103 protein-coding genes and 1 pseudogene (1 of these 104 only partly in view) are annotated in these 110,425 nt (G+C 69.2%); 59 read left to right on the top strand and 45 right to left on the bottom strand.

Annotated elements, in window-relative coordinates; translation table 11 throughout:
• On the bottom strand, positions 1 to 1,532 hold the 5' portion of the coding sequence (locus tag ABDW61_RS01250) for a phosphoenolpyruvate carboxykinase (GTP) (RefSeq protein ID WP_343635387.1). 337 nt of this gene lie to the left of the window's left edge; 1,532 of the gene's 1,869 nt are visible here — the first part of the coding sequence; its start codon is at positions 1,530 to 1,532; the stop codon falls past the left edge of the window.
• Positions 1,533 to 1,926: 394 nt separating this feature from the next.
• On the opposite strand from ABDW61_RS01250, the gene ABDW61_RS01245 reads away from it, so the two are divergent.
• The 3 genes from ABDW61_RS01245 (at position 1,927) to ABDW61_RS01235 (ending at position 4,687) form a co-directional block, all read left to right on the top strand.
• The gene (locus ABDW61_RS01245) at positions 1,927 to 2,610 is read left to right on the top strand and encodes a PEP-CTERM sorting domain-containing protein (protein ID WP_343635385.1); all 684 of its coding nucleotides are present in this window, start codon (positions 1,927 to 1,929) and stop codon (positions 2,608 to 2,610) included.
• Between the two features lie 189 nt (positions 2,611 to 2,799).
• The gene (locus ABDW61_RS01240; RefSeq protein WP_343635383.1) at positions 2,800 to 4,149 is read left to right on the top strand and encodes a GAF domain-containing protein; all 1,350 of its coding nucleotides are present in this window, start codon (positions 2,800 to 2,802) and stop codon (positions 4,147 to 4,149) included.
• Entirely contained in the window at positions 4,115 to 4,687 is a 573-nt protein-coding gene (locus ABDW61_RS01235) for an MOSC domain-containing protein (protein WP_343635381.1), read from the top strand. The genes ABDW61_RS01240 and ABDW61_RS01235 overlap by 35 nt, the downstream gene beginning before the upstream one ends.
• Positions 4,688 to 4,919: 232 nt before the next feature.
• Here the strand turns inward: ABDW61_RS01235 and ABDW61_RS01230 are convergent, their stop codons facing one another.
• A complete protein-coding gene (locus ABDW61_RS01230) occupies positions 4,920 to 5,996 on the bottom strand; it encodes an alkene reductase (RefSeq protein WP_343635379.1) in 1,077 nt (358 codons plus the stop codon).
• A 247-nt stretch (positions 5,997 to 6,243) separates the two neighbouring features.
• Here ABDW61_RS01230 and ABDW61_RS01225 point away from each other — a divergent pair, with 247 nt between their 5' ends.
• Positions 6,244 to 7,464 (top strand): hypothetical protein, encoded by a 1,221-nt coding sequence (locus ABDW61_RS01225; RefSeq protein WP_343635377.1) that lies wholly within the window; start codon positions 6,244 to 6,246, stop codon positions 7,462 to 7,464.
• On the opposite strand, the gene ABDW61_RS01220 is transcribed toward ABDW61_RS01225, so the two are convergent.
• Complete coding sequence (locus ABDW61_RS01220) at positions 7,455 to 7,604, bottom strand: hypothetical protein (protein WP_343635375.1); 150 nt, start codon at positions 7,602 to 7,604, stop codon at positions 7,455 to 7,457. The two genes, ABDW61_RS01225 and ABDW61_RS01220, sit on opposite strands and share 10 nt — an antisense overlap.
• A 70-nt stretch (positions 7,605 to 7,674) precedes the next feature.
• On the opposite strand from ABDW61_RS01220, the gene rlmJ reads away from it, so the two are divergent.
• The gene (gene rlmJ / locus ABDW61_RS01215) at positions 7,675 to 8,529 is read left to right on the top strand and encodes a 23S rRNA (adenine(2030)-N(6))-methyltransferase RlmJ (RefSeq protein ID WP_343635373.1); all 855 of its coding nucleotides are present in this window, start codon (positions 7,675 to 7,677) and stop codon (positions 8,527 to 8,529) included.
• 7 nt (positions 8,530 to 8,536) lie between these two features.
• Here rlmJ and ABDW61_RS01210 read toward each other — a convergent pair whose 3' ends face one another.
• A complete protein-coding gene (locus ABDW61_RS01210; RefSeq protein ID WP_343635371.1) occupies positions 8,537 to 9,178 on the bottom strand; it encodes an NAD(P)-dependent oxidoreductase in 642 nt (213 codons plus the stop codon).
• A 120-nt stretch (positions 9,179 to 9,298) separates the two neighbouring features.
• Here ABDW61_RS01210 and ABDW61_RS01205 point away from each other — a divergent pair, with 120 nt between their 5' ends.
• Together ABDW61_RS01205 and ABDW61_RS01200 are read left to right on the top strand one after the other, a co-directional pair.
• Positions 9,299 to 10,219 carry a LysR family transcriptional regulator gene (locus tag ABDW61_RS01205; RefSeq protein ID WP_343635369.1) on the top strand — a complete coding sequence of 307 codons (921 nt, stop codon included), beginning with the start codon at positions 9,299 to 9,301 and terminating at the stop codon, positions 10,217 to 10,219.
• A 31-nt stretch (positions 10,220 to 10,250) separates the two neighbouring features.
• Positions 10,251 to 10,925: a CAAX prenyl protease-related protein gene (locus ABDW61_RS01200; protein WP_343635367.1), complete on the top strand. Its 675-nt coding sequence runs from the start codon at positions 10,251 to 10,253 to the stop codon at positions 10,923 to 10,925.
• Positions 10,926 to 10,949: 24 nt separating this feature from the next.
• Here the strand turns inward: ABDW61_RS01200 and ABDW61_RS01195 are convergent, their stop codons facing one another.
• Positions 10,950 to 11,714 (bottom strand): helix-turn-helix transcriptional regulator, encoded by a 765-nt coding sequence (locus ABDW61_RS01195; protein ID WP_343635365.1) that lies wholly within the window; start codon positions 11,712 to 11,714, stop codon positions 10,950 to 10,952.
• Between the two features lie 139 nt (positions 11,715 to 11,853).
• On the opposite strand from ABDW61_RS01195, the gene ABDW61_RS01190 reads away from it, so the two are divergent.
• The 5 genes from ABDW61_RS01190 (at position 11,854) to ABDW61_RS01170 (ending at position 17,080) form a co-directional block, all read left to right on the top strand.
• A complete protein-coding gene (locus ABDW61_RS01190; protein ID WP_343635364.1) occupies positions 11,854 to 13,104 on the top strand; it encodes a hypothetical protein in 1,251 nt (416 codons plus the stop codon).
• Positions 13,105 to 13,272: 168 nt separating this feature from the next.
• A complete protein-coding gene (locus ABDW61_RS01185) occupies positions 13,273 to 13,743 on the top strand; it encodes a YiaA/YiaB family inner membrane protein (RefSeq protein WP_343635362.1) in 471 nt (156 codons plus the stop codon).
• A 64-nt stretch (positions 13,744 to 13,807) separates the two neighbouring features.
• Positions 13,808 to 14,251 (top strand): hypothetical protein, encoded by a 444-nt coding sequence (locus ABDW61_RS01180; RefSeq protein ID WP_343635360.1) that lies wholly within the window; start codon positions 13,808 to 13,810, stop codon positions 14,249 to 14,251.
• A 5-nt stretch (positions 14,252 to 14,256) separates the two neighbouring features.
• On the top strand, positions 14,257 to 15,108 hold the full coding sequence (locus tag ABDW61_RS01175) for a DUF2145 domain-containing protein (RefSeq protein ID WP_343635358.1): 852 nt from the start codon (positions 14,257 to 14,259) through the stop codon (positions 15,106 to 15,108).
• Positions 15,109 to 15,154: 46 nt separating this feature from the next.
• Entirely contained in the window at positions 15,155 to 17,080 is a 1,926-nt protein-coding gene (locus tag ABDW61_RS01170; protein WP_343635356.1) for an MFS transporter, read from the top strand.
• A 1-nt stretch (position 17,081) separates the two neighbouring features.
• Here ABDW61_RS01170 and ABDW61_RS01165 read toward each other — a convergent pair whose 3' ends face one another.
• Both ABDW61_RS01165 and tgt read right to left on the bottom strand, forming a co-directional pair.
• Complete coding sequence (locus ABDW61_RS01165) at positions 17,082 to 17,579, bottom strand: hypothetical protein (RefSeq protein ID WP_343635354.1); 498 nt, start codon at positions 17,577 to 17,579, stop codon at positions 17,082 to 17,084.
• Between the two features lie 62 nt (positions 17,580 to 17,641).
• Positions 17,642 to 18,769 (bottom strand): tRNA guanosine(34) transglycosylase Tgt, encoded by a 1,128-nt coding sequence (tgt, locus tag ABDW61_RS01160; protein WP_343635352.1) that lies wholly within the window; start codon positions 18,767 to 18,769, stop codon positions 17,642 to 17,644.
• A 78-nt stretch (positions 18,770 to 18,847) separates the two neighbouring features.
• Between tgt and ABDW61_RS01155 the strand changes: the two genes are divergently transcribed.
• Both ABDW61_RS01155 and ABDW61_RS01150 read left to right on the top strand, forming a co-directional pair.
• Positions 18,848 to 19,627, top strand: coding sequence for a transporter substrate-binding domain-containing protein (locus tag ABDW61_RS01155; RefSeq protein WP_343635350.1), 780 nt, complete (start codon positions 18,848 to 18,850; stop codon positions 19,625 to 19,627).
• Between the two features lie 25 nt (positions 19,628 to 19,652).
• Positions 19,653 to 20,249: a YigZ family protein gene (locus ABDW61_RS01150; RefSeq protein WP_343635348.1), complete on the top strand. Its 597-nt coding sequence runs from the start codon at positions 19,653 to 19,655 to the stop codon at positions 20,247 to 20,249.
• On the opposite strand, the gene ABDW61_RS01145 is transcribed toward ABDW61_RS01150, so the two are convergent.
• Both ABDW61_RS01145 and ABDW61_RS01140 read right to left on the bottom strand, forming a co-directional pair.
• Positions 20,246 to 21,478, bottom strand: a complete 1,233-nt coding sequence (locus tag ABDW61_RS01145) for a type II toxin-antitoxin system HipA family toxin (protein ID WP_343635346.1) — start codon at positions 21,476 to 21,478, stop codon at positions 20,246 to 20,248. The two genes, ABDW61_RS01150 and ABDW61_RS01145, sit on opposite strands and share 4 nt — an antisense overlap.
• Positions 21,475 to 21,783, bottom strand: coding sequence for a helix-turn-helix domain-containing protein (locus tag ABDW61_RS01140; RefSeq protein WP_343635344.1), 309 nt, complete (start codon positions 21,781 to 21,783; stop codon positions 21,475 to 21,477). The genes ABDW61_RS01145 and ABDW61_RS01140 overlap by 4 nt, the downstream gene beginning before the upstream one ends.
• A 217-nt stretch (positions 21,784 to 22,000) precedes the next feature.
• On the opposite strand from ABDW61_RS01140, the gene argG reads away from it, so the two are divergent.
• The gene (gene argG, locus ABDW61_RS01135; RefSeq protein WP_343635342.1) at positions 22,001 to 23,341 is read left to right on the top strand and encodes an argininosuccinate synthase; all 1,341 of its coding nucleotides are present in this window, start codon (positions 22,001 to 22,003) and stop codon (positions 23,339 to 23,341) included.
• A gap of 134 nt (positions 23,342 to 23,475) precedes the next feature.
• Here the strand turns inward: argG and ABDW61_RS01130 are convergent, their stop codons facing one another.
• The 5 genes from ABDW61_RS01130 to ABDW61_RS01110 form a co-directional block, all read right to left on the bottom strand.
• A complete protein-coding gene (locus ABDW61_RS01130; RefSeq protein WP_343635340.1) occupies positions 23,476 to 24,159 on the bottom strand; it encodes a PEP-CTERM sorting domain-containing protein in 684 nt (227 codons plus the stop codon).
• A gap of 124 nt (positions 24,160 to 24,283) precedes the next feature.
• A complete protein-coding gene (sigJ, locus tag ABDW61_RS01125) occupies positions 24,284 to 25,324 on the bottom strand; it encodes an RNA polymerase sigma factor SigJ (RefSeq protein ID WP_343635338.1) in 1,041 nt (346 codons plus the stop codon).
• A gap of 67 nt (positions 25,325 to 25,391) precedes the next feature.
• On the bottom strand, positions 25,392 to 26,435 hold the full coding sequence (gene queA / locus ABDW61_RS01120) for a tRNA preQ1(34) S-adenosylmethionine ribosyltransferase-isomerase QueA (RefSeq protein ID WP_343635336.1): 1,044 nt from the start codon (positions 26,433 to 26,435) through the stop codon (positions 25,392 to 25,394).
• A gap of 16 nt (positions 26,436 to 26,451) precedes the next feature.
• Positions 26,452 to 27,213 (bottom strand): transporter substrate-binding domain-containing protein, encoded by a 762-nt coding sequence (locus ABDW61_RS01115; RefSeq protein ID WP_343635334.1) that lies wholly within the window; start codon positions 27,211 to 27,213, stop codon positions 26,452 to 26,454.
• Between the two features lie 205 nt (positions 27,214 to 27,418).
• Complete coding sequence (locus ABDW61_RS01110; protein WP_343635332.1) at positions 27,419 to 29,755, bottom strand: YCF48-related protein; 2,337 nt, start codon at positions 29,753 to 29,755, stop codon at positions 27,419 to 27,421.
• Between the two features lie 128 nt (positions 29,756 to 29,883).
• Here ABDW61_RS01110 and recG point away from each other — a divergent pair, with 128 nt between their 5' ends.
• Positions 29,884 to 32,016 carry an ATP-dependent DNA helicase RecG gene (gene recG / locus ABDW61_RS01105; protein WP_343635330.1) on the top strand — a complete coding sequence of 711 codons (2,133 nt, stop codon included), beginning with the start codon at positions 29,884 to 29,886 and terminating at the stop codon, positions 32,014 to 32,016.
• A gap of 69 nt (positions 32,017 to 32,085) precedes the next feature.
• On the opposite strand, the gene ABDW61_RS01100 is transcribed toward recG, so the two are convergent.
• The 3 genes from ABDW61_RS01100 to panB form a co-directional block, all read right to left on the bottom strand.
• A complete protein-coding gene (locus ABDW61_RS01100; RefSeq protein WP_343635327.1) occupies positions 32,086 to 32,790 on the bottom strand; it encodes a peptidylprolyl isomerase in 705 nt (234 codons plus the stop codon).
• Between the two features lie 251 nt (positions 32,791 to 33,041).
• Complete coding sequence (gene panC, locus ABDW61_RS01095) at positions 33,042 to 33,875, bottom strand: pantoate--beta-alanine ligase (protein ID WP_343635325.1); 834 nt, start codon at positions 33,873 to 33,875, stop codon at positions 33,042 to 33,044.
• Between the two features lie 2 nt (positions 33,876 to 33,877).
• On the bottom strand, positions 33,878 to 34,729 hold the full coding sequence (gene panB / locus ABDW61_RS01090) for a 3-methyl-2-oxobutanoate hydroxymethyltransferase (RefSeq protein WP_343635323.1): 852 nt from the start codon (positions 34,727 to 34,729) through the stop codon (positions 33,878 to 33,880).
• A 100-nt stretch (positions 34,730 to 34,829) separates the two neighbouring features.
• On the opposite strand from panB, the gene ABDW61_RS01085 reads away from it, so the two are divergent.
• Positions 34,830 to 35,750 (top strand): hydrogen peroxide-inducible genes activator, encoded by a 921-nt coding sequence (locus tag ABDW61_RS01085; protein WP_343635321.1) that lies wholly within the window; start codon positions 34,830 to 34,832, stop codon positions 35,748 to 35,750.
• A 6-nt stretch (positions 35,751 to 35,756) separates the two neighbouring features.
• Here the strand turns inward: ABDW61_RS01085 and ABDW61_RS01080 are convergent, their stop codons facing one another.
• Positions 35,757 to 36,422 (bottom strand): NYN domain-containing protein, encoded by a 666-nt coding sequence (locus ABDW61_RS01080; protein WP_343635319.1) that lies wholly within the window; start codon positions 36,420 to 36,422, stop codon positions 35,757 to 35,759.
• Positions 36,423 to 36,639: 217 nt separating this feature from the next.
• On the opposite strand from ABDW61_RS01080, the gene ABDW61_RS01075 reads away from it, so the two are divergent.
• The gene (locus tag ABDW61_RS01075; RefSeq protein WP_343635317.1) at positions 36,640 to 37,164 is read left to right on the top strand and encodes a Dps family protein; all 525 of its coding nucleotides are present in this window, start codon (positions 36,640 to 36,642) and stop codon (positions 37,162 to 37,164) included.
• A 97-nt stretch (positions 37,165 to 37,261) separates the two neighbouring features.
• Here the strand turns inward: ABDW61_RS01075 and ABDW61_RS01070 are convergent, their stop codons facing one another.
• A complete protein-coding gene (locus ABDW61_RS01070) occupies positions 37,262 to 38,212 on the bottom strand; it encodes a phosphate acetyltransferase (protein WP_343635315.1) in 951 nt (316 codons plus the stop codon).
• Between the two features lie 96 nt (positions 38,213 to 38,308).
• Here ABDW61_RS01070 and ABDW61_RS01065 point away from each other — a divergent pair, with 96 nt between their 5' ends.
• From ABDW61_RS01065 to ABDW61_RS01035, 7 genes are all read left to right on the top strand, one after another.
• A complete protein-coding gene (locus ABDW61_RS01065) occupies positions 38,309 to 40,570 on the top strand; it encodes a DUF3141 domain-containing protein (protein WP_343635313.1) in 2,262 nt (753 codons plus the stop codon).
• Positions 40,571 to 40,673: 103 nt separating this feature from the next.
• The gene (locus tag ABDW61_RS01060) at positions 40,674 to 41,894 is read left to right on the top strand and encodes an acetate/propionate family kinase (RefSeq protein ID WP_343635311.1); all 1,221 of its coding nucleotides are present in this window, start codon (positions 40,674 to 40,676) and stop codon (positions 41,892 to 41,894) included.
• 79 nt (positions 41,895 to 41,973) lie between these two features.
• Positions 41,974 to 42,585, top strand: coding sequence for a DJ-1/PfpI family protein (locus ABDW61_RS01055; RefSeq protein WP_343635309.1), 612 nt, complete (start codon positions 41,974 to 41,976; stop codon positions 42,583 to 42,585).
• Positions 42,586 to 42,654: 69 nt separating this feature from the next.
• Entirely contained in the window at positions 42,655 to 44,295 is a 1,641-nt protein-coding gene (locus tag ABDW61_RS01050) for a peptide chain release factor 3 (protein ID WP_343635307.1), read from the top strand.
• A gap of 156 nt (positions 44,296 to 44,451) precedes the next feature.
• The gene (locus ABDW61_RS01045; protein ID WP_343635305.1) at positions 44,452 to 45,249 is read left to right on the top strand and encodes a transporter substrate-binding domain-containing protein; all 798 of its coding nucleotides are present in this window, start codon (positions 44,452 to 44,454) and stop codon (positions 45,247 to 45,249) included.
• A 142-nt stretch (positions 45,250 to 45,391) separates the two neighbouring features.
• On the top strand, positions 45,392 to 46,282 hold the full coding sequence (locus ABDW61_RS01040) for a HipA domain-containing protein (protein WP_343635303.1): 891 nt from the start codon (positions 45,392 to 45,394) through the stop codon (positions 46,280 to 46,282).
• The gene (locus ABDW61_RS01035) at positions 46,279 to 47,016 is read left to right on the top strand and encodes a hypothetical protein (protein WP_343635301.1); all 738 of its coding nucleotides are present in this window, start codon (positions 46,279 to 46,281) and stop codon (positions 47,014 to 47,016) included. Before ABDW61_RS01040 ends, ABDW61_RS01035 begins: the two co-directional genes overlap by 4 nt.
• Before the next feature lie 31 nt (positions 47,017 to 47,047).
• Here ABDW61_RS01035 and ABDW61_RS01030 read toward each other — a convergent pair whose 3' ends face one another.
• On the bottom strand, positions 47,048 to 47,998 hold the full coding sequence (locus ABDW61_RS01030) for an MBL fold metallo-hydrolase (RefSeq protein WP_343635299.1): 951 nt from the start codon (positions 47,996 to 47,998) through the stop codon (positions 47,048 to 47,050).
• Between the two features lie 300 nt (positions 47,999 to 48,298).
• On the opposite strand from ABDW61_RS01030, the gene ABDW61_RS01025 reads away from it, so the two are divergent.
• From ABDW61_RS01025 to ubiA, 8 genes are all read left to right on the top strand, one after another.
• The gene (locus ABDW61_RS01025; RefSeq protein ID WP_343635298.1) at positions 48,299 to 49,069 is read left to right on the top strand and encodes an ABC transporter ATP-binding protein; all 771 of its coding nucleotides are present in this window, start codon (positions 48,299 to 48,301) and stop codon (positions 49,067 to 49,069) included.
• Positions 49,069 to 49,779 (top strand): ABC transporter ATP-binding protein, encoded by a 711-nt coding sequence (locus ABDW61_RS01020; protein ID WP_343635296.1) that lies wholly within the window; start codon positions 49,069 to 49,071, stop codon positions 49,777 to 49,779. The genes ABDW61_RS01025 and ABDW61_RS01020 overlap by 1 nt, the downstream gene beginning before the upstream one ends.
• An 82-nt stretch (positions 49,780 to 49,861) precedes the next feature.
• On the top strand, positions 49,862 to 51,070 hold the full coding sequence (locus ABDW61_RS01015; RefSeq protein ID WP_343635294.1) for an ABC transporter substrate-binding protein: 1,209 nt from the start codon (positions 49,862 to 49,864) through the stop codon (positions 51,068 to 51,070).
• A 69-nt stretch (positions 51,071 to 51,139) separates the two neighbouring features.
• Positions 51,140 to 52,027 (top strand): branched-chain amino acid ABC transporter permease, encoded by an 888-nt coding sequence (locus ABDW61_RS01010; protein WP_343635293.1) that lies wholly within the window; start codon positions 51,140 to 51,142, stop codon positions 52,025 to 52,027.
• A complete protein-coding gene (locus ABDW61_RS01005; RefSeq protein WP_343635291.1) occupies positions 52,024 to 53,010 on the top strand; it encodes a branched-chain amino acid ABC transporter permease in 987 nt (328 codons plus the stop codon). The genes ABDW61_RS01010 and ABDW61_RS01005 overlap by 4 nt, the downstream gene beginning before the upstream one ends.
• Before the next feature lie 123 nt (positions 53,011 to 53,133).
• Positions 53,134 to 53,475, top strand: coding sequence for a helix-turn-helix transcriptional regulator (locus tag ABDW61_RS01000; RefSeq protein WP_343635289.1), 342 nt, complete (start codon positions 53,134 to 53,136; stop codon positions 53,473 to 53,475).
• A gap of 10 nt (positions 53,476 to 53,485) precedes the next feature.
• Entirely contained in the window at positions 53,486 to 54,838 is a 1,353-nt protein-coding gene (locus tag ABDW61_RS00995) for a HipA domain-containing protein (protein WP_343635287.1), read from the top strand.
• A 67-nt stretch (positions 54,839 to 54,905) separates the two neighbouring features.
• Positions 54,906 to 55,823 (top strand): 4-hydroxybenzoate octaprenyltransferase, encoded by a 918-nt coding sequence (ubiA, locus tag ABDW61_RS00990; RefSeq protein WP_343635285.1) that lies wholly within the window; start codon positions 54,906 to 54,908, stop codon positions 55,821 to 55,823.
• Positions 55,824 to 55,894: 71 nt separating this feature from the next.
• On the opposite strand, the gene ABDW61_RS00985 is transcribed toward ubiA, so the two are convergent.
• The 5 genes from ABDW61_RS00985 to ABDW61_RS00965 form a co-directional block, all read right to left on the bottom strand.
• Complete coding sequence (locus tag ABDW61_RS00985; RefSeq protein WP_343635283.1) at positions 55,895 to 56,509, bottom strand: DUF4337 domain-containing protein; 615 nt, start codon at positions 56,507 to 56,509, stop codon at positions 55,895 to 55,897.
• Positions 56,510 to 56,570: 61 nt separating this feature from the next.
• Positions 56,571 to 57,713 carry an HPP family protein gene (locus ABDW61_RS00980; protein ID WP_343635965.1) on the bottom strand — a complete coding sequence of 381 codons (1,143 nt, stop codon included), beginning with the start codon at positions 57,711 to 57,713 and terminating at the stop codon, positions 56,571 to 56,573.
• A 121-nt stretch (positions 57,714 to 57,834) separates the two neighbouring features.
• Complete coding sequence (locus ABDW61_RS00975; protein ID WP_343635281.1) at positions 57,835 to 58,395, bottom strand: chorismate lyase; 561 nt, start codon at positions 58,393 to 58,395, stop codon at positions 57,835 to 57,837.
• Positions 58,396 to 58,443: 48 nt separating this feature from the next.
• Positions 58,444 to 59,259 carry a pyrroline-5-carboxylate reductase gene (gene proC / locus ABDW61_RS00970; protein ID WP_343635279.1) on the bottom strand — a complete coding sequence of 272 codons (816 nt, stop codon included), beginning with the start codon at positions 59,257 to 59,259 and terminating at the stop codon, positions 58,444 to 58,446.
• Between the two features lie 32 nt (positions 59,260 to 59,291).
• A complete protein-coding gene (locus ABDW61_RS00965; protein WP_343635277.1) occupies positions 59,292 to 60,788 on the bottom strand; it encodes a PLP-dependent aminotransferase family protein in 1,497 nt (498 codons plus the stop codon).
• A gap of 184 nt (positions 60,789 to 60,972) precedes the next feature.
• On the opposite strand from ABDW61_RS00965, the gene ABDW61_RS00960 reads away from it, so the two are divergent.
• Positions 60,973 to 61,341 carry a hypothetical protein gene (locus tag ABDW61_RS00960; protein WP_343635275.1) on the top strand — a complete coding sequence of 123 codons (369 nt, stop codon included), beginning with the start codon at positions 60,973 to 60,975 and terminating at the stop codon, positions 61,339 to 61,341.
• 631 nt (positions 61,342 to 61,972) lie between these two features.
• Here ABDW61_RS00960 and ABDW61_RS00955 read toward each other — a convergent pair.
• Positions 61,973 to 64,876, bottom strand: a pseudogene (locus tag ABDW61_RS00955) (L-glutamate gamma-semialdehyde dehydrogenase); the annotation flags it as partial.
• Between the two features lie 114 nt (positions 64,877 to 64,990).
• On the opposite strand from ABDW61_RS00955, the gene ABDW61_RS00950 reads away from it, so the two are divergent.
• Together ABDW61_RS00950 and ABDW61_RS00945 are read left to right on the top strand one after the other, a co-directional pair.
• Positions 64,991 to 65,461 carry an Lrp/AsnC ligand binding domain-containing protein gene (locus ABDW61_RS00950; RefSeq protein WP_343635273.1) on the top strand — a complete coding sequence of 157 codons (471 nt, stop codon included), beginning with the start codon at positions 64,991 to 64,993 and terminating at the stop codon, positions 65,459 to 65,461.
• 177 nt (positions 65,462 to 65,638) lie between these two features.
• On the top strand, positions 65,639 to 65,992 hold the full coding sequence (locus tag ABDW61_RS00945) for a hypothetical protein (protein ID WP_343635271.1): 354 nt from the start codon (positions 65,639 to 65,641) through the stop codon (positions 65,990 to 65,992).
• Positions 65,993 to 66,049: 57 nt separating this feature from the next.
• Here ABDW61_RS00945 and ABDW61_RS00940 read toward each other — a convergent pair whose 3' ends face one another.
• On the bottom strand, positions 66,050 to 68,347 hold the full coding sequence (locus ABDW61_RS00940) for an EAL domain-containing protein (protein ID WP_343635269.1): 2,298 nt from the start codon (positions 68,345 to 68,347) through the stop codon (positions 66,050 to 66,052).
• A 170-nt stretch (positions 68,348 to 68,517) separates the two neighbouring features.
• The gene (locus ABDW61_RS00935) at positions 68,518 to 70,578 is read right to left on the bottom strand and encodes an NADPH-dependent 2,4-dienoyl-CoA reductase (RefSeq protein ID WP_343635267.1); all 2,061 of its coding nucleotides are present in this window, start codon (positions 70,576 to 70,578) and stop codon (positions 68,518 to 68,520) included.
• A gap of 202 nt (positions 70,579 to 70,780) precedes the next feature.
• On the opposite strand from ABDW61_RS00935, the gene ABDW61_RS00930 reads away from it, so the two are divergent.
• From ABDW61_RS00930 to ABDW61_RS00920, 3 genes are all read left to right on the top strand, one after another.
• Entirely contained in the window at positions 70,781 to 72,061 is a 1,281-nt protein-coding gene (locus ABDW61_RS00930) for a DUF4397 domain-containing protein (RefSeq protein ID WP_343635265.1), read from the top strand.
• Between the two features lie 201 nt (positions 72,062 to 72,262).
• Complete coding sequence (locus ABDW61_RS00925; protein WP_343635263.1) at positions 72,263 to 72,997, top strand: hypothetical protein; 735 nt, start codon at positions 72,263 to 72,265, stop codon at positions 72,995 to 72,997.
• Between the two features lie 141 nt (positions 72,998 to 73,138).
• Complete coding sequence (locus ABDW61_RS00920; protein ID WP_343635261.1) at positions 73,139 to 74,731, top strand: thioredoxin fold domain-containing protein; 1,593 nt, start codon at positions 73,139 to 73,141, stop codon at positions 74,729 to 74,731.
• 230 nt (positions 74,732 to 74,961) lie between these two features.
• On the opposite strand, the gene gstA is transcribed toward ABDW61_RS00920, so the two are convergent.
• Entirely contained in the window at positions 74,962 to 75,570 is a 609-nt protein-coding gene (gene gstA / locus ABDW61_RS00915; protein ID WP_343635259.1) for a glutathione transferase GstA, read from the bottom strand.
• A 199-nt stretch (positions 75,571 to 75,769) separates the two neighbouring features.
• On the opposite strand from gstA, the gene ABDW61_RS00910 reads away from it, so the two are divergent.
• From ABDW61_RS00910 to ABDW61_RS00895, 4 genes are all read left to right on the top strand, one after another.
• Entirely contained in the window at positions 75,770 to 76,249 is a 480-nt protein-coding gene (locus ABDW61_RS00910) for a MaoC family dehydratase (protein WP_343635257.1), read from the top strand.
• Between the two features lie 64 nt (positions 76,250 to 76,313).
• Positions 76,314 to 77,864 carry an alpha/beta hydrolase gene (locus tag ABDW61_RS00905; protein ID WP_343635255.1) on the top strand — a complete coding sequence of 517 codons (1,551 nt, stop codon included), beginning with the start codon at positions 76,314 to 76,316 and terminating at the stop codon, positions 77,862 to 77,864.
• Positions 77,861 to 78,691, top strand: coding sequence for an ATP-binding cassette domain-containing protein (locus tag ABDW61_RS00900; RefSeq protein ID WP_343635253.1), 831 nt, complete (start codon positions 77,861 to 77,863; stop codon positions 78,689 to 78,691). Before ABDW61_RS00905 ends, ABDW61_RS00900 begins: the two co-directional genes overlap by 4 nt.
• Positions 78,688 to 79,866 (top strand): ABC transporter permease subunit, encoded by a 1,179-nt coding sequence (locus tag ABDW61_RS00895; RefSeq protein WP_343635251.1) that lies wholly within the window; start codon positions 78,688 to 78,690, stop codon positions 79,864 to 79,866. The genes ABDW61_RS00900 and ABDW61_RS00895 overlap by 4 nt, the downstream gene beginning before the upstream one ends.
• A gap of 27 nt (positions 79,867 to 79,893) precedes the next feature.
• On the opposite strand, the gene ABDW61_RS00890 is transcribed toward ABDW61_RS00895, so the two are convergent.
• Positions 79,894 to 80,139, bottom strand: a complete 246-nt coding sequence (locus tag ABDW61_RS00890) for a hypothetical protein (RefSeq protein ID WP_091729590.1) — start codon at positions 80,137 to 80,139, stop codon at positions 79,894 to 79,896.
• Positions 80,140 to 80,503: 364 nt separating this feature from the next.
• On the opposite strand from ABDW61_RS00890, the gene ABDW61_RS00885 reads away from it, so the two are divergent.
• From ABDW61_RS00885 to ABDW61_RS00870, 4 genes are all read left to right on the top strand, one after another.
• Positions 80,504 to 81,217: an autoinducer binding domain-containing protein gene (locus ABDW61_RS00885; RefSeq protein ID WP_099860351.1), complete on the top strand. Its 714-nt coding sequence runs from the start codon at positions 80,504 to 80,506 to the stop codon at positions 81,215 to 81,217.
• Between the two features lie 124 nt (positions 81,218 to 81,341).
• Positions 81,342 to 81,524 carry a hypothetical protein gene (locus ABDW61_RS00880; protein ID WP_343635248.1) on the top strand — a complete coding sequence of 61 codons (183 nt, stop codon included), beginning with the start codon at positions 81,342 to 81,344 and terminating at the stop codon, positions 81,522 to 81,524.
• 54 nt (positions 81,525 to 81,578) lie between these two features.
• Positions 81,579 to 82,823, top strand: coding sequence for an HlyD family efflux transporter periplasmic adaptor subunit (locus tag ABDW61_RS00875; protein WP_343635246.1), 1,245 nt, complete (start codon positions 81,579 to 81,581; stop codon positions 82,821 to 82,823).
• Positions 82,816 to 84,954, top strand: a complete 2,139-nt coding sequence (locus ABDW61_RS00870; protein ID WP_343635244.1) for a peptidase domain-containing ABC transporter — start codon at positions 82,816 to 82,818, stop codon at positions 84,952 to 84,954. The genes ABDW61_RS00875 and ABDW61_RS00870 overlap by 8 nt, the downstream gene beginning before the upstream one ends.
• 114 nt (positions 84,955 to 85,068) lie before the next feature.
• Here the strand turns inward: ABDW61_RS00870 and ABDW61_RS00865 are convergent, their stop codons facing one another.
• Positions 85,069 to 86,070, bottom strand: a complete 1,002-nt coding sequence (locus tag ABDW61_RS00865) for a tripartite tricarboxylate transporter substrate binding protein (protein ID WP_343635242.1) — start codon at positions 86,068 to 86,070, stop codon at positions 85,069 to 85,071.
• 73 nt (positions 86,071 to 86,143) lie between these two features.
• Positions 86,144 to 86,437, bottom strand: a complete 294-nt coding sequence (locus tag ABDW61_RS00860; RefSeq protein WP_343635240.1) for a YkgJ family cysteine cluster protein — start codon at positions 86,435 to 86,437, stop codon at positions 86,144 to 86,146.
• 161 nt (positions 86,438 to 86,598) lie between these two features.
• Between ABDW61_RS00860 and mnmG the strand changes: the two genes are divergently transcribed.
• From mnmG to ABDW61_RS00840, 4 genes are all read left to right on the top strand, one after another.
• Entirely contained in the window at positions 86,599 to 88,566 is a 1,968-nt protein-coding gene (mnmG, locus tag ABDW61_RS00855) for a tRNA uridine-5-carboxymethylaminomethyl(34) synthesis enzyme MnmG (protein WP_343635238.1), read from the top strand.
• Between the two features lie 62 nt (positions 88,567 to 88,628).
• Entirely contained in the window at positions 88,629 to 89,297 is a 669-nt protein-coding gene (rsmG, locus tag ABDW61_RS00850; protein ID WP_343635236.1) for a 16S rRNA (guanine(527)-N(7))-methyltransferase RsmG, read from the top strand.
• Between the two features lie 38 nt (positions 89,298 to 89,335).
• The gene (locus tag ABDW61_RS00845) at positions 89,336 to 90,109 is read left to right on the top strand and encodes an AAA family ATPase (protein WP_343635234.1); all 774 of its coding nucleotides are present in this window, start codon (positions 89,336 to 89,338) and stop codon (positions 90,107 to 90,109) included.
• Positions 90,110 to 90,122: 13 nt separating this feature from the next.
• Positions 90,123 to 90,932, top strand: a complete 810-nt coding sequence (locus ABDW61_RS00840) for a GNAT family N-acetyltransferase (protein ID WP_343635232.1) — start codon at positions 90,123 to 90,125, stop codon at positions 90,930 to 90,932.
• A 25-nt stretch (positions 90,933 to 90,957) separates the two neighbouring features.
• Here ABDW61_RS00840 and ABDW61_RS00835 read toward each other — a convergent pair whose 3' ends face one another.
• Together ABDW61_RS00835 and argC are read right to left on the bottom strand one after the other, a co-directional pair.
• On the bottom strand, positions 90,958 to 91,356 hold the full coding sequence (locus tag ABDW61_RS00835) for a GNAT family N-acetyltransferase (RefSeq protein ID WP_343635230.1): 399 nt from the start codon (positions 91,354 to 91,356) through the stop codon (positions 90,958 to 90,960).
• Positions 91,357 to 91,406: 50 nt separating this feature from the next.
• Positions 91,407 to 92,372 carry an N-acetyl-gamma-glutamyl-phosphate reductase gene (gene argC / locus ABDW61_RS00830; protein WP_343635228.1) on the bottom strand — a complete coding sequence of 322 codons (966 nt, stop codon included), beginning with the start codon at positions 92,370 to 92,372 and terminating at the stop codon, positions 91,407 to 91,409.
• A 68-nt stretch (positions 92,373 to 92,440) separates the two neighbouring features.
• Between argC and ABDW61_RS00825 the strand changes: the two genes are divergently transcribed.
• From ABDW61_RS00825 to ABDW61_RS00805, 5 genes are all read left to right on the top strand, one after another.
• Complete coding sequence (locus tag ABDW61_RS00825) at positions 92,441 to 93,031, top strand: alpha/beta hydrolase (protein ID WP_343635226.1); 591 nt, start codon at positions 92,441 to 92,443, stop codon at positions 93,029 to 93,031.
• A 52-nt stretch (positions 93,032 to 93,083) separates the two neighbouring features.
• Positions 93,084 to 93,992, top strand: coding sequence for a ParB/RepB/Spo0J family partition protein (locus ABDW61_RS00820; RefSeq protein ID WP_343635224.1), 909 nt, complete (start codon positions 93,084 to 93,086; stop codon positions 93,990 to 93,992).
• Between the two features lie 414 nt (positions 93,993 to 94,406).
• Positions 94,407 to 96,329, top strand: coding sequence for a PrkA family serine protein kinase (locus ABDW61_RS00815; protein WP_343635222.1), 1,923 nt, complete (start codon positions 94,407 to 94,409; stop codon positions 96,327 to 96,329).
• Positions 96,330 to 96,403: 74 nt separating this feature from the next.
• Positions 96,404 to 97,693 carry a YeaH/YhbH family protein gene (locus ABDW61_RS00810; protein ID WP_343635220.1) on the top strand — a complete coding sequence of 430 codons (1,290 nt, stop codon included), beginning with the start codon at positions 96,404 to 96,406 and terminating at the stop codon, positions 97,691 to 97,693.
• A gap of 113 nt (positions 97,694 to 97,806) precedes the next feature.
• The gene (locus ABDW61_RS00805) at positions 97,807 to 99,315 is read left to right on the top strand and encodes a SpoVR family protein (protein ID WP_343635963.1); all 1,509 of its coding nucleotides are present in this window, start codon (positions 97,807 to 97,809) and stop codon (positions 99,313 to 99,315) included.
• On the opposite strand, the gene ABDW61_RS00800 is transcribed toward ABDW61_RS00805, so the two are convergent.
• Entirely contained in the window at positions 99,316 to 100,671 is a 1,356-nt protein-coding gene (locus ABDW61_RS00800; protein WP_343635218.1) for an FAD-linked oxidase C-terminal domain-containing protein, read from the bottom strand. It abuts the gene before it with no gap.
• Between the two features lie 263 nt (positions 100,672 to 100,934).
• Between ABDW61_RS00800 and ABDW61_RS00795 the strand changes: the two genes are divergently transcribed.
• Positions 100,935 to 101,243, top strand: a complete 309-nt coding sequence (locus ABDW61_RS00795) for a hypothetical protein (protein WP_343635216.1) — start codon at positions 100,935 to 100,937, stop codon at positions 101,241 to 101,243.
• Positions 101,244 to 101,309: 66 nt separating this feature from the next.
• Positions 101,310 to 101,915, top strand: coding sequence for a cob(I)yrinic acid a,c-diamide adenosyltransferase (locus tag ABDW61_RS00790; RefSeq protein ID WP_343635214.1), 606 nt, complete (start codon positions 101,310 to 101,312; stop codon positions 101,913 to 101,915).
• 9 nt (positions 101,916 to 101,924) lie between these two features.
• Here the strand turns inward: ABDW61_RS00790 and ABDW61_RS00785 are convergent, their stop codons facing one another.
• Positions 101,925 to 102,905: a WYL domain-containing protein gene (locus ABDW61_RS00785; RefSeq protein WP_343635212.1), complete on the bottom strand. Its 981-nt coding sequence runs from the start codon at positions 102,903 to 102,905 to the stop codon at positions 101,925 to 101,927.
• Positions 102,906 to 103,059: 154 nt separating this feature from the next.
• Between ABDW61_RS00785 and ABDW61_RS00780 the strand changes: the two genes are divergently transcribed.
• The gene (locus ABDW61_RS00780) at positions 103,060 to 104,148 is read left to right on the top strand and encodes a hypothetical protein (protein ID WP_343635210.1); all 1,089 of its coding nucleotides are present in this window, start codon (positions 103,060 to 103,062) and stop codon (positions 104,146 to 104,148) included.
• Between the two features lie 12 nt (positions 104,149 to 104,160).
• Here ABDW61_RS00780 and ABDW61_RS00775 read toward each other — a convergent pair whose 3' ends face one another.
• From ABDW61_RS00775 to ABDW61_RS00735, 9 genes are all read right to left on the bottom strand, one after another.
• Positions 104,161 to 104,379 (bottom strand): hypothetical protein, encoded by a 219-nt coding sequence (locus ABDW61_RS00775; RefSeq protein WP_343635208.1) that lies wholly within the window; start codon positions 104,377 to 104,379, stop codon positions 104,161 to 104,163.
• Between the two features lie 18 nt (positions 104,380 to 104,397).
• On the bottom strand, positions 104,398 to 104,874 hold the full coding sequence (locus ABDW61_RS00770) for a PIN domain-containing protein (protein WP_343635206.1): 477 nt from the start codon (positions 104,872 to 104,874) through the stop codon (positions 104,398 to 104,400).
• Positions 104,871 to 105,152, bottom strand: coding sequence for an AbrB/MazE/SpoVT family DNA-binding domain-containing protein (locus ABDW61_RS00765; RefSeq protein ID WP_343635204.1), 282 nt, complete (start codon positions 105,150 to 105,152; stop codon positions 104,871 to 104,873). The genes ABDW61_RS00770 and ABDW61_RS00765 overlap by 4 nt, the downstream gene beginning before the upstream one ends.
• 3 nt (positions 105,153 to 105,155) lie before the next feature.
• Complete coding sequence (locus tag ABDW61_RS00760; protein ID WP_343635202.1) at positions 105,156 to 105,674, bottom strand: GNAT family N-acetyltransferase; 519 nt, start codon at positions 105,672 to 105,674, stop codon at positions 105,156 to 105,158.
• Positions 105,675 to 105,836: 162 nt separating this feature from the next.
• On the bottom strand, positions 105,837 to 106,499 hold the full coding sequence (locus tag ABDW61_RS00755) for a 3'-5' exonuclease (RefSeq protein WP_343635199.1): 663 nt from the start codon (positions 106,497 to 106,499) through the stop codon (positions 105,837 to 105,839).
• On the bottom strand, positions 106,496 to 106,816 hold the full coding sequence (locus ABDW61_RS00750) for a nucleotide pyrophosphohydrolase (RefSeq protein ID WP_343635197.1): 321 nt from the start codon (positions 106,814 to 106,816) through the stop codon (positions 106,496 to 106,498). The genes ABDW61_RS00755 and ABDW61_RS00750 overlap by 4 nt, the downstream gene beginning before the upstream one ends.
• A gap of 377 nt (positions 106,817 to 107,193) precedes the next feature.
• A complete protein-coding gene (gene queE, locus ABDW61_RS00745) occupies positions 107,194 to 107,841 on the bottom strand; it encodes a 7-carboxy-7-deazaguanine synthase (RefSeq protein ID WP_343635195.1) in 648 nt (215 codons plus the stop codon).
• Positions 107,838 to 108,950, bottom strand: a complete 1,113-nt coding sequence (locus ABDW61_RS00740) for a 6-carboxytetrahydropterin synthase (protein ID WP_343635193.1) — start codon at positions 108,948 to 108,950, stop codon at positions 107,838 to 107,840. Before ABDW61_RS00740 ends, queE begins: the two co-directional genes overlap by 4 nt.
• Before the next feature lie 332 nt (positions 108,951 to 109,282).
• A complete protein-coding gene (locus ABDW61_RS00735) occupies positions 109,283 to 110,332 on the bottom strand; it encodes a S1/P1 nuclease (protein WP_343635191.1) in 1,050 nt (349 codons plus the stop codon).
• Between the last annotated feature and the right edge of the window lie 93 nt (positions 110,333 to 110,425).

Here is a 110,425-nt window from a genome sequence, read left to right as displayed (position 1 = left end):
AAGATCTTCGGCAGCTTCGCGCCAGAGCCCGCCAGCTTCGCGCCCAGCGACAGCCAGTGCTGGAAGTAGTCGGCCATGTTGTAGCCCATGAAGGGCAGCATCGCGAAGGGGTCGCGGCGCACGACGCCCTGCTGGCCGGCGGCCGCGGCGGTCGTTTCCGAGCCCATCGTGGCGGCCATGTAGACGCCTTCGGTCCAGTCGCGCGCCTCGGTCACCAGCGGCACGGTCGTCGAGCGGCGGCCACCGAAGATGAAGGCGTCGATCGCCACGCCGGCCGGGTTGTCCCACTCCGCATCCAGCGCCGGGTTGTTGGTCGCGGCGACGGTGAAGCGGGCGTTCGGATGAGCGGCCTTGGCGCCGGTCTCCTTGGCGATGGCCGGGGTCCAGTCCTTGCCCTGCCAGTCGATCAGGTGGTCCGGGGCGGTGTCGGTCATGCCTTCCCACCAGACGTCGCCATCGTCGGTCAGCGCGACGTTGGTGAAGATGACGTCCTTGTCCAGGCTGGCCATGCAATTCGGGTTGGTCTTCTGGTTCGTGCCGGGGGCGACGCCGAAGTAGCCCGCTTCCGGGTTGATCGCGTACAGGCGGCCATCCTTGCCGGGCTTGATCCAGGCGATGTCGTCGCCGATGGTCGTGACCTTCCAGCCCTCGAAGCCGGCCGGCGGGATCAGCATCGCGAAGTTGGTCTTGCCGCAGGCGCTCGGGAAGGCGGCCGCGACGTGATGCTTCTTGCCCTCGGGCGAGGTGACGCCCAGCACCAGCATGTGTTCGGCCAGCCAGCCCTGATCGCGGCCCATCGTCGAGGCGATGCGCAGCGCGAAGCACTTCTTGCCCAGCAGCGCGTTGCCGCCGTAGCCCGAGCCGTAGGACCAGATCTCGCGGGTCTCGGGGTAATGGACGATGTACTTGGTCTTGTTGCAGGGCCACTTGACGTCGGCCTGGCCCGGTTCGAGCGGCGCGCCGACGGTGTGGACGCAGGGGACGAACTCGCCGTTGTCGCCCAGCGTGTCCAGGACCGCGCGGCCCATGCGGGTCATGATGCGCATGTTCACGGCGACATAGGGGCTGTCGGACAGTTCCACGCCGATGTGGGCGATCGGGGAGCCGATCGGGCCCATCGAGAAGGGCACGACATACAGCGTGCGGCCGCGCATCGCGCCCTTGAAGAGCGCCTTGTCACCGGTCTGCAGCAGCGCGCGCATCTCGGCCGGTTCCATCCAGTTGTTGGTCGGGCCGGCGTCGAGCTTGTTCTTCGTGCAGATGAAGGTGCGGTCCTCGACGCGGGCGACGTCGCTGGGGTCGCTCCAGGCGAGGTAGCTGCCCGGGCGCTTGGCCGGGTTCAGCTTCTGGAAGGTGCCGGCGTCGACGAGTTGCTGGCACAGGCGGTCGTACTCGGCCTGGCTGCCGTCGCACCAGTAGACGTCCTTGGCCTCGGTGAGCGCGGCGATCTCGGCGACCCAGGCAATCAGGCGTTGATGCTTGACGTAAGCCGGCACGTTCAGGCGCAAGCCTTCCATTACAGGTTGGTTCATGGCGATTTCCAATTTGAGGATATGAAAAGCGGAATTGGGTCAGCGCCGATCCGGTGGCTCCCGCCTCTGCATCACAGAGGAGGAGACCGCGGGGCTGACCCAATGCCGCGCCTCATGGCTGGTACTTCGCCGAACGATGGTTCCAATGTAATCACGCCGTAACTCGACGGGTGGGCGAGGTTATGCGTTTCTGGAATGGTTTGATGCCGATCCTCCGAATCAGCGAGGCGGCGGCCCATGCAAATGGCGTGCGCGACAGGTGTCGGCCGGCTTTACAAAACGTCCCACGCAACAGGGACACGGTTTCGTAAGTCTTTGTTTTCATTCCTTTTTCGCGGACTGGCCCGTGTCCTGCTTTTAGGGGACCCGCAATTCATTCCCTTCACAGAATTCAATGACCCTCCTCTCCCGCATCGCTGCCGCCGCGGCCCTGTCCGTCGCCGCGCTGAGCGCGCAAGCCGCCACCGTCACGCTGAACACCTATTACAACGGCTGGTACAGCGGCGCCTCCCATCTGGTGGGCAATACCAACACGATCACCGGCTTCTATACCGGCAGCGAGTACCGCAGCTTCTACGCCTTCAACCTGCCGGCCGTGGCCGCGGGCGAGACCATCCTGTCGGCGTCGATCACCTTCCTCGCTGGCAATGGCGCCAATCGCGGCGCGTACGCCGACAAGCACCTGAGCCTGTTCGACTACACCGGCTCGATCGATGCCCTGACCTCGGGCAACGGCGGCGTAGCCGCCTTCGCGGATCTCGGTTCGGGTGCGTCGTACGGCTCGACCGTCGTCAACGGCCTGAACGCCTCGATGTCCGCGGTGACCGTTCAGCTGACCAGCGCGGCCCTGAAGGACCTGCTCGACGCCGGCGCGAACCGTTTCGTGATCGGTGCGGCGCTGCAGGACCCGTTCGTCTCCAACCGTGAAGAAACGCTGTGGTCCGCCTCCGGCGCCAACCCGGCGGCCCGCCTGACGCTGGTCACCGGCCAGGCCATCCCGGAGCCGGGCTCGGTGGCCCTGCTGGGCGCCGCCGCGCTGGCCTTCGGCCTGGCCGGCCGCCGCCGCAAGGCCAAGTAAGCCGAGTCCGCCGGGACGCGTGCAAGGCGTCCCCGGAGCGAAAGCCGCGTCGCGCCAGCGCCGCGGCTTTTTTCATTGGCGGGCAAGACCTGTCGCGCCCCGGGCAACTCCCGACGCGCCGGCGCCTGGCGCCGATCGGGATTGCCTCTATGCTCGGCGCCAGTTCCGTGACGTCGAGGACACCCGCCCATGTCCGCCCTCACCGGCCTCAGCCTCCGCGCCCGCCTGTACCTGGTCCTCGGCCTGGCCCTCGCGCTGGTGGCCTCCTCGGCGCTGCTGGGATGGTGGCAGTCCCGGCAGCTCGCGGCGATCGCGCAGTCGCTCTACGAGGACCGCCTCGTCCCCGTGGACCTGCTGCGCGAGCTGGATCACACGCTCGGCGCCCAGCACCTGGGCGCGCTGCTGATCGCCCAGGCCCAGCAGCCCGACGCCGGCAAGATGGACAGCGCCGGACGCCGGCTCACCGACACGACGCGGCGGCTCTGGTCCCGCTATCTCGAGACCCGCATGGCGCCGGCGGAGTCGGCCTTGATCGTCCGCACGCAACCGCTGCTGGAGCAGCTCTGGACCGCGCTCACCGCCAACCAGCCGCCCACGCCCGACACGCTGCGCGAGCTCAACCAGCGCCGCCTGGCGGCGATGCGCATGCTCGACGAACTGATCGCCTTCCAGCTCAGCCAGGCCCGCGTCGATACCGGGCGCGCGCAGCAGGCCGCCCACGACGCGGCCCGGCTGGGCCTGCTGCTCGTGCTGCTGACCGCGGGGCTGTGCGGCGTCGTCGTCAGCGCCGTGTGGACCCGCTACGACGAGGAGCGCCGCGCCAGCCAGGACTCGCGGACGCGGCTGCAGCAGCTTTACCTGGCGTTGTCGCAGACCAACCAGTTGATCGTGCGCCGCGAGGCCGAGGCCTACGACGATCCGCAGGCCGAGCAGCGCCTGCTCGACGGCATCTGCCGCATCTGCGTCGAGACCGGTCATGCGCGCTTCGCCGCGATCGTGCGCGTCGACGGCGACCAGTTCGAGCGCGTCGCCGAACACGGCCCCGCCGATCGCCTGATGCCCGGCGCGCCGCGCCAATGGACGCGCGAGTCGCCCTTCGGGCGCAGTTCGATGGCCACGCGCGCGATCCTCAGCGGCACGCACCAGGTCAGCAACCGCGCGCTGCAGGACCCCAGCCTGATCGTGCCCGGCGCGCCGGTGATTCCACCGGGGGTTGAATCGATGGCCGCCTTTCCGCTGCGCTGCCGCGGCCAGGTCGCTGGCGCGCTCAGCCTGCTGGCGGGCGAGGCGGACTTCTTTGATCCGCAGGTGCTGGGGCTGATCGACGAGATGGCCGGGGACCTGTCGTTCGCGCTCGAGCATTTGAAGCGCGAGCGCGAGCAGGCGCGCGAGCTCGAACACCTGCGCGATGCGCTGAACCGCTGCGAGACGGGCATGGCGGACACCGCCCCGGCGGCGTTCAGGGCGGAGCCGGAGGCGCCGAGGGCTGCGGCAGAATCGCCCGATGCAACTGATCAGTCTGAACACGGCCCGCGCTGAAGTGCTGCGCATCGATGGGCGCGAGGTGATGTCGGGGATCCGCAAGCGCCCGGTGGACGGGGCGTGCGAGGTCCGGCCGCTTGGCCTGGAGGGCGATGAGCAGGCCGATCCGAGCGTTCACGGCGGCCTGTCCAAGGCGGTCTACGCCTATCCGTCGGAGCATTACGCGTTCTGGCGCACGGTGCGCGCGCAGGCGCAGGTGGCGGGCTGGGACGACGCGTTGCCCTGGGGCGCGATGGGGGAGAACCTGTCGATCGCGGGGCTGCTCGAATCCGACGCCTGGATCGGCGACGTGCTGGTCTTCCCGGACTGCGAGCTCGCCATCAGCGAGCCGCGCTATCCCTGCTTCAAGTTCAACGCGGTGATGGGCTTCAACAAGGCCGCGAAGATGATGAGCCAGAGCGGCTGGTGCGGCTTCTACCTCGCGGTGCGGCAGCCGGGCACCCTCACGGCCGGCCAGGCCTTCACCGTGCGGCCCGGGCCGCGCGAGGTGTCGATCGCGGAGATCTTCCGGTCGAGGGGCAAGGGCAAGGACTGATCCTCCTACTGCGACGGCAGTTGGCCCTCTCCCCTGCCCTCTCCCGCAAGCGGGCGAGGGAGTTCATGCCGGCGACGGTTCGCACGGCTGCATTTCCCATTCGCGCCCACCTACGCTTACACCAGCTCCCCACCCACGCTTACACCAGCTCCCCACCCACTCGCGCCAGCGCGAGGCATTTACCCCCTCGCCCGCTTGCGGGAGAGGGAGGGGAGAGGGCCAGCGGCGCCGCTCAGTCCGCCAGTGCCGGGTAGTCGATGTAGCCCTCGGCGCCGCCGCCATACATGGTGGCGGAGTGGGCCTTCTGCAGCGGCGCATTGAGCTTCAAGCGGCGGACCAGATCCGGATTCGAGATGAAGCTGCGTCCGAACGCCACCGCGTCGGCATGGCCCTTGCTGACGGCGTCGATCGCCATCTCGCGGGTGTAGCCGTTGTTGGCGATGTACACGCCCTTGAAGCGCTGGCGCAGCGCGTCGTAGTCGAACGGCGCCACGTCACGCGGCCCCCCCGTGTGACCTTCGATGACATGCAGGAAGGCCAGCTTCATCGGCGCCAGCTGTTCGACGACATGGTTGAACAGCGCCTGGGCGTTGCTGTCCTGCCCCGCGTCGTTGACCGGCGTGACCGGCGACAGACGCAGGCCGGTGCGGTCGGCGCCGATCGCATCGACGATCGCCTGCATCACCTCGACCAGCAGTCGCGCGCGGTTCTCGATCGAGCCGCCATAGGCGTCGGTGCGGTCGTTGATGCTGTCGCGCAGGAACTGATCCAGCAGATAACCGTTGGCGCCGTGGACCTCGACCGCGTCGAAGCCCGCGGCCATCGCCGCCTTCGCCGCATGGGCGTAAGCCTGCACGATGCCGGGCAGCTCTTCGGCGGCCAGCGCGCGCGGCGCGGCGACCTCGACGAAGCCGTCCTTGGTGAAGGTCTTGCTGTTGGCCTGGCGGTCGGTGGATGACTGCGGCTTGGCACCATCGGGCTGGAACTCGGCATGCGAGATCCGGCCGACGTGCCACAGCTGGACAGCGATCTTGCCGCCGGCTTCATGGACGGCGTCGGTCACCCGCTTCCAGGCCGCGATCTGCTCGGGCGAGTGAATCCCCGGCGTGTCGAGATAGCCCTGGCCTTGCGGCGTGATCTGGGCGCCCTCGCTGATGATCAGACCGGCGGAAGCGCGCTGACGGTAGTACTCCACGGCGAGCGGTCCGGGCACCAGGCCCACGGAGCGGTTGCGCGTCAGCGGGGCCATGACGATGCGGTTGGCCAGCGACACGGCGCCGGCTTGCAAGGGATCGAAGAGACTGGGCATAGCGATTCAGGAATCAGGAAATGGCGTGATCGGAGCGACGGCGCGGCGGGGGGAGGCCGGTCGTCATGGCGCGCAGCTTATCGAGCGATCGCCAGCGGCGCCGCGCCTTGGCGACAGCCCCGACGCCGGCTGGGGCCTTGCGGCCTCCGGGCCGGCCCGCCGGAGCGCTTGGCTACACTCGCCCGGCCGCGTGGGGACGCCGTCCCCGATCGCGACGCGCCGTCCGCCACGACCCGGGAGCCCGCCGATGTCCTCTGGTTCCGCGTTCGATCTCCTGCTCGACGCCCTTCGCCACAATGCTGGCCGGCGCCGGTGGCTGCAAGGTGCGAGCGCGCTGGCGCTGCCGGCTTGGCTCGCGACCGCGAATGCCCAAGGCACGGCGGCCTCCGCCGTGAACGCGGTGCTGCGGGTCGGCCGGGACCATCCGGTGAAGACCCTGGCCGCGGCCGCCGCGCAGGCCAAGCCCGGCATGACCATTGAAGTGCAGGCCGGAGACTATCCGGGCGACGTCGCCGTCTGGCCACAGGACGACCTGACGCTGCGCGCCGTGGGCGGCCGCGCGAGGATGCTGGCGAATGGCGCGCACGCACAGGGCAAGGGGATCTTCGTCACCAGCGGCAAGCGGATGACCATCGAAGGCTTCGATTTCATCGGCGCTCGCGTGCCGGATCGCAACGGTGCCGGCATCCGGCTGGAGCGCGGCTCGCTCACGCTGCGGGACTGCCGCTTCCAGGACAACGAGAACGGACTGCTGGCCGCCAACGATCCGGCGATCGAGCTGCGGATCGAGTCCTGCGACTTCGGCGCGATCGCGCCGGGTGACGGTCACACGCACAACTGCTATGTCGGCGCGATCGGCAAGCTGACGGTGATCGCGAGCTACTTCCATCATGGCGCGACGGGTCACCTGTTGAAGACGCGCGCTGCGGTGAACCACGTCTTCTACAACCGCCTGACCGACGAGACCGGCCGCGCGAGCTTCGAGCTCGAGTTCCCGAATGGCGGGCTGGCGCTGGTGATGGGCAACGTGATCCAGCAGAGCGCCGCGACGGAGAACTACCACCTGATCGCCTATGGCAACGAGGGGCTCTCGAACCGCCGCAACGAACTGCACCTGATCAACAACACGCTGGTGGACCGCAGGCCGCAGGGCGGCGTGTATCTGCGCATGGCCCAGCCGGCGCAGAAGCTGCGGCTGATCAACAACCTGCTGCACGGCAAGCACGAGCTGCCCGGCGGACCGGACCGCGAGCAGCATCACAACTACTTCGTCGAACTGGACAGCTTCATCGATCCGGACCGCTACGACTTCCGCCTGCGGCCCGGCTCGCCCCTGTTCGGGCGGGCGGTGGACGCGGGCGTCGTGGACGGCCAGCCGCTGCGGCCAGCGATGCAATACCAGCATCCGTGCGCGCTGAAGGAGGTCCCGGCGGGGACTGCGTACACGCCGGGGGCGTTTCAGGTCTGAAGCGCGCGTTGCTTTGCTTCGCGCTCTTCCTTGAGTTCGAAAAGTCGCACGATGTCGATGTGCTGGACGCTGCCGATGATTGCCTCTTCGAGTGCGGTCTGCTGCGGACCTCCAGCAACGGATGGAAATCCTGCGCCCATTTCGGAGGCTCGCTTTTCACCCGCGTCGCGATTTCGCGACGCTCGCGCCGCGCGCGCTACAGTCCTGCCCATGCTCGCTTACCGACACGCATTCCACGCCGGCAACCATGCCGACGTGCTCAAACACCTCGTGCTGGCCGAGGTCCTGCGCTACATGGGGGAGAAGGACAAGGCCTACACCGTGGTGGACACCCATGCCGGCGCCGGCGGCTACGCCCTGGACGGCCGCTATGCCCAGAAGAACGCTGAGCACCTGGGCGGCATCGCCGCCCTTTACGCCCGCACCGACCTGCCCGAGCCGCTCCAGCACTACGTCCAGCTCGTGCATGACTTCAACCCCGGCCGCAAGCTCGAGCAGTACCCGGGCTCGCCCGCGATCGCGCGCTTCCTGATGCGCGAGCAGGACCGCCTGCGCGCCTACGAGCTCCATCCCACCGACCACCGCATCCTCGCGAGCTACCTCGAGGACCGCCCCAACACCCAAGTGCTGCTGCAGGACGGCTTCGCCTCGCTGAAGGCGGAACTGCCGCCGCCGTCGCGCCGCGGCGTCGTGCTGATCGACCCGCCCTACGAGATCAAGGCCGACTACGGCAAGGTCGTCGCCGCCCTGCGCGAGGCCCTGCAGCGCTTCGCCGACGGCACCGTCGCGATCTGGTATCCGCAGCTGCAGACCATCGAATCGGTGCAGCTCGTGCAGCGCATGAAGTCCGTCGCCGAGTCCGCCGCCAAGAAAGGCTGGCTGCATGTGCGCCTGACCGTCGCGCAGGCCGACGAGCGCGGCTTCGGGATGATGGGCAGCGGCATGTTCGTCGTGAACCCGCCCTTCGTGCTGCACGACAAGCTGGCCGAATGCCTGCCCACGCTGGTGGACACGCTCGGCCAGTACGACGACGCCAACTACCTGCTCGAACTGCAGGCCGCCTGAGGCGCGCTCAGTAGCCGACGGTGAAGCGGCGGCGGATGTGCTGCGGCCGCTCGAGTTCGTCGACGATGGCCACCGCCAGGTCCGCCGTCGACACATGCGCGGGGCCGTTGGCGTCCATCACCGGCGTGTCCAGGCTCACGCGGTAGCTGCCGCGGCGCTCGCCCGGCTCCAGGTGCACGGCGGGCGACAGGAAGGTCCAGTCGAGCGAGCTCTCCTGGCGGATGAGGTTGAGCGCCTCGCGGGCCGCGAGCGCGCCCTGCTTCCATTCGGCGGGGAATTCCGGCGTGTCGACCAGTTGCACGCCCGGCGCCGCGTACAGGCTGCCGGCGCCGCCCACGACGATCAGGCGCTTCACGCCGGCACGCTTCACGCCGTCGTAGATCGCGCGGGTGCCTTCCAGGAACTCGGTGTGGATGTCCGGCACCGACCAGCCCGGGTTGAAGGCGTTGACCACGGCGTCGGCGCCCTCGACGGCCGCGGCCACTTGATCGGCCCGCTTGGCATCGGCCTTCACCACGGTCAGTCCGGCGCGCGCCGTCAGCTTGGCCGGATCGCGGGCCAGCGCGACGACGTCATGGCCGCGGGCCAGCAGTTCCTTGAGCACTTCGCTGCCGACAAAGCCGGTCGGTCCGATCAGGGCGACTTTCATGGGGAATCCTTTCGAGGGAAGCGACGGGGTGTCGCGATGGGACGGACTGTAGAAACTTCACAATCGCCTCAGAAGTCCTCAGAATCCGCCTTCATTCTTTAGATCGTCTACACAATCCCCATGCTGGACCAACTGCGCCGGATGGCGGTGCTGGCCACGGTGGTCGAGCAGGGCAGCCTGGTCGCGGCAGCGCGGCAGCTGCAGACCACGACCTCCGCCGTGAGCCAGCAACTGCGCGCGCTGGAGCGCGACATGGGCGTGACGCTGCTGCACCGCTCGACGCGCCGCATCAGCCTGACGCCGGCGGGCGAGCGCTTCGTGCAGGGCTGCCAGGCGATGCTGACTGCGGCGCGCGAGGCGCAGACCCAGCTGCATCACCTGCGCGACGCGCCCGAAGGCGAGCTGCGCATCAGCGCCCCGGTGGGGGCGGCGCGGCAGATCGGCCCGGCGCTGGCGCCGCTGCTGGCGGCCCATCCCGGCATGACGCTGCACCTGGAAGTCGACGACGGCTTCACCGACCTCGTGGCCAAGCGCATCGACCTGGCGGTGCGCTTCGGCCGGCTGCCCGACAGCAGCTGGGTCGCGCAGCGCATCGGGCAGAAGACGGTGGGGCTCTACGCGGCGCCGGCCTATCTGGCGCGGCGCGGCGTGCCGGCCTCGATGTCCGACCTGACGCGTCACGACTGGCTGCTCCTGCGCTCGGATGCCGGGGGAGTCCGGAGCCTCTCGCTCGCCGGACCGGAGGGGCGCGAGGAGATCCTGCGCGTGAGCCCGCGCGCGACCAGCAACAACCAGCTCAGCCTGCAGCAGTTCTGCGAGGCCGGCATGGGACTGGCGATGCTGGGCGCCGAGGACGTCGACGAATCCCAGGCGCAGGGCCGGCTGCTGCCCTTGCTGCCGGGCTGGTCGCTGCCGGCGCTGCCGGTGTACGCGATGACGCCGCAGCGCGATGCGCAGCCGGCCAAGGTGCGCCACGCCATCGAGTCGCTGCGCCACGCATTCGCGGGGGCGCGCGGCGAGGTCCCGCCCCCGCCCGCATGATCCTGCCGCGCCGCGCCGCTACATTCGCCGCATGCCATTGAGTCAAGCCGCCTGGGCCCGCATCGTCCCCTTCGCGCTGTTCATGCTGCTGCTGGCGCTGCGCGGCGCGTTGCCGGAGCACAACGCGTGGGGTCTCGATCCTCGCTGGATCTACGCGCTGAACCTCCTCGTCGTTGGCGGCGCGCTGGCGTGGTTCTGGCGCGGCTATGGCGAACTCGCGCGTCAGAACCGGCCGACGGCCGCCGAGGCCGGCCTGAGCGTCGCGACCGGGCTGATCGTCTTCGCCCTGTGGATCACGCTGGACGCGCCGTGGATGCAGCTGGGCGAGCCGACGGCGGGCTTCGTGCCGAGGACGCCGGAGGGCGGGCTCGACTGGCCGCTGATCGGGGTGCGCTGGCTGGGCGCGACGCTGCTGGTGCCGGTGATGGAGGAGCTGTTCTGGCGCGGCTTCCTGATGCGCTGGATCACCAGCCCGCAGTTCGAGACGGTCGATCCGCGCGCGGCGGGACTGCGGGCGCTGGTGATCTCGACCTTCGTGTTCATGCTGGCGCACACGCTGTGGCTGGCGGCGATCGTCGCGGGCGCAGCCTACGCGTGGCTCTACCAGCGCACCGGCAAGCTGTGGACGGGCGTCATCGCGCACGCGGTGACGAACGGCGTGCTGGGGCTGTGGGTCGTGTACAGCGGGCGCTGGGAGTTCTGGTGAGCCGCGCACGCCGGCCCGCCGCCTTCAGCGCTTGAGCGCCCGGGCCGCGCCCATCGGGCGCTGCAGGTGCTTGAATCGCTCGAACAGCCAGCAGCGCATGCCCATCACGAGCGTGAACTGGCGTTTCTCCTCGTCCGGCAGCTTCTGGTCGAGCAGGTGCTGACGCGCAAAGTCCTCGGCCACGCGCTGCAGCCGGTCACGCAGTTCGCGGGCCATGCCGGGGCTGAGCTGGCCATGGACCAGCATCAGCAGTTCCGCGTCGCCATCGAAGCCGCCCGCGAAGAAGTCCTGCATCACGTTGTCGCGGAAGAAGCCCATCACCGGCCCCTGCGGCCGCCAGCGGAAGGTCTTGGCCACCTGCAGCCGGTAGCGGTTGAGCGGGCGCAGTTCGATGATTCCGAGCCGGTCCAGCTGCGCGAGCGCGCGCGTCACGTCGGCCTCGGTCATCCGGTAGGTCGCGACGATCTGCTCGAAGCTCCATTGGCTCAGGCAGCAGATGGCGGTCAGCAGCAGCTTCTCGTCGGCGACCACCTCGCGCTCCTGCTGCAGCGTGAGTTCGCGGCGCAGCGGCTGTGATCGCGCCAGGCGCTGCGAAAGCTCGGCGAAATCGGTCTTGAGCACACGGCAGATCTCGTCGATGCGCGACAGCGGCATCTCCCCGCCCGACGCGAACATGCGCTTCACGCTGGACTCGGACAACGCCAGCTCCTTGGCGAGTTGCGCGTAGCTGATGCCGGACTGCTTCAATTCGGCCTTGATGAGATCGATGAGGGATTGCGTGCTCGCCATGGGCGCGGACGTTAGCGCAGATCGGTAGCGGCCACCGAGACCGCCGGGCTCGCGCGGCGCTACCGGCAGGACGGGACGGCGGCATCCGGCGCGCTTCTGCCGACCATCGCGCCCATCCCCACTTCCACCGGCGCCGACCATGCTCCGACGACGTCATCTCCTGTGCTGCGGCGCCGCCGCGGCGGCGGGTCTGTTCAGCGCGCTCGCGGCCGAGGCCGGCCCCTTCCGCAATCCCTGCGGCCATCCGGCGCCGCCGATCGACGGGGTCGATCCGGATTGGCTGGAACGGATCTGGGAGGGCATCGACCCCGCGCAGCTTTGGGACGTCCACGCTCATCTGATCGGTACCGGCGATTCCGGTTCGGGCTGCTGGATCGCGCCGTCGCTGTCGCAGTGGTGGCATCCGGTGGAGGTCGCCCGCAAGCACGCGATCCTCAACGGCGCCTGCGTCGATGCCGCCGCGGTCGCCTCGCGTGGCGTCGACCGCGCCTACGTCCGGCGGCTCACCGCGCTGGCCGATGCCTTCCCGGCCGGCGCGCGCTGGCTGCTCTTCGCCTTCGACGAGGCCGTCGACGACACCGGCGCCCGCCGGCCCGACTGGACCACCTTCCACGTCCCCGACGCCTACGCGCGTGCCGTCGCCGCCGAGCGTCCCGACCGCTTCGCCTGGGTCGCGAGCATCCATCCGCACCGCGAGGACGCGCTGGCGCGCCTGGACCGCGCGATCGCCGGCGGCGCGCTGGCGATCAAGTGGCTGCCCAGCAGCATGGCGATCGATCTGCGTGACGTGCGCCTGCGCCCGTTCTACGACCGTCTGGCCGCCTCGCGGCTTCCTCTCATCGTCCATTGCGGCGAGGAACACGCCGTCCCCGGCGCAGGCCGCCAGGACCTCGGCAATCCCCTGCTGCTGCGCGAACCCTTGCGCCACGGCGTGCGCGTGATCGCGGCGCACTGCGCCTCGCTCGGCCAGGCGATGGACCTCGACCAGCCGCGCCCGCGCCCCGCGCAGGCCTTCGACCTCTTCGCGCGCCTGATGGACGAACCAGCCTGGCGGGGCCTGCTGCTGGGCGACGTCTCGGCGATGTTCCAGTTCAATCGCCGCCCCGAGGTCTGGCGCACCGTGCTGCGCCGCCAGGACTGGCACGAGCGCCTGCTGCACGGCTCGGACTACCCGCTGCCGGGGGTACTGCCGCTGGTGCGCCTGCCGCAACTCGTCCGGGCCGGGGTACTCGACGAGGCCCACGTCGCTCCTTTGGGGGCATTGCGGAATCACCACCCGCTGATGTTTGATCTCGCCCTCAAGCGGCTGGCCCGATGGCAGGGGGACCGGCTGGGCGCCACGGTGTTCGCCACCGCCCGGCATTTCCCCCTGCCCGCCCCCCGGCAGTAGCACCGATCGATACCGGAGCAGGCGGGCGGCGATACTCGCCGCGATTCCAGGAGGAGCCCGGGACGATCGCGGCGACAGTCGCGCATCGTCACCGGACACCCCCTCATACCGGGGCGGCGACTCCGGCAACTCAATCAGGCCCCAGGGCCCTTCAGGAGGAACGCAATCATGAACACCCCCCACATCCGCATCCAGCGCGACACCCAGGCCTGGCGCTATCAGGTGTGGATCTCCTTTGGCATCAGCGTGGCGCTGTGCGCCATCGGCCTGGCCTGGCTGCCCGGCGCCGACCTGGACCGCGCCTTCATGGTCATGGGCTATGTGTTCTGCCTGTCCACCGCCTTCGCGCTGTCCAAGTACATCCGCGACAACCAGTCGGCCCGTTCCGACACGCCGATGTGGGGCCTGGTCGTCTGGAGCGGCTTCGGCCTGGCCATGGCGCTGACCGGCTGGGGTCTGTGGCGCATGGAGATCCAGCCCGTCTGGAAGGCCTATCTGCTGGTCTGCTGGCTCTATCTGATCTCCAACGTCTTCACGCTGGCCAAGATGCTGCGCGACAGCCATGAGGCCGACCTCGCCGAAGCCCGCCTGCAAGGCCGCCGCGAAGCCCATCGCGAAGCCGTCGCCACCGCCGAATGAGCCCCCGGATGAGCCGCCGGATCAGCGCCTCCCCCACCCGCCAGCGCCCTCCAGGAGTTCCGCCATGCGTTCCCGTCTCGCACTGATCAGCATCCTGTCCGCCGCCGCCCTGGCGCTCGGCGCGGCCCGCCCTGCCGCCGCCCATGGCGGTCCGAGCGACGCCAGCCTCGCACTGTCGGCCGTGCCGGTCGCGATCTCGGTCGTGGCGCCGTCCGCCGTGCTGGTCGCCGGCGCCTCGCTGGTCGTCGTCGCGGTCGAGACCACCGCCCGCGGCACCGTCTGGGTGCTGGAGCGCGCCTCCGATGGCGTGCGCATCAGCGTCGAGTTCTCGGGCAAGGTCGTCGTCGGCGCCGCCACGTCGATCGGCACCGCCGTCGTCGTGACCGCGATCAGCACCGGCTACGTGCTGTCCGCCGCCGGCGAGGCGATCGCCTTCATCCCCAACGAGATCGGCGCCTCGCTGCTCTACAACGAGCGCGTCACCGACAAGGACCGCGTCTCGCGTTGAGCCCCATGCCGGCGAAGCCCTCCCCGCTGTCTCTCCCCGCCTCGCCGCGGGCCGCCCTGGCCGCGGCCGCGCTGGGCGCGCTGCTCGCGGCTGGACCGGCCTTCGCCGGGCGGCCGTGCGAGAACAAGGCGCCCACACCCGACCAGATCAAGCGCGGCATGGACCTGGCCCAGGCCACCGCCGCCGCGCTGGACCGCAGCGGCGCCGAGGTCGTGCTGCTGGCGCGCGCCGGCCAGGACCTGAGCGGCTACGGGTTGCGTTGGTCGCATGTCGGCTTCGTCTACCGCGACACGGCCGGCAGCGGCGCCGGTGCCAGGCCCGTCTGGCGCGTGATGCACAAGCTCAACCAGTGCGGCACGGCGCTCGCCGATGTCTATCGGCAGGGCCTGGGCGAGTTCTTCATGGACAACCCCTACCGCTACGAGGCGGCCTTCTCGGTGCTCAAGCCGGAGCTGCAGCAGTCGCTGCTGCCGCTGCTGCGCGAGAACGCGCGCGCCGCCGCGCTGCACACGCCGGCGTACAGCATGGTCGCCTACGCCTGGGGGCGCGAGTACCAGCAGAGCAACCAGTGGGCGCTCGAGACGCTGGCCGCCGGCGCCGCGCCGCGCGAGGTCTTCAACCGGGCGCAGGCGCAGGACTGGCTCAGGCGCCAGGGCTACCAGCCGTCGGACCTGCGCCTGAACACCGCCAAGCGCCTGGGTGCGCGCATCGGCATGGCGAACGTCGCCTTCGACGACCATCCCTCCGCGCGCCGCTTCACCGGCCACATCGAGACCACGACCGCCGACACCATCTTCAGCTGGCTGACCCGCACCGGCCTGGGCCAGGCGCCGCAGTCCGTGAAGGCCGGGCCCTGACCGGCCACTGATCCCCTCCTCCCCGACACCCACAGCGAGCCCTCCCATGAGCGACTCCCCTCACCCCAGCCAGTTCGCCCTTCTGGGCCAGCGCCGCTTCGCGCCCTTCTTCTGGACGCAGTTCCTCGGCGCGGGCAACGACAACCTGTTCAAGTTCGCCTTCACGGTGCTGGTGACCTACCAGCTCAACGTCAGCTGGCTGCCGCCGGCGCAGGCGGGGCTGGCGATCGGGGCGCTGTTCATCCTGCCGTTCGTGCTGTTCTCGGCCACCAGCGGCCAGCTCGCCGACAAGTACGACAAGGCGCGGCTGATGCGCCTGGTCAAGAGCCTGGAGATCGTGATCATGGCGCTCGCCGCCTATGGCTTCTACACGACCCAGGTGCCGGTGCTGCTCGGCTGCGTGTTCCTGATGGGACTGCACTCGACGCTGTTCGGGCCGGTCAAGTACGCCTACCTGCCGCAGCATCTGAACGAGCACGAGATCACCGGCGGCAACGGCATGGTGGAGATGGGAACCTTCGTCTCGATCCTGCTGGGCAACCTGGCCGGCGGCCTGCTGGTGGCCACGCCCATCGTCGGGCCGCAGCACGTGGCGATCGCCTGCGTCGTCGTGGCGGTGCTGGGCCGCGCGACCGCGCAGGCCATCCCCGCCAGCCCGTCCACCGACCGCGACCTCGTCATCAACTGGAACCCGGTCAGCGAGACCTGGCGCAACCTGAAGCTCGCGCACGGCCAGCTCGCGGTGTTCCGCTCGTTGCTGGGGATCTCGTGGATGTGGTTCTTCGGCGCGGTGTTCCTGGCCAACTTCCCGGCTTTCGCCAAGGAGGTGCTGCATGGCAACGAGCAGGTCGCCTCGCTGCTGCTGATGGTGTTCTCGGTGGGCATCGGCGTGGGCTCGCTGCTGTGCGAGGTGCTCTCGCGCCGCCAGGTGGAGATCGGCCTGGTGCCGCTGGGCGCGATCGGCATGAGCGTCTTCGCCATCGACCTGTTCTTCGCGTCGCGCGGCCTGCCGCCGTCGGCGGCGATGGGCGTGGGCGCCTTCCTGTCGCAGCACGCGCACTGGCGGGTGCTGGCCGACCTGGGCCTGCTGGCGCTGTTCGCCGGGCTCTACAGCGTGCCGATGTACGCGCTGATCCAGATGCGCGCGCAGCCTTCGCACCGCGCGCGGATCATCGCGGCGAACAACATCCTCAATGCGATCTTCATGATCGCCAGCTCGCTCATGGCCGGCGCACTGCTGGGCGCGGGGCTGTCGATTCCGCAGCTGTTCCTCGTCGTGGGCATCCTCAACGCGGTGGTGGCGCTCTACATCTTCCTGGTGGTGCCGGAGTACCTGCTGCGCTTCTTCGCCTTCGTGCTGTCGCGGGTGATCTACCGCTTCAAGGTGGACGGCGACCGCCACATCCCGTCGCAAGGCGCGGCGGTGCTGGTCTGCAACCACGTGAGCTTCGTCGACGCGGTGCTGCTGATGGCGGCGAGCCCGCGGCCGATCCGCTTCCTGATGGACCATCGCATCTTCAGGATTCCGGTGCTGGGCTGGATGTTCAAGCTCGCCAAGGCGATCCCGATCGCGCCGCAGAAGGAGGACGCCGCGACCTACGAGGCCGCCTTCGCCGCCGCGCAGGCGGTGCTGAACGACGGCGAGCTGGTGGGCATCTTCCCCGAGGGCGGGCTGACCCGCGACGGCACGCTGCAGCCGTTCAAGGGCGGCGTGATGAAGCTGCTGGAGGGCCGCCCGGAGCTGCCGGTCGTGCCGATGGCGCTGCAGAACCTGTGGGGCTCGTACTTCTCGCGCGTCGAGCAGGGGCAGGCGATGGTGCGGCCGTTCCGGCGCGGGCTGTTCAGCCGCGTCGGGCTGGTGGCCGGCGCGCCGGTCGCGGCGAAGGATGTGACGCCGGAGCTGCTGCGCGAGCGGGTGGCGGGGTTGCTGGGCGAGGCGGAAGGCATGGCGGCGCAGCCAGCGAAAGCGTGATTCAGGCGCGGCGCGTGCGCCGCAGCACGCGCCGGACTCGCAGCTTGATCGCCCGTGCCATGCGCCACGCCGCGCTCGCATGGACCCAGGCGATCAATCCTTCCTTCCAGACGACCCAGCGCGTGTAGAGCTGCGCGAACCAGCCCAGGCGCATCAGCGCCGGCTGGGTCAGCGCGAAGATCCGCGCCACCACCGCCGTGCCGACGACCTTCGCCAGCACGATGACGGCCAGCCCCAGTCCCGGCCGGCCGATGCCGATCAGCCACAGCGCCAGCAGCTTGATCGGCAGCAGCATCAGACCCGGCAGGAAGAACACCACCAGCGCCACGTAGGGCGGCAGCCGCCTCACGACGGCCTCGAGCTGGCGCAGCACCGGCAACCGGCCGATGGCGGCCATCATCCGCTGCAGCGGCTCCCAGCCCCATTCCTCGAAGAGGATGACGAGAGCCAGGATGACGCGGATCAGCCAGCGAAACGGCGCGATGAGCAGCTTCAGCATCGGGCGATCTTCACACGCCGCGTCTTAGGGCCCTCTGAAACCGGCCCCGGGATTTCCGAAGCTCAGATCCCGCGCGCCCGATCCGCCAGGAAGCGGGTGCGGAAGCCCTCGAAGTCGCCGGCGTCCAGCGACTCGCGCACTTCCTTCATCAGATTGAGGTAGTAGTGCAGGTTGTGCACGCTGGTCAGCATCGGGCCCAGCATCTCGCCGCAGCGGTCCAGGTGATGCAGATAGGCGCGGCTGAAGTTGGCGCAGCAGTAGCAGCTGCAGGTCTCGTCCACCGGCTTCTCATCGGCCTTGTAGCGCGCGTTGCGCAGCCGCAGGTCGCCGAAGCGCGTGAACAGGTGGCCATTGCGCGCGTTGCGTGTCGGCATGACGCAGTCGAACATGTCCACGCCCTGGCGCACGCCCTCGACCAGGTCCTCCGGCGTGCCCACGCCCATCAGGTAGCGCGGCTTGTTGTCGGGCAGCTGGTGCGCGATGTGGTCCAGGATGCGCAGCATGTCCGCCTTGGGCTCGCCCACCGACAGCCCGCCGATCGCGTAGCCCGGCAGGTCCAGGTCCTTGAGCCCGGCCAGCGACACGTCGCGCAGCTGCTCGAACATGCCGCCCTGCACGATGCCGAACAGCGCGTTCGGGTTCTGCAGCCGCGCGAACTCGTCCTGGCAGCGCTTGGCCCAGCGCAGGCTCATCTCCATCGACAGCCGCGCTTCCTTCTCGGTCGTCAGCTGGCCCTTGGTCTCATACGGCGTGCACTCGTCGAATTGCATGACGATGTCGCTGTTCAGGATCGTCTGGATCTGCATCGAGATCTCGGGCGTCAGGAACAGCTTGTCGCCGTTGACCGGGGACGCGAACTTCACGCCCTCCTCGCTGATCTTGCGCATCTCGCCCAGCGACCAGACCTGGAAGCCGCCCGAGTCCGTCAGGATGGGCTTGTTCCAGCTCTCGAACCGGTGCAGGCCGCCGAACTGCTTCATGATGTCCAGGCCCGGCCGCATCCACAGGTGGAAGGTGTTGCCCAGGATGATCTGCGCGCCCATCTCCTCGAGCGAGCGCGGCATCACCCCCTTCACGGTGCCGTAAGTGCCCACCGGCATGAAGATGGGCGTCTGCACGACGCCGTGGTTGAGCGTCATGACGCCGCGTCGCGCGCGGCCCTCGGTCTTGAGCAGTTCGAACTTCAGCATGATGGGCGCGATTATCGGGGCCGCGGGCCACGTAGACTTCTCCCCCATGTCGGAGCGCAGACTCCGGGGAGAAGCACCTTGAGGTCCTGGATCGCCGCTCTCGCCGCGACTGCCGCCTGCCTGGGCGCAATGCCCGCGCACGCCTGCGGCCCCTACACGGTCGGGCTCTACGAGTACAGCTCGCTCTACTACCGCGACGCGCAGGGCCACTGGGCCGGCATCGACAAGGACGTGGTGGAGGAAGTCGCGCGGCGCACCGGCTGCAAGCTCGAGCTCCGCACCGAGTCGCGCATCCGCATCTGGGCGCAGATCGCGTCCGGGCAGATGGACATGACGGTCTCCGCGCTGCAGACCAAGGAGCGCGAGCTGCTCGTCGAGTTCATCCCCTACATCGAATCGCGGCAGTTCGTCGTGCTGCGCCCCGCGCTGGCGGCGGCGCTGACCTCGCCGGCCGCCTTCCTCGCCGATCGCCAGCGGCGCGTGATCGTCGTGCGCGGCTACGCGTTCACGCCGACGCTCGAATCCTGGCTGACGACGATGCGGGTGCAGGGCCGCGTCGACGAGGTCCCCGACCAGACCACCGCGATGCGCATCTTCAAGGCCGGCCGCGGCGATGCCGTCGTGCTGGGCGCGCACAGCCTGGCGACCGCGCGGCGTGCGGATCCGGTGTTCGGCACCTACACCGCGCTGTCCTACGCGCCGCAGGAACGCAGCATCGGCGCGCTGGCGCTGTCGCGGGATCGCATCCCACAGGCGGACCGCGACCTGATGCGGCGCGCGGTGGAGGAGATGCTGCGCGACGGCACCATCGACGCCTACAAGAAGCGCCACCTGGGCGACCTGTCGGAGACCCCGTGAGAACCTGGACGCGACAATCGCGCCCATGCCCTCCAGTCTCGCCGCTCCGGTCCACGCCGAACTGATCATCAAGAAGAGCCGCTTCATCGGCTGCGTGGAGAGCGTGCCGGACCGCGCGGCGGCGCTGGCGCGCGTCGAGCAGCTGCGGGCCGCGCATCCGGGCGCGGCGCATGTGTGCTGGGCGTTGATGGCGGGCGGCCAGTCCGCCGCCAACGACGATGGCGAGCCCGGCGGCACCGCCGGCCGGCCGATGCTGGAGGTGCTGCGGCACCAGGACCTGGACGGCGTGCTGGCGACGGTGGTGCGCTACTTCGGCGGTGTGAAGCTGGGCGCGGGCGGACTGGTGCGGGCCTACACCGACGCGGTGGCGCAGGCGCTGCTGAAGGCGCAGAAGGTGCCGATGGTGCGGCTGCGGACGCTGCGCTGCACGCTGCCCTATGCGCAGGAAGGCCTGCTGCGGCGCGAGGCGGAGAAGGCGGGCGCCGAGCTGGTCGAGGTGGCGCATGGCGCGCTCGTCGAGGTCACGCTGCGGCTGCCGGAGACAGCGGCCGAGGGCTTCATAGCCTCGCTCGGCGAGTCGGGGCAGGGCCGGATCGGATGGCTCAAGTCCGAGCGGGACTAACCAACCGCCGAACAGCGCCGCAAGTTCGCATCTACCGCGACGCCTATCGCCTTTCGCGTGGTCCGCCGAACGCCCTCTCGGTCCAGAGCCGTGTCCAGGCCGCGCGCGGCCTCGCAGATCGCGTCAATGGTGTCCGCAGCCGCGCCCTCGGCAATGTCGCAATCCCGCGCCAGTTTGAGCAGATGGTCCCGTCCCGGTGACTTCGCCTCGCCCATGACGGACATCTGGTGGTATCCGCCCGGCCCCGCGTTGAAGGTGAGGTCGAACGCCGGCGCCAGCTCCCAGGCCATGCGCCGGTTCATCCTCAGGGCGAAATTCTTGGTGTGGTCGTCCCGGTTGTTGAAGACCACGTTGAACACGCAGCGCCGGAAGGCCTTGAGCACCTCCGGGTGGCTGGCGGTGGCGAATCGCGTGGCCTGCAGCAGTTGCTGATAGTCGACGGAGGGCAGGCGGAAATCGGCATGCAGCAGCGCCGCCAGGGACTGGACCGGCACGCGCATGCCTTCGCAGCGGTCGAAGCGCGCGACACCAAAAGCCGCGAGCTTGGGAGAGATCTTGAACAGCCGCGTGTCCGGCATGTCGATGCCGGCCGCCCGAGCCAGGTTCGCGTAGGCGACTTCGATGCCGCAGACCTCGACATGCTCGTTCTGCGCCGGGAACTTGACGAGCCAAGGATCCCCCGCCGCTGCCGGATCCGTGCTGACCCTGCGGGTCGGCACCTCGTACTGGATCAACGCCTTCGGCCGCGCACCTTGCGGCGAGCCGCCGACCAGCGCGAGCGTCTTCAGCGCGTCCGTGTCCCGGTCCTCGATCACGTCGTGAGCGGCCTGGGCCAACTGAAGCAGGGTCAGGTCCTCCCGCGTGATCTCCAGGTCGCTCGCCGGCCTGAAGGCGAGCGCTCCCATGGCGCGATCGGCGATGAAGCTCAGGCGATCCAGCGTGCTGATCTGCGCCGGATCGCGGCCGGCCTTGCGGAAGACGCGATCCATGAGCAGCAGGCCCCAGCCGTCCGGCAACGCATCCGCGATGAAACCCGGCACGCCGCCCAGATGGTCCGGGAAGCCCGAGTACGTCTGAGCCCGCAGGGGGACGCGCAGCGGAGAGAAGTCGACGCCCCGCGACAGCGCCTCGCTCGAGTACTCGAACAGCGTCACCCGGCCTCGCTCGGCGAGCGTGCCGAGCGTCCAGGACTCCCCCCACGCCCGCCATTCCACATCGACCTTGTTCATGTCTTGCGGCTCCTGGCCCGCTGACGCTGCGGCTGTTCGAGGCGCTCAAGGTCCGCGATGCTGAGCGTCGCGGTCGCCTTGAACGCGTCCGAGAGTTCATCGATGAGGGACAACACCTGCAACACCTTCACCAAGGAGGAAATCGTGGCATTGCCACCGGATTCGAGGTTCTTGACGGCATTCAGGGCGATACCGGCGCGCGTGGCGAGTTCCTGCTGAGTCCACCGCCGCTGCAGGCGCTGATGGCGCAGCCGGGCGCCGATCTCGTCCTGGATCTGTCTTGCGGAAGCCAGTCTGAAGTCCATGCCGTTGAAGCCCTTGAAAGGGCCGTTAGCTTGATTTCCTGAAGTTAGCGTACCTTAAATAGGCTGTTATGTCGCGGAGCGTTTTGACTCGGCGAGGCGCTGGCTGGCCCTATCCGGATGGCGCCACGCCACCCCTGTGTCGCCCATCCGCGAAGCCTGCCGGCCGGGCGCACCCTAGAATCGCCGGCTGTTTTCCCACTTCCGCGCGAGACTGCCCGTGGCCGCAACCATCCTCCAAAAGATTCCCGCCGGCGAGCGCGTCGGCATCGCCTTCTCGGGCGGCCTGGACACCAGCGCCGCGGTGCACTGGATGCGCGGCAAGGGCGCGATCCCCTGCGCCTACACCGCCAACCTCGGCCAGCCCGACGAGTCCGACTACGACGAAATCCCCCGCAAGGCCAAGGCCTATGGCGCCGACATCGCCCGCCTGATCGACTGCCGCGCGCAACTCGTGGCCGAAGGCATCGCCGCCATCCAGTGCGGCGCGTTCCACATCAAGAGCGGCGGCGCCACCTACTTCAACACCACCCCGTTGGGCCGCGCCGTCACCGGCACCGCCCTGGTCGTGGCCATGCGCGAGGACGGCGTCAACATCTGGGGCGACGGCTCGACCTTCAAGGGCAACGACATCGAGCGCTTCTACCGCTACGGCCTGCTCGCCAATCCGGCGCTCAAGATCTACAAGCCCTGGCTGGACCAGACCTTCATCGATGAACTCGGCGGCCGCAAGGAGATGAGCGAATACCTCATCGCCAATGGCTTCGACTACAAGATGAGCGTGGAGAAGGCCTACTCGACCGACTCCAACATGCTGGGCGCCACCCACGAGGCCAAGGACCTGGAGTTCCTGAACAAGGGCATGAACATCGTCAACCCGATCATGGGCGTGGCCTTCTGGAAGGATGACGTCGCGATCAAGGCCGAGACGGTGACCGTGCGCTTCGAGGAAGGCGTCCCCGTCGCGCTCAACGGCCAGCAGTTCGCGAACGCCGTCGAGCTGTTCATGGAAGCCAACCGCATCGGCGGCCGCCACGGCCTGGGCATGTGCGACCAGATCGAGAACCGCATCATCGAAGCCAAGTCGCGCGGCATCTACGAGGCCCCTGGCATGGCGCTGCTGCACATCGCCTATGAGCGCCTGGTCACCGGCATCCACAACGAGGACACGATCGAGCAGTACCGCATGAACGGCATGAAGCTCGGCCGCCTGCTGTACCAGGGCCGCTGGTTCGACCCGCAATGCCTGATGCTGCGCGAGACCGCCCAGCGCTGGGTCGCCCGCGCCATCACCGGCGAGGTGACGCTGGAGCTGCGCCGCGGCAACGACTACTCGATCATGGACACCGTCAGCCCCAACCTGACCTACGCGCCGGAACGTCTGTCGATGGAGAAGGTGGAAGACGCCGCGTTCTCGCCGGCCGACCGCATCGGCCAACTGACCATGCGCAACCTGGACATCGCCGACACGCGCGAGAAGCTCGGCGTGTACAGCCGCGCGGGCCTGCTGGGCAAGAACTCCGAGGGCTCGATCCCGCTGCTGACCGGCGGCGACGAGTAAGCGCTCGCGGTTCCCGGCGAAAGCCGCCGTTCACCGGCGGCTTTTTCATTTGGGCGCCGAGCCACGGCGGGAAGACCTCTCAATGAAAAAAGCCGCTGATCGCTCAGCGGCTTTTTCTCATCGGCGCGGGGCGATCAGCCGCGGCGGCGGCGCGCCAGGAAGCCGAGTGCGCCCAGGCCGGCCAGCATCAGCGCGTAGGTCTTGGGTTCCGGCACCGCCGGCAGCACGACCGACTTGTTGACGTTGGTGTTCAGGAACTCCGCGCGCACGCCGGTGAAGTTGCCACCGGCCGTCGCGATGTTGTTGACCACAAATTCCAGCGTGTTCACGCCAGCCACGAAGCCGGTCGTCGCGGTGAAGGAGGTCCAGTCCAGGAAGCCCTTCTGCAGCGTCAAGGTCGAGATCACATTGCCGTTGAGCAGCACCGTGCCGTTGTTGTCCGCCGCCCAGCGGCCGCTGAAGGAGGCGCTCGAGGCGTCGAAGCCGGTCAGGTCGAAGCTCAGCTTCCACTTGAACACGCCCGAGGTCGAGCCGGTGTCGAACACGTCGCTCTGGGTCGCCGTCGGGATCAGCCACGACGAGGACGCGCTGTTGCTCATCCAGTTCGGGAACGGCGACTGGTTGCCGTCGGTCACGTGGCCGCTGCCGGACAGGCCGGTCGAGTCGCCCGCGATCACGCTGAACGAGTAGTGGCTGTCCACAGCGCCCGCGGACAGGCCGGCGCCGGTGTTGACCAGACCGTCGATGGTGGCGGCGGCGGCCAGGCCGCTGAACAGCGCGGCAGCGGCGGCGATCGAGGTACGTGCGAACAGCGTCATGAATCTTCCCGGGCAGTGTGTGGTCTTGTGCGGCCGATTGTCCCTAAAGCTAGGGGGAGGCCAGCGCCCGGACACCCCCGTGTGCGCGGGGGGCAAGCCAGGGGCCCGGCGTGACTTCGGCACGTCAATCGCCCGGATGACCGGTTCCGGGCGCCGCCGCACCAGCGCCGGGCGCCTCGCCCGCCGATGGGAGCGGACCGAGGCGCGGCAGATGGCTCAGCTTGTCGGGATTGCGCTGGACGTAGATGGCGCTGATCCGGCCCGGCTCGGCTGCCGGGCGCAGCGCGACGGTCTGCAGCGGCTCGCCGAGCGCGTCGTAGACGATGTAGCCGGGCAGGCCGTTGATCCGCGCCGGCCGCACCCGCCAAGCGCGGCTCGCCGGCAGCTTGGCGAACCCGACGAAGGCCTTGGCCACCCGCGCGCCCCCCTCCAGCACGCGCGGCACCGCCGAAACCTTGCCGCCGCCATCGGCCAGCAGCACCGCGTCATCGGTCAGCACCTTCGCCAGGCCGTCGACGTCGAAGGACTGCAAGGCGCCCATGAAGGCCTGGAACAGACGCTGACGCTCCTCGTCCTCGACCTCGTGGCGGGCGTAGTCCGCCTTGACGTGCTGGCGTGCGCGGCTCGCCAACTGGCGGCAGGCCGCGGCGCTGCGGCCCAGGCGGCGCGCGATCTCGTCGAAGTCCAGCTCGAACACCTCATGCAGCAGGAAGGCCGCGCGCTCCAGCGGCGACAGCCGTTCCAGCGTCAGCATGAAGGCCACCGACACGTCCTGCGCGAACTCGGCCTGCGCCTCCGGACTCGGCGACCATTCGGACGCCTCGTCGACCAGCGGCTCGGGCAGCCAGACGCCGACGTACTGCTCGCGCCGCATCGCCGCGGACTGCAGCCGGTCCAGGCAGAGGTTGGTCACCAGCCGCGACAGAAAGGCGCCGGCATGCCGCACCGCCGTTTCGTCGACGTCGGCCCAGCGCAGCCAGGCCTCCTGCACGAGGTCCTCGGCCTCGGCGCGCGAGCCCAGCATCCGGTACGCCAGCGCCCGCAGCGAGCGGGCATGCTCGCGATCGAAGCGCAGCGCGCGCGCCGCCGGGGACTGGTCGGCCGCCACCGGCGCGGCCGGGCCGTCATCGGAAGCGGCGGCTGGGGAATCATTGATGTCGGGCATGGCGCGTCGTCCGGAGTCGTCTTGTTCACAAGACGACGCAGCCTACCCGGTTGTGACACCGGAGCGCTCAGCCGCGGGCGCGTTCCAGCAGCATGGCATCGCCGTAGCTGAAGAAGCGATAGCGCTGGGCGATCGCGTGGCGGTAGAGGGCCATGATGGGCTCGTAGCCGGCGAAGGCCGACACCAGCATCATCAGCGTGCTCTTGGGCAGGTGGAAGTTGGTCACCAGCCGGTCCACGACCTGGAAGTCGAAGCCGGGGGTGATGAAGATGTCGGTCTCGCGGGCGCCGGCTTTCAGTTCGCCGCCGAGCGCGGCCGACTCCAGCGCGCGCAGCGTCGTCGTGCCGACCGCGGTGACCCGGCCGCCCGCGGCGCGGCAGCGCGCGATCGCGTCGACGGTCCCGGGTGTGACCTGGAACCACTCGCTGTGCATCTTGTGCTCGGCCAGCGACTCCACGCGCACCGGCTGGAAGGTGCCCGCGCCCACGTGCAGCGTCACGTGCGCGGTGCCGATGCCGCGCTCGGCCAGGCGGGCCAGCAGCGCCTCGTCGAAATGCAGCGCGGCGGTCGGTGCCGCGACGGCGCCGGGCTCGCGGGCGAACACGGTCTGGTAGCGGCGCACGTCGTCGGCGGAGTCGCCGTGCTCGATGTACGGGGGCAGCGGCACGTGGCCATGCTGCTCGAGCAGCTCGAACGGGTCGCCCGACAGGCGCAGATGGAACAGCCCGTCATCCGGGCCGCAGCGGCCCAGGACCTCGGCGTCGAAGGCGTCGGCGAACCGGACCACCGCGCCCGGCTTCGGACTCTTGCTCGCGCGCATGTGGGCCCAGACCTCGCGGGTGCCGGGCAGCACGCGCTCCACCAGCGCCTCGACGGCGCCGCCGCTGGCCTTGGCGCCGTACAGGCGCGCCTTGATCACCTTGGTGTCGTTGAACACCAGCAGGTCGCCGGGGTGGAGGAGTTCGGGCAGTTCGCGGAACACGCGGTCCACGGGCGGAACGCTCCGGCCGTCGAGCAGCCGCGAGGCGCTGCGTTCGGCGGCGGGATGCTGGGCGATGAGGTCGGGGGGCAGAGCGAAATCGAAATCGCTCACCGAGAAGGTGCGGGACATGGGCGCGATTTTCCCACTACTGCCAGCGCGCCCCCTGCTGCAGCAGCATCGCCAGCCGGCCGCTGCCCTGCAACTCGCCGATGCCGCGCGTGAACGCGGCGGCCAAGCGCTCGCCCTCGGGCCGGCCCTTGGAGAACACCGTGTAGAGCGGCAGTTCCATCACCGCCGGCTCGAGCCACACCAGCTTGCCCGCCGCCTCGCGCAGCTGCGTCTCCAGCAGATGGGCGCCGACGCCCTTGTCGATCAGCGCGAGGTCCACGCGGCCGGCGAGCAGCTTGCGCAGATTGGCGAGGTCGTCCACGGCGCCTTCGGTGGACAGGTTGGCGGCCTCGAAGCGAGGCGGATTCGCGTAGCCATGGACCACGCCGATGCGCAGGTCGCGCAGCGCGGCCAGGTCGTCGACGCGGGGGCGGCGGTCCGCCCGCGCCATGAAGCCGACCTGGTTCAGGATGCCCAGCGGCTGCGGGAAGCGCATCGTGCGCTCCCGCTCCTCGGAGCGCCACGCGCCGATCACGCCGTCATGCTCGCCGCGCTGGAACTCGAGCAACGCCCGCGCCCAGGGACGGAAGGACAGCGCCATCGCGCGCCCGGCCTGCGCGAGCGCGGAGCGCGTGACCTCGCAGGCGATGCCGCCGCCGGGCAGTTGGCTGCCGGTGTAGGGCGGGAACTCGGTGGCGACCATCCGCAGCGGCGCGTCGGCGGCGCGCGCCGGCAGCGCCGCCATCGCCGGAAGGGCGGCGGCAGCGAGCCAGACGAGGCTGTCACGGCGGGTGGTCATGGCGCAGAGGCGGCTTGGCGAAGAGGTGGGAGGGCGCGTCCAGAAGAACTTCGGCGCAGCCTAGCAGCCAGCGAGGCCATCCGGCGCCCGCCCGACCCGGGGGCCGTGATGGAAACACCGCGGCGCAGCGGCATTCGGTCACGCCCGCTCATGAAAAAACCGGCCGGGGTCTCGCGACCCGGGCCGGCCTGCCGAAGCGGCGCGCTTACTGGCCGCCGGTGCCGGTGGCCAGCAAGGTGCCGTTGCTGCCGGCGACCCAGCCGGTGCGGGCATCGACGAACAGCACCTGCGTCAGCGCGTTCTGCGTGCCGGCGAACTGCTTCTTCCAGCTCACGCCGCCGTCGGTGGTCGCCAGCACCGTGCCGTTGTCACCGACCGCCCAGCCCTGCTGCGCGGTCAGGAAGCGGACGGCCCGCAAGCCGATCGTGGGCAGCGAGACCGAAGCCTGCTGGGTCCAGGTCGTGCCCCCGTCCTTGGAGGACATCAGCGTGCCGCCATCGCCGACCACCCAGAAGGTGTCCGCGTCGCTGAGGGTCAACTGCTGCAGCGCGGCGCCAGTTCCCGAGAAGCGGCCGCTGATCGTCTTGCCGCCGTCCGCCGTCACGGCCACCGCGCCGCCCTGGCCGGCCAGCACGCCCTTGAGCGCGCTGCTGAACTTCAGATCGATGTAGGTGCCGTTCAGCACGGACTGCTGAGTCCAGCTCTTGCCGCCGTCGGTCGACGACAACAGGACCTGGCGCGCGCCCTGCGCGTCGTAGGCCAGCGCGAAGCCGTTGGCCGCGTCGGCGAAGTGGAACGCGACGATGGCCAGCGATCCCGGCTGCAGCGGCGTGACCCAGCTCGCGCCGGCGTCGTCGGTCAGATAGATGCGCCCATCCGCCGCCTGCAGCCATCCCTTCTTCGCATCCAGGAACTGGAAGCGCGGCCGGCCTCCGTAGTAGCTGCTGGTCAGTCCCGCCAGCTTCACCGTCCAGTCCAGGCCGCCATTGCCGGTCTCCAGCAGGTCGCCCGCCGCGGAGAGGGCCAGTCCACGCTTGGCGTCGAAGAACCAGAAGGCCTGCAGCGTCTTGGCGGCCGCGTCGGCCGCCGGCCCCGCCACGCGCTTCCACGACTGCATCGCGTCGGTGCTGATCCGCGTCACGCCGTCCCAGTCCGTCGCCAGCCAGGTCTGCGCGTCGATGCGCACCGGCCGCTGGCCGTTGGCGGCGCCAGGCCGCCAGGTCGCGCCTGCATCCAGGCTCATCTCCGTCATGGAGACCCAGGACGTGCTGTAGTACTGGCGCGCCCAGACGCCCGGCGCCGGCGACGAATAGCTCAGGTAGCTCCCCGGCTGCAGCGACGCCGGAGGCGGCGTGACCACCCAGGTGCGGCCGCCATCCGTGCTGCGATACAAGGCGTTGCCCACCGCCGCGGCGCCGACCGCGGCATCCACGAACTGGGTCACGGCCTGGCCGGTGCCCGGCAAGCCTTGCGGCGTGATGGTCTGCCATGTGGCTCCGCCATCCTCGGTGCGGCGAATCCAGTTCGTGGAGGTCCAGATGCCGGACACGTAGCCGGAGGTCGAACCCGCGACGATCACCGTGTTGCCGAAGACCTGGAAGCTGCTGCCATAGCCGCTGCTGTCCAGCGCCGTCGACGCGGTCGACGTCTTGCCCAGGTCGGTCGACTTGCGCAGCGCCGCGCCTTCGAACCACCACAGGCTGCCGTCCGAGCCGAGCACCGGATCCTGCGGCAACGCGGCCTGCGTCCAGCTCGCGCCGCCGTCGCCGGTGGCGAGGATGCGGCCGCCGCTGCTGGCCACCAGCATGCTGGCGCCCTGCACCTGGAGCGACGCGCCCGCCATCGGCGGCTGCGCCGCGGGTTGCAGCATCCAGTGGGCGCCGCCATCGGTGGTGCGCAGCAGCGCGCCGGCATCGCCGGCCGCCCAGCCGGTGTTGGCGTCCGCGAAACGGATCGCCGTCAGGCGCGTCGTCAGCCCGCTGGGCTGCTTGGTCCAGGTCGAGCCGCCATCACGGCTGCGCAGGATCTCGCCGTTGTCGCCGACGGACCAGCCGTTGCTCGCATCGAGGAAGAAGAAGGCGTTGGGCGTCGTGCCGGTCGGGCGCGGCGCCTGCCAGCACCAGCCGCCGCCATCGGTGCCGCTGCAGTTCAGGCCCTGCACGTGGGCGCGATTGAACACCGACACGGTCCACTTCACGTCCTTGGAGACGCCGGCGGCATTGCTCACCTTCAGCGTCACCGCGTAATCGCCGACCTTGGCGAAGTCGTGCCTGGGGCTGGGCTCGGTGCTGGTGCCGCCGTCGCCGAAGGTCCAGGCGAAGCTCAGGCCGGCGGTGCTGGCCGCGTTGCTGGTGAACGCCGTGCCGGCCGCCACATCGGTGGCCGCCGCGGCACTGATCGCCAGATTGTCCGGAATCGCCACGCCCTGCACCGGCGGCGGCGTGGACGGCGAATCGCTCCCGCCCCCACCGCACGCGCTCAGCAGCGCGGCACTGATCAGCACGCCGGCCCATCCGGCGCGCGCACGTTCCTCTCTGCCCATGGCAGCCCTCCCGATTTGTTGAAATGTGTCTTCTTGTGAAGCGCGCGGATTCTGCCCCAGCTTCACGCGATCTGAACGCCGTCACCACTCGCCCGAACGAGGGGAGCGCGCGAGGCAGAATCCCGCCCATGTCCGAGGCCAGCACCGTTCCATCGCCCCCGCCATCCCCCGCCAGACGGGCCGGCGCGGACGGCGAGACGCCCGCCGCCAAGTCCGCCCCGCAGAAGGCGATGGAGAAGATGGGGCTCACGCGCGACATCGACCTCGCGCTGCATCTGCCGCTGCGCTATGAGGACGAGACCACGCTGACCCCGTTGGACCGCGCCCGCGACGGCGACACGCTGCAGTGCGAGGGCGAGGTGATCGAGAGCCGCATCGAGATGCGCGGCCGCCGCCAGCTGCTGGTCAAGCTGCGCGACGACGAGGGCGCCTTGCTCACGCTGCGCTTCCTGCACTTCTATCCGGCGCATCAGAAGACGCTCGCCGTCGGCGCGCGCGTGCGGGTACGCGGCGAGATCCGCGTCGGTTTCTTCGGCCGCGAGATGGTCCATCCGAACTTCCGCAAGGTCGACGCGGACACGCCGCTGGCAACCTCGCTGACGCCGGTCTATCCGACCAGCGCGCAGTTGCCGCAGGCCTACCTGCGCAAGGCCGTGGCCTCGGCGCTGCGGCGCGCGCCGCTGGACGAGGTGCTGCCGCTCGCTGTCGTGCCCAAAGGGCTGCCGTCGCTGCGCGATGCGCTGAACTTCCTGCACCATCCACCGCCGTCGGCCGGCTTGTCGACGCTCGAGGACCACACGCATCCCGCCTGGCAGCGCCTCAAGTTCGAGGAGCTGCTCGCGCAGCAGCTCAGCCAGCAGCGCGCGCAGCGCGAGCGCGCCCACCTGCGCGCGCCGCCGCTGCGCGGCTCGCCCGGCGGGCTCGGTGAACGGCTGCTCGGCGCCCTGCCCTTCGCGCTGACCGGCGCCCAGCGGCGCGTCGGCGAGGAGATCGCCGCCGACCTCGCCCGCCCGCAGCCGATGCACCGGCTGCTGCAGGGCGACGTCGGCTCCGGCAAGACCGTGGTCGCGGCGCTGGCCGCGGCGATCGCGATCGATGCCGGCTGGCAGTGCGCCCTGATGGCGCCGACCGAGATCCTGGCCGAGCAGCATTTCCGCAAGTTGATCGGCTGGCTGGAGCCGCTCGGGATCCGCGTCGCGTGGATCACCGGCAGCGTCAAGGGCAAGGCCAGACAGAAGATGCTCGACGCGGCCGCGTCCGGGGAGGCGACGCTGATCGTCGGCACGCACGCGGTGATCGAGGACAAGGTGCGCTTCCACCGGCTGGGCCTGGCGATCATCGACGAGCAGCATCGCTTCGGCGTCGCCCAGCGTCTGGCGCTGCGCAAGAAGCTGGCCGACGAGGCGGCCGGCGCGGCCGGTCCCGGAGCGGCGCCGCTCGAGCCGCATCTGCTGATGATGAGCGCCACGCCCATCCCGCGCACGCTCGCGATGACCTACTTCGCCGACCTGGACGTCTCGACGATCGACGAGTTGCCGCCCGGCCGCAGTCCCATCGTGACGCGCGTGTTCGCGGACAGCCGGCGCGACGACGTGATCGAGAAGATCGCCGCCGCCGTCGAGGACGGCCGGCAGGTCTACTGGGTCTGTCCGCTGATCGAAGAGTCCGAGGCGCTCGACCTCAAGAACGCCACCGAGACCCACGCCGAGCTGAGCGCGGCCCTGCCCGGCCGGATGGTCGGCCTGCTCCATGGGCGCATGCCGCCGGCGGAGAAGGCGGCGGTGATGTCGCTGTTCAGCGGCGGACAGATGCATGTGCTGGTCGCGACGACCGTCATCGAGGTCGGCGTCGACGTGCCCAACGCCAGCGTGATGGTGATCGAGCACGCGGAGCGCTTCGGCCTGTCGCAGCTGCACCAGCTGCGCGGGCGGGTTGGGCGCGGGTCGGTGGCCAGCGTCTGCGTGCTGATCTACACCGGGCCGCTGTCCGACACCGGCAAATCGCGCCTGCGCGCGATGGCCGAGACCACCGATGGCTTCGAGATCGCGCGGCGCGACCTCGACATCCGCGGGCCCGGCGAATTCATGGGCGCACGCCAGAGCGGCGCTCAATTGCTGCGCTTTGCCGATCTGCAGGAAGACGCGCCGCTGCTGAGCGCGGCGCGCGCACTGGCACCGGTGCTGCTCGACGAGCAGCCGCGCGCGGCGCAGCGGCAGGTCGAGCGCTGGCTCGGCCACAAGACCGAGTACCTCAAGGCCTAGGCTTAGGCCTCATAGTCTCGTGGCCTCGCGGCCCGCGGGCCTCCAAACCTGCGGGCCTGCGGGCCACGTTCACTTCAGCGCGACCGCCCAGTACAGCAGCACTTCGGTGCGCGGCGTTTCGATGCCCATCCACTGCTGGGTCGGTTCGGCATTGATCTTGTCGATCGTGGCCTGGCCCGAGATCACGCGGCCGAAGACGGCATAGCCCGCGCTGGTCGCGGTCTTGTCCAGCCCGGCGCTGTTGTCGGCCGAGTTGAAATAGAACTCGCTGGTGGCCGAATCGGGCACCGTGCTCCGCGCCATCGCGATCGTGTACTTTGTGTTGGACAGGCCGGCAATGCCCGCCTCCAGCTTGATCGGCGCCACCTGGCCGGCCGTCTTCTGCTGCAGGCCGGTGGTCCAGCCGCCGCCCTGCACGACGAAGCCCGGCACCACGCGGTGGAAGATCGTGTTGTCGTAGTACTTGGCGTTGACGTACTTCACGAAGTTGTCGACGGTGATCGGCGCGCGGCCGTCGAGCTCCACGACGATTTCGCCATCGCTGGTCAGCATGCAGACGGTACGCAGCGCGCTGGCGTTCGACGCCGCGACGCCGGCGGCGCTGCAGGTGGTCACCGGCGCGGTGGTCACGGGGTTCGCCTTGGGCGGCTGTGCCGCCTCGTCATCGTTGCCGCCGCCGCAGGCGGCCAGCGCGAGCGCGCCGCCCATCGCGGCGGTCAGCGCCATCAGGCGGCGCTTGGACAGGGACGGAGACAGGAAAGTGGTCGACTTCATGGGCTCATTGGGAGCTTGTGGCTCCGTCAGCTGGCAAAGAAGCGCGAAGTATCGTGGTCGGCCCGACACGAAAGGTGGAGGCGGTGCGCGCGGCGCACGACAGGAGACGGGGCTTTCCCTAACGCCGCCTTCACAGGGTGCCGTATGTCACCCAGGCTCGATGAACACGGGCCAAACGGCCGCAGGATGAGCGGGGAACGGCCCGCGTGCCGGCGTGGACGAGCCCCCCCGCGTTCGCAGGCTGGGGCGGTTCAGAACTCGAGGTTGTCGATCAGACGGGTCTGGCCGATGCGGGCCGCGGCCAGCGCCACCAGCGGCTCGCCCTCACGCGCCGGGCCGAGGTCATGGCGGCGGCGCAGCGCCAGGTAGTCCGGCGCCCAGCCGGCATCGCGCAGCGCCTGCATCGCGTCCGCCTCGATGCGGTCCAGGTCGCGCTCGCCCGATTGCCAGCGCGCGATCGCGGCCCTCAGCGTGCGCGACAGCAGCAGCGCGTCCTGCTTCTGCTGCTCGCTCAGGTAGCCGTTGCGCGAGGACAGCGCCAGGCCATCGGCGTTGCGCTCGGTCTCGCCCGCCAGGATGCGGATCGGCATCGCGAGCTGATCGACCATGCGGCGGATCACCATCAGTTGCTGGTAGTCCTTCTTGCCGAAGACGGCCACGGCGGGCTGGACGATCTGGAACAGCTTCGCCACCACCGTGCAGACGCCGATGAAGAAGCCAGGCCGGAAGTGGCCTTCGAGGATGTCGGCCAGTTCCGCCGGCGGGTGCACCTTGTAGCCTTGCGGCTCGGGGTACATCTCGCGTTCGTCGGGAGCGAAGACGAGATCGCAGCTGGCGCCCTCGAGCAGTTCGGCGTCGCGGGCGAGCGTGCGCGGGTAGCGGTCGAAGTCCTCGTGCGGCGCGAACTGCAGCCGATTCACAAAGATGCTGGCGACCACCAGGCCGTCCGCGCCGACCGCCGCGCGGGCCTGGCGCACCAGCGCGAGGTGGCCGTCGTGCAGGTTGCCCATCGTGGGCACGAAGGCGACCGGGCGGCCGCCCGCGAGCGCGGCGCGCAGGCCGGCGATGTCGTGGTGGATCTTCATGATCAGTAGCTGTGCTCGGGCGCCGGGAAGGCGCCGGACTTGACGTCGGCGACATAGCGCGAGAAGGCCTCGCCGATCGAGGCCGATCCCTGCATGAAGTCGCGCACGAAACGCGGCTTGCGGCCCGCGCCGACGCCCAGCATGTCGTGCATCACCAGCACCTGACCGGAGCACTCGGCGCCGGCGCCGATGCCGATCACCGGCACGCCCAGCGTGCGCGTCAGTTCGCCGGCCAGCGCTGCCGGCACCATTTCCAGCAGCAGCATCTGGGCGCCCGCGTCGACGAGCTCGCGCGCATGGGTCTTGATCTGCGCGGCGCTCTCGGCATCGCGGCCCTGGACCTTGTAGCCGCTCAGCGCGGTGACGGTCTGCGGCGTCAGGCCCAGATGGGCGCAGACGGGGATGCCGCGCTCGGTGAGGAAGCGGACCGTCTCGGCCGTCCAGCCGCCGCCCTCGAGCTTGATCATGTGCGCGCCGGCCTGCGCCAGCTGCATCGCGCTGCGCCAGGCGGCCTGCGGCGACTCGTGGTAGGTGCCGAAGGGCAGGTCCGCGATGATCCAGGCCAGCCGGCGGGCGCGCGCCACGCAGGCCGTGTGATAGACCATCGCCTCCAGCGTCACCGGCACCGTCGTCTGCAGGCCCTGCACGACATTGCCCAGCGAGTCGCCGATCAGGATCGAGTCGACACCCGCGTCCTCCATCGCATGCGCGAAGGTGGCGTCATAGGCGGTCAGCATGGCGATCTTCTCGCCGCCGGCGTGCATGTCGAGCAGACGCTGCAGGGTGACGGGCTTGCGGTCGGGGGGCGTGCCCTGCGGGCGCGGGGCGGCGTAGGGGGAGGTCGGTTCGGTCATGCGTATCCCCTGGAAGAAGGTCCGGGGAGGTCCCTGGGGTGGGGCGGCAGTGTACCGGGACGGTGCGCGGGAGGCGCTTTCTGAGGACAATGCCGCTCCCATGACCCTGACCGAATTGCGCTACATCGTCGCCGTCGCCCGCGAGCGCCACTTTGGCCGTGCCGCGGAGGCCTGCTTCGTGTCGCAGCCGACGCTGTCGGTGGCCATCAAGAAGCTCGAGGAGGAACTCGACGTCAAGATCTTCGAGCGCGGCGCCAGCGAGGTGACGATGACGCCGCTGGGCGAGGACATCGTGCGCCAGGCGCAGTCGGTCATCGAGCAGGCCAGCGCGATCAAGGACATCGCCAAGCGCGGCAAGGACCCGCTGGACGGGCCGCTGCGGCTGGGGATCATCTACACGATCGGGCCCTACCTGCTGCCGGAGCTGGTCAAGCACTGCATCGACCTCTATCCGCGCATGCCGCTGATGCTGCAGGAGAACTTCACGCAGAAGCTGCTGGACATGCTGCGCACCGGCGAGCTGGACTGCGCGATCATGGCCGAGCCCTTCCCGGACGCGGGCCTGGCGCAGGCGCCGCTGTACGACGAGGCCTTCGTGGTGGCGGTGCCGGCCTCGCATCCGCTGGCGAAGAAGACGCGCATCAGCGCCGAGGAGCTGAAGGCCGAGACCATGCTGCTGCTGGGCAATGGCCACTGCTTCCGGGACCACGTGCTGGAGGTATGCCCGGAGTTCGCGCGCTTTTCGACCGACGCGGAGGGCATCCGCAAGAGCTTCGAAGGCAGTTCGCTGGAGACGATCAAGCACATGGTGGCGTCCGGGATGGGCGTCACGGTGGTGCCGGCGCTGAGCGTGCCGGACCAGGTGCCGCCGCACCTGCGCTACATCCCGTTCGAGGAGCCGGTGCCGACGCGGCGAGTGGTGCTCGCCTGGCGCCGCACCTTCACCCGCTACGAGGCGGTCGCGGCCTTGCGCAACGCGGTCTATGCCTGCGACCTCAGCGGGGTGACGCTGCTGTCTTGAGGGGGACTACCAGTGCACCGGCTTGCGGATCGGCTTCTTGCGCGTGGGGACGACTGGAGAAAGCTGTGCCGAGGCCAGCAACTCGTCGCTGAGTGATGTCAGCGACCAATGCGCCTGCGCGGCCAATGAGTTGCAGGGCCGGCGATGGCTGGATGCTCCCGTGATGGCCGGGCGAATCGGCATCACGACTCCGATCACGACTTCAGGAAAGTCCTCGCGTATGGCCTCGAGCGCCGGTTCGAAATCGCTGTCATTCGTCACGACGACGATGCGGTCGTAGAGTCCCCGGCAGACATCCCGGTACATCCGTACGGCCATGTTGACGTCCGTCTTCTTTTCCTCCACTCGCCAGACCCGCACCCGACGGTGGCGATCAAACGGCTGCCCAGTGAAAAAGCCACCCCGAATGGAGCGGCTTTCTCGTCCCGGGCAGGTTGGCGAACCAAATCGCGCCCGCAAGGGAGTAGTGGTGCAGCGAGTGTCGCCTTCCGGCAGTAGCGAAGTCAATCTCAACGTCCGGCGCCAGTTGGATTTCCCAATCGCAACGCTTAGGCTATTCAAATGGCCACACCCATAGCCAACTACTAAAGTTGCTTCACGCGCTGCAGCTCCTCCTTCCGGGAGATCCCATCGGCAGCCCGAACACCTACAAATGCGAAGCGAGCAAGACATGACCCTCCGATCCGGACAACGCGCCCTGGGTGGCCTCCTGGTTGCCGCTGGCGCCGCGCTGAACGTGCAGACGCTGATCGACTGGATGACGCACAGCGTCGTCTGACACCCGTCAAGACGCGCTCGCCGTGCGCCCCGCCGTCACGATGCCGATCCTCTCGATCGGTTAGTCTCCGTGGCGTCTTTCGACTTTCATTCCCCCGTAAGGAGTCCCTCGATGGCCAAGAAGAGCCCCTCTCCCGCCAAGGCTGCCTCCGCCAAGGGCGTGCCCTCCCTGCAGATCGGCATCAGCGACAAGGATCGCGCCGCCATCGCGCAAGGCCTGTCCAAGCTGCTCGCCGACACCTACACCCTCTACCTCACCACCCACAACTTCCACTGGAACGTGACGGGCCCGATGTTCAACTCGCTGCACGCGATGTTCATGGGCCAGTACACCGAGTTGTGGAACGCCGTCGATCCCATCGCGGAGCGCATCCGCTCGCTGGGCCACAAGGCGCCGGGCTCCTATGCGCAGTTCGCGCAGCTGAGCTCGCTGCCCGACGCCCCCGCCACGCCGCCCAAGGCGCTGGACATGGTCCGCATCCTGGTCGACGGCCATGAAGGCGTGGCCCGCACCGCACGCGCGCTGTTCGACCTGGTCGACAAGGCCAGCGACGAACCCACCGCCGACCTGCTCACCCAGCGCCTGACGGTGCATGAGCAGACCGCGTGGATGCTGCGCTCGCTACTGGAAGAGTGATGGAAGAGTGATCGCCGCGGCGCATGCGCCGCGCGCCAGCCACGATGACGAAGGGGACCTCGCGGTCCCCTTTTTCATGGCGGGCCGGATGCCCGCCTCAGCCGACGGCCTTGATGAGCCCGGCCCGCCGTGCCTGCGCCAGCATCGACGCCAGCGCGCACGAGGCCAGCCGCGCGGCGCGCGAATCGGCCCGGCTGGTCAGCACGATCGGCACCTTCGCGCCGAGCACCACCCCCGCCGCGTAGGCCTGGGCCAGGAAACTCAGACTTTTGGCCAGCATGTTGCCGGCGTCCAGGTCCGGCACGATCAGCACATTGGCCTGGCCCGCCACCGGCGACACGATGCCCTTGATGCGCGCGGCCTCCGGATCGATCGCGTTGTCCATCGCCAGCGGCCCGTCCAGCACCGCGCCGGTGATCTGGCCGCGATCGGCCATCTTGCACAGCGCCGCCGCGTCCATCGTCGACGGCACCTTCGGGTTCACCGTCTCCATCGACGACAGCAGCGCCACCCGCACTTCCGGCAGCCGCAGCGCGTGCGCGAGGTCGATCGCGTTCTGCACGATGTCGACCTTCTCCTCCAGCGTGGGCTCGATGTTGATCGCCGCGTCCGAGATGACCAGCGGCTGCGCATGTCCCGGCACGTCCATCACGAAGCAGTGGCTGATGCGGCGGCCAGTGCGCAGCCCGCCCTCGCGGCGGACCACGGCGCCCATCAGTTCATCGGTGTGCAGGCTGCCCTTCATCAGCGCATCGACGCTGCCCTTGAGCGCCATCGTCACGGCCAGTTCGGCCGCGGCATGGCTGTGGGGCACGTCGACAAGCGTGTACCGCGCCAGATCCACGCCTGCCGACGCGGCGGCCTCGGAGACCTTGCCCGCCGGACCGATCAGGACCGGCTCGATCAGGCCGAGCGACGCCGCCTCCGTCGCCGCGAGCAGCGCCACGTCGCTGCAGGGGTGCACGACCGCCATGCGCAGCGGCGGCAGATGCCGCACGGCCTCGAGCAGCCGGTCGTAATGCGGATGGGCGCTCGGCGTCGGTTGCATCACCCTGCTTCTCCCTCGGGCTTTAACAATGGATGGCGGACGATGATGCATGCTGCGGTGCAACAAAGCAAGCCGCTACCGGGCTGGAGCATGCGAATGGCTGAGTGGATCCACGACTGGCAGAACTACGCGACGGATGCCTGGCAACGTGCGCTGCTGACGCTGGACACGATGCGGGAACGCGGCAACGTGTTCCTCGACCACCTGCGCGCCGGCAAGCCGGCGCTGCTGAAGTTCGAACATGAGCTGCTGATCGACGGCCGCGACCTGCCGCAGCCCTGCAATTACGCGCTGCTGCGCATCCTGCCGCCGGATGGCGCGGTGGTGGATCCGGCGCGGCGGCCGATCGTGGTCATCGACCCGCGCGCCGGCCATGGCCCCGGCATCGGCGGCTTCAAGCCGGACTCCGAGATCGGTGTCGCGCTGCGCGCCGGCCATCCGGTCTACTTCATCACCTTCGAGCCCGAACCGGTCGAGGGTCAGACCTTGCTCGACGTCGCCCGCGCCGAGGCCCAGTTCCTCGAGGAGGTCGCGCGCCGCCATCCGAAGTCGCCGGGCCTGCCGGCGGTGATCGGCAACTGCCAGGCCGGCTGGGCCGTCGCGGCGCTGGCCGCGGTACGCAGCGACCTGATGGGACCGATCGTGCTCAACGGCGCGCCGCTGTCCTACTGGGCCGGCTCGCCGGAGCAGAACCCGATGCGCTACGCGGGCGGCGCGCTCGGCGGCGCGTGGCTGTCGGCGCTGTCGGCCGACCTGTGCGGCGACCGCTTCGACGGCGCCCACCTGGTCTCGAACTTCGAGAACCTGAACCTGGCCAACACCTGGTGGGACAAGTACTACCACCTCTACGCCAACGTCGACACCGAGCGCGAGCGCTTCCTCGACTTCGAGCGCTGGTGGGGCGGCTACTTCCGCATGACCGGCGAGGAGATCGAGGCCATCGTCGAGAACCTCTTCATCGGCAACCGCCTGGCCCGCGGCGAGGTGGAGATGGAAGGCTACCGGCTGGACCTGCGCAACATCGCCGCGCCGATGGTGATCTTCGCGTCCTGGGGCGACAACATCACGCCGCCGCAGCAGGCGCTGGACTGGATCATCGATGTGTGGGGAAGCGAGAAGGCGCTGATCAAGGCGGGCCGCACCATCGTCTACATGCTGCATCCGCGCATCGGGCACCTGGGCATCTTCGTGGGCGGCTCGATCGCGCGGCGCGAGCATGAACAGATCGTCGACACGCTGGAGCAGATCGCCGCGCTGCCGCCCGGCCTGTACGAGATGAAGATCGACGCGCGCGATCCCGAGGCGCCGCTGGCGGCGCTGGAGTCGGGCGACTACTCGGTCAGCTTCGAGACGCGCCGCGTCGACGACCTGCGCGCGCTCAATCCGGAATGCCGCCGCGACGAGGCGCTGTTCAGCACGATCGCGCAGGTGTCCGAGGCCAACATGCGCCACTACCGCCACTGGCTGCAGCCCGCGGTGCGGGCGGTCGGCAGCAAGGCGCTGGGCGAGTGGTTGCGCTGGATGCATCCGCTGCGGCAGCAGCATCTGGCGCTCTCCGACCTGCATCCGCTCGCGCCGTGGATCCGCCGGGCCGCCGACAGCGCGCGCGAGCGCCGGCAGACCGTCACGCCGGACAACCCGTGGCTGAAGTGGGAGCAGCTCGGCTCGCGTTGGATCAGCGAATCGCTGGACCGCCTCGGTCACCAGCGCGACACGGCGCTGGTGCATTGGGTCGAGGCGGTCTACGGGCCCCATGGCCTGGGCGCGCTGCTGCCGCCGCGCGAATCCGACCAGGCCTCGAACGCCGCGCACGCCGCCGCCGATGAGATCGAAGGCCGCCGGGTCGCGCTCGAGCAGGTGGAACAAGGCGGCTTCGCCGACGCGGTGTGCCGCATCCTGCTGGCCGGTCTGGCGCATCGCGGCGTGGTGCAGCGGCGCGGGCTGATCCTGGGCCAGCTGCTGGCGGACGCGCACCGCCGCATGGCCACCGAGGCCGAAGACGCCGTGGCGGCCGCGCCCAGCGAGGACTGGGCCACGCTGCTGCACCGGCAGGCGCTGATCGTCACCTTCGCGCCGGACGAGGCGATGGCCGCCCTGCCCCGGCTGCTGCCGACGCTCGAGGACCGCGAGCAGGCGCTGGCGCTGGCGAGCGCGGTGCTGATGGCGGAGTCGGAGCTCGCTGATCCCGATTCCCCGGCGGCCCGCTACGTGCACGAGCTGCTGCACGTGGATCCGGTGCGCGTGGCCGACATGGCGCTGGCGCTGTCGGCACCGGCCGCGGCGACGGTCTCGATCGCGGCTTCGCCCGCGCCCTCGCCGGCATCCAAGCCGCGACGCCGCAGCAGGGCCACTGCATGAGCCCGGCCAGCGCGCCCTACGCACGGCTGCTCGCGGGCCGCAAGGTGCTGATCACCGGCACCACGCTGTTTGTCGACGGCGGTTATCACATCATGGGGTGAACATGGATCCTCGGCTCGAAGGCGAATTCATCGCGGTGGTCAACGCGGGATCGTCCAGCATCAAGCTGTCGATGTTCTCGCTGCACGAGGACCGCCAGCTCGGTCCGCTGCGGCTGGAGCTGCGCGCGCAGGTCGAGGGCCTGAGCACATCCACGCCACGTTTCGAGGCCGCGCACGCCGATGGCTCGCGCGCCGGGTCGCGCGACTGGCCGGTGGGCGAGCGCCTGAGCCACGACGGCGCGCTCGATCACCTGGTCGAGTTCGTCACCCATGAGTTCCCCGGCATCGAGATGCTTGGCATCGGCCATCGCGTCGTGCACGGCGGCACCGCGTTCGAGACGCCGGTGGTCGTGACCCCGCCGGTGCTCGCCCAGCTCGAGACGCTGATCCCGCTCGCCCCGCTGCATCAGCCGCATAACCTCGCGCCGATCCGGCGCGCGTTCGCCGCGCTGCCCGGCCTGCCGCAGGTCGCCTGTTTCGACACCGCCTTCCATCGCGGCCAGTCGGACGTCGCCGACGCCTTCGCCCTGCCGTATGCGCTGTTCGAGGCCGGCGTTCGCCGCTATGGCTTCCACGGTCTGAGCTACGAGTACATCGCCTCGCGGCTGCCGGCGCTGTCGCCGCGGCTGGCGGACGGGCGCGCCGTCGTGCTGCACCTGGGCAACGGCGCGAGCGCCTGCGCGCTGCATCGCGGCCGCAGCATCGCCAGCAGCATGGGCTTCACCGCGCTCGACGGCCTGCCGATGGGCACGCGCAGTGGCGCGATCGATCCGGGCGTGCTGATCTACCTGATGGACGAGCAGCGCATGGATGCGCGCGAGCTCGAGACGCTGCTCTACAAGCAGTCGGGACTGCTCGGCCTGTCGGGAGTGTCCAGCGACATGCGCCAGCTGCTGGCCAGCGACGCGCCGCGGGCCCGCTTCGCGATCGATGTCTTCGTGCACCGCATCGCGCGGGAGATCGGCGCGCTGGCCGCCGAGATGGGCGGCCTCGATGGCCTGGTCTTCACCGCCGGCATCGGCGAACACGCGGCCGAGATCCGCCGCCGGGTGCTGTCGCGCTGCCTGTGGCTGGGCGTGTCGGTGCAGGACGCCGCCAACCGTGAAGGCCCGCCTGAGCGCCGCATCAGCACCGTCGACAGCCGCTGCGAGGCCTGGGTCATCCCCACCGACGAGGAACTCATGATGGCGCGGCACACTTTCCAGCTGCTCGCCGGCGGGTGAACCGCGGCAATAACCCCACCGGCTTGGGCGGCGCGGGCCTCGGCGCTACAGTGGGCCGCATCGCCTCGCGGGACGCCCCATGCGCATCGCCCTCCTTTCCTTCGACGGCTTCAACGAGATCGACAGCTTCCTCCCCCTCGGGCTCTTGAACCGGCTCAAGCCCCTGGGCTGGTCGGCCGAGCTCTGCGGACCTGGGGCGACCGTCACCTCGATGAATGGCGTGACCGTGCAGCTCAAGCGCCCGCTCGAATGGGCCAACGAGGCCGACGCGGTCTGGTTCGGCTCCGGCATCTACACGCGGGCGATCGCGGAGAACTCGGCGCTGCTGGACCGGCTGCAGATCGATCCGACGCGGCAGCTGATCGCCTCGCAATGCTCGGGCGCGCTGCTGGTGGCGCGGCTGGGGCTGCTCGGCGACGCGCCGGCCTGCACCGACACGAACACGCGTCCCTGGCTGGTCGAGGCCGGCGTGCGCGTGCTCGACGAGCCCTTCCACGCCCGCGGGCCGGTCGCCACCTCGGGCGGCTGCCTGGCCTCGCAGTACCTGTCGGCCTGGCTGATGTGGCGCAAGGCCGGCGAGGCCGCCACCCGTGACGCGCTGACCTACGCCGCGCCGGTCGGCGAAAAGGCCGAGTACGTCGAGCGCCTGCTCGCCCGCGTGCGGCCATTCATGGACGACGCCGGGGCTTAGGGCCTGGCGCGGGTTGGGGCTTCGCGGGGCGATGGCCGATAATCGCGGGTTCGCCGCCTCTTTCGCGCCATGTCCACCGACCAGCCCAGCCGCATCCAGTCCGAAGTGCGCCGCCGCCGCACTTTCGCCATCATTTCGCACCCTGACGCGGGCAAGACCACGCTGACGGAAAAGCTGCTGCTGTTCTCCGGCGCGATCCAGATCGCGGGCTCGGTGAAGGCACGCAAGGCCTCGCGCCACGCGACCTCCGACTGGATGGAGATCGAAAAGCAGCGCGGCATCTCGGTGGCCTCGTCGGTGATGCAGATGGAGTACCGCGACTGCGTCATCAACCTGCTGGACACCCCGGGCCACCAGGATTTCTCCGAGGACACCTACCGCGTGCTGACCGCCGTCGACGCGGCGCTGATGGTGATCGACGCGGCCAATGGCGTGGAGCCGCAGACCCGCCGCCTGCTGCAGGTCTGCCGCGCGCGCAACACGCCGATCCTGACCTTCGTCAACAAGCTCGACCGCGAGGTCCAGGAGCCGCTGGCGCTGATGGACGAGATCGAGCGCGAGCTGGGCATGACGGTGGTGCCCTTCACCTGGCCGGTCGGCATGGGCAAGCACTTCCACGGCGTGATGGACCTGCGCCAGCAGCGCATGCGCGTGTTCTCGCCCGGCGAGGACCGCGCCGCCGGCACCGAGGAAGTCCTCGACGGTCTGGACAACCCCGCCTACCTCGAGCGCTTCGGCATGCAGTACGAGAACGCGCAGGGCGAGATCGAGCTGGTCAAGGAAGCCGCGCCCTCTTTCGACGAAGAGGCTTTCCTGTCGGGCAGGCAGACGCCGATGTTCTTCGGCTCCGCGGTGAACAACTTCGGCGTCCAGGAAGTGCTGGACGCGCTGGTCGAGCTGGCGCCCGCCCCTGCCGAGCGCGCCGCGATGCAGCGCGTGGTGCAGCCCGAGGAGCCCAAGTTCACCGGCGTGGTCTTCAAGATCCAGGCCAACATGGATCCGTCGCACCGGGACCGGATCGCGTTCCTGCGCGTGGCCTCGGGCCACTTCGAGCGCGGCATGCGGCTCAAGGTCGTGCGCTCGGGCAAGGAGCTGCGGCCCAACACGGTGGTGAGCTTCCTGTCGCAACGCCGCGAGCTGCTGGACGAGGCCTTCGCCGGCGACATCATCGGCATCCCCAACCACGGCGTGCTGCAGCTGGGCGACACCATCACCGAGGGCGAGGCGCTGCAATACACCGGCCTGCCCTTCTTCGCGCCGGAAATGTTCCGCTCGGTCGAGGTGGCGGACCCGCTCAAGACCAAGCAACTGCGCGAGGGCCTGCGCCAGCTCGGGGAGGAAGGCGCGATCCAGGTCTTCCGCCCCGAGGCCGGCAGCGTGCTGCTGCTGGGCGCGGTGGGCCAGCTGCAGTTCGAAGTCGTCGCGCACCGCCTGGAGCACGAGTACGGCGTCAAGGCCCGCATCACGCCGGCGCGCTACAACGTCGCGCGCTGGGTGACCTGCGACGAGGCCGACGGCGGCGAGAAGGAGCTGCGCCGCTTCATCGACCACAACGCCCACCGCGTGGCCTGGGACGCGGTCAACGCGCCGACGGTGCTGCTCGAGTACGCCGGCGAGCTGCGCGCGATGCAGGAGAACTGGCCCAAGATCAAGTTCCACGCGCTGCGCGAGCACGCGGGCCTGGTCTTCCAGAAGCAGATGGATGCCTGAGCGGGCGGCCTGAGCCGGACGCCTGATCCGGCGGCCGCGCAGAGGGGGAGCAGTGGGGGCGGCAGACGCCCCGCCCGCGCGCGCGGCGTGACTTCATTGGCATTCGCGGCCCGACATCGCTGCTGGCCTGTCACGCGCGTTTCCTACACTGCGCCGATGCCGTACGCGATCGAGCCATCGAAGGAGCGCCGCCTGTGCTGCCTCCTGATGGCGGCGGGCCTGATGGCGGGCGCGCTGCCTCCGGCCCTGGCCTCGCAGGCGCCCGCCGAGGCTCCGCAGGAACTGGTCGGCTTCACCGAGAACCTGCCGCCGCTGAACTACGCGGACGGCGGCGTGCCGCGCGGCTTCAGCACCGAGTTGCTGAAGGCGATGAGCGCCGACGCCGGCCTGCGGCTGCGCATCGAGGTGCTGCCCTGGCAGCGTTCGGTGCAGGAGGCGTCGCGGCACCCGGACAGCGTGCTGTTCTCGCTGACCCGCACGCCGGAGCGCGAGACGCAGTTCCGCTGGGTCGGACCGATCAGCCCGCGGCGCATCCTGGTGTACCGGCTCAGCCACCGGACCGACGTGCGCCCCGCCAGCCTGAAGCAGCTCAACGGCTGGCGGCTGGGCGTGTCGCGCGACTCGGCGGCGGCCAGGACGCTGCTCGCCGAGGGCCTGCGCCCGGAGGTGGAGCTGGAACTCGGCCTGGACGACGCGACCAACCTGCGCAAGCTGCTGGCCGGCCGCATGGAGCTGATCGCGCTGCTGGACTGGGCGGCGGCCTGGCATCTGCGCGAGCTCAAGCTGCCCTATGCGACGCTGACGCCGGTCCTGCCGCTGGACGTGGACAAGTCCTACTGGTACGGCCTGCCGGCGGACAGCGATCCCGCGATCGCGCGCCGGCTGCAGGCCGCGCTGGACCGCATCAGGCGGGATGGGCGCTACGAACGCCTGCGGCAGCAGTACTTCGAGTGAGCGCGCCGGCCGGCGATGCCGGCAGGCAACCCAGCGATTCGAGCGTGCGTTCGACAGCCAGTCCGCTGGTGGTGGGATTGCAGCAACACATCGACGGATGAGTCGCAGGATGGGTTCTCCGGCCGCCTTAAGCTGACTGCCCATGGCCTACGACATCGTCTCCATTCCTGAAGACGCACGAGAGGACACCGAGCAGCTTGGCAGCAAGCCAAAGTTCTGGGTGGCACTCGACGGCGAGCGCTGGCTATTCAAGGAAGCCCGGGAAAACACTGGCGAGGATTGGGCGGAGAAGGTCGCTGCGGAATTGGCGAGTGCCCTCGAGATTCCCTCGGCACGCGTCGAACTGGCGGAGTACTGCGGTCGCCGCGGATGCATCTCTCACAGCTTCATGAATGCGGACGCCGGCGAGGCACTCGTGCACGGAAATGAGATCCTGGCCTTCCATGTCACGGGTTATGACCGAACCAAGACTTTCAATCAGTCCGATCACACGGTTCACAACGTTGTGTCCGCGATTCAATCGTTGCTGGGCAGCGCGACGCTCGTCACACCCATGCTGACAACGCTCGCCAGCTACATGGTGCTCGACGCCTTGATTGGCAACACCGATCGACATCACGAGAACTGGGGCCTGCTGGTCCACGTCGACGGCAGTGCGGATCGGTTGAGAATCGCAGTGGCACCCAGCTACGACCATGCGTCCTCGTTGGGGCGCGAGCTGCTCGATGCAAGGCGGACCGAGCTTCTTCAACACGACAGCCTCGAGCGCTACGTCGCCAGGGGGCGAGGCGGGATCTTCCAGTCCTCCGACGATTCCCGAGGTGCGAATCCACTGCGACTGGTCGAGACTGCCGCCGTCGAATATCCTCACTACTTCCGTTCGGCGCTGTTGGCTGTGCAAGGACTGAGCGGGGAGACGATAGGCAGCATCGTGAACGCCTTGCCCGAGGAACGTGCATCGACGGCTGCAAAGCAATTCGCGCTCGCCATGATCCTCACTGCCCAACGATCCCTGAACAGGATCCCACGATGAACACTCTCTTCCTTGCCTGGCAGGCTCCCCGGCCCACGCGAGCCTGGTTCCCGATCGGACGCCTCGACGCGGAAGACCATCACTTCGTCTTCCGCTACACCGGCGGTGCCATCAAGGCCCAGCGGGAGGCTGGATTCGATGCGCTCATCGCCTTTCCGGATCTGAAGCGCCGCTACGAAGCCGATGAACTCTTCCCTCTCTTCAAGAACCGCCTCCTGGATTCCAATCGCAAGGACTTTGCGGAGTATCTGAGCTGGCTGGACCTGGACCCTCGCCAAGCGGATCCTGTCGAGATCCTGGGCCTCACCGGTGGGGAGCGCGAGACGGACAGCCTTGAAGTCTTCCCCAAACTCGAGAAGCGTGACGACGGTTCGATCTGCAGCCGCTTCTTCCTCCACGGACTCCGGCATGTCGCGCCGGAGGCCCAGATGCGCGCGAAGCGCCTCGTTCCTGGCGAGCGGCTCCAGGTCGCGATCGAGGTGAACAACCCCGCTACCGGTTTCGCGATTCAGCTGCAGACCAATGACGGTCACCTCATTGGCTGGGCGCCTCGTTACCTCGTCGAGGATCTTCGGCAGGGACTGATCGAGCCCTCGGCGGTACGAGCCGAGGTCCGGCGAATCAACGAAGTCGGCGCGCCTTTCGCGCGCCGCGTGCTGATCGAGCTGCATTGCGGACTCCCGTCCACTTTCGAGCCCATGACGTCCAGCGACTACAAGGTGCTGACCCTCTGACGCACGAGGCCGCAACGCGGCCTCGTCGCTATTACGGCTTGATGCTGTAGTTCGCCGGCACCCAGCGGTAGCCCTTGCCGTCCTGCGCCACGTGGCCGATGCCCGGGAAGGACACATGCGCGACCGCCACCCAGTAGCCCTGCTTGGCCGCATCCGCATAGGCCAGCTTGCGCTGCGGCATCGCCTGCTTCGAATCGGTGTCGAAGCTGATCGTCACCGACGGATCCGGGAACTGCACCGCCGCCACGTGCATCAGATCGCCCCACACCGCCAGCTTCTGGCCCTGGCTCTCCACCATGTAGACCGTGTGTCCCGGCGTGTGGCCGTAGGCCGCGTGCGTGCGCACGCCCGGCACCAGCTCGGTCTCGCCGCTGAACGGCTTCAGCCGGCCCGCGTCCTGGTAAGGCTTGAGCGCCGCCGCGGCCGCGCCGAAGAAGTCCTTGTGCGCCGGATCCTTGGCCACGTTGTCGGCGTTGAGCCAGAAGTCCGCGTCATGCTGGTCCAGGCGCACCACCGCGTTCGGGAACACCGCCTGGCCGTCCTTGGTCAGGCCCATCGCATGGTCCGGATGCAGGTGGGTGATGTAGACCTCGTCGACCTGCTCCGGTTGGTAGCCCGCCGCCTTCAGGTTGGCCAGCAGCCGGCCCGTGGTCGGACCGAAGGCGCCGTTCGCGCCCGTGTCGATCAGCACCAGCCTGGTGCCGGTGTTGATCAGGTAGGCATTGATCGAGGTCTCTACCGGCGGCTTCAGGAAGCTCTTGCCCAGCGCCTTCACCACCGTGCCGGGCTTGGCCTTGTCCATCAGCTGGTCGACCGGCAGGTCGATCGTGCCGTCGTTCAGCGCGGTGATCTCGAAATCGCCCAGCATCATGCGGTAGTACCCGGGCGCCTGCGTCTTCACCTGCGGGGCCGCGGCCTGCACGCCGGCGGCGGACAGGGCCAGCGCGAGACCGAGAACAGCAAACTTGCCGGAACGGATCATGGGAAACCTCCAAGGTGTCAATGAGTGGTCGGCGCGCAGCATAGCCATCCGGGCCATGGCCCGCCCTCCCCGTTCGGAAGAAGCACCGCTCTCCCGCAGGAGATTCCGGTGACACGCGCTCGCCCAGCGCCCCCTGTGGCATGTCCTGGCCCCCTGCCGTCAGCCTCGGCCCACCTCCGAGGGTTAGCCCTTGCGCAATGCTGCGTAAAGGGTTTTACGCTGTGCGCGGCCCTCGCCAGAGCCCTAAATTCCTGGCTCCACTACAGAGGCACCGGTTCCCCGGCGCCCACCTTTGCGCCGATGAGCACCCTCATCCTGGAGACACGCAAACTGACCAAGGAGTTCAAGGGCTTCACCGCCGTGGACTCCGTCGACCTGCAAGTGCAGCGCGGCCACATCCACGCGCTGATCGGCCCCAATGGCGCCGGCAAGACGACCTGCTTCAACCTGCTGACGAAGTTCCTGACCCCGACACGGGGTCAGATCCTCTTCAACGGCACCGACATCACCGGCGAGAAGCCCGCGCAGATCGCCCGCCGCGGCGTGATCCGCTCGTTCCAGATCTCGGCCGTCTTCCCCCATCTGACGGTGCTGGAGAACGTGCGCATCGGCCTGCAGCGCTTCACCGGCACGAGCTATCACTTCTGGACCGGCCTGGGCGGGCTGCGCAAGCTCGACAACCGCGCGCTGGAGCTGCTGGAGCTCGTCGACCTGCGCGACATGGCCGCGCTGCGCGCCGCCGACCTGCCCTACGGCCGCAAGCGGGCGCTGGAGATCGCCACCACGATGGCGATGGAACCCGAACTGATGCTGCTCGACGAGCCGACCCAGGGCATGGGCCATGAGGACGTCGACCGCGTCACCGCGCTGATCAAGCGCGTCGCCGAAGGCCGCACCGTGCTGATGGTGGAACACAACATGAAGGTGATCAGCAGCATCGCCGACCGCATCACCGTGCTGGCGCGCGGCGCCGTGCTGGCCGAAGGCGACTACGCCGCCGTGTCCCGCCATCCGAAGGTGCTCGAGGCCTACATGGGCTCCGAGGCCGCCGAGCTGCAGGGAGCGCATTGATGGCTCACGCCTTGGAGATCAAGGGCCTGCAGGCCTGGTACGGCGAGAGCCACATCCTGCACGGCATCGACCTGGCCGTGCCGCAGGGCCAGGTGTTGACGCTGCTGGGCCGCAACGGCGCCGGCCGCACGACCACGCTGCGCGCCATCATGGGCCTGACCGACCGCCGCAGCGGCTCGATCAAGGTCCATGGCCAGGAGACGGTCCACCTGCCCACGCACCGCATCGCGCGCCTGGGCCTGGGCTACTGCCCGGAGGAGCGAGGCATCTTCGCTTCGCTCAGCACCGAGGAGAACCTGCGGCTGCCGCCGCCGCTCAAGGGCGGCCGCGGCAAGGTCATGTCCGAGGACGAGATCTACGCCATGTTCCCCAACCTCGCCGAGCGCCGCCACAGCCAGGGCACGCGGCTCTCCGGCGGCGAGCAGCAGATGCTGGCCGTGGCCCGCATCCTGCGCACCGGCGCCGACATCCTGCTGCTGGACGAGATCTCCGAGGGCCTGGCCCCGGTCATCGTCCAGGCGCTGGCCCGCATGATCACCGCGCTCAAGGCGCAGGGCTTCACCATCGTGATGGTGGAGCAGAACTTCCGGTTCGCCGCGCCGCTGGCGGACCACTTCGTCGTGATGGAACACGGCCAGGTTGTCGAGTCCTTCGCCGCCGCGCAGCTGGACAGCAAGCGCGCGCTGCTCGACGAGCTGCTGAGCGTGTGACCCCGGCGGACCGGCATGCCTTCCGAGCTTCGAGTCTGATACCCGCGTGGCCCGACGAGGCCGTTAGAAAAGGAGACAAGCGATGAAGACGACCCTCAAGACCGTTGCCCTGGCCTCGGTGCTGGCCTGCGGCAGCCTCGCCGCGCAGGCGCAGATTTCCGGCGACGTGGTGAAGATCGGCATCATCACCGACATGTCCAGCGTCTACGCGGACATCGACGGCGCCGGCGGCGTGGAGGCGATCCGCATGGCCATCGCCGATGCCAAGGGCATGGCCGCGGGCAAGAAGATCGAGCTGGTCTTCGCCGACCATCAGAACAAGGCCGACGTGGCCGCGTCCAAGGCGCGCGAGTGGTTCGACACGCAAGGGCTGGACCTGCTGATCGGCGGCACCAACTCCGGCACCAGCCTGGCGATGGCCAAGGTCGCGGCGGAGAAGAAGAAGCCCTTCATCTCGATCGGCGCCGGCACCTCGCGCCTGACCAACGAAGAGTGCTCCCCCTACACCATCCACTACGCCTACGACACCGTGGCCCTGGCCAACGGCACTGGCGCGGCGGTGGTGAAGAACGGCGGCAAGAGCTGGTTCTTCCTGACCGCGGACTACGCCTTCGGCACCTCGCTGCAGGCCGACACCTCGGCGGTGGTGACCAAGGCCGGCGGTCAGGTGCTGGGCTCGGTCAAGCACCCGCTGAACGCGAGCGACTTCTCCTCCTTCCTGCTGCAGGCGCAAAGCTCCAAGGCGCAGATCCTGGGCCTGGCCAACGCCGGGGGCGACACCATCAACGCGGTCAAGGCGGCCAACGAGTTCGGCATCACCAAGACGATGAAGCTGGCCGGTCTGCTGATGTTCATCAACGACGTGCATTCGCTGGGTCTGAAGACCACCGAGGGCATGTACCTGACCGACAGCTGGTACTGGAACCAGAGCGCCGAATCGCGCGTCTGGGCGCGCCGCTTCTTCGAGAAGATGAAGCGCATGCCCTCGTCGCTGCAGGCGGCGGACTACTCGGCGGTGTCGCATTACCTGAAGGCGGTCGAGGCGCTCAAGAGCGACGACGGCGACAAGGTGATGGCGCAGATGAAGGCCACGCCGGTCAACGACTTCTACACCAAGGCCACGATCCGCAAGGAGGACGGCCGCGCGGTGCACGACATGTTCCTGCTGCAGGTGAAGTCGCAGAAGGAGTCGACCGAGCCGTGGGACTACTTCAAGGTCGTGACCCGCATCCCGGGCGACGACGCGTTCACCAAGCTGGCCGACTCCAAGTGCCCGCTGGTGAAGAAGTGATGTGACCCCGGAGGCGCCGCGCGGCCGGGCCGCGGGCGCGTCCTTCCGCTTCTGGATGAGCGACGACTCATGACCGACATCTTTGGCGTTCCGCTGCCCGCGCTGCTGGGCCAGCTGCTGCTGGGCCTGGTGAACGGCTCGTTCTACGCGATGCTTTCGCTGGGCCTGGCGGTGATCTTCGGCATGCTGAACATCATCAACTTCGCCCACGGCGCGCTCTACATGATGGGCGCGTTCCTCGCGTGGATGGGGCTGGAATACTTCGGCATCAACTACTGGGCGATGCTGCTGATCGCGCCGCTGATCGTCGGCGTGTTCGGGCTGGTCATCGAGCGGCTGCTGCTGCAGTGGCTCTACAAGCTGGACCACCTGTACGGGCTGCTGCTGACCTTCGGGCTCACGCTGGTGGTGGAGGGGGTGTTCCGCTCCTTCTTCGGGGTGGGCGGGCAGCCGTACTCGGCGCCCGAGGCGCTGTCGGGCGCGACCAACCTGGGCTTCATGATCCTGCCCAACTACCGGGCGTGGGTGGTGGTGGCCTCGCTGGTGGTGTGCCTGGGGGTGTGGGTGCTGATCGAGAAGACCTCGCTGGGGGCGCGGCTGCGCGCGGGCACGGAGAACCCGAAGCTGGTGCAGGCCTTCGGCGCGAACGTGCCGCGGCTGGTGACGCTGACCTACGCGGGCGGCGTGGCGCTGGCGGGATTCGCCGGCGTGCTGGCGGCGCCGATCCTGCAGGTGAATTCGCTGATGGGCTCCAACCTGATCATCGTCGTCTTCGCGGTGGTGGTGATCGGAGGCATGGGCTCGATCCTGGGCTCGATCCTGACCGGCCTGGGGCTGGGCGTGATCGAGGGTCTGACCAAGGTCTTCTATCCGGAGGGCTCCAACACCGTGGTGTTCGTCATCATGGCGGCGGTGCTGCTGGTGCGTCCGGCCGGCCTGTTCGGCAAAGAGAAATGAACAACAAACCGCTGGGCTACATGGCCCTGTTCATCGGCATCGCGCTGCTGCCCGTGCTGGGCGTCTATCCGATCTTCGCGATGAAGGTGATGTGCTACGCGCTGTTCGCGTGCGCCTTCAACCTGCTGATCGGCTTCACCGGGCTGCTGAGCTTCGGCCACGCGGCCTTCCTGGGCGCGGCAGCCTACGGCGCGGGACACGCGCTGAAGGTCTGGGGCTTTCCGCCGCTGCTGGGCATCGCCTTCGGCATGCTGATGGGCGCGGTGGCGGGGCTGGTGTTCGGGCTACTGGCGATCCGGCGCTCGGGGATCTATTTCTCGATGATCACGCTGGCGCTGGCGCAGATGCTGTTCTTCTACTTCCTGCAGGCGCCGTTCACCGGCGGCGAGGACGGCCTGCAGTCGGTGCCGCGCGGCAGCTTCCTGGGCATCAACCTGGAGAACGACAACGCGCTGTACTACCTGGTGCTGGCGATCTTCGTGTTCGGGTTCTGGCTGATCTACCGGACGGTGCATTCGCCGTTCGGCCAGGTGCTGACGTCGATCCGCGAGAACGAGGCGCGGGCGACCTCGCTGGGCTACGACGCGGCGCGCTTCAAGCTGATGGCGTTCGTGCTGTCGGCGGCGCTGGCGGGGCTGGCGGGCGCGACCAAGACGCTGGTGCTGGGCTTCGCGACGCTGACGGACGCGGTGTGGACGACCTCGGGGCTGGTGATCCTGATGACGCTGGTGGGCGGCATGGGGACGATGGTGGGGCCCATCGTCGGGGCGCTGGTGATCATCGCGCTGGAGAACAAGATCGGCGACCTGGGCCAATGGCTGGCCGGCGTGACCGGGATCCAGTGGTTCACCGGCCTGGGCGAGTCCGTCAGCCTGGTCACCGGGCTGATCTTCATCCTGTGCGTGCTGGCCTTCCGGCGCGGGCTGGTGGGCGAGGCGGGGGCGCTGGTGGAGCGGTTCCGCAAGCCGGGGAGTGCTCGTTAAATCGAGCGTTATCCCGATAAGGCTCGATTTCACGAGCATCATGGACAAGCGGAAGCGGTAGCCAATTTGTCTATATGCTCGTAATATCGAGCCTTAACGCATTTAAGGCTCGACTTCACGAGCATGAAAGTCGATCAATCCGCCGCCCTGCCGGGACATCTGCATGCCGACGCCGTCCAGATGGGCGAGCGCATCGCGCGCCTGCGCGTCGCGCGCCAAATCAAGCAGACGGAAGCCGCCATCCGCGCCGGCCTGTCGCGCAACACGGCCTACCGCATCGAGCGCGGAGATCCCGGTCTCGCGGTCGGCCAGCTCCTGCGCTACCTGGACGCGATCGCGCCAGGCATGACCTTGGCCGAGCTGCTGACCGAGCGCGATCCCGCGCTGATGCAGCAACAGCGGGAGGAGCAGCGTCAACGGGTTCGCGGCCTGACACAGGCGGAACTCGACGAGCTGGACTTCTGAGGATTCCACGATGGCCGCGAAGGATGCCAAGCTCACCGTCTTCGCGCACCTCGGCGCGGACTGGTCTCCGTGCGCTCAACTCGTGCTCGAGGAACAGGGGCAGGAGCTCCAAGGCTCGACGCTGGCCTACGGTCTCAACTACCTGAAGCGCGGTGACGCGATCGAGATCGATCCCCTCAGCCTTGCCCTCGGCGACCGAGACCGGGTCCGTGGGCAGCGCCTGCGTCCGATCAACGCCCTCCCCTTCTTCGGAGGCATCCGCGACGCCGCGCCGGACGCGTGGGGGCGCCGCGTCATCGAGGCCAAGCTGCGCGTCCCCGCCAACAGCCTGCCCGAATCGCAATACCTGTTGCATGCGGGCAGCGAGCGCGTGGGTGCGCTCGACGTGCGCGCGTCCCTGGACGACGGGCCGAGCGCCGGCGTCAGTTCGTGGCACACGCTCGAGCATCTGATGGAGGCCGCGGAACGCATCGAGGAAGGCCTGCCGGTGCCGGCTCATCTGGAAGCGATCTTCATGGACGGCACCGCCTTGGGGGGGGCCCGTCCCAAGGCCTCGGTGCGCGATGCCGACGGCATGCTCTGGCTCGCGAAATTCGGCAGTCGCCACGATCGCATGGACATTCCCGCGATCGAGTGCGCCGCCTTGCGTCTTGCCGGCGAAGCCGGGCTGACGGTACCGCCCGTGCGCACCGACGTCATCGGCGGCCGCCGCGTCATGCTGATCCGGCGGTTCGATCGCTACTGGTCCGACACGACGGGGCTTCCCGGGATCGCCGACGATCCGACCCTGCTCGTCCGGGGTCCAGGAGACGGACGCCAGGAGCGCCGGCTGGCCTTCAACAGTGGCCTGACCTGGCTCGCCTGCGACGAGACGGAATCACGCACGAAGTCCTACGGCGACCTCGCCGGCGCGATCCGGCGGCACGGCCATCCGTCCCAGGTCCGCGGGAACAACGTCGAGCTCTTCAAGCGGATGGTCTTCAACATCCTCGTGAGCAACGACGACGATCACCTCCGCAATCACGGGTTCCTGTTTGATCCTCGCTTGCAGGGGTGGCGGTTGAGCCCGCTCTATGACGTCATGCCGCGTCCAAGTCTCTCGAAGGAACGCACCTTGCATCTGGGCGTCGGGCCGGAGGGTCGCACGGCGACGCTCGACAACGCCCTTGCGGCGCATGCTGCCTTCACCTTGTCGGAGCGCGACGCCGCCGGCGCGATCGACGAGGTCTGGCGCGTGGTGCGTCAATGGCGGATGCACTTCGACGGCTTCGGTGTCGACGCCGCGGAGACAGACCGCATCGCATCCGCCTTTCGCCACATCGACGACGTCTCGACGGCGGGATTGCGCAGGAAGCTGCCCTGACGCCTGCTGGGGCGCATGGTGAAGAGGCAGCGACCGAGCGGCGATCCGCGGCGCGACAATCCCCGCCATGACTCCCGCCGCCCCCTCTCCCGCCGCGCCGTCGCGTCTGTCGCTGTATCTCAACCTGATCCGCTGGGACCGGCCGGCCGGCACCTACCTGCTGCTGTGGCCCACGCTGGCCGCGCTGTGGATGGCCGCCGACGGCTGGCCGGGCTGGCATCTGCTGCTGGTCTTCACAATCGGCACCTTCCTGATGCGCAGCGCCGGCTGCGCCGTCAACGACGTCGCCGACCGCGAGTTCGACAAGCACGTCAAACGCACCGCCCAGCGGCCCGTCACCGCCGGCCTGATCTCCGTCAAGCAGGCGCTGACGCTGGGCGCCGTGCTGTCGCTGATCGCCTTCGCGCTGGTGCTCACGACCAATCCGCCCACCATCCTGCTGTCCTTCGCCGCCCTCGGCGTGACCATCCTCTACCCCTTCACCAAGCGCTGGGTCTCGATGCCGCAGGCGGTGCTGGGCGTGGCTTTCTCGTTCGGCATCCCGATGGCGTTCTCGGCCGCGCTCGGCGGGCGGGAGTGGAGCCTGCAGGCGATCGGCGCGTCCGTGCCGCTGTCGGCCTGGGGACTGCTCGCGGCCAACCTGTTCTGGGTGCTGGCCTACGACACCGAATACGCCATGGTCGACCGCGACGACGACATCCGCATCGGCATCAAGACCTCCGCGCTGACGCTGGGCCGCTTCGACGTCATCGGCGTGATGGCCTTCTATGTCGTGTTCCTGGCCCTGTGGGCCGCGCTCGGTCTGCGCCTGGGCATGGGCCACTGGTTCCTGGCAGGCCTCGCGGCGGCGGCGGCGCAGGCGGTCTGGCATTACACGCTGATCAAGGACCGCACCCGCGAAGGCTGCTTCAAGGCCTTCCGCGAGAACCACTGGGTGGGCTTCGCGATCTTCGCCGGCACGGTGCTGGACCTCGCACTGCGCTGAGCGCCGCGATCGCGTTCAAAGGAAAACGGGCGCCTCGTGCGCCCGTTTCCGCTTTTGGCCCGAATGGGCGTTCAGGACAGCAGCTGGACGATCGCGTCCGGGTGCAGCGGCCAGCCGCCGAGACCGGCCAGCCCCATCAGCACGCCGAACGCCGTGGGCACCATCGCCACCACGAAGAGTGCCCACATCTGCGTCAGCGCGGTGATCGCGAGCAGCGCGATCGCGATGGCGAGCAGCGCGTCGGAGAGGTCGAACTGGTCGTCGCGGAAGTTGAGCGCGTCATAGCGCTGCTGGTCCGCCTCGGCCTGCTTGCGCAGCTCGTCCTTCTTGGCCGACTGCTCGGCGGCGAGCGCCTCGTAGCGCGCGATCGCCTGCTGGTAGCCCTCGGCCGCCGAGGCCGGCGCGCCGATGGCCTGCAGCTTCAGCTGCGTCAGCGTCGCCTTGGCGATCTCCTCGCGGGCATTGCGCGCCTGATAGAAGCCCCAGTGGTCGATCTTGTCGGCCTGCGCCAGCTGCATGTTCTGGTTGATGTTGTCATCCTTGACCTTGCAAATGCCCATGAAGGTCGCCAGCAGCGCGACCGTCACGGCCACCGCGATGTTCAGGCGCGTCTGGCGCACGGGCGCCTCGGGCGGCTCGGTGGCCTGGCGGGCGTTCTCGATGAGTTCTTCAGGATCGATGTCCATCGGCGATCTGGCGGGGTGGGCTGAGGCTGGCGGAGTCTAGCCGCCATGCCTGAACGCCGGCTTAGAGCCCATCCACCTTCGCCAGCGCCGCCACCAGATCCGACTGGGTGAGGATCCCCACCAGCCGGGCCTCGGCGCCGACGATCGGGATGTGGTGGTGCCCGGTCGCCGCGAACATCGGCACCAGGTCCGCCAGCGGCCGGTCCGCGCTGGCCACCCGCACCTGCCGGCTCATGATCTGCCCGACCACCTCCGGCTTGTCGCTGTGCGTCGTCGTCGTGGGCAGGATCAGCCGCCGCAGGCGCGACGGCCAGTCATCGTGCAGATCCAGCGCCGCCCCACGCATGAAGTCCGCCAGCGTCACGATCCCGATCACCCGCCGCGCCCGGTCCACCACCGGCAGCGCCTTGATGTGCTGCTCCCGCAGCACCGACCAGGCTTCCTGCAAGGGCGTGCCCCACTCGGCGACCTTCACGTCGCGCGACATCACGTCCTCGCAGCGCAACGTCGTCATGCGCCGCCGCGCGGCCAGCAGGCCGGCCTCGTCGACGATCGCCTGCAGGTCGTCCCGCGGAATGTCCAGCACCTGGTTGTAGTGCGCCAGCACCGTCTCCAGATCCGCGCTGCTGAAAGCCGTCGCCTCGCGCGTCGCGACACCCGCGGCGGGAGCCGTCGCGGCCCCCTGCGGGTGCGGATAGCGCCGGCCGGTGACGCCGTTGTAGACCATGCCCGCCGCCACCAGCAGCGTCGAATTCAGCATCACCGGGTCGAGCGCGAAGCGCCAGTCGTGCACACCGGTCAGCACCATCAGCAGCGCCGCCGCGCCGCCGGGCGGATGCAGGCAACGCAGCAGGAACATCGCGCCGATCGCGCCACCGACGGCGATGGCCGCGGCCAGTTGCGGCTCGCTGCCAAAGAGATGCACGCTCGCGATGCCCACCAGCGCCGAGGCCGTGTTGCCCATCACCACCGCCCAGGGCTGCGCGAGCGGACTCGCCGGCACGCCGAACACCAGCACCGCGCTCGCGCCCACCGGCGCGACCAGCCACGGCAGGCTGGTCCCTTGGTGCGCGAGCAGCGCCGTGAGCACGGCCGTCAGCAGCACGCCCGCGATCGCGCCAGCCACCACGCGCAGGCGCTCGCGCGCGTCGACACGCATCGGCGCCGGCCGCAGGGCCTGCAACCAGCGCCGCGAGCCCGCCATCAGCCGCGCCGCGAAGGACGGCTGCGGATCGGCGGGGGAAGAACTCGGATCGGACATGGGGAACTCCGGAAGGCGCGCCGGCATGACACGCCGGGAATGCGCCGGGAACGCGCCGCCGCGCTCAGCGCCGTGGCCGCGACTTGCGCCGCAACGGCCCGGGATCGCGGCGCGCGACATCGGGCACGAACATCTCCATCACCCGCAGTTGCCGGCCGTGCCGGGTGAAGACGGAATTGCGCGACCACTGCATGCCGGGCGGCGCTTCGTTGCCGGTCGCGGCCAGCCATTGCCGCTGCATCTGCCGGTGCGTCGCGCCATGGCGCGTGACGCGGCGCGGCTGCAGCTCGCTGCGATGGATGCGGGGATCGTCGTACAGCAGGTGGCCCAGTGGACGGCTGCCCAAGCCCTTCAGCGCCTTCCACGGCCCCGCGAGCGAATGGCCATGCACCGCCGAGCGCGCCCACACCAGCGGACGGCCGTCGACGTACAGCAGCACCTCGCGCACCACGGTCAATCCGCGGCGCGGCAGGCCGAGCGCGGCGCGCTCCTGCGGCCGCAGCGGCGCCGCGGTCTGGCGCAGCACCTGCACCTGGAAGCGCAGACCCGTCGCGGCCAGACGCTTGCTCAACGAACCCGGCGCGCGCAGCCACGCGCGCAGGCCCCAGCGGTCGGCGATGCCCATCGGTCTGGTGTCGGTTCGAATGCGGTGATCAGCGGGGCGGCCGGCGGCTCAGGCCCGGCCGAACTCGTCGCCCAGCTCGCCGGCGCGGCGATGCGCGGCCTTGACGGCGCGCTCGATCGCCTCGCCGACGCCGTCGCCCTGCAGGCTGGTGATCGCGGCGTGCGTCGTGCCGCCCTTGGAAGTGACCTTCTCGCGCAGCGCGGACGGCGATTCGCCCGATTGCAGCGCCAGCGCTGCCGCGCCGCCGCAAGTGGCCAGCGCGAGCTCGCGCGCCTTGGCCTCGTCCAGGCCCAGCGCCCGCGCGGCGGCGACCATGTGCTCCACGAGGAAGAAGAAGTACGCCGGGCCCGAGCCCGACAGCGCGGTGACGGTGTCGAGGTCGCCTTCGGTGTCGACCCACACGGTGCGGCCGGTGGGCTGCAGCAGCTGCTCGACCAGCGCGCGGTCGTCCGCGGTGACGGCGGCGCTCGCGTGCAGACCGGTGATGCCTTGTCCGATCAGCGCCGGCGTGTTGGGCATGCCGCGCACGACGCGCGCGGCGCCGGTCGCGCGCGCGATCGCGTCGCCGCGCAGGCCCGCCATCACGGAGAGCTGCAGCGCGCCACCCACGTGCGCCGCGACGGGCGCGGCGGCTTCCTGGAAGAGCTGCGGCTTGACCGCCCAGACCACCGCGTGGGCGCGCGTCAACGACGCGTCGGCCGCGGCCAGCGGCTGGAGTCCGAATTCGGCGGCCAGGCGCGCGCGCTGGGCCTCGAAGGGCTCGACCACCAGCAGGTCCCCGGCCGGATGACCGGCCCGGCGCAGTCCGCCGATGATGGCGCTGGCCATGTTGCCGCCGCCGATGAATGCGATGCAGGAACTCATGGGCCGGCAGTGTAGCCCTGGCCCGGCGGCGATCAGCGCGCGCGCAGCATCGACGCGCACAGCTCGCCCAGCGTCGCGATGGCGCGCCGCTGCGCCTCGTCCATCGGATTGCCGGCGTTGATGCGGATGAAGTTGTCGAAGCGGTCCGAGTTCGAGTACATCAGCCCCGGCCCGAGCCGCACGCCCTTCTCCAGCGCCGCATCGAACAGCGTCAGCGAGGACAGCCCCTGCGGCAGCTCCACCCACAGGCTGGGCCCGCCGGGCGGCAGGCTGAGCCGCGTGCCGGCCGGCAGCTCATCGGACAGCGCCGCGGCCATCTGCTCGCGCTGCGTCGCGAGCTTGCCGCGCAGCGTGCGCAGATGCCGCTCGATCTGCCCGCCGGCGAGGAACTCCGCCAGGATCGCCTGTCCCAGCATCTCGTTGGGCCGGCTCTGCGCGTACTTGAGGATCTCCACCCGCGGCTGCCAGCGCCCCGCCGCGATCCATCCCACCCGCATGCCGGGCGCCAGCGTCTTGTGCAGCGACGAGCAGAAGATCACCCGCCCCGTCGTGTCCCAGGACTTGATCGCGCGCTGCGGCGTGTCGCACAGCAGCGCGTAGGTGTCGTCCTCGATGAGCGCGAGGTCGCGGTGCTCGCAGACGGCCAGCAGCGCCTGCTTGGCCGGGTCCGGCATCACCGCGCCCAGCGGGTTCTGCAGGTTGGGCACGACCACCACCGCTTTGAGCCGCGGCTCGCGCGCCGCGGCCGCCTCGAGCGCCTCCACCGACAGACCGGTGTGCGGACTGGTCGGGATCTCCAGCGCGCGCAGGTTGAGGCTCTCCAGCAGCTGCAGCAGCCCGTAGTACGTCGGCGACTCGACCGCCACCGCGTCGCCAGGCTGGGTCACCGCGCGCAGCGCGATCCCCAGCGCCTCGGTGCAGCCGTGCGTGATGACGAGCTGCGACGGATCGAGCTGGATCTGCGCGTTCAGCGCCAGCCGCGACAGGCCCTGTCGCAGCGCGAGCAGCCCCTGCGGATCGGGCTGGGTGCCGAGGATCTCGGGGCGGCGGCGCAGCAGCCGCTGACCATGCAGCGCCAGCGCGCGCGTCGGATACAGCGATGGATGCGCGCAGGCGCCGGAGAGGTTCACTTCCGCCTTGGCCGCGATGCCGCGCGTGAGGATCTCCGAGATGCGCTCATGCACGCCGACGAAGCGCGCCGGATCGGCCTGCATCTGGCGCGGCTCCGCGGCCCGGGCCAGCCGCGACGGGCGCGCCGCGCGAACGAAGTAGCCAGCGCGCTGACGGGCCTGCAGCAGGCCCTGGCTCTCCAGCAGCCGGCAGGCCTGCAGCGCGGTGCTGAGGCTGACGCGATGCAGCCCCATCAAGGTCCGCACCGACGGCATCCGGCTGCCCGGCGGCATCGTTCCCGCCGCGATGGCCCGGCGGTAATGCGCCGCGACCTGCATGTACAGCGGATCGGCGCCGATGGCGGCAGGCGCGGCCACAGCGGCAGCGGGCGAGGCAATGGAAGACGCGGTCGTGTCCATGCGGGCGATTCTGCGCCCCCATCCCCGCGCGGCACCGGAACAGCCGGGCGGCTGTCGATACGGAACAGCGGGCCGCCGATCGCTGTTCCGCAGAACAAATCGGTCCGCTGTGCCTGTCGGGCCGGCGCCCGGATCGGAACACTGGATGGCATCCCATCGAGGCGCCCTCCCGGGCGACACCGCCATGCTCCTCTCCGCTGTCCTGAGATCGCTGCCGATCCCCTGGCCCTGGCAGACCTCCCGCGCCCGCGTGCTCCAGCCGGTGCCAGCGCAGGTCGAGCACACCTTGGCCGCCGGCCAGTCGTCGATGCTGAAGCTCGCCCGCGGCACCGTGGTGCACGTCCATGCCGGCGTCATCGATGTCGAGGACGCCCCGCGCCTTTGGGCGGACCGCTGCTGGCCGCAGCCGCGGCGCTTTCGCGCCGGCGAGGTGTGGATCGTGCCGCGCACCGGCTGGTGGCGGCTCGAGGGCCGGGTCTCGCGCGACCCGGCCTGCCGGATCAGTGCACGCCCGCCAGCAGCGCGGCGTTCCCGCCCGCGGCCGCCGTGTTGATCGTCAGCGTCTGCTCGGCGACCAGGCGGTAGAGCTGACGCGCGTCGGCCAGCTCCACCATCGGCACGACCGGCAGGATGGCGCCATCGCGGCCGGCCAGCTCGCGCTGCACCGGCAGTTGCAGCGCTGACGGGGCGATCACGCCGGCCAGCTTCGCCGCGCGCAGCACGGCGCCGAGCTGATCCGCCGGCAGCAGTTGCATCGCCGCCGCCGTCACGCCGCCGCGCATCAGCGCGGTGCGCAGCTCCTGTGCCGCGTCACCGCCGCCGACGATCGCGACCGCGTTACCCGCCACCAGCGCGGCGCCCAGCGCGCGCGCCAGCTCATCGAGCGACGCGCCCTGCGCCAGCACCGCGATGACACCGCGGCCATGCAGGCGCAGCTCGTTGCTCTCGCCGGTCGGGCCCGGCAGGCTCACGTCGAGCAGCACGCGCCGCGCCGCCGCGGCCAGCGTCCGCCACGCGCCAGCAACCCCAGGCGCCTGGCCGGCGGCCGAGCGTTCCAGCGCCGTCGCGCGCTCGTCCACCGGGCGCTGCGCCCAGCCCTCATGCGCGCTGAACAGCGGCGACAGGTCCGCGCCCGCGCCGGTCGTCGCCAGCGCCGGCACCTCGCCGGTCGCTTCGACCCGGGGCTGCGCGACGAAGCGCAGCAGGTAGTGCGGACCGCCCGCCTTCGGACCGGTGCCGGACATGCCCTCGCCGCCGAACGGCTGCACGCCCACCACCGCGCCGATGATGTTTCGGTTCACGTAGACGTTGCCGATGCGGGCTTCCGACGCCAGCCGCAGCGCGCGGCTATCGATGCGGGTCTGGATGCCCAGCGTCAGGCCGTAGCCCAGCGCGTTGATCTCGCGCACGACGCCGTCGACGTCGCCGCGCCAGCGCACCACGTGCAGCACCGGGCCGAAGATCTCCTTCTTCAGCGACGCGATCGTCGGCAGCTCCACCGCCACCGGCGGCAGCAGCCGCGGGCAGCCGTCGGCCGGCACGGCCTCGGCGATCAGCGTCGCCTCGCGCTTGAGCCGCTGCACTTCGCGCGACACGCCGTCGAAGGCCTCGTCATCGATCAGCGGGCCGACATCGGTGGACAGGTCGGCGCTGTCGCCCACGCGCAGTTCCTTGACCGCGCCGCGCAGCATCTCGATGACGCCATCGGCCACCGCCTCATGCACCGCCAGCAGGCGCAATGCCGAGCAACGCTGCCCCGCGCTGCGGAAGGCCGACTGCACCACCGCGTCGATGACCTGCTCCGGCAGCGCCGTCGAGTCCACGATCATCGCGTTCAGGCCGCCGGTCTCGGCGATCAGCGGCAGCGCCGCGGCGCCCGGCTTCGCGGCCAGCTGACGGTTGATGATCTGCGCCACCTGCGTCGAGCCGGTGAAGCACACGCCCGCCGTCTGCGGCGCGGCGACCAGGCGCGCGCCGACCGTTTCGCCGCGGCCGTGCAGCAGTTGCACCGCGTCCTCGGGCACGCCGGCCGCATGCAGCAGCTTCACGCACTCGGCCGCGACCGCGGGGGTCTGCTCGGCCGGCTTGGCCGCGACCGCGTTGCCGGCGGCCAGCGCCGCCACCACCTGACCGGCGAAGATCGCCAGCGGGAAGTTCCACGGCGAGATGCAGACGAACACGCCGCGGCCGTTCAGCGCGACGCCGTCGGCCGCCAGGCGCTCGGCCTCATCGGCGTAGTAGCGCATGAAGTCGATGGCCTCGCGGACCTCGCTGATCGCGTCGCCGAAGCTCTTGTAGGCCTCCTTGACCAGCAGCGCGCAGTACTGCGGCAGTTGCGCCTGCAGCGTGTCGGCGGCACGGCGCAGCACGGCCGCCCGCTGGGCCACCGGCGTCGCGTTCCAGCCGGCGAAGCCGCCTTGCAGGCGGGCCATCGCGGCATCGACCTGCTCGGTCGTGGCCTCGGTCATCACCGGAACCGTGCACTGCGCCAGCGCGTCCAGCAGCGGCTGGCGCTGCTCCGGCACGGCCAGGTCCAGGCCCGACGAGTTGTCGCGGCCGCGCCCGGCCGCGTCGCGGTAAAGGTCCAGCGGCAGCGGCAGCGCGGCTGCCGTCTGGATCTGCGTCAGCGGCGAGCCCAGCAGTTCCTCCGGCGCGACCGACGGGTCGGCCAGCTGGTGGACGAAGGACGAGTTGGCGCCGTTCTCCAGCAGACGGCGGACCAGATAGGCCAGCAGGTCGCGGTGCTCGCCGACCGGCGCGTAGACACGGCACGGAATGGCGCCGTCCTTGAGCACCTCGCGATAGACGCCCTCGCCCATGCCATGCAGGCGCTGCATCTCGAACTTCGCGCCCAGCGCCCGCGCCATCGACAGGATGGCGGCGATGGTGCCGGCGTTGTGACTCGCGAACTGCGGGTAGATGACGTCGTGGTGCTTCAGCAGCGCCTGGGCGCAGGCCAGGTAGGAGACGTCGGTGTGCGGCTTGTGCGTGTAGACCGGATAGCACGGGAGGCCCTGCTCCTGCGCGCGCTTGATCTCGCCGTCCCAGTAGGCGCCCTTGACCAGGCGCACCATGAATCGCAGGCCGTGCTGCCGGGCGATCGCGGCGACCGCTTCCACGACGTCACGAGCCCGCGTCTGGTAGGCCTGCACCGCCAGCCCGAAACCGCGCCATTGCGGGAAGTGCTTGGCGATGCGCGCCGCCAGCGCGTCCAGCAGCTCGAGCGAGAGCTCGAGGCGGTCGACCTCCTCGGCGTCGATGGTCAGGTTGATGTTGGCCTGCGCGGCCTTCTCCACCAGTTGCCACACGCGCGGCAGCAGCTCGGCGTAGACGCGCTCGCGCTGCAGCACCTCATAGCGCGAGAACAGCGCCGAGAGCTTGATCGAAATGCCATCGCTGCCTTCCGGCGACTCGGCCTTGCGGCCCGCGGCGATGGCGGCGATCGCGTTCAGATAAGAGGCCTGATAGCGCTCGGCGTCCTTCTCGGTGCGGGCGCCCTCGCCCAGCATGTCGTAGGAGAAACGCAGCTGCGCCTGCGCCTTGCGGGCGGCGTCGGCCTCCTTCATCGCTTCCTGGATGTTGCGGCCCAGCACGAACTGGCGGCCCAGCAGCTGGATCGCGCGCACCGTCGCGGCCACGACCGTCTGCGCGCCCAGGCGCTTCATCACGCCGGACTCGGACTCCGCATCCGGCAGGAACTTCTTGGACAGCGAGATCGCGCTCGCCGCCAGCCCCGCCAGCATCTTGTGCGGTCCCTCCGACGCGCCGTCGAAATCGGCGCGGCCGAGCTGGTCGGCGGTCAACGCGATGGCGGTCTCGGCGTCAGGCACACGCAGCAGCGCCTCGGCCAGGCGCATCAGGGCCAGGCCCTCGGCGCTGGTGATCGGGTATTCGCGCAGCAGCGACTCCATCGCCCAGAACGGCGCCGGATTCGCGCGCACCTGCTGCACCCACGGGCGCGCCTGGTCGAGCACCGCCGCCCAGTTCAGCGATTTCAGTTCCTCGGCGAGCGCGCGCACCAGCGGCAGCTCCTCGCGATACGGATCCGGCAGGCGGGAGCGTTCCGGGGGAAGGATGAAGGCGGTCATGGAATCCTCGGATGTTCGTGCGAGGGGCGCTCCCCTAGCGAATATCGGGAGTGTAGGAAGGAACGCTCCGAATTAATCTCCAATCTTTTGATCATCAACCGCACGGAATCCAGCATGAGCAGCCTTGAGGACCTGGACAAGATCGATCGGCGCATCCTGGCGCTTTTGCAGCAGGACGGGCGCATCAGCAACCTGAAGCTGGCCGAGGAGGTGCAGATGTCCGCCACCGCCGTGCTGGAGCGGGTGCGGCGGCTCACGCGCGACGGCTTCATCCTCGGCTACGAGGCGCGTCTGAACCCGGCCAAGCTCGGCGCGCAGATGCTGGTGTTCATCGAGATCCTGCTGGACCGCACGGTCCACGACGTCATGGACAACTTCCGCGCCGCGGTGCAGGCGCGGCCGGAGATCCTCGAGTGCCACCTGGTGGCCGGCGGCTTCGACTACCTGCTCAAGACGCGGGTGTCAGACATGACGGCGTACCGGGAGTTCATCGGCGCGGTGATCTGGACGCTGCCCGGCGTGCGCGAGACGCGGACCTACGCGGTCATGGAGGAGGTCAAGAACACGACGGCGCTGCCGCTGTGAGCCCGCAGGGGCGCGCGGGCCCGGCGCCGGTGTGACTTCCACACACCGCCACGCGGCGCAAGCGGATTCAAGGGGGAGATGTCCTCCCCCGTCGGCCCCTCCATCTGCGGGCTGACGTACAGGCTGCGACAGGATCACCATGGAGTGCCTCCTCCCTGAAATCCCGGAGACCCCGAGATGAAGTACCGGTCCTCCTCGTCCTCTGCTCCGCGCGCCGCGTCCAGGCCGCTCGCGGCCGGCAGCGGCTTCGACAGCCTGTATCCCAGCCACTACGGCGACAGCCGCTTCACCCACGGCGAGAGCCATTACGCGGACAGCGGCAGTACCTTCGGCGATTCCAGCTTCGGCGCCGAGCCGGCGCCCAGGCGCGCGGCCACCGGCCCGGTGGAAAGCTGGCATGACTCCAGCTACATCCTGCGGCGCGGATTGGAAGTGCGCGAGATCAGCGCCAAGGAATGGCGGCTGTGGTCCGGCGACGCCGCTCCGCCGAGCGCGCCGCGGCGGCGCACGAATGGCGACCGCGATGCGTGAACGCCTGCTGCCACCGCCGCAGCCTTCAAGGCCGGCGCGGGCTCGCCCGGCTCCCGCTCAGGCGAGCTGCAGACGCTTGGTGGGCGGGCGGCGCAACGGCTCGGGCGGCGGCGTGACGACGAAGTCCTCCGCCGGCATCGGGCGGCCGTAGTACCAGCCCTGGGCCCAGTCGCAGCCCTCGCGGCGCAGCCACTCGGCCTGCTCCAGCGTCTCGACGCCTTCGGCGAGCACGTCCAGGTTGAGGCTGCGCGCCAGCACGATCACCGTGCGCGCGATCGCGGCCACGTTGGCATCGCTGCTGAGCTCGTTGACGAAGCTGCGATCGATCTTCAGCGTGCTCACCGGCATCCGCTTGAGGTAGGCCAGCGACGAGTAGCCCGTCCCGAAATCGTCGATCGCGACACGCACGCCGCGGTCGCAGATGCGGGTGAGCAGGCTGATCGCCTGCTCGGCGTCCTCGAGCAGCAGGCTCTCGGTGACTTCCAGCTCCAGCGCGCTGGGCGGGCAGCCGGTCTCGGCCAGGATGAGGTCCAGCGTCTCGACGAAGTCAGGCTGGCGCAATTGGCGCGCCGAGACGTTGACGGCGATCTGCTGCGGCTTGCCCTCCTGGCCCTGCCAGCGTGCCACTTGCGCGCAGGCCTGCTCCAGCACCCAGCGGCCGATGGGAACGATCAGGCCGGTCTCTTCCGCGAGCGGAATGAAGTCGGCCGGCGAAATCGGCCCCCGTGTCGGATGGCGCCAGCGCAGCAGCGCCTCGGCGCCGATCAACTGGCCATCGCTCAGGCGCACCTGCGGCTGGTACTCGAGGCGGAACTGCGCCGCCTCGTTGGCCTGGCGCAGCGCGTGCGTCAGCTCGAAGCGCTGCTGCACCGCCTGCGTCAGTTCGGGCCGGTAGGCCTGGACCGAGCCGCGCGCATGCAGCTTGGCGCGCACCATCGCCACCTCGGCATTGCGCAGCAACTCGTCGACGTGGGTGCCGTCGGCCGGGAACAGCGCCAGGCCGATGCTCGCGCCGACGTTGAAGCGGTGATGGTCGATCACGACCGGCTCGTCCATCGCCTGGATCAGCCGGTCGCCCAGCCGCATCGCGGTCTCTTCGTCCACCAGGCCCGACAGCACGACGACGAACTCGTCGGCGCCGACGCGCGCCACTGAGTCGCTCAGCCGCGTCACGTTGGCGAAGCGCGCCGCGGCCGTCAGCAGCACCTGGTCGCCCGCGCTGTGGCCGGCGATGTCGTTGACGTCGCGGAAGCCGTCCAGGTCGATGTACAGCACCGCCACGCAGGTGTGCTCGCGCTGGGCGTTGCCGATCTGGCGCGAGATGCGGTCACGCAGCAGCGCCGCGTTCGGCAGTCCGGTCAGGCGGTCGTGCAGCGACTGGTGCAGCAGCTCGGCCTCGGTCTGCTTGATGCGGGAGATGTCGGTCAGCACGCTCAGGTACTGCACCTGCGCCGGATCGCCCGACGGGGACGGCACCTTCACGAAGGTGGCCCACATCGGGATCGATTCGCCGTTCTTGTGGCGCTCGGTGACCTCGCCGCACCACTTGCCGCGGGCGTCGATGTCGGCCCACAGCTGGCGCAGCTTCTCGGGGTCCTGCTCGGTCTCGCGCAGCAGCAGCGGGCGCTTGCCCAGCAGCGTCTGCCGGTCATGACCGACCATCGCCACCAGCGCCGGATTGACGTCGACGATGCGCAGCTGGTGGTCGATGACCATGATGCCCTCGCCGCAGTGCTCGTACACGGTGGCGGCGCGGCGGGCGGCGTCGGTGGCCTGCTGCAGCTGGGTGATGTCGCGCGCGATGGCGACCTGGCCGAGGTACTGGCCGTCGTCGATGACGCGGGCGCTGAGCACGTCCAGGCAGCGCGCCGCGCCGTCGCGGCCGTCGCGCCAGGTCAGGCTGTGGCCGTCGGACTGGGTGTCCACCCATCCGGGGGGATTGGGCAGGTCGGCGTCGCGGCGGCCGATCAGTTCCTGCTCGGTCAGGCCGACCGCGCGCTCGAAGGCGGGATTGCAGCCTTCATAGGCGCCCTGGGCGTCCTTGAAATACATCGGATCGGGAATCGCGTTCAGCAGCGCGCTGAGGCGGGCGCGCTCGCGGCGCACGCGCTTGAGTTCCTCGCGGCGGCTCGCCAGGCGGCCGCGCTGCTGCACGAACAGGCTGACCATCACGCCCAGCGCGAGCCCGCCCACGACACAGGCCGCGCCGAGCCAGAACACGGTGGAACTGGAGTCGATCCAGGCCGGCAGATGCACCCGCGCTTGAGAGATCGAGGAGGCCGCCGACGCCGCGATGGACGCGGACGCGTCCGCCCGCGCCGGCGTGCTCAGGCACGCAGGCAGCGACGCGGACACGGCAAGGCATCCCCAACGACGGTTCAGGCGAAGACGCATGGCTGGCCCAAGCTTCTCTCTTGTTTTGGGAGAGCCCCGGCGGGCCCCACGTCGGCCGCCCGCGGATGGCGGGCGTTCCCTCTCGCTCGACCTTCGGAGTATCGATGCCGGTCTGAAGAGACCGCTAGGGTTTACAGCGAGGCCGCCAACCGCGTTCCCTGCAGGATTGCACGCTTTGCGTCCAATTCTTTCGCCTCGAGGGAACCGCCGATCAGATGCACCGGCCGGCCCGCCGCGCGCAGCGGCGCCTCGAGCTCGCGCAGCGGTTCCTGTCCCGCGCACAGCACGATGGTGTCGCACGCGATGAGCTCGGGTTCGGCGCGCTCCTGGCCATGGCTGATCCACAGGCCCTGCGCATCGATGCGCTCGTACTGGACGCCACCGATCATCCGTACACCGTGCGTCTTCAGCGCGGCGCGGTGGATCCAGCCGGTCGTCTTGCCCAGTCCCGCGCCCAGCTTGCCGGCGCGGCGCTGCAGCAGCGTGATCTCGCGCTGGGGCGGTGCCGGCTGCGGGCGCGTCAGGCCGCCACGCGTGTCCGCCGGATCGCCGACGCCCCAGTGCCTGCGCCAGGCGGGCGGGTCCAGCGCGAGCGAGTGGCCCTGCTCCAGCAGGAACTCCGAGACATCGAAGCCGATGCCGCCCGCGCCGACCACCGCGATGCGGCGGCCCACCGGCTTCTCGCCGCGCAGCACCTCGAGGTAGCTCAAGACCTGGCCCCGCGCGATGCCTTCGGCCTGGCCGGGGATGCGCGGGTCGCGTGGCGCGACGCCGGTGGCGAGCAGCACCTCGTCGAAGTCCATCAGGTCCTGGGCGCCGACGCGCCGGCCCAGCTGCGGCACCACGCCGAGCAATTCCAGCCGGCGCTTGAAGTAGCGCAGCGTCTCGTGGAACTCCTCCTTGCCGGGAATGCGCTTGGCCAGGTTGAACTGGCCGCCGATCTCCGTGGCGGCGTCGAACAGCGTGACGGCGTGCCCCCGCTCGGCGAGCGTCGTCGCCGCGGCCAGGCCCGCAGGCCCTGCACCGACGACGGCGACCCGCTTGCGCGGGAGCTCCGGCGCGACCGGGACGATGCGCAGCAGCGTCTCATGGGCGGCGCGCGGATTCACGAGACAGGACGCCACCTCCTGCTTGAACACGTGATCGAGGCAGGCCTGGTTGCAGGCGATGCAGGTGTTGATCTCGTCGGCGCGGCCCTCGGCGGCCTTGCGCACGAAGGCCGGATCGGCGAGCAGCGGGCGCGCCATCGAGACCATGTCGGCCGAGCCGTCGGCCAGCACCGACTCGGCCACCTCCGGCGTGTTGATGCGATTGCTGGTGATCAGCGGCGTGGCGATGCCCTCGGCCCGCAATTGCTCGCGCAGCTTCTTCGTCACCCAGGCGAAGCCGGCGCGCGGCACGCTGGTGGCGATCGTGGGGATGCGGGCCTCATGCCAGCCGATGCCGGTGTTGATGATCGTCGCGCCGGCCTTCGCGACGGCGCGCGCCAGCTGCAGCACCTCGTCCCAATTGCCGCCCTCGGGCACGAGGTCCAGCATCGACAGACGGTAGATGATGATGAAGTCCGGCCCGACGGCCTCCCGCATGCGGGTCAGGATCTCGACCGGCAGCCGCATGCGGCGCGCGAAATCGCCGCCCCAGGCGTCATCGCGCCGGTTGGTCGCGGCGACCAGGAACTGGTTGATGAAGTAGCCCTCCGAGCCCATCACCTCCACGCCGTCGTAGCCCGCTTCACGCGCCAGCACGGCGCAGCGGACGAAGGCGCGGATCTGGCGCTCGACGCCGCGCGCGCTCAGCGCATGTGGCGTGAAGGGCGAGATCGGCGACTTCAGCGCTGACGGCGCGACGTTGAACGGGTGGTAGCCATAGCGGCCGGTGTGCAGGATCTGCAGCGCGATCTTGCCGCCCTCGGCATGCACGGCGCGGGTGATGGGCTGATGGCGCCGCGCGGCGCCGCCGGTCATCAGCGTGCCGGCGAAGGGCTTGGCCCAGCCGGCGATGTTGGGCGCGTAGCCGCCGGTGACGATCAGCCCGACCTGGCCGCGGGCGCGCTCGGCGAAGTACTCGGCCAGACGGCCGACGTGCTGGCGCGAGTCCTCCAGCCCGGTGTGCATGCTGCCCATGAGCACGCGGTTCTTGAGGGTGGTGAAGCCCAGGTCCAGGGGCGAGAGCAACTGCGGGTAGGCGTTCATCGCGCGGATGCTAGCGCCGGCGCCCGCGCGCGATTAGAGGGCGCAGCCCAGGCCGGCAGGTGGCGGGCAGGCGGCACCCGCAAGCGTGGTGGCAACTCTGTGTCGGCCTTGATATGGAAGTTCACAAAGCCGCCAAGGGGCCACAAGCCGCAGCAACACGAGACCCGTTCAATCGCCGCATTCTCAATCGGAGTGTCGGACGATGCGATTCAAGACCTGGGCCTGGGGCCTGAGCCTGGCCACCATGGCCCTGCTGACCGCCTGCGGCGGCGGCAGCAGCAGCAAGACCGCGCAGATGCGCCTGCTCAACGCCAGCATCGGATATTCCGCGCTGGACATGTCGGTGGACAGCACGACGGTGAATTCCGCCGTCGCCTACGCGTCCGTGGGCAGTTATGCCGATGTGAAGACCGACGCCACCGGCACCGAGGTGCAGAGCAACAGCGTCGGCAGCACGCTGTCGTCGTCGACGCCCACGCTGGCCGAGGGCTCGCACTACACGCTGATCGCCTACGGCTCGGCGGGCTCGGTGCAGACGACGCTGCTGCAGGAAGACCAGGCCGCGCCGGCCGCCGGCAAGACCAAGCTGCTGGTGCTGAACCTGGCGCCGGATGCCGGCGCGATGGATGTCTACGTCACCGGCGCGAACGACACGCTGGACAGCTCGACCGCGGTCGCCAGCAGCATCGCGGCCGGCTCGGGCAGCGGCTACGTGACGCTCAACAGCGGCTCGTTCCGCGTGCGCATGACCGCCGCCGGCGCCAAGAGCGACCTGCGCCTGGACATCCCCAGCATCACGCTGCCCGATGCCGGCGTCTCGACGCTGGTGCTCACCGGCAGCGGCGGCGGGGTGCTGGTCAACGGCATCCAGCTGATCCAGCAGGGCGCGACGACCAACTTCCCGAACTCGACCTCCCGTGCCCGCCTGGTGGCGGCGGTCGGCGGCGGCGCGCTGGTGTCGGGCTCGATCGGCCAGACCACGCTGCTGCCCACGTCGGTGGCGCCGACCATCGGCGACTACACGACGGTCGCGTCCGGCACGGCCAGCCTGTCGGTCTACGTCAACGGCCAGCTGATGTCCTTCGCCAATCCGGCGCTGGCCGCGGGCAGCGACTACACGCTGATGGTCTGGGGCACGCCGGACAATCCGCAGCTGGCGGTACTCACCGACGACAACCGCTTGCCCACCAGTCCCACGACAACCGCCAAGATCCGGCTGGTCAACGGCGTGGCGAGCGCCTCCACCGGACTGACGCTGAACGTGGACTACAGCGCGCTGGCCTCGAACGTGGTGGCGGGCACCTCGTCGACGCCGCAGACGACGCCGGCCTCGACCTCCTCGCTGCTGACGGTCACCTCGCCCGCGTCGACGACGCCGGTCTACAGCCTGAGCGCGCTGCAGATCCAGGCGGGCTATGTCTACACCGTGTTCGTGATGGGCGACAACACCGCGATGGTGGGCTCGCTGCGCCGCGAGCGCTGATCGTCGAGCCGCCCCCCGCCGGGGAACACGCCCCGGCGCCGGACCACTGAACGCGCATCCCGCGCGGCGGCCGGCATGACCGCGGTCCGGCGATACCAGCTCCCTGTTGGCCACGTCCTCTCCCGAGGCGTGGCCTTTTTTTCGCCGGCCGGCCCGGCCCTGCTGACGCGGCGGGACGCCGGGCTGCGGCAACATCGCCGCATGTCCGCGCCGCCGCCCCGCCCCACCGTGATCCAGATCCGCCGCCTGCGCCAGCTGTGGCGTTCGGCCGGCTGGCCCTGTCAGGACATGCTGGAGGTGGAGCTGCTGGCGCTGGGCTGGCTGGAGCGGCAACAGGATCCACACGGGCGCGAGACGCTGCGCCTGACCGCGGGCGGCATCGAGGTGCTGCATCTCGGGCTGCGCAAGAACCGCGCCGCGCGCGATCGCCATGAGGACCTCGTGGCCCGCATGGCGGTCGAGCTGCAGCGCGCCGGCCGCGTGGTCTGGCGAGGACTCTCGCTGCGCGCGGGGCTGCCGCGCGAGGACGAGCCCGGCCGCCTGCGCTGGGTGAATGCGATGCCCGATGTCTACTCGGTGCGCAACACCACCGTCGAAGACTACCTCGAGCCGGCGGTGCACGAGATCAAGGTCAGCCGCGCCGATCTGCTGTCGGAGCTGCGCCGGCCGGCGAAATCGCAGGCCTACCTCGCGCTCGGCGGCCAATGCTGGTACGTGCTGCGCGCCGGCATCGCGGCGGTCGAGGAGATCCCGCCTGCCTTCGGCGTGCTGTTCGCGCATGAGGTGGGCGGCGGCACGGGCCTGCGCTTCGAGCTCGGCCGGCCGGCGCCGCGCCGGGCGATGAAGCCCGACTTCGGCACCTGGATGGCGCTCGCCAAGGCGACGCCAGAGCCGCCGCCGCTGGACGAAGGTCAGGACCTGCTTGGCGAGGCCTGACGGCGGTCCTCTCCCCTTTCGCGTCGCCGCCCCGCGCGGCAAGCAAGCTTAGAAGCGCCCCGCATATCGGGGGATTGGCGCCGGCGCCACAATGGCCCCTTCCCACGATATCGACCGGCTCACGAGGCCGCGACCTTCGCCATGACCTTCCACACCTCGGTGCCGCGCCGCGCGCGCTCGGCCCTCCGCCTGACCCTGCTTGCCGCCGCGCTGACCACGATGGGCGCGCTGCCGATGCTGACGCCCGCGGCGATGGCCGCCAGCGCCTCGGCCTCGGTGTCCTGGCAGGAGGCCTCCGGCGACGCGGACATCGAGCGCGCGTTCACGCAGGCGCGCGGCGAGAAGAAGCCGGTGCTGCTGTACTGGGGCGCCAAGTGGTGCCCGCCTTGCAACCAGCTCAAGGCCACGCTGTTCAATCGCGCCGACTTCATCGAACAGTCGCGCGCGGTGGTCGCCGTGCACATCGATGGCGACAACCCCGGCGCGCAGCGCCTGGGTGCGCGCTTCAAGGTACGCGGCTACCCGACCATGATCCTGTTCAACAACGACGGCCAGGAGCTGACGCGCCTGCCCGGCGAGGTCGACGCGCCGCAGGTGCTGCGCGTGCTGCAGTTGGGGCTGGCGGGCGGACGTCCGATCAGGACGGTGCTCGCGGACGCGCAGGCGGACAAGAAGCTCTCGGCCAGCGAATGGAAGCTGCTGGGGTTCTACTCGTGGGAGACGGATGAGCAGCAGCTCGTGCCCGCGGCGCAGCGGCCGGCGCTGCTCGCCAAGCTCGCGGCGGCGAGCCAGGGCACCGATGAGGAGACCGCCACGCGGCTGTGGCTGAAGGCGCTGGCCTCGACCGAGGGCGGCGGGGCGCTGAAGGCCGACGCGGCGCTGCGCGGCCGCGTGGAGAAGACGCTCGCCGATGCTGGCGCCGCCCGGGCGCAGATGGACGTGCTGAGCAACAGCGCCGACGACATCGTGCGCGCGCTGGCGCCGGCGGCTGGCTCGGAGCGTCAGGCGCTCGTCGCGAAGTTCAACGTGGCGCTGAAGCGCTTCGAGGCGGACGAGTCGCTGTCAAGGGCGGATCGGCTGCAGTCGCTGCTGGCGCGCGTGGAACTGGCGCGGCTGGACCAGGACAAGGCCGCGCTCGCGCCGAAGCTGCCGGCGCCGCTGCTGGCCGAGGTGAAGGCCCACGCCGCCAAGGCGGACAAGGAGATCACCGACGGCTATGAACGCCAGGCGGTGATCACGTCGGCGGCGTTCCTGCTGGGCCGCGCGGGGTTGTGGAGCGACTCCGACGCGCTGTTGAAATCCAGCATCGCCAAGAGCCACAGCCCGTACTACCTGATGAGCCAGCTGGGCGGCAACGCGCGCAAGCAGGGCCGCAAGGAAGAGGCGCTGCGCTGGTATGAGGAGGCCTTCAACAAGAGCGAAGGGCCGGCCACGCGCTTGCAGTGGGGCTCGAACTACCTGAGCGCGCTGGTGGAACTGGCGCCGCAGGATTCGGCTCGGATCGAGAAGGCCGCGGCGCAGTTGCTGGCCGAGGCGGGGAAGGACAAGGGCGCGTTCTATGAGCGCAGCGCGCGCTCGCTGCAGAAGGTGGGCGGGCAGCTCGTCGCCTGGAATGCGGGCGGGCAGCACGAAGCCACGCTGACGCGCCTGCGCACGCAGCTTGACGGGGTCTGCGCCAAACAGGACGCCGGCGACAAGAGCGCTTGCGAGTCCCTGCTGAAGAAGAAAGGCTGAGCCTGATTTACTGCGGCGGCCTCTGGCCCTCACCCCTCCCGCAAGCGGGCAAGGGGTAAAAAGAGCCGGGCGGCGCAGTAAACCCCCTCGCCCCAGCGGGGAGAGGGAGGGGAGAGGGGGCTCGTGCCACAGCGCTGCTGCCCTTCGAAGCGCCCCCTCTCCCCTGCCCTCTCCCCCCTCCCGGGGGGCGAGGGAGTTCTCGCGGACCGCGAGCCAGTTACGTTGGCCAGTTACTTGAGCAGTCCTTCCGCCTTCATCGCCGCCTGCACGGCCGGCCGCTCGGCGACGCGTCCGCGATAGGCCACCAGGTTGGCATACCCCGCCAGATCTACGCCCACGTGCTGCGCCCAGTTCGAGACGGTGAACAGGTACGCATCGGCCACCGTGAACTGTGCTCCCATCAGGAACTGTTTCCCTTCCAGCTGCGCGTCGATCCACTTGAAGCGCTCATGCAGCTTGTTCCGGAACACGCCCTTGGCGTCTTCCGAGATGGCCGGGTTGAACAGCGGGCTGAAGGTCTTGTGCAGCTCGCTGGTGAGGAAGTTGAGCCACTCCTGCAGGCGGTAGCGGGCCATCGTCCCGTTGGCGGGCGCGAGCTGCTTGCCGGGCACCTGGTCGGCGATGTACTGGACGATCGCCGGGCCTTCGCTCAGCCGCTGGCCGTCGTCGAGCTCCAGCAGCGGCACGTAGCCTTTCGGATTGATGCCGTAGTAGTCGGTCCCGTCCTGCAGCTTGTGCGTCTTGGTGTTGGCGAGCACCGGCTCGAAGTCCAGGCCCGCCTCACGCAGGACGATGTGGGGCGACAGCGAGCAGGCGCCGGGGCTGTAGTAGAGCTTCATCGGGGGGTCTCCTTGGGTGCGTGAACGGCTCTTGACGAGCGGTCCCGGAACGGGACGCGGGGACCATACGCGCGCGCCGTACACCGTGCAACGGCAGGGGCATTCGGCCAGAGCATTCGGCGGGCTGTCGCCGCCGCGCCAGCCGGGCTCGCGCCGCGCGCCTACAGTCGGCCGATCTTCATCCGACGGAGGTTCCCCGATGAGCACGCCCGCCCCCGCCGCGCCCGGCGCCAAGACCTACGCCTTCGAGGACTTCGCCCCCGGCCAGGTGCGCGAGTTCGGCTCCCGTCTGGTCGACCGCGAGGAAGGCCTGGCCTTCGCCGCCGCCTATGACCCGCAGCCGCTGCACCTGGACGAGGAGGCCGCCAACGCCTCGGTGCTGGGCGGGCTGTCGATCAGCGGCTGGCAGACCTGCGCGCTGGTCATGCGCATGATGTGCGACGCCTACCTGCTGGACTCCACCAGCCAGGGCTCGCCCGGCATCGACAACCTGCGCTGGCTCAAGCCGGTGCGCCCCGGCGACACGCTGCGCGTGCGCATGACCGTGCTGGAAACCAAGGCCAGCCGCAGCCGTCCGCAATTGGGGCTGGTGCGCTCGTCCTGGGAAGTCTTCAACCAGCGCGATGAACAGGTGATGAGCATGGAAGGCTGGGGGATGTTCGGACGGCGCGGCAGCTGACCGAAGGCACGCCCGCCGCGCGCCGCCCCGTCGCCATAATCGCCGGCACGAGGAGGAGCGCGACATGTTCACGAGTCCCGGGGCAACACCTGTCCCCCGATCCCGGCCGTCCGCGGCCCTGATCCTGCTGGCGGCGTTCGCCGGCCTGGCCGCTGGCAGCGCGGGCGCCGCGCCGTCAGTGGCCCCGGCGTCCGCGCTGCAACCCTGCCGCGTCGACGGCGTACCGACCGAGGTCCTGTGCGGCGGCCTGAGCCGGCCCCTGGACCCGGCCCGCCCGGACGGCGTGAAGATCGACATCCGCTACGTGGTCGTGCCCGCGCTGGCCCGCAACAAGCTGCCCGATCCGGTGCTGCTGCTCGCCGGCGGACCGGGCCAGAGCGCCACCGCGCTGACCGCCTCCGTGCTGCCGCGGCTGTCGCGGCTGAACTACCGCCGCGACCTCGTGTTCATCGACCAGCGCGGCACCGGCCGCTCGGCGCCGCTGTCCTGCCCCGACAACAGCGATCGGAGCCTGGAGGAACTCATCAAGCCGGGCGCCAAGGTCCGGCTGCTCGCGCAATGCCGCGACACGCTGAAGCGGCTCCCCTACGGCGACCTGCGCTTCTTCACGACCACCATCGCGATGCAGGACATGGACGCCGTGCGCGCGGCGCTGGGCGTGGACCAGTGGAACCTGGTCGGCGCGTCCTACGGCACGCGCGCGGCGCTCGAATATCAGCGCCAATTCCCTGCCCACGTGCGCCGCACCGTCATCGACGGCGTCGCGCCGCCGGACATGGTGCTGCCGGTCAGCTTCTCGCAGGACGCGCAGCGCGCGTTCGATCTGGTGTTCGAATCCTGCGCGAAGTCCCCGGACTGCAACGCCCGCTATCCGGCGCTGAGGACCGACTGGCAGTCGCTGGTCAAGAGCCTGCCGCGCAAGGTGTCGTTCACCCATCCGATGACCGGCCGCCCCGAGGAGGTCTCGCTGACGCGCGAGACGCTGCTCGGGCTGGTGCGGCCGCCGCTGTACTCGCCGCCGCTGGCGGCCGCGCTGCCGGCGGCACTGCATGAGGCGGCCCTGGGCCGCTTCGACGCGCTCGGCGGGCTCGCGGGGCAACTGGGCGGCGGCTCGCGCGCGATGCGGATCTTCGAGGGGATGCACTTCTCGGTGGTCTGCGCCGAGGACGCGCCGCGCATCGCCACCTCGACCGAGGCGCCCGGCGCCGACTTCGGCACGCTCGACCGCGATCTCTACACCAGCGTCTGCAGCGGCTGGCCGCGCGGCGAGGTGCCGGCGGCCTTCTACGCGATCCCTCCAGCGAAGTCGCCGGTGCTGCTCACCAGCGGCGGCAGCGACCCGGCCACGCCGCAGCGCCATGCGCAGCGCGTGCAGCAGGCGCTGGGCGCGAACGCGCGTCACGTCGTCGTCGCGGCCGCGGGCCATGGCGTCGCGCTGGCGCTGCCCTGCATGCGGGACGTGCTGTTCCGTTTCATCGACGCCGCCGCCGATGCCGATGCGCTTCAGGTCGACGCCAGTTGCGCCAAGGACCTGCCGCGCCCGCCCGCCTATCTGCCCCCCACGCCGGCGACCATCGCGGCCGCCGCCTCCGCCGCCCGGGAGTCCGACCGATGATCCGCCTGCATGCGCTGCACAAGACCTTCCGGACCCGTGGTGGAACACGTGGCGGCATGGGCGGCCCGCTGGCCGCGCTGCTCGGGAAGAAGGCGCCCGCGCGCACCGTCGTCGCGGTCGAGCAACTGGACCTGGTCGCGCCGAACGGCCGCATCACCGGCCTGCTCGGCCCCAACGGCGCGGGCAAGACGACCTCGCTGCGGATGCTCGCGGGGCTGTTCCCGCCGGACCGCGGCACGATCGATGTCGATGGCGTGGACGTGCTGAAGCAGCCGCGCGCGGCGCTCGCGCGCATGGGGATACTCGGCGACGCCCACGGCCTTTATCCGCGGCTGACGGCGCGCGAAAACATCGTCTACTTCGCCCGCCTGCAGGACCTGCCGATGGAGCAGGCGCAGGCACGCGCCGAGGCGCTCGCCGAGCTGCTGGACATGCGCGCCATCCTCGACCGCCGCGCCGACGGCTTCAGCCAGGGCGAGCGCATGAAAACCGCCCTGGCCCGCGCGCTGGTCCACGACCCGGCCAACATCGTGCTGGACGAGCCGACCAACGGCCTGGACGTCGTCGCCACGCGCGCGCTGCGCGAGGTGCTGCGGCACCTGCGCTCGCCGGCCGGCGGCGGCAAGTGCATCGTCTTCTCGAGCCACATCATGCAGGAGGTGGAACAGCTCTGCGACCAGGTGGTGGTGATGTCGCACGGGCGCTCGGTCGCGACCGGCACCGTCGACGGCCTGCTCGCGCAGACCGGCCGCCAGCGCTTCGAGGACGCCTTCGTCGACCTCGCCTTCCCCGAAGCCGCCCACGCGCGGCACCTGGAGTCCGCATGAACGGCCCCTTCCTCAAAGCCTTCCGAACCGTCTTCGCCAAGGAGATCGTCGACGCGCTGCGCGACCGGCGCACGCTGCTGCGGCTGCTGATCCCGTCGGTGCTGATGGGCCCGCTGATGCTGATGATGATGTCGGGACTGGCGGCTTCGCTGCAGGAACGCGCCGAGCAGCGCGAGGTGCTGGTCGCCGGGATCGAGCACGCGCCCACGCTGCGCAATTACATCGAGCGCCAGACCTACACGATCAAGCCCGCGCCCGCCGACTACGAGGCGCGGCTGCGCGCCGCCACGCTGACCGATCCGGTGCTGGTCGTGCCGGCCGACTTCGAGACGCTGCTCGCCGGAGGCGAGCCGGCTTCGGTCGAGATCGTCAGCGACAGCGTCAACCAGCGCGCCGAGGCCGGCGTGGGCGCGCTCGGCCGCCTGCTGCAGGGCTTCAGCAGCGAGCGCGCCACGCTGATGCTGGCCATGCGCGGGCTCGGCCCGCAGCAGCTGCGGCCGGTGGACGTGCGCGAGCGCGACCTCGCCAGCATGCAGGCGCGCTCCACGCGGCTCACGCAGATGCTGCCGATGTTCATCATGATGGCGGTGCTCTATGGCGCACTGACCGCGGCGCTCGACACCACCGCCGGCGAGCGCGAACGCGGCTCGCTCGAACCGCTGCTGGTGAACCCCGCGCCGCATGCGGCCATCGTGGCCGGCAAGTGGGCCGCGGTGCTGATGGCGGGGCTGCTGGTGGCGGTGCTCTCCAACCTCAGCTTCCTGCCCGGCCAGTGGCTGATGCGCAGTGACGCGCTGGCGGCGGCCTTCCAGTTCGGCTGGGCCGAGGCGCTGCGCTTCCTGCTGCTGCAGATCCCGCTCGGCGCGGGACTCTCGGCGGTGCTGATGGCGCTGGCCATCCGCACCAAGACCTTCAAGGAGGCCCAGGCCAGCACCACGCTGGTCATCACCGCCGTGGCCTTGACGCCGATGGTCGCGATCGTGAATCCGGGCGGGGAGGCCGCCTGGCACCTGTGGGTGCCGGGGCTGGGTCAGAACCTGCTGATGATGCAGGTGCTCAAGGGGGAGCCGCTGACCCTGGCGAAAGTGATGCCGACGGTGATCGTCGGCGCCGCGCTCACCCTCGGCGGGCTGGCGCTGGTGGCGCGCTCGATGCGCGCGGCGGTGGCGCGATGAAGTGGGGACGCGCGCCCGAGGGCGCTTTCAGTGCCGCGTGGCGAGCGCCAGCTGCACCTGTTCCTGCCACGGCAGCGTGTGCACGATGCCGTTGAGTTGGATCGCCGATTCGATCGGCGCCAGCACCTCGCCCTCTCCGTTCAGGAACTGCAGGTTGGTCACCAGCGCCATCGGATCGACCATCGACACGATGCCGTAAGGCATGCGCACCCAGTCCCAAGCCACGCCGGCGGCGCCAAACTCGGATTCCCCGCTCCACAGGGTTTGCCCCATGGCCGGGTGATCCTCGTCTCCCGCCACCAACACGCGCGTGCTCAAATGCGCGAACTGCAAGCGAGGCAGTCGCTGAACATCACACAATATTCGTGGCCACGCGTACACAATCCAAGCTGGTGTCATTGTCAGAATTGTTTGGTTTGGCTACTGCGGATCGGCGATTGCTGCTTCTCCCCTTGACCAGAAGTGTGGTCACGATGAGGGCGGCTCGCCAGCTGTAAACCCTGTCAGGGGCGTGAATGCGTCACGTGGCCTATGCGGCCGATACGGGCGCGTGGCGCGTCACGGACAGCCGGACAGGTCCCCCACCCAGACCTCTTGGAAGAGGCTCACTAGACCGGCCGACGGGCCGGAGCGATCCATGCTGCAAGGCGGTTATCAATCAGTCCTGGAAGCGCGCTCACGGGAAGAGTTCCGCAGTGAGGTGATCCGCTTCGCGCAAAAGCTCGATTTCCAGACGGTGTCGGCCATCACGGTGGTCGACCACACGCTGGCCGAGACCGAGTTCATCACCATCGACAACTGCCCCGCGGGCTACGCGGAGGTGATGCACGCGCCCGAGTTCGGCCGCCGCGATCCGGTGATGCAGCATTGCAAGCGCAACAGCATGCCCATCGTGTGGGATCGCCAGACCTACGCCCGCCATGGCGCGAGCGACATCTGGGAATCGCAGGCGCAATTCGGCTACAGCACCGGCATCTGCCTGGCGCTGCACCTGCCCGAGGGCCGGCACTTCGTGCTGGGCGTCGATCGCGACCAGCCGCTGCCCAGCGATTCGGGCCAGCTCACGCGCATGGTCGCGGACCTGCAGCTGTTCGCGGTGCACGCGGTCGACACCGCGCTGCGCGTCCTGCTGCCGGAGGAGAAGGTGACCGAGTCGCCTCGGCTCACGCCGCGCGAGCTCGAATGCCTGCACTGGACGATGGAAGGCAAGACCGCCTGGGAAGTCGGCGCCATCCTCAGCATCACCGAACGCACGGCGGTGCTGCACATCAACAATGCGATGCACAAGCTGGGCTGCTCGAACAAGCACCAGGCCGTGCTCAAGGCGCTGCGGCTGGGCCTGATCCGCTGATGCTGCCCGCGGCGGCAGCTTGTAAACACTGTAAGAGCTGACAGTTATGCGGGTGTCGGCTCGCTGCTTCAATTCGTCCCGTGCTCAACACATTCCGGGCACGTCACCGAATCTGGAGCCTCTCATGCAAGCCCAACCGCAAAACGTCACCGTCAACACGCAAGTCGAAGAAGGTCTGGTCGAGTTGGACCTGCAAACCCTGGTTCATGTGGGCGGCGGCGCACCCAAGGGCACCTGGGTCGTCGGCGGCGAGTCGCTCGCGACCACGGCCGTGGACACCGAACCCGCCCCCAAGGGCACCTGGTAAGCCCTCGCGGCTGCATCGCGACCCGTCAGGTTCGCAACAAAAGGAATCATCGTGGTGGCGCTTTTCCGCGCCGAAGCGCAGGCCTCGCAGCAGCAGGCCTGGCTGGGGTCGGTGCAACTGCATCGTCCCGCCACCTTGCGATGGCTGAGCATCCTGGCTCTGGGCGGCGTGGTGGCCGTCGGGGTCTTCCTGTTCAGCACGGAGTACACCCGCAAGGCCCGCGTCAATGGCCTGCTGGTGCCCGAGCGCGGCGTGATGCGGCTGAGCGTGCCGCAGAGCGCCACCGTCGTGGCACGTCCCGTCCAGGACGGGCAGCAGGTGCATGAAGGCGAGGTGCTGTTCGTGCTGTCGCTGGACAGCGCGAACCCGACCGGCGACGGCCTGTCGCGGACCTTGAAGGAGCGCGAGCAATCGCTGGGCGCCGCGCAGGCGCAGCAGCGCGAGCTGGCGCAGAGCCAGGCGGCGGCGCTGAAGGCGCGCATCGCCACGCTGGGATCCACGCTGCGGCAGGCCGATGCCGAGCTGCAGCTGCATGCGGAGCGCGAGGCGCTCGCGCGGCAGAGTCTGGGACGGCTCGAGTCGCTGGCGAAGGACCAGTTCGTCTCGAGCGCCCAAGTCCAGACGAAGCGGGAGGAGTTGCTTGGCTTGCAGGCCCAACGGCAGGCACTTTCGCGTGAGCGCGAAAACCTGCAGCGGGAGGCGTTGGGCTTGCAAGCTGAGCTTCAGGCAATCCCCTTGAAGGCTCAGGTCCAGCAGGGGGAACTGGCCCGCGACATCGCCGCGCTGCAGGCGCAGGGCGTCGAGAACGAAGCGCGGCGCCGGCTCGTGCTGCGCGCCCCCAGCGACGGCCAGATGAGCACCGTGCTCGCCGAGCCGGGCCAGGTCGTGCAGGCCGGCACCCAGCTCGCTGCCCTGCTCCCCGCCCGCACGCCGCTGCAGGCGCATCTCTACGCCCCCTCGAGCGCCGTCGGCTTCCTGCGCCCGCATCAGGCGGTGCTGCTGCGCTACCAGGCCTTCCCGTATCAGAAATTCGGCCAGCAGGAGGGCGAGGTCCTGCAGGTCTCGCGCACGCCGCTGCAGGCCGCTGAACTCGCGCAGCTGGGCCTCCCGGCCGCGATGGCGCAAGGCGAGCCGATGTACCGCATCACCGTGCAGCTGCAACGCCAGTCGGTCGAGGCCTATGGCCAGGATCAGTCGCTCAGCCCCGGTATGCTGCTCGAAGCGGACGTGCTGCTCGAACGGCGCCGTCTGATCGAATGGATCTTCGAACCGCTGCTGAGCCTCGTCCGTCGTGTCTGATGCCCCTGCCGCCGGCGCCCTCGCCCGGCTGAATCTCGGCTGGCGCCGCCGCCGTCCCGTCATCCTGCAGACCGAGGCTGCCGAGTGCGGCCTTGCCTGCCTGGCGATGGTGGCCGCGGCGCATGGCCAGCGCTGGAGCCTGGGCGAGTTGCGCGACCGCTTCGCCGTCTCGCTCAAGGGCCTGACGATGGCCGACCTGGTGCGCATGGGCGCGCAGCTGGGCCTCACCGCCCGCGCGCTGCGCGCCGAGCCGCAGACGCTGCACAAGCTGCAGACGCCTTGCATCCTGCACTGGGACTTCAACCACTTCGTCGTGCTGGACGGCATCCAGGGCGATCGCGCCGTGATCCTCGACCCGGCCCTGGGCGAGCGCCGCCTGCCGCTGGCCGAGGTCTCCAAGCACTTCACCGGCGTGGCGCTCGAGCTGCGGCCGGGCATGGACTTCGCGCGCAAGGCGCCGGCGCCGGCGCCGAAGTGGCGCCAGCTGCTCGGCCATGTGAGCGGGCTCAAGCGCTCGGTGGCGCAAGTCCTGGCGCTGGCGCTGGGCCTCGAACTGCTGGGCCTGCTCGCGCCCTTCCTGCTGCAATGGACCGTCGACGGCGTCATCGTCAGCGCCGACCGCGACCTGCTCGTCACGCTGGGCATCGGCTTCGCGCTGCTGGTGCTGCTGCAGGTCGGCGTCGGGATCCTGCGCTCCTGGGCGGTGATGATCCTGTCGGCCTCGCTCAACCTGCAGTGGCTCTCCAATGTGTTCTCGCACCTGCTGCGGCTGCCGCTGGCCTGGTTCGAGAAACGCCATCTCGGCGATATCTGGTCGCGCTTCTCCAGCGTGCAGGAGATCCAGAAGACGCTGACCGGCAGCTTCATCGAGGCCGTCCTGGACGGGCTGATGGTGCTGCTGACGCTGGCCATGATGCTGCTCTACAGCGGACGGCTGACGGCGGTGGCGCTGACCGCGGTGGCCGGCTACGCGCTGCTGCGCTGGGCCTTCTTCCGCCCGCTGCGCAACGCGCAGGAAGAGGCGCTGACCCATGAGGCGCGCCAGAACACCCACTTCCTCGAATCGCTGCGCGGCGCGCAGGCGATCAAGCTGTTCAACGCGCAGGCCGATCGCAGCGCGCGCTTCGCCAATCTGGTGGTCGAGCAGATGAATGCCTCGCTGACCGGGCGCAAGCTCGAACTCGGCATGACGCAGGGCAACAAGCTGCTGTTCGGGCTGGAGCGCGTGGCCATCGTCGCGATGGGCGCGATGCTGGTGCTGGACAAGGAACTCTCGGTGGGGATGCTGTTCGCGTTCCTCGCCTACAAGGACCAGTTCAGTCAGCGCATCGCGGGGCTGATCGACAAGGTCGTCGCTCTCAAGATGCTGCGCCTGCAGGGCGAGCGGCTCGCCGACATCGTGCTGACCGCGCCCGAGGCCGAACTCGACGCACCCGGCCGCGCGGTGCCGCGCGAATCGGCACTGGAACTCGACGCGCTGCGCTTTCGCTATGCCGACGGCGAGCCCGAGGTCATCGCCGGCTGCTCGCTGCGCATCGAACCCGGCGAGTCGGTCGCGATCGTCGGCCCGTCGGGCTGCGGCAAGACCACGCTGATGAAGCTGATGCTGGGCATCCACGCGCCACAGCACGGCGAGATCCGCATCGGCGGCGTCGCGCTGGCCCAGCTCGGTGCGAATGCCTGGCGCGAGCGCATCGGCACGGTGATGCAGGACGACCAGCTCTTCGCCGGCAGCATCGCCGACAACATCAGCTTCTTCGACCTCGACGTCGACCCCGACTGGGTCCGGGAATGCGCGCGGCTGGCCTGCGTGCTCGAAGACATCGAGGCCATGCCGATGCGCTTCCAGACACTGATCGGCGACATGGGATCGAGCCTGTCGGGCGGACAGCGCCAGCGCATCCTGCTCGCGCGGGCGCTCTACAAGCGGCCGCAGTTCCTGTTCCTGGACGAGGCCACCAGCGCCCTCGACGTGGAACGCGAGCGGCTCGTGAACGCGAGTCTGCGGCAGCTGCCGCTCACGCGCATCGTGATCGCGCACCGGCCGGAAACCATCGCGGCAGCACAGCGCGTCGTCAGCCTGCAGGGCGGGCGCGTGGTGCAGGATCTGCGGACCGTGCATCAGGCCTGACGGCTTCCTGCTTCGACCGAGCGCAGCAGAGGAAGCCCAGGGGCAGGACTCCTCATACGCTCGCTAAATCGTCGCCCTGCCCCTGGGCTTCCTCCGCTCGAGGCGAGCGTTGACTCAGTCGGGCTTGATCTGGGCGCGGGCGACGACCTGCTTCCAGCGCTGCTGTTCCTGGGCAATGAAGGCGGCGAATTGGGCCGGCGTGTTGCCGATGGCCTCGGCGGCGTCGTGACTCAGGCGCTCGCGCGCGGTGGCGGACTTGATCGCCTTGGCCGATTCGGCCGCGAGCTTGTCCACATGCGCCGGCTGCAGATTGGCGGGCGCGCACAGCCCGTACCACTGCGTCATCTCGAAGCCGGGATAGCCTTGCTCCGCCACCGTCGGCACGTCCGGCAACTGCGGCAGCCGCTCCTTGGAGCCGGTCGCGATGCAGCGCAGCTTGCCCGCCTTGATGAACTGCAGGATCGCCGGCGCACCCACCGAGGCAGCCTCCAGGCGACCCGCCAGCAGGTCCGTCAGCTGCGGTCCGGTGCCTCGGTAGGGGACATGCAGGATGAAGAGGTCAGCGACCATCTTCAGGTACTCCATCGCGAGATGGCCCGCGCTGCCGTTGCCGGCCGAGCCGTAGCTGTACTTGCCCGGACTCTTGCGCACCAGCGCCACGAACTCCTTCAGGTTGCGCGCCGGCACGTCCGGATGGACGACGTAGAGGCTGGGCACCTTGGCCAGCAGCGTGATCGGCTTGAAGTCTCGGTTGGGGTCGTAGGGCAGCTTGTCGTAGATGTACGGGTTCACCGCCAGCGTGCCGATGTGCCCGAGGATCAGCGTGTGCTGGTCCTCGGCGCGGGCGACCTCGCCCATGGCGATGTTGCCGCCACCGCCTGGCTTGTTGTCCACATAGACCGACTGGCCCAGCGTCTTGCTGAGCTCGGCCGCGGTGGCGCGCGCGACGATTTCACTGCTGCCGCCCGGCGCGAAAGGCACGACCAGCCGCACGTTGCGCGAGGGCCAGGCGGCCTGCGCGAGAGCAGGCCCGGCCGCCGAGCCAAAGGCGGCTCCGGCGCCAAGCGCGGTGGATTGCAGGAGGAAGCGGCGGCGGGCCTCGTCGGTGGGGGTCATGCGGTGTCTCCGATGTGATCTTCTGGAAACACCGACTCTACGGGCGGCGCGCTTTCAGCGCGCTGTCGCCGCGTCAGCGCACGGGCGAAAGGGGACGCGGCTCGGGCAGCGGCGCAGGGGCCGTCTGCTCTTCCATCCACCCCAGCCAGCGCATCGCCTGCTCGCGGCTGTCGCCGCACATGTCCTCGTGCGGCGGCAGCGAGCCGCAGACCGCCGGCCGCTCCGGCCGTCCGAAGATCTTGCAGCGCAGGTCGTCGTCGAGCTGGATGCAACGCACGCCAGCCGGCTTGCCGTGCGGCATGCCAGGGATCGGGCTGCTGATCGAGGGCGCGATGCAGCAGGCGGCGCAATGAGGGCGGCAGTTCATGACCGCCGGATTGTCGCCGCGCGGGTGAAATCAGCACCTTTCCGGTTCGCCGCGCATGCCCCTGGGACGGTGACTTATCCACAGCCCCGCGTAAAATCGCGCCCTTCCCTCATCTGAACGCCAGCCGGCTGTCCATCGCCGATCCTGCTGGACGCCTTGCCATGCTTTATCCGAAAGAGTTCGACGTGATCGTGGTCGGTGGTGGTCATGCCGGCACCGAAGCCGCGCTGGCCGCCGCCCGCATGGGCGTCAGCACGCTGCTGCTGACCCACAACATCGAGACGCTCGGCCAGATGAGCTGCAACCCGTCGATCGGCGGCATCGGCAAGGGCCACCTGGTGAAGGAGGTCGACGCGCTCGGCGGCGCGATGGCCGCCGCGACCGACGAAGGCGGCATCCAGTTCCGCATCCTCAACGGCTCGAAGGGGCCGGCCGTGCGCGCCACCCGCGCCCAGGCGGACCGCATCCTCTACAAGGCGGCCATCCGCCACCGGCTCGAGAACCAGCCCCACCTGATGCTGTTCCAGCAGGCTGTCGACGACCTGATGGTGGAAGGCGATCGCGTGGTGGGCGCCGTCACCCAGTCGGGCCTGCGCTTCCGCGCCCGCGCCGTGGTGCTGACCGCCGGCACCTTCCTCGACGGACGCATCCACATCGGCCTGGACAACTACGCCGCCGGCCGGGCCGGCGATCCGCCGGCCGTGTCGCTGTCGGGCCGGCTCAAGGAACTGAAGCTGCCGCAAGGCCGGCTGAAGACCGGAACGCCGCCGCGCCTGGACGGCCGGACGATCGATTTCTCCAAGTGCGTCGAGCAGCCCGGAGACCTGGACCCCGTGCCGGTGTTCAGCTTCATGGGGAACGCCGCACAGCATCCAAGGCAACTGCCCTGCTGGATCACGCACACCAACGAGCGCACCCACGAGATCATCCGCTCCGGCTTTGACCGCAGCCCGATGTTCACCGGCGTGATCGAGGGCGTCGGGCCGCGCTACTGCCCGTCCATCGAGGACAAGATCAATCGCTTCGCCGACAAGGACTCGCACCAGATCTTCCTGGAGCCGGAAGGCCTGACGACGCACGAGTTCTATCCGAACGGCATCTCGACCTCCCTGCCCTTCGACATCCAGTTGGCGGCGGTGCAATCCATTCCGGGTCTGGAGAACGCGCACATCCTGCGCCCCGGCTACGCCATCGAATACGACTACTTCGACCCGCGCGAACTCAAGTCGAGCTTCGAGACGCGCGCCATCGGCGGCCTCTTTTTCGCTGGACAGATCAATGGGACCACGGGCTATGAAGAGGCGGCGGCGCAGGGCTTGTTCGCAGGTCTGAACGCGGCGCTGCAGGTGCAGGGTAAGGATGCCTGGCTGCCAAGCCGTGACCAGGCCTACCTGGGCGTACTGGTGGACGACCTGATCACCAAGGGCGTCACCGAGCCCTACCGCATGTTCACGAGCCGCGCCGAGTTCCGCCTGCAGCTCCGCGAGGACAACGCCGACATGCGCCTGACCGAGGCGGGGCGGCAACTGGGCCTCGTGGACGACGCGCGGTGGGATGCCTTCAATAGGAAGCGCGATGCTGTTTCACGTGAAACAGAGAAGCTGAAGGCGACTTGGGTGCACCCGAACATCCTTCCCGCCTCGGAGGCGGAGCGGCTCGTGGGCAAGGCGCTCGAGCGGGAATACAACCTCGTCGACCTGTTGCGCCGTCCCGGCGTCACCTTCGACACGGTCGCCGAAGTCGCGGCGATCGCCCGGCCCGAGGCCGGTGTGTCTCGCGCTGCGCTGGCGGAATCGCTGGGCAGAGACGTGGCGGACGCCGTGGTCGAACAAGTCGAGATCAGCGTGAAGTACGCCGGCTACATCAGCAAGCAGCAGGAGGACGTCGCCCGCGCGTCCAACTACGAGCACCTGAAGCTGCCCGAGGACCTCGACTACGGCCTCGTCACCGCCCTCTCCTTCGAAGCCAGACAGAAGCTGAACAAGCATCGGCCGGAGACGCTGGGCCAAGCCTCGCGCATTTCCGGCATCACACCGGCAGCGATTTCGCTGCTGCTGATTCACTTGCGCAAGGGCCGCTTCAAGGGCTTCACCGACCAGGAAGCGGCGAGTGAATCCGCCACCGCCTGACGAGCGCTACCCCTTTCCCGCGCTTCCCCAGTAGCTCAACGCACCGACCTTCCCCGCCGTAGATGACCGAACTCGACCTGCGCTCCCGACTCGCCGCCGCTGCGGAGGAACTCCAGCTCGGCCTCAGCGACCAGCAACTCGATCAGCTGATCGCTTACCTGGGACTGCTCTCGAAGTGGAACAAGGTCTACAACCTGACGGCGGTCCGGGATCCGGAAGCGATGCTGACGCAGCATCTGGTGGACAGCCTCAGCCTCATTCCGCCACTGCGCCGCCATGCGGATGGGCGGCCGCTGCGCCTGATGGATGTGGGAAGCGGCGGCGGCTTGCCTGGCGTCGTCATCGCGATCTGCGATCCGGCGATTTCGGTGACCTGCGTGGACACGGTGGGCAAGAAGGCTTTCTTCATCGCGCAGGTCGCTGCGGAGATCGGTTTGCCCAATCTGCGAGCAGAGCACGCTCGCGTGGAAAAGCTGAGGACGGAGCCGTTCGACGTCATCACGTCTCGCGCCTTCGCCTCGCTCGCCGACTTCACCGAGTGGACGCGGATGCATCTGAAGCCGAGCGCGGTCTGGGCCGCCATGAAAGGTCAGCACCCTGCTGAAGAGCTCGCGGAACTCGCCCAACGCGCACCGGATCTGTCCGTGTTCCACGTGGAACAGCTTCAAGTTCCGGGGCTCGACGCCCAGCGCTGCCTGCTCTGGATCCGCCCCGCCGCTTCCATCGGTTAAGCTCCGCCCCTCTCCAGCCGCTCGTTCCCCGACCATTCATGGCCAAGATCTTCTGCGTTGCGAATCAAAAAGGCGGTGTCGGCAAGACCACCACCACGGTGAATCTGGCCGCCGGTCTGGCCAAGGTCGGGCAACGCGTACTGGTCGTGGACCTCGATCCGCAGGGCAATGCGACGATGGGATCGGGCATCGACAAGCGCGCCCTGCCCCTGACCGTCTATGACGTGCTGCTTGAGTCGGCCACCATCGCCGAAGCCAAGCAGCACAGCGAGAAAGCCGGTTACGACGTGCTCGGCGCCAACCGCGAACTGGCCGGTGCCGAAGTGGAGCTGGTGGAGCTTGAGCGCCGCGAGAACCGGCTCAAGGCCGCCCTGAGCGCTGCGGCCAACGATTACGACTTCGTCCTGATCGACTGCCCGCCCTCGCTGTCCATGCTGACGCTGAACGGCTTGTGCTCGGCCCACGGCGTCGTGGTGCCCATGCAGTGCGAATACTTCGCGCTGGAAGGCCTGACCGACCTGGTCAACACGATCAAGCAGATCCACGCCAATCTGAATCCGGACCTGCAGATCATTGGCCTGCTGCGCGTGATGTTTGATCCCCGGATCACGCTGCAGCAGCAGGTCAGCGAGCAGCTGAAGGCGCACTTCGGCGACAAGGTCTTCGACACGGTCATCCCCCGCAACGTCCGCTTGGCCGAGGCGCCCAGCTATGGACTGCCGGGAGTCGTCTTCGATGGCGGATCGAAGGGCGCGCACGCGTTCATCGACTTCGCCAAGGAAATGGTCAAGCGCGTCGGCGCGATGCGCTGAGCGGGAGGCCGCCGTGCTGCCCCACCTGGACGCCCTCGCCCGCCGGGCCGAACTTGCCGGGCTCAATGCGGCCTCGGCGCCACGTGAAGCGCATGTGGATGGCTGGCTGTTGCGGCTCTCGCCGGGACACGCGCGCCGCTCGCGCTGCGTGAATGCGATCGCGGCGGGATCGCTGCCGCTGCAAGAGATCCTGCGACGCTGCCGCGCCGCCTTCGACCAAGCCGGCTTGCCGCTGATCCTGCGGCTCACCCCCTTCAGCCAACCGGCCGACCTCGCCCAGCAGCTGGATGCCCTCGGCTGGCGCGCCTTCGGTCCGTCCGAGGTGTGGGTGCTGCCCACACTCGACGGCTTCGATGAGGACGGCGGTCTCGAAGCGCTGTCCTCCGCCGAATACGCCGAGTTGATCGGCGGCCTGCGCGGCTCCGATGCCGCCGAGATCGACGGTCACGCCCGCCGGCTGGAACAGGCCACCGTCCGGCATCAGGCCTTCCGTCTGGTGCGCGATGGCGAACTGCTCGCCTGCGGCCAAGTCGCGATCGATCCCGCAATCGATCCTGCGACCCATCCCTTGAGCGACGGATCCTCGCCGGGCGCCATGGCCGGCCTGTTCGACATCTTCACCCCGCCGGCCCAGCGCGGCCGCGGGCATGGCCGCCAGCTCTGCGCCGCGTTGCTGGCCGTCGCACGCCGTCAAGGGGCCACGACGGGATATCTGCAGGTCGCCGCCGAGAACGAAGCGGCCAAGCGCCTGTACGCCGCCCTCGGCTTCCAGCGCGCCTACGACTACCACTACCGCAGCGACGATCCGCGCACCTGGGACTGAGCGCCCCGCGCGGTGCTCAACGCGCTCAGTCGCGCGGCTGCCAGACCTTCAGCAGCGTGTGCCGGGTGAAGCCCGGCACGAAGTCGTGCACATGGCTGACGCAGGCGTATCCGAGGTGCTCGTAGATCTCGGCGACCTCATCGAGCAGGGTTTCGATCAACGCGTCGACGCAACCGCGCTTCAGCGCCATCGCCTCGATCTGCCGAAGGCAATCGCCGCCCAGGCCCTGCCCCCGATGGTCCGCGTGGACCCACAGGAAGCTCACGTAGAGCCGCTGGAACTCGGTGCGGCCGAAGGCACCGGCGATCAGCGTGTCGCCGTCGTAGAGCGCGACGGCGATGTCTTCGGCATCGCTGCCCTGCGCTTGCTGGCGTCCGTGGGCGATCACGCCATCACGGATCGCGTCGAGGCCGGTCCGCGGCACGGCGCCATCCCGGCGCCACTCCCTGACCACGGACCGCTCTGGATCAGCCATCAGATGCTGTTCACGTCCGGACCCATCAGGCCCAGCGACTCGTCGACGCCCAGGTGCACGTTCATGCTCTGCACCGCGGCGCCGCTCGCGCCCTTGCCCAGGTTGTCCAGTCGCGCCATCACCAGGATCTGCTGCTCGCTGCCGAACACGAACAGGTCGACGTTGTTCGTGTCGTTGCAGGCCTGCACGTCGAAGAAGCCGCCCGCCAGCGTGTCCGGATCGCGCAGCGGCTTCACGTGGACGAAGCGCTCGCCCTCGTAATGCGCGGCCAGCGCGTCGCGGACCTGCTGCGGCGTCGTGCCGGCGCGCAGCTGGCTCAGGTGCAGCGGCACCGTCACGCCCAAGCCCTTGTAGAAGTTGGCGACGATGGGCATGAACACCGGCGCGGTCGTCAGGCCGGTATGGGCCATCATCTCCGGCAGATGCTTGTGGGCCAGGCCCAGCGCATACGGGCGCGGCGCGGTCAGCTTCGGATTTCCGCCCGCCTCGTACTCCGCGATCATGGACTTGCCGCCGCCGGAGTAGCCCGTGATCGACGTCGCCGACACCAGCGCGTCCGCGGGGAGCAGGCCGGCATTGACCAGCGGACGCACCGCCAGGATGAAGGCGCTGGCATGGCAGCCCGGATTGGCGATGCGCTTGGACTCGCGAATCGCGGCGCGCTGGCCCTTGGCCAGCTCCGGCAGGCCGAAGGCCCAGCCCGGCGCGGTGCGGTGCGCGGTGCTGGCATCGATCAGGCAGGTGTTGGGATTGCTCACCATCGCGGCCGCTTCCCGCGAGGCTGCGTCCGGCAGGCACAGGAAGGCGACGTCGGCCGCGTTCAGCAGCCGCGCGCGCTCGGCGGGATCCTTGCGCTTGTCGGCGTCGATGCGCAGCACCTCGATGTCGGCGCGTTGCGCCAGATATTCATTGATGCGCAGGCCGGTCGTGCCTTCCTGCCCGTCGACATACACCGCGTACTTCATCGCCGCTCCTGCAAAATCCGCTGCCTCCGGGACCCTCCCGAAGAAAGCGCGAAGCATAAGGCCAACAGATGTCACAGCACCCGATTCCGACGAATGCCCTCGATGCCCAGGCCATCGCGCGCCCCGTCTACCTGCTGCCGGGCTGGCTGAACTCCGACCCCGATCACTGGCAGAGCGCCTGGCAGCGCCTGCACGGCGACACCCGCGTCGAGCAGAACGACTGGGAATGGCCGCGCCGCGGTGACTGGATGGCCCGGCTCGACGAAGTGCTGCAGCACGATGCGCGCCTGCGGGAGCGGCCGGCGCTGCTGGTCGCGCACAGCCTGGGCTGCCAGCTCGTGGCCGCCTGGGCGGCGCATTCGGCCCACACCGCGCGCGTGCAGGGCGCGCTGCTCGTCGCGCCGCCCGACACCGAGCGCGACGACACCCCGCCGCAGCTCCACAACTGGCGCCCGATCCGCCGCCCTCGCCTGCCCTTCGCTTCGATCGTCGTCGCGTCCAGCGACGATCCCTTCTGCAGCCCCGAGCGCGCCGCCGGCATGGCCGCGGACTGGGGCGCGGAATTCGTCCTCGCCGGCCCGCTGGGCCATGTCAACGCGGCCTCGGGGCTGGGCGACTGGCCCGAGGGCCGCGCGCTGCTCAAGCGCCTGGCCGCATGACCGCGGCACAAGGCTGACGGCCCCATCCCCGAATCGCGGAGAATCGCGCCCCATGGCGACAAAGAAACCCAAGGGCCTCGGCATGGGCCTGGAGGCCCTGCTGGGCCCCAAAGTGAGCGACGCACCTTCGGTGCGCGACGGCGAACCCGGCGTGCTGCCGCTGGCGCAGCTGCAGGCCGGCAAGTACCAGCCGCGCACCCGCATGGACGAGGGCTCGCTCTACGAGCTGGCCGAGAGCATCAAGGCGCAGGGGATCATGCAGCCGATCCTGGTGCGCCCGATCGCGCCCAATGGCGCGGTGCGCTACGAGATCATCGCCGGCGAGCGCCGCTTCCGCGCCGCCCGTCTGGCCGGCCTGGCCGAGGTACCGGTGCTGGTCAAGCCGGTGCCCGACGAGGCCGCCGCCGCGATGGCGCTGATCGAGAACATCCAGCGCGAGGACCTCAACGCGCTCGAGGAGGCGCAGGGCCTGAAGCGGCTGGTCGACGAGTTCGGCCTGACGCACGACCAGGCGGCGCAGGCAGTGGGCCGTTCGCGCAGCGCGGCCTCCAACCTGCTGCGCCTGCTCAACCTGGCCGAACCGGTCCAGAACATGCTCATGGCCGGCGACATCGACATGGGCCACGCGCGCGCGCTGCTGGCCCTGGACGGCGCCCACCAGATCACCAGCGCGACCGAGATCGCGGCCAAGAAGCTCAGCGTGCGCGAGGCCGAGAAGCTCGTGCAGCGTCAGCAGGGCGCGGGCCGCCAGGCCCCGCTGCTGCGCGTCAAGTCGGACAAGAGCCGCGACGTGCTGCGGCTCGAGGAAGAGCTGTCGGACCTGCTGACCGCGCAGGTCGAGATCCGCGTCCGCAAGAAGACCAAGCGCGGCGAACAGGGCGAGGTCGCGATCAGCTTCGGCTCGCTGGACGAATTGAATGGCTTGCTGCAAAAGCTGCGGCCGCCGGGCGCCGGCGAGTGAGCCCGCCCGGCCCGCCTCGCGGGCCGGCAAACCATGAGGATGGCACGCGGGACGCGTGCCGTCTCCTTCGTACTTCCCACAGGTCCCCGGCCCGGGGGGACGGTCAACGGCAATGCTTCACAGACGTTGCGTGAGGGAGTACAACGGGGTCACGTCTTGCTCTCGCGCATCGGTGCCGATGGGCGTAGCATGGCTCCACCAAAGCCTCGCCGCCTTCGAGGTTGTCCACGGGACCGGACATGGGGCGGCGGTCTTTGAGCCAGCATGGGCTGGCCGTTTGCTGAAAGCACGCTGAGCTCGGAAAGCTCTGATGACGCCTTGAGTCATGGACGTCGCCAGAACTTCCTGGACGATGCGGGGTCCGTCATTGCACGGGTCCGCGTCGCCTCCCCACGAACTACTCTGGAGGTCAGCATGGATGTGATCAGCCATTTCGCCGCTCGCTACGAGCGCAGCAAGGTCGAGGAACTCACACTGGAGGAGTACCTGGACGAGTGCAAGCGAAATCCCCTCGCCTATGCCACCGCGGCCGAGCGCATGCTCAAGGCCATCGGCGAGCCGCAGATGCTGGACACGCGCAATGACCCGCGGCTGTCGCGCATCTTCCAGAACAAGGTCATCAAGATCTATCCGGCCTTCGCCGAGTTCTTCGGCATGGAGGACGCAATCGAGCAGGTCGTCAGCTACTTCCGCCATGCCGCGCAAGGGCTGGAGGAAAAGAAGCAGATCCTGTATCTGCTGGGCCCGGTGGGCGGCGGCAAGAGCTCCATCGCGGAGCGGCTCAAGCAGCTGATGGAGCACGTGCCGTTCTACGCGCTCAAGGACAGCCCGGTGAACGAAAGCCCGCTGGGGCTGTTCGATCCGGTCGAGGACGGTCCGCTGCTCGAGCGCGAGTACGGCATCCCGCGCCGCTATCTCAACCGCATCCTGAGCCCGTGGGCGGTGAAGCGGCTCGATGAATACGGCGGCGACATCCGCAAGTTCAAGGTCGTCAAGCGGCTCCCGAGCATGCTCAAGCAGATCGGCGTGGCCAAGACCGAGCCGGGCGACGAGAACAACCAGGACATCAGCTCGCTGGTGGGCAAGGTCGACATCCGCAAGCTCGAGACCTATGCGCAGGACGACCCCGATGCCTACAGCTATTCCGGCGGCCTGTGCCTGGCCAACCAGGGGCTGCTGGAGTTCGTCGAGATGTTCAAGGCGCCGATCAAGGTGCTGCACCCGCTGCTGACCGCGACGCAGGAAGGCAACTTCAAGGGCACCGAGGGCTTCGGCGCGATCCCCTTCGACGGCATCGTGCTGGCCCACAGCAACGAGAGCGAGTGGAAGACCTTCCGCAACAACAAGAACAACGAGGCCTTCCTCGACCGCATCTACATCGTCAAGGTCCCGTACTGCCTGCGCGTCAGCGAGGAAGTGAAGATCTACGAGAAGCTGATCCGCAACTCCTCGCTGGCCGAGGCCAAGTGCGCCCCCGGCACGCTGAAGATGATGGCGCAGTTCGCGGTGCTGACGCGGCTGAAGGATCCGGAGAACTCCAGCGCCTTCAGCAAGATGCAGATCTATGACGGCGAGAACCTGAAGGACACCGACCCCAAGGCCAAGTCCATCCAGGAGTACCGCGACTACGCCGGCGTCGATGAAGGCATGGCGGGCATCTCGACGCGCTTCGCGTACAAGATCCTGTCCAAGGTCTTCAACTTCGACTCGACGGAAGTGGCCGCCAATCCGGTGCACCTGATGTACGTGCTGGAGCAGCAGATCGAGCGCGAGCAGTTCCCGCAGGAGGCCGAGCAGAAGTACGTCGGCTTCATCAAGGAGGTGCTGTCGCCGCGCTATGCGGAGTTCATCGGCAAGGAGATCCAGACCGCCTACCTGGAGAGCTACAGCGAGTACGGCCAGAACATCTTCGACCGCTACGTGACCTACGCGGACTACTGGATCCAGGATCAGGAATACCGCGACACGGACACCGGCGAGGTGTTCGACCGCTCGGCGCTGAACGCGGAGCTCGAGAAGATCGAGAAGCCCGCGGGCATCAGCAATCCCAAGGACTTCCGCAACGAGATCGTGAACTTCGTGCTGCGGGCGCGCGCCAACAACGCCGGCAAGAACCCGACATGGACCAGCTACGAGAAGCTGCGCACGGTGATCGAGAAGAAGATGTTCTCCAACACCGAGGAGCTGCTCCCCGTCATCAGCTTCAACGCGAAGGCGAGCGCCGACGAGGCCAAGAAGCATGAGAACTTCGTGCAGCGCATGGTCGACAAGGGCTACACGCCCAAGCAGGTGCGGCTGCTCTGCGAGTGGTACCTGCGGGTGAGGAAGTCGAGCTGAGGACACGGGCCGCGCGCCGGCGCCAGGCAACGGCGCGGCGCGGGGCTCCCACGACGAGAACCAGCGAGGTCCCCATGACCGGCCTTCAACAAATCATCGATAGACGGCTGTCGGGCAAGAACAAGTCGATCGGGAATCGCGAGCGCTTCCTGCGCCGCTATCGAGACCAGATCCGCGAGGCGGTGCGCCGCGCGGTGGACAAGCGCGGCATCCGCGACATGGAGCGCGGCGAGGATGTGCACATCCCCAAGCGCGACCTGAGCGAGCCGGTGTTCAACCATGGCGAGGGCGGCATCCGCGAGGTCGTCCGCCCCGGCAACACCGAGCACATCAAGGGCGACCGCATCGGCAAGCCACAAGGCGGCCAGGGCGGTGGCGGCGGCTCGCAGGCCAGCGACTCCGGCGAGGGCGAGGACGACTTCGTCTTCCACCTCAGCAAGGAGGAGTTCATGCAGGTCTTCTTCGAGGACCTGGCGCTGCCCAACCTCGCACGCACGACGCTGGCCGAGACCCCCGAGTACAAGACCGTGCGGGCCGGCTACGTCACCGACGGCACGCCGACCAACCTGCATGTGGTGCGCTCGATGCGCGGTGCGCTCGGACGGCGCATCGCGCTGGGCATGGACAAGCGGCGCGAGCTCAGCGAACTCGAGACCCGGCTGCAGACGCTGCGGCAGGAAGAGGACGTGCGCCGGCCCGAGATCCAGGCGCTGATCGCCGAGACCGAGGCCCGCATCGTGCTGCTGCGCCAGCGCATTGGCGCCATCCCCTTCCTCGACCCGATCGACCTGCGCTTCCGCAACCGCATCAAGGTGCCGCAGCCGACCACGCGCGCGGTGATGTTCTGCCTGATGGACGTGTCGGGTTCGATGGATGAGAGCCGCAAGGACCTGGCCAAGCGTTTCTTCATCCTGCTGTACCTGTTCCTCACGCGGCACTACGAGAAGATCGAGGTCGTCTTCATCCGCCACCACACGCAGGCGCAGGAAGTCGACGAGCAGAACTTCTTCCACGCCACCGAGACCGGCGGCACGGTGGTGTCCTCGGCGCTGGTGCTGATGGAGGAGATCATCCGCGCCCGCTATCCGGCCGGCGACTGGAACATCTACGGCGCGCAGGCCAGCGACGGCGACAACTGGCATCACGACAGCGGCCGCTGCCGCGAGTTGCTGGCCGACAAGATCCTGCCGCTGTGCCGCTACTACGCCTACGTGCAGGTCGCCGAGGCGGAGCAGAACCTGTGGGAGGAGTACGCCAAGCTCGAGGACGAGGTGCATCACTTCGCGATGCGCAAGGCCGTCGAGGTGGCGCAGATCTACCCGGTCTTCCGCGACCTGTTCAAGAAAGAAGGGGCCGCCGCATGAGCGCGGGGCCGGAGGACATCATCATGGGCAGCCTGGAAAACCGCCGCAGCGTCGGAGTCGGCGTCGGCAGCAACGAATATGGCGGCCGCCGCGTGCGCGCGCCGCTGACGAAGATGCGGCCCCTGGAGAAGCGGCCCGACCGGCCGCTGCCCTCGCCCAGTGACTGGACGTTCGAGTTGATCGAGGAGTACCACGAGGTCATCCGCGCGACCGCCGAACGCTACGGCCTGGACACGTATCCCAACCAGCTGGAGGTCATCACCGCCGAGCAGATGATGGACGCCTACGCGTCCGTGGGCATGCCGGTGAACTACCGGCACTGGAGCTACGGCAAGGAATTCATCGCCACCGAGCGTCATTACAAGCGCGGCCAGATGGGCCTGGCCTACGAGATCGTCATCAACTCGGATCCGTGCATCGCCTACCTGATGGAGGAGAACACGATGGCCATGCAGGCGCTGGTGATCGCGCATGCCTGCTACGGCCACAACAGCTTCTTCAAGAACAACTACCTGTTCCGGATGTGGACCGATGCGTCGTCGATCATCGACTACCTGGTCTACGCCAAGCACTACGTCGCCGACTGCGAGCAGCGCCACGGCCTGGACGCGGTGGAGGCCACACTGGATTCCTGCCACGCGCTGATGAACCACGGCGTGGACCGCTACCGCCGGCCGGCGAAGCTCTCGCTGGCGCAGGAGCAGGCGATGCGCAAGGACCGCGAGGCCTATGCGCAGCAGCAGGTGAACGACATGTGGCGCACGCTGCCACGGCGCCCGGAGGACGAGGCCAAGGCGGAGGAGAAGCGCCGCTTCCCCGACGAGCCGCAGGAGAACCTGCTGTATTTCATCGAGAAGAACGCGCCGCTGCTGGAGCCCTGGCAGCGGGAGATCGTGCGCATCGTCCGCAAGGTCGCGCAGTACTTCTATCCCCAGCGTCAGACGCAGGTGATGAACGAGGGCTGGGCCACGTTCTGGCACCACAAGCTGCTGAACACGATGTACGACGATGGCTATCTGTCGGACGGGATGATGATCGAGTGGCTGAAGTCGCACACCAACGTGGTGGCGCAGCCGCCGATGGCGCAGATCAATCCCTATGCGCTGGGTTTCGCGATGTACACGGACATCAAGCGCATCTGCGAGCAACCCACCGACGAGGACCGCGAGTGGTTCCCGGCGATCGCCGGCAGCGACTGGCTGCCGACACTGGATCACGCGATGCGCAACTTCAAGGACGAGAGCTTCATCGCGCAGTATCTGAGTCCCAAGCTGATGCGCGATTTCCGCTTGTTCTCGATCCTGGACGACGAGCACCAGGCCGAGTACGAGATCTCGGCGATCCACGACGAGCAGGGCTATCAACACGTGCGGCAGACGCTGTCGCGGCAGTACGACCTGTCCACGCGGGAGCCCAACATCCAGGTGTGGAACGTCAACCTGCGCGGCGACCGATCACTGACCCTGCGTCATCAGCAGCACCAGGACCGCCCGCTGCACGACAACGCGCAGGAAGTGCTCAAGCATGTCGCGCGCCTGTGGGGCTTTGGTGTGCAACTGGAGAGCGTGAACGTTCGCGGTGACGTCACCAAGCGCTGGAGCGTGCCCGCGCCGCAGCATTGATCAGACGAAGATCTTCCCGGGATTCATGATGTTGTTCGGATCGAGCGCGCGCTTGATCGCGCGCATCTGATCGACGGCCCCCTCCCCGGCTTCCTGCAGCAGGAAGCCCTGCTTGTGCAGTCCGATGCCGTGCTCGCCGGTGCAGGTCCCCTCGAGCGCGATGGCGCGGGCGACCATCTGCGCGCTCAGGCGCTCGGCGATCTCGCGTTCCTCCGGGCGCTGCGGGTCGATCAGATAGCCCATGTGGAAGTTCCCGTCGCCGACATGGCCGACGATGAAATACGGCAGGCCGCTCGCTTCCACTTCTTCGACCGAGGCATTGATCGACGCCGCGAGCTGCGAGATCGGCACGCAGGTGTCCGTCGTCACGGCGCGGCAGCCCGGCTTCATCTGCAGCGCTGACAGATAGGCATGATGACGCGCGGTCCACAGCCGGGTGCGCTCTTCCGGCGTGGTCGCCCATTCGAAGTCCGTTCCGCCGTGTTCCGCGGCGATCTCCTGTACTGTCGCCGCCTGTTCCGCGACACCGGCATCGGAGCCGTGGAATTCCATCAGCAGCATCGGGGTCTCGCGCAGCGTCAGCTTGTCATGCCGGTTGACCGCACGCACCGCGTGCGCGTCGAGCAACTCACAGCGCGCGATGGGGACGCCCATCTGGATGATGGCGATCGTCGTCCGCACCGCGGCGTCGATGGACGCGAAGGAGCAGACCGCCGCCGACACCGCCTCGGGCAGCGGATACAGCCGCAGCGTGATCTCGCAGATCGCGCCGAGCGTGCCCTCGCTGCCCACATACAGCCGAGTCAGGTCGTAGCCGGCGCTGCTCTTGCGCGCCCGCGAACCGGTGTGGATCAATCGGCCCTGCGGCGTCGCCACCGTCAGCCCGAGCACGTTCTCCTTCATCGTCCCGTATCGCACCGCGTTCGTGCCGCTCGCGCGGGTTGCCGACATCCCGCCGATCGATGCGTCGGCGCCGGGATCGATCGGGAAGAACAGCCCCTGATGACGGACCTCCGCGTTCAACTGATTGCGCGTCACGCCAGCCTGCACGGTCACCGTCAGGTCCTCGGCATTGACGCTCAGGATGCGGTTCATCCGCGACAGGTCCAGGCTCACGCCGCCCTGCACCGCCAGCAGATGGCCTTCCAGCGAGGTGCCCGCGCCGTAGGGAATCACCGGCACGCGATGCGCGTCCGCCAGCGCCAGCACCGCCGCGGCCTCCTCGTTGCTCTGGGCATGGACGACGGCATCCGGCGGCGGCACGTCGAACGGCGACTCATCGCGGCCATGCTGCTCGCGCACGGCCATCGCCGTGCTGCAGCGATCACCGAAGCGCGCCTTCAGGGCCTCCAACATGGCCGGCGGGAGCGGCCTCGGCGCGTGGCTCGTCGGATGAGGGCGCTGATGGGCGAGGAAGTCATCACCGGGTCCTTGGGGCGCTGGCATCGCGGTCTCCTGGTTCCACGCGGTCCGGGCGACGTCGGCCGGCCGGTGTGTCCGATCGATTCTAGGAACGCGGCGCGCTGCATTCGCTTGCATCGTCGCGCTTGCGCCGCGACCCGCACAGTGACAGCATGAACGGATCGCGCGCTCGGTTCGCGCGACACGAGGAGGCCGCCATGTCCCACCTGTGGTTATGGACGATCTGGGCGCTGCTGCTGGCGATGTTGATGGTCGCGAGCACGCGCATGGACTGGCTCCGGGTCTGGTGGATGGATCAGCTCCGCCACCTGCCGGGCGACGCCGACGCGCCCGACGACATCGACCCCGGCACGCCCGCCGACGCATCAGGCACCGGCAAGCCGACGCACCATGTGCCGCGCCCGGTCGGCATCCCCAGACACGCGGTGCACGATATTCACAGCCACGCCGCCGCGCTGACGCACCACCACCGTCCCGCCTTCCATCGCAGCGGCCGCCGGGGCTGACGGCACGGCCCGCGAGTTGCGGCAAGATGCCGGGTTTGCACTTCCGCAGCCCGCGCGGCTCCCGCCATGGCCAATCGACTTTCCCAGATCGCGACCCGCACCGGCGACGACGGCACCACCGGCCTCGGCGACGGCAGCCGCGTCCCCAAGGATCATCTGCGCGTCCAGGCGATGGGCGATGTGGATGAACTGAACTCGCAGATCGGCGTGCTGCTGGCCGAGCCGCTGCCGGATGAGGTCCGCGAGCTGCTCGTGACGATTCAGCATGAGCTGTTCAACCTCGGTGGGGAACTCTGCATGCCGGGCTACAGCCTGCTGAAGGAGGCCGCGGTGCTGCACCTGGATCAGGCGCTGGCCGACCACAACGCCAAGCTGCCGCGTTTGGCGGAGTTCATCCTGCCGGCCGGCACACGCAGCGCCGCGATCGCGCATGTCTGCCGCACGATCGCGCGCCGAGCCGAACGCGCCGTCGTCACGCTGGCCGCGCAGGAGACGATCAATGCGGCACCGCGCCACTATCTCAATCGGCTGTCGGATCTGCTGTTCGTGTTGGCACGCGTGCTGAACCGGGCCAACCTCGATGGCAAAGGTGGCGACGACGTGTACTGGAAGAGCGAGCGCCTGGCTCGCCATGAGGCGGAAGAAGCCCAGGAAGACCGCGGAAAGGCGTGATCCCGCCCGTCACGCAAGGGCTGCCGCGGCGGCGGTGAGGCGCTTCGCGTATGCCTCGCGCAACGAGGGCGGCGCCAGCACGTCGACCTGGCCGGCATGGCGCAACAGGTCCATGAGCAGTTCCGTCGCGTCCACGAAGGGCAGCTCCAGCTGCCAGCGTCCATCGGACAGCCATTCGCTGCGCTGCGACGGATGCCATTCCTCGCTCGACACCCACGCGGCGATCTGCGCGCTGAACACCACCGTCGCCCACTGCGGATCGCCACCCGCGAAAATCCCGTAACCCTGGTCCAGTTCCCCTTCGAGCTCCTTCAACGGCAGACTGCGCGCGGCCTGCCCTTCGAGCACCTGCGCATCCTCCATCGCGTCGAGCGCGAACCGTCTCAGCCCATCGCTCGCGTGACACCATGCATCGAGGTACCAGGTATTGCGGTAATGCACCAGACGCTGCGGGGACACCACGCGCTCGCTGACCGAGCCGCCGCCCGCGCCCCGTTTGCGATAGCGCATCCGCAGCCGCTGGCGCTTCACGACCGCGCTGCCCACGGTTTCGAAATGCTCCGATGGCACCCGCCGGCGTGCCGTCGAAATCAGCTTGATCCGCCGCGTCATCTCCTGCGCTTCAGCGGCATCGCCACCCAGCATGCCGGTGAGCTTGTCCAGCATCGGCTGCAGATGGCGGCTCAGCAGACCGTTCTCGTCGAGTCCGGCCATCATCTGATGCATGGTCAGCAGCGCATGCAGCTCCTTCTCGCTGAACCAGACACCCGGTAATTCATGGCGCTGCCCGCGCCATTGCTCGCCGAAGCGATAGCCGTTTTCCGCCGCGTCGTATTCGATCGGGGCATCCATCCGCTCGCGCAGGTACTGCAGATCCCGCTTGAGCGTCGCCGGCGACACCTCCAGCAGCTCGCGCATCTCCGCGAAGCTCACGCAACCGCGGCTGCGGATCAACATCTCGATCTTGTAGAAGCGCTCGGTGCGATCCATGCGGGGCCTCTCCTGACAGATTTCGGTCAGCCGTCCACAACTTTCGGTCGGCCTGTTCCGGGGTGGCTCATTCTATGAGCCACCTGAATTGAATACTTGATCCCAAGCCTGAATCACTTGTCCTCCAGGTCTTCAAGTTTTCAAGGAGAGCCCCATGGCCGCCACGATCCATCGCCACGACGACGTCATCACCGTTCAGCAACTCGCCCTGCCGATGACGCCAGTCGAGGCACGCGACAGCGCCGCGGACGATGCCGGCGCGTCGAGCCACGAACGCGTCGGCTTCGAGCTCGGCTGGGACTACGCCCATCACGGCATGACGCCGCCGGTGGAGCAGCTGTTCCGTCAGTCGCCGCTGCAGCAGGGTTGGCAGCTGGGACGCTCGACCTTTGGCGCCCGCACGCTCAAGGCGCCCGCGCACACGCAACTGTGGCTGTCGCTGCGCCTGCATGCCTGGCAGCGCGGCCGCAGCTTCGAAACGCTGCTGCTCACGCCCAACTATCTGCAGCAGCTGGACACGACGCACTGCCCGGTCAGCCGTCTGCCCTTCAGCGAGGAACCGGATCATCCACAGCGCCGCTCGATCGACCGTGTCCGTGACGATGCCGGCTATGCCGCCGGCAACCTGGCCGTGATGAGCCACGCCGCGAATGTCGCGAAGCTCGATCGCGGCTGGCAGCAATGCTGGGCGATGGCGCAGAGCCTGCGCCAGGGGCCGATGACCATGGCCGGCGGCCTCAACGCGGACGCCTGGGAACGGATGGCGATCCTGGCCAGCTTCGTGACGCCGATGTCGCACGACCTGGCCGCGCAGCTGCCGATGCTCGTGCTCCCGCCGAACCGGTTGCGGCTGTTCAACCCGGTGCAGGCACTCCAGGCACTGGTGACGCGCCAACTCGCAACGCCCGGCTGGAGCCAGCGTCTCACGCGCCTGGAGGCGCTGATGGCCGAAACGCTGCGGGCCGATTTCCGCAAGTTCGTGCTGGCCCTGGTGCCGCGCGTGCTGCGCTGCCAGTCGCTGACCGACCCGATGGACATCCGCTGGGCGCTCGAAGACGCATGGCGCGATCCGCTGCTGCAGAAGCGCTGGACCCGTTTCGCGCAACAACTGACCCCGGAGCTGGCCGAGGCGCTGGTGCAACGCGCCGCGAACAAGCGCCTGAGCCCCGTGCGCGTGCAGCGCCACGCGGCGCCGACGGACGGCTGGGCACTCGAACGTCAGGGCTTCCGCAGCGCGTCGTGAGGCGCGTCCGGATCAGCCGGGGATGCCGACGTGCAACTTCTCGAGGCCGCCGTTCTGATCCTGCAACGCGACGTGATAGCCGCGTTCCTTGAACCAGTGGGCCCAGTTCCGCGCGAGGGATTTCTCCGGCAGCCAGGGGCCGGTGCGGTCCATATGAACGCGATTGCCGCGGCGTTCGTAGAACACCACGCGCCACATGTTGGTCGGGATGCGGTCGTGAAAGCTGCCCATAAGCGACCGCGGAATTTATCAAAGCAGCATGTCGCGCTGGGAGGGGGGCAACACCTGGAACCATGCCGACATCGCACAGACCGTGCAGAGTTGCCGGGCCGCCTGGCTGCGGCTGTTCGCGGACCATTCCGACAGCGTCTCGTCGTCGCTCAGCAGCAATGACGCATGACCTTGGATCGCGAGCTGGACCAGCGCTTGCGCAGAGTCCGTCAGACCAGCGGCGCGGGGGACACGCGCCGGCTTCACGACCTCGGCATAAGGCAGGAAATCCGCGAGCAACTCCTGCTGCTGCGCTGTGGACAAGCGCAACTTCGGAAACGCAAGCGCGCGCATCAGCGTCGCAGCGAGCCCGGGACTGACCAGCGGCCGCAGCAGCCCCTGCTGCCAGGCGCGGCGCAGCGCCTGCGCCTGGCCATTCGAGCCCACGAGCGCGCGCAGGATCAACGCCGGATCGATGACGGCGAGTTCCGCCGCCCGCTTCGATCGCCGGCTCATGCCGAGCGAGTCGGCTTGCGGGTTGCGCGCTTGGCGGCCGGCTTGACCGCGGCCTTCGCCGCCTTCGATGCGAAGGCGATCGCCTGCGCCACCACCTCGTCACCGAGCTCGAGTTCCGCCAGCTTGGCCCGCACCGCGTCGCCGCGCTGGATGCGCACCGGCGTCAGCAGCACCTGTCCGGCCTGCAACTGCACCTCGAAGTACTGCACGGGACCGAGCTGGTCCGTGACGCTTTTCGGCAGGGTCAGCTGGTTCTTGGACGTCAGCTTCGCCAGCACGGATCAGACCAGCGAGCGCTGCAGGCGCAGTTGCTCCAGCGGCTTGCCTTCAACGTCCACGGCCTTGACGCTGTCCGACTCCGCGCGAAAGCCCGCCATCTGGAAGAAGCGCATCGCGCGCTCGTTGTTCTTGTAGGTCCACAGCGTGACGCGGGTGCAGCCTTCCTCCTGAAGACCTTCCTGGGCCGCTTCGACCAGCGCCTGGCCCACGCCCTTGTCCCAATGCGAGGGAGCCGCGTACATGGCCCAGATCTCGCCAGTGGTGGACGGGGTGCCCTTGTCGCGCGAGCGGTCGAAGCCGACGAAGCCCATGACCTCGTTGTCCAGATGCGCGACCAGCACCTGCGGTTCGCACATGTTGATGGCCTCGCGCCAGTAGGCCTGGCGCTGGGCCACGGACAGGCCGTTCAGGGCGGCGTCGGGCCAGAACGTCTTGTACGCGTCCTGGGCGGAACTCACCTGGATCTGGGCGATGGCCTTGGCATCACGCAGCGTGGCCGGGCGAATTTGAATACTCGACATACCTTGAGAACAAACGCAATTCGGGAAAGGGCGGGATTGTCCCAGCCAATGCGGCCAAACGGGCATCTTGACAGCAAATGTTTTGCTGACCTCCGATCGCCAAGGCCCGCGCCCATCGCGCGCCGCGCTGGAGGTTCACACATGCGAACTTCCGCGGCGCGATCAGACCAGCGCGGCCTGCAGATGGCGGCGCAGATCGCGGGCGTAGCCGGTCGCCGCCTTGTGCCAGTGAGGCCGCGCCACGGCCTGCAAGCGCAGCAGCAACTCATGCTCGACGCTCAGTTCCCCGAGAAATTCCGCGAGTTCAACCCCGATGTCGCGCTGCATCCGCTGCACGAGTTGCGCGGTCGTCATCGCGTCGGCGAGCGCGCGGTGCGCGCGGCCGTTGTCCGGCAGCTGGTGATAACGCGCGAGCGTGCCGAGCTTGCAGTTCGGCGACTCGGGATAAAGCCGCCTGGCCAGTTTCACGGTACAGGCGAACTCGGGCGCGATGCGGGGCGCGGCCTCGGCGCGGTCGAGCTCGTGCAGCCAGAAGCCGCGATCGAATCCCGCGTTGTGCGCGACGAAGCCGCAGCCCTCGGTGAACGCGGCGACCTCGCGCATCACCTGCGCCGCGTCGGGCGCGTGCTCGACCATCTCGTTGCTGATGCCGGTGAGGCGCTCGATCATCGGCGGGATCCAGGCGCCGCTGTTCATCAGGCTCTGGTACTGGCCGACGATCTCGCCATCGCGCAGCAGCACGGCGGCGATCTCGGTCGCGCGGCCGCCGCCTTGCGGCGAGTTGCCGGTGGTCTCGAAGTCGATGACGGCGATGGTGCGCTTCATGCGGCGGAGGTCGGGGCGGGGTACTTGACCGCGTTCATCGCGATCTTGCGGTCGACCGCGGCGGCCAGGTCGACGCCGGCGCGGTCCGCGATCTGGAGCAGGTACATGAGCACATCGGCGACTTCCTCGCCCAGGTGCTGATGCTCGTCGGCCGACAACTGCTGCGACTCCTGGGCGGTCTTCCACTGGAAGATCTCGACGAGCTCGGCGGCTTCCACGACCAGCGCCATGGCGAGGTTCTTCGGCGTGAGGTACGGGTCCCAGTCGCGGGCTGCGGCGAACTCGCGCAGCCGCCGTTGCAGGTCGGCAATGTCCATGGGTCGGCAGTGTGCAAGTCCGTCGCCGCGGGCTCAAGCGCGGTGTGCGCTGCGAGAGCGCCACAGCAACGCCGCGGAGAAATTTCGTGCCTCTCTTTTCAACATCAAGGTCTTAAATATCTTCCCTGGTCGTCTTAGTAGAGGCGGCCCGTTTCTGTGGACAAGTCGAATTTCTCTCACAGCGCCAAGGACTTGCATCGATCACAACCGTGTGCGCGGAGGGCCTGGTTGGCGTTGCATGGAAAGACAACAAGACCGGGGAACAGGCGCCCGGCTGTGGAGAAGCCCCCAGTTGCGAGAAAGTTTTCCACAGCCTTGTTGGCTTTACAGCGCCCTTCGAGTTGCGCTAGCGCGCCCCGTGACTGTGGATAAGCGCCTCAATCGATGCCGACGACCTTGTGCATCTGGATCGACAACTTCCATTGCGGATGCGCCATGCAATACGCGATGGCGGCCTTGGTGTTCTGCTTCTGCAGCACCGAGTCCATCGGCTGGAGGAAGAAGTGATCGAAGTGCAGCGCCGCGAAGCGTTCGGGCAAGGCCAGCGGCTGTGGATAAACCAGCTTCAACTCATGGCCCCTGGTCAGGACAAGCTCGGCGTCGGCCTTGGGACTGACGCAGATCCAGTCCAGCCCTTCGGGCGCGGGCTGGGTGCCGTTGGTCTCGACGGCGATCTCGAAACCCTGTGCCTTGAGCGCGGTGATCAGCGGGCCGTCCAGTTGCAGCAGCGGCTCGCCGCCGGTGCAGACGACGTACGGCGCACCCGTCTTGCGGCCGTGCTCGTCGATCGGCCATTTGGCGGCGATGGCCTCGGCGAGCGCGTCCGCCGAGGCGAACTTGCCCCCGCCCTGCCCGTCCGTGCCGACGAAGTCGGTGTCGCAGAAGCTGCACACGGCGGTGGCGCGATCCTGCTCGCGGCCGCTCCACAGGTTGCAGCCGGCGAAGCGGCAGAACACGGCCGCACGGCCGGCCTGGGCGCCCTCGCCCTGCAGCGTGTAGAACATTTCCTTGACGGCGTAGGTCATACGGGAATCAGCTCCTCGAACGGACCGTGGCTGACGATGACGCCGCTGCCGCGGGTTTCGTAGAGGTCGACGCGTTCCAGCGGCTCGAGTTGGGACTTGGCCTGGCGCAGCACCCAGGCGGCGACGCTGGCGGTGTCCGAGTCCGGCAATCCAGCCAGTTCGTGCAAGGGATGGTGGTCCATGGCCTTGTAGATCGGATCGAACAGCAGCTTCACGTCGCTGAAGTCCATCGCCCAGCCGTACACCTGGTCCAGCGGCGCGTTCAAATGCAGCCGCAGCGTGAAGGTATGGCCATGGATGCCGGCCAGCGGATGCTCCGACGGCGCCCGGTTGAGCTTGACCGCGCTGTCGAGGGTGAATTCCTTCCAGATCCGGTAGCGCTCGCCGTCGAAGTTGGCGCCGCTGGAGCCGGTCTCGTAGACGGTGACCCAGCTCAGTTCCGGCAGCTGAGGCTTCAGCCGCTCCCACAGCCAGGACGAGATCAACTCGCTGGTGGGATTGGACAGGCCCTCGATCTCGTTGAGGCACTGGTAGTTGAGCTGCGCATGGAACGGCGCCCACAGGGCGTCGAGGTGGTCGTAGTCGATGCTCAGGTCGCGCTCGCCCAGGTCCTGGTCGGCGTGCAGGATCAGCTCGAAGCCATGTCCGTGCATGCGGCCGCACTTGTGGCCCATCGGCACGTGGGGCAGTTGATGCGCGGCCTGGAAGCGATAGCGCCGCCAGACATGCGCGTGACCGTTGGCGTCCAGGTCGACGCCGGAATGCGAGGTGCTCTGAATGCCGACCTGCGTGATGCCGGGAACGTGGAACTCGGTCTCGAGGCGGCGGCGGATCCAGCGCGCGATGTTCTCGTCGGTGGGTTGCGTGATGTGCTGGTTCAACAGCGCATGGTCCAGCGGGGCGACGCAGCGCTCGAGGCAGTCGCGCAGCGCATGGACCTCGCCACCGGGGAACGGCGCCCAGCCGCTGGGCAGTTCGGCGCGAACGGTGGCCAGATAGCTGTGGCCGTGGAGACCGCGGGCGCGGTGTCCAGGAGGGAGCGCATCGATCTGACACGCCGACTCGAACCCCGCCGAAGCGGTGAAAAGTGAAGCGGGAGAAGAAGACATTCCGGAAGTGTGACATGCCCGGTTTTCTTATCCCCTTGTGTTGAATATCTCCTTGGTCGTATTGGTAGGTGTTGGCGGGTTGGTGTGGATAACGCCCGATTTGCCTGCCAGGTCAACGAGTTGCGACCGGAGCAAGGATGTGGGCCGGACCCGGGGCAACGCCGGGATGAGCAGACAACAAGTTCCGGCGCGCCGGATCCGGTGTGGACAACCGGGGAGTTGTTCAACGCGCATCCCCAGGGTTATGCACAAGCCCGCCATCAAGACCGTTTTCGTCCGTCAGGACGAAAAAAAGCCCCGCACTGCGGGGCTTCGCTCGGCGAGCTCGATGCTCACTTCTTGCCAGGCTGGTCCGGCCAGATGCTCTCGAGCAACTGGGCCAGACGCGCACCGCCCTTGATCACGTTCTGGCGCGTCTGCTCGAGACTGCGGGCCTCGTAGCCCGCCGGCGGCGTGGCGAGCCAGCGCGGACCCCGCAGACTCTGCTGTCGGGGGCCGAAGCTCATGCCCTCGAAGGCCTCCTTCGCGCCGAGCAGCGATTCGCTGGCCCACTGCACCGGCCAATCGTCCGGATTCCCCGTTGCCGGCGGCACCTCTTTCGCCAGGGCCGGCATGGCTGCCAACTGCTGCGCGCTCAGACGCCCCGGGAGCCCATCCCAATAGCTGTGCAGATTGCCGCCCGGGGTGCCATCCGGCCGCGGCAGGGTGATCGCATTGGCGCCGACGGTGTGCGTCTGCGCGTCGGCGCCCTGCTTGTCGGGGTCGTACGGCTGGCCGTCCGCGTCCAGGTAGAGCGAGCCCATATGCAGCGGTTGATGCATGTCGCCGATCGCATGCGCGACCAGCGCGAGCGCATCACGCTCGGTGAAATCCATCGGTGGCGTCTGCTTGCCGGTTCTCAGTACGAGGATCGCGGCCTTGAGCGCCGGCACGATGTCGTGATCGCTGGTGCCGATCGCTCCGGGCACATAGCGGCCGCGCTGGATGGCGACGTTGGCGTAGTGGTACTGCTTGTTGCAGGACTCCTCGCCGGGCTTGGGCTGGCACTGCTCGAAGTTGCGCTTCACGTAGTCGCGCATCCGGGCCTCTTCCTCGGCGTTGTTCTCGAACACGGCGCACTCCGGGAAGCGGCCGGTGACGGCGTACTTGAAGTCGTTGCCGGTGTCGATGCCCTTGACGCAGTCGTCCCAGACCGCGATGTCCCGAAGCGAGACCGGACCGAGGATGCGCCTGACTTCGGCCTCGGCGCGATGGCCCTTGATGAGCTGGGCGGCGATCTCGCCGACGGTGTTGTGGCCGACGGCGCCGAAGCCGAAAGCCGAGCCGCAGCAGGCGGCCAAGAGCGACAGTGCGGCCACGCCGCGCGCAAGGGAAGAACTCATGTCATCAAACCTGTCTCGGGGGATCGGCGATTGTGCATGTCGCTCCATGACAGGCCGCAACGGAGATTCCCGCGCCCCGGGCGCCCTGCGATC

This window comes from Roseateles sp., assembly GCF_039595595.1.
Taxonomy (GTDB): domain Bacteria; phylum Pseudomonadota; class Gammaproteobacteria; order Burkholderiales; family Burkholderiaceae_C; genus Roseateles.
Note: the sequence above shows the minus strand (reverse complement) of the source record. Positions and strands in the feature narration are given on the sequence as shown.

Excerpts from the sequence above, each read along its gene's own strand:
- ABDW61_RS01245 (WP_343635385.1), top strand. The coding sequence starts at position 1,927 with ATGACCCTCCTCTCCCGCATCGCTGCCGCCGCGGCCCTGTCCGTCGCC.
- ABDW61_RS01240 (WP_343635383.1), top strand. The coding sequence starts at position 2,800 with ATGTCCGCCCTCACCGGCCTCAGCCTCCGCGCCCGCCTGTACCTGGTC.
- ABDW61_RS01235 (WP_343635381.1), top strand. The coding sequence starts at position 4,115 with ATGCAACTGATCAGTCTGAACACGGCCCGCGCTGAAGTGCTGCGCATC.
- ABDW61_RS01230 (WP_343635379.1), bottom strand. The coding sequence starts at position 5,996 with ATGCCCAGTCTCTTCGATCCCTTGCAAGCCGGCGCCGTGTCGCTGGCC.
- ABDW61_RS01225 (WP_343635377.1), top strand. The coding sequence starts at position 6,244 with ATGTCCTCTGGTTCCGCGTTCGATCTCCTGCTCGACGCCCTTCGCCAC.
- ABDW61_RS01220 (WP_343635375.1), bottom strand. The coding sequence starts at position 7,604 with ATGGGCGCAGGATTTCCATCCGTTGCTGGAGGTCCGCAGCAGACCGCA.
- rlmJ (WP_343635373.1), top strand. The coding sequence starts at position 7,675 with ATGCTCGCTTACCGACACGCATTCCACGCCGGCAACCATGCCGACGTG.
- ABDW61_RS01210 (WP_343635371.1), bottom strand. The coding sequence starts at position 9,178 with ATGAAAGTCGCCCTGATCGGACCGACCGGCTTTGTCGGCAGCGAAGTG.
- ABDW61_RS01205 (WP_343635369.1), top strand. The coding sequence starts at position 9,299 with ATGCTGGACCAACTGCGCCGGATGGCGGTGCTGGCCACGGTGGTCGAG.
- ABDW61_RS01200 (WP_343635367.1), top strand. The coding sequence starts at position 10,251 with ATGCCATTGAGTCAAGCCGCCTGGGCCCGCATCGTCCCCTTCGCGCTG.
- ABDW61_RS01195 (WP_343635365.1), bottom strand. The coding sequence starts at position 11,714 with ATGGCGAGCACGCAATCCCTCATCGATCTCATCAAGGCCGAATTGAAG.
- ABDW61_RS01190 (WP_343635364.1), top strand. The coding sequence starts at position 11,854 with ATGCTCCGACGACGTCATCTCCTGTGCTGCGGCGCCGCCGCGGCGGCG.
- ABDW61_RS01185 (WP_343635362.1), top strand. The coding sequence starts at position 13,273 with ATGAACACCCCCCACATCCGCATCCAGCGCGACACCCAGGCCTGGCGC.
- ABDW61_RS01180 (WP_343635360.1), top strand. The coding sequence starts at position 13,808 with ATGCGTTCCCGTCTCGCACTGATCAGCATCCTGTCCGCCGCCGCCCTG.
- ABDW61_RS01175 (WP_343635358.1), top strand. The coding sequence starts at position 14,257 with ATGCCGGCGAAGCCCTCCCCGCTGTCTCTCCCCGCCTCGCCGCGGGCC.
- ABDW61_RS01170 (WP_343635356.1), top strand. The coding sequence starts at position 15,155 with ATGAGCGACTCCCCTCACCCCAGCCAGTTCGCCCTTCTGGGCCAGCGC.
- ABDW61_RS01165 (WP_343635354.1), bottom strand. The coding sequence starts at position 17,579 with ATGCTGAAGCTGCTCATCGCGCCGTTTCGCTGGCTGATCCGCGTCATC.
- tgt (WP_343635352.1), bottom strand. The coding sequence starts at position 18,769 with ATGCTGAAGTTCGAACTGCTCAAGACCGAGGGCCGCGCGCGACGCGGC.
- ABDW61_RS01150 (WP_343635348.1), top strand. The coding sequence starts at position 19,653 with ATGCCCTCCAGTCTCGCCGCTCCGGTCCACGCCGAACTGATCATCAAG.
- ABDW61_RS01145 (WP_343635346.1), bottom strand. The coding sequence starts at position 21,478 with ATGAACAAGGTCGATGTGGAATGGCGGGCGTGGGGGGAGTCCTGGACG.
- ABDW61_RS01140 (WP_343635344.1), bottom strand. The coding sequence starts at position 21,783 with ATGGACTTCAGACTGGCTTCCGCAAGACAGATCCAGGACGAGATCGGC.
- ABDW61_RS01130 (WP_343635340.1), bottom strand. The coding sequence starts at position 24,159 with ATGACGCTGTTCGCACGTACCTCGATCGCCGCCGCTGCCGCGCTGTTC.
- sigJ (WP_343635338.1), bottom strand. The coding sequence starts at position 25,324 with ATGCCCGACATCAATGATTCCCCAGCCGCCGCTTCCGATGACGGCCCG.
- queA (WP_343635336.1), bottom strand. The coding sequence starts at position 26,435 with ATGTCCCGCACCTTCTCGGTGAGCGATTTCGATTTCGCTCTGCCCCCC.
- ABDW61_RS01115 (WP_343635334.1), bottom strand. The coding sequence starts at position 27,213 with ATGACCACCCGCCGTGACAGCCTCGTCTGGCTCGCTGCCGCCGCCCTT.
- ABDW61_RS01110 (WP_343635332.1), bottom strand. The coding sequence starts at position 29,755 with ATGGGCAGAGAGGAACGTGCGCGCGCCGGATGGGCCGGCGTGCTGATC.
- recG (WP_343635330.1), top strand. The coding sequence starts at position 29,884 with ATGTCCGAGGCCAGCACCGTTCCATCGCCCCCGCCATCCCCCGCCAGA.
- ABDW61_RS01100 (WP_343635327.1), bottom strand. The coding sequence starts at position 32,790 with ATGAAGTCGACCACTTTCCTGTCTCCGTCCCTGTCCAAGCGCCGCCTG.
- panC (WP_343635325.1), bottom strand. The coding sequence starts at position 33,875 with ATGAAGATCCACCACGACATCGCCGGCCTGCGCGCCGCGCTCGCGGGC.
- panB (WP_343635323.1), bottom strand. The coding sequence starts at position 34,729 with ATGACCGAACCGACCTCCCCCTACGCCGCCCCGCGCCCGCAGGGCACG.
- ABDW61_RS01085 (WP_343635321.1), top strand. The coding sequence starts at position 34,830 with ATGACCCTGACCGAATTGCGCTACATCGTCGCCGTCGCCCGCGAGCGC.
- ABDW61_RS01080 (WP_343635319.1), bottom strand. The coding sequence starts at position 36,422 with ATGTCTTGCTCGCTTCGCATTTGTAGGTGTTCGGGCTGCCGATGGGAT.
- ABDW61_RS01075 (WP_343635317.1), top strand. The coding sequence starts at position 36,640 with ATGGCCAAGAAGAGCCCCTCTCCCGCCAAGGCTGCCTCCGCCAAGGGC.
- ABDW61_RS01070 (WP_343635315.1), bottom strand. The coding sequence starts at position 38,212 with ATGCAACCGACGCCGAGCGCCCATCCGCATTACGACCGGCTGCTCGAG.
- ABDW61_RS01065 (WP_343635313.1), top strand. The coding sequence starts at position 38,309 with ATGGCTGAGTGGATCCACGACTGGCAGAACTACGCGACGGATGCCTGG.
- ABDW61_RS01060 (WP_343635311.1), top strand. The coding sequence starts at position 40,674 with ATGGATCCTCGGCTCGAAGGCGAATTCATCGCGGTGGTCAACGCGGGA.
- ABDW61_RS01055 (WP_343635309.1), top strand. The coding sequence starts at position 41,974 with ATGCGCATCGCCCTCCTTTCCTTCGACGGCTTCAACGAGATCGACAGC.
- ABDW61_RS01050 (WP_343635307.1), top strand. The coding sequence starts at position 42,655 with ATGTCCACCGACCAGCCCAGCCGCATCCAGTCCGAAGTGCGCCGCCGC.
- ABDW61_RS01045 (WP_343635305.1), top strand. The coding sequence starts at position 44,452 with ATGCCGTACGCGATCGAGCCATCGAAGGAGCGCCGCCTGTGCTGCCTC.
- ABDW61_RS01040 (WP_343635303.1), top strand. The coding sequence starts at position 45,392 with ATGGCCTACGACATCGTCTCCATTCCTGAAGACGCACGAGAGGACACC.
- ABDW61_RS01035 (WP_343635301.1), top strand. The coding sequence starts at position 46,279 with ATGAACACTCTCTTCCTTGCCTGGCAGGCTCCCCGGCCCACGCGAGCC.
- ABDW61_RS01030 (WP_343635299.1), bottom strand. The coding sequence starts at position 47,998 with ATGATCCGTTCCGGCAAGTTTGCTGTTCTCGGTCTCGCGCTGGCCCTG.
- ABDW61_RS01025 (WP_343635298.1), top strand. The coding sequence starts at position 48,299 with ATGAGCACCCTCATCCTGGAGACACGCAAACTGACCAAGGAGTTCAAG.
- ABDW61_RS01020 (WP_343635296.1), top strand. The coding sequence starts at position 49,069 with ATGGCTCACGCCTTGGAGATCAAGGGCCTGCAGGCCTGGTACGGCGAG.
- ABDW61_RS01015 (WP_343635294.1), top strand. The coding sequence starts at position 49,862 with ATGAAGACGACCCTCAAGACCGTTGCCCTGGCCTCGGTGCTGGCCTGC.
- ABDW61_RS01010 (WP_343635293.1), top strand. The coding sequence starts at position 51,140 with ATGACCGACATCTTTGGCGTTCCGCTGCCCGCGCTGCTGGGCCAGCTG.
- ABDW61_RS01005 (WP_343635291.1), top strand. The coding sequence starts at position 52,024 with ATGAACAACAAACCGCTGGGCTACATGGCCCTGTTCATCGGCATCGCG.
- ABDW61_RS01000 (WP_343635289.1), top strand. The coding sequence starts at position 53,134 with ATGAAAGTCGATCAATCCGCCGCCCTGCCGGGACATCTGCATGCCGAC.
- ABDW61_RS00995 (WP_343635287.1), top strand. The coding sequence starts at position 53,486 with ATGGCCGCGAAGGATGCCAAGCTCACCGTCTTCGCGCACCTCGGCGCG.
- ubiA (WP_343635285.1), top strand. The coding sequence starts at position 54,906 with ATGACTCCCGCCGCCCCCTCTCCCGCCGCGCCGTCGCGTCTGTCGCTG.
- ABDW61_RS00985 (WP_343635283.1), bottom strand. The coding sequence starts at position 56,509 with ATGGACATCGATCCTGAAGAACTCATCGAGAACGCCCGCCAGGCCACC.
- ABDW61_RS00980 (WP_343635965.1), bottom strand. The coding sequence starts at position 57,713 with ATGGCGGGCTCGCGGCGCTGGTTGCAGGCCCTGCGGCCGGCGCCGATG.
- ABDW61_RS00975 (WP_343635281.1), bottom strand. The coding sequence starts at position 58,395 with ATGGGCATCGCCGACCGCTGGGGCCTGCGCGCGTGGCTGCGCGCGCCG.
- proC (WP_343635279.1), bottom strand. The coding sequence starts at position 59,259 with ATGAGTTCCTGCATCGCATTCATCGGCGGCGGCAACATGGCCAGCGCC.
- ABDW61_RS00965 (WP_343635277.1), bottom strand. The coding sequence starts at position 60,788 with ATGGACACGACCGCGTCTTCCATTGCCTCGCCCGCTGCCGCTGTGGCC.
- ABDW61_RS00960 (WP_343635275.1), top strand. The coding sequence starts at position 60,973 with ATGCTCCTCTCCGCTGTCCTGAGATCGCTGCCGATCCCCTGGCCCTGG.
- ABDW61_RS00950 (WP_343635273.1), top strand. The coding sequence starts at position 64,991 with ATGAGCAGCCTTGAGGACCTGGACAAGATCGATCGGCGCATCCTGGCG.
- ABDW61_RS00945 (WP_343635271.1), top strand. The coding sequence starts at position 65,639 with ATGAAGTACCGGTCCTCCTCGTCCTCTGCTCCGCGCGCCGCGTCCAGG.
- ABDW61_RS00935 (WP_343635267.1), bottom strand. The coding sequence starts at position 70,578 with ATGAACGCCTACCCGCAGTTGCTCTCGCCCCTGGACCTGGGCTTCACC.
- ABDW61_RS00930 (WP_343635265.1), top strand. The coding sequence starts at position 70,781 with ATGCGATTCAAGACCTGGGCCTGGGGCCTGAGCCTGGCCACCATGGCC.
- ABDW61_RS00925 (WP_343635263.1), top strand. The coding sequence starts at position 72,263 with ATGTCCGCGCCGCCGCCCCGCCCCACCGTGATCCAGATCCGCCGCCTG.
- ABDW61_RS00920 (WP_343635261.1), top strand. The coding sequence starts at position 73,139 with ATGACCTTCCACACCTCGGTGCCGCGCCGCGCGCGCTCGGCCCTCCGC.
- gstA (WP_343635259.1), bottom strand. The coding sequence starts at position 75,570 with ATGAAGCTCTACTACAGCCCCGGCGCCTGCTCGCTGTCGCCCCACATC.
- ABDW61_RS00910 (WP_343635257.1), top strand. The coding sequence starts at position 75,770 with ATGAGCACGCCCGCCCCCGCCGCGCCCGGCGCCAAGACCTACGCCTTC.
- ABDW61_RS00905 (WP_343635255.1), top strand. The coding sequence starts at position 76,314 with ATGTTCACGAGTCCCGGGGCAACACCTGTCCCCCGATCCCGGCCGTCC.
- ABDW61_RS00900 (WP_343635253.1), top strand. The coding sequence starts at position 77,861 with ATGATCCGCCTGCATGCGCTGCACAAGACCTTCCGGACCCGTGGTGGA.
- ABDW61_RS00895 (WP_343635251.1), top strand. The coding sequence starts at position 78,688 with ATGAACGGCCCCTTCCTCAAAGCCTTCCGAACCGTCTTCGCCAAGGAG.
- ABDW61_RS00890 (WP_091729590.1), bottom strand. The coding sequence starts at position 80,139 with ATGGGGCAAACCCTGTGGAGCGGGGAATCCGAGTTTGGCGCCGCCGGC.
- ABDW61_RS00885 (WP_099860351.1), top strand. The coding sequence starts at position 80,504 with ATGCTGCAAGGCGGTTATCAATCAGTCCTGGAAGCGCGCTCACGGGAA.
- ABDW61_RS00880 (WP_343635248.1), top strand. The coding sequence starts at position 81,342 with ATGCAAGCCCAACCGCAAAACGTCACCGTCAACACGCAAGTCGAAGAA.
- ABDW61_RS00865 (WP_343635242.1), bottom strand. The coding sequence starts at position 86,070 with ATGACCCCCACCGACGAGGCCCGCCGCCGCTTCCTCCTGCAATCCACC.
- ABDW61_RS00860 (WP_343635240.1), bottom strand. The coding sequence starts at position 86,437 with ATGAACTGCCGCCCTCATTGCGCCGCCTGCTGCATCGCGCCCTCGATC.
- mnmG (WP_343635238.1), top strand. The coding sequence starts at position 86,599 with ATGCTTTATCCGAAAGAGTTCGACGTGATCGTGGTCGGTGGTGGTCAT.
- rsmG (WP_343635236.1), top strand. The coding sequence starts at position 88,629 with ATGACCGAACTCGACCTGCGCTCCCGACTCGCCGCCGCTGCGGAGGAA.
- ABDW61_RS00845 (WP_343635234.1), top strand. The coding sequence starts at position 89,336 with ATGGCCAAGATCTTCTGCGTTGCGAATCAAAAAGGCGGTGTCGGCAAG.
- argC (WP_343635228.1), bottom strand. The coding sequence starts at position 92,372 with ATGAAGTACGCGGTGTATGTCGACGGGCAGGAAGGCACGACCGGCCTG.
- ABDW61_RS00825 (WP_343635226.1), top strand. The coding sequence starts at position 92,441 with ATGTCACAGCACCCGATTCCGACGAATGCCCTCGATGCCCAGGCCATC.
- ABDW61_RS00820 (WP_343635224.1), top strand. The coding sequence starts at position 93,084 with ATGGCGACAAAGAAACCCAAGGGCCTCGGCATGGGCCTGGAGGCCCTG.
- ABDW61_RS00815 (WP_343635222.1), top strand. The coding sequence starts at position 94,407 with ATGGATGTGATCAGCCATTTCGCCGCTCGCTACGAGCGCAGCAAGGTC.
- ABDW61_RS00810 (WP_343635220.1), top strand. The coding sequence starts at position 96,404 with ATGACCGGCCTTCAACAAATCATCGATAGACGGCTGTCGGGCAAGAAC.
- ABDW61_RS00805 (WP_343635963.1), top strand. The coding sequence starts at position 97,807 with ATGCGGCCCCTGGAGAAGCGGCCCGACCGGCCGCTGCCCTCGCCCAGT.
- ABDW61_RS00800 (WP_343635218.1), bottom strand. The coding sequence starts at position 100,671 with ATGTTGGAGGCCCTGAAGGCGCGCTTCGGTGATCGCTGCAGCACGGCG.
- ABDW61_RS00795 (WP_343635216.1), top strand. The coding sequence starts at position 100,935 with ATGTCCCACCTGTGGTTATGGACGATCTGGGCGCTGCTGCTGGCGATG.
- ABDW61_RS00790 (WP_343635214.1), top strand. The coding sequence starts at position 101,310 with ATGGCCAATCGACTTTCCCAGATCGCGACCCGCACCGGCGACGACGGC.
- ABDW61_RS00785 (WP_343635212.1), bottom strand. The coding sequence starts at position 102,905 with ATGGATCGCACCGAGCGCTTCTACAAGATCGAGATGTTGATCCGCAGC.
- ABDW61_RS00780 (WP_343635210.1), top strand. The coding sequence starts at position 103,060 with ATGGCCGCCACGATCCATCGCCACGACGACGTCATCACCGTTCAGCAA.
- ABDW61_RS00775 (WP_343635208.1), bottom strand. The coding sequence starts at position 104,379 with ATGGGCAGCTTTCACGACCGCATCCCGACCAACATGTGGCGCGTGGTG.
- ABDW61_RS00770 (WP_343635206.1), bottom strand. The coding sequence starts at position 104,874 with ATGAGCCGGCGATCGAAGCGGGCGGCGGAACTCGCCGTCATCGATCCG.
- ABDW61_RS00760 (WP_343635202.1), bottom strand. The coding sequence starts at position 105,674 with ATGTCGAGTATTCAAATTCGCCCGGCCACGCTGCGTGATGCCAAGGCC.
- ABDW61_RS00755 (WP_343635199.1), bottom strand. The coding sequence starts at position 106,499 with ATGAAGCGCACCATCGCCGTCATCGACTTCGAGACCACCGGCAACTCG.
- ABDW61_RS00750 (WP_343635197.1), bottom strand. The coding sequence starts at position 106,816 with ATGGACATTGCCGACCTGCAACGGCGGCTGCGCGAGTTCGCCGCAGCC.
- queE (WP_343635195.1), bottom strand. The coding sequence starts at position 107,841 with ATGACCTACGCCGTCAAGGAAATGTTCTACACGCTGCAGGGCGAGGGC.
- ABDW61_RS00740 (WP_343635193.1), bottom strand. The coding sequence starts at position 108,950 with ATGTCTTCTTCTCCCGCTTCACTTTTCACCGCTTCGGCGGGGTTCGAG.
- ABDW61_RS00735 (WP_343635191.1), bottom strand. The coding sequence starts at position 110,332 with ATGAGTTCTTCCCTTGCGCGCGGCGTGGCCGCACTGTCGCTCTTGGCC.